General features: G+C 68.5%; 98 protein-coding genes and 4 pseudogenes. 31 read left to right on the top strand and 71 right to left on the bottom strand.

Going from position 1 to position 112039, the window contains the following annotated elements:
- The 3 genes and pseudogenes from AQY21_RS28295 to AQY21_RS00940 form a co-directional block, all read right to left on the bottom strand.
- Nucleotides 1-147, bottom strand: a pseudogene (locus AQY21_RS28295) (IS481 family transposase); the annotation flags it as partial.
- A 79-nt stretch (nt 148-226) separates the two neighbouring features.
- Nucleotides 227-958 (bottom strand): IS5 family transposase, encoded by a 732-nt coding sequence (locus tag AQY21_RS27150; RefSeq protein ID WP_152988034.1) that lies wholly within the window; start codon nt 956-958, stop codon nt 227-229.
- A 98-nt stretch (nt 959-1056) separates the two neighbouring features.
- A complete protein-coding gene (locus tag AQY21_RS00940; protein WP_058096030.1) occupies nt 1057-1761 on the bottom strand; it encodes a VIT family protein in 705 nt (234 codons plus the stop codon).
- A 124-nt stretch (nt 1762-1885) separates the two neighbouring features.
- Here AQY21_RS00940 and AQY21_RS00935 point away from each other — a divergent pair, with 124 nt between their 5' ends.
- Both AQY21_RS00935 and AQY21_RS00930 read left to right on the top strand, forming a co-directional pair.
- Nucleotides 1886-3331 carry an aldehyde dehydrogenase family protein gene (locus AQY21_RS00935; RefSeq protein WP_058096029.1) on the top strand — a complete coding sequence of 482 codons (1446 nt, stop codon included), beginning with the start codon at nt 1886-1888 and terminating at the stop codon, nt 3329-3331.
- Nucleotides 3332-3344: 13 nt separating this feature from the next.
- A complete protein-coding gene (locus tag AQY21_RS00930) occupies nt 3345-4088 on the top strand; it encodes an SDR family oxidoreductase (protein WP_058096028.1) in 744 nt (247 codons plus the stop codon).
- A 14-nt stretch (nt 4089-4102) separates the two neighbouring features.
- Here the strand turns inward: AQY21_RS00930 and AQY21_RS00925 are convergent, their stop codons facing one another.
- From AQY21_RS00925 to AQY21_RS00910, 4 genes are read right to left on the bottom strand one after another with little or no spacing between them, the layout of a single operon-like run.
- Nucleotides 4103-4933: a metal ABC transporter permease gene (locus AQY21_RS00925; protein ID WP_058096027.1), complete on the bottom strand. Its 831-nt coding sequence runs from the start codon at nt 4931-4933 to the stop codon at nt 4103-4105.
- A complete protein-coding gene (locus AQY21_RS00920) occupies nt 4933-5793 on the bottom strand; it encodes a metal ABC transporter permease (protein ID WP_058096026.1) in 861 nt (286 codons plus the stop codon). The genes AQY21_RS00925 and AQY21_RS00920 overlap by 1 nt, the downstream gene beginning before the upstream one ends.
- Complete coding sequence (locus tag AQY21_RS00915) at nt 5790-6659, bottom strand: manganese/iron ABC transporter ATP-binding protein (RefSeq protein WP_058096025.1); 870 nt, start codon at nt 6657-6659, stop codon at nt 5790-5792. The genes AQY21_RS00920 and AQY21_RS00915 overlap by 4 nt, the downstream gene beginning before the upstream one ends.
- On the bottom strand, nt 6652-7557 hold the full coding sequence (locus AQY21_RS00910; protein ID WP_058096024.1) for a metal ABC transporter substrate-binding protein: 906 nt from the start codon (nt 7555-7557) through the stop codon (nt 6652-6654). Before AQY21_RS00910 ends, AQY21_RS00915 begins: the two co-directional genes overlap by 8 nt.
- Nucleotides 7558-7662: 105 nt before the next feature.
- Between AQY21_RS00910 and AQY21_RS00905 the strand changes: the two genes are divergently transcribed.
- Complete coding sequence (locus tag AQY21_RS00905; protein WP_058096023.1) at nt 7663-8085, top strand: Fur family transcriptional regulator; 423 nt, start codon at nt 7663-7665, stop codon at nt 8083-8085.
- The gene (locus AQY21_RS00900) at nt 8082-8441 is read left to right on the top strand and encodes a YigZ family protein (RefSeq protein ID WP_203416309.1); all 360 of its coding nucleotides are present in this window, start codon (nt 8082-8084) and stop codon (nt 8439-8441) included. The genes AQY21_RS00905 and AQY21_RS00900 overlap by 4 nt, the downstream gene beginning before the upstream one ends.
- Here the strand turns inward: AQY21_RS00900 and AQY21_RS00895 are convergent.
- From AQY21_RS00895 to pth, 3 genes are read right to left on the bottom strand one after another with little or no spacing between them, the layout of a single operon-like run.
- On the bottom strand, nt 8438-8812 hold the full coding sequence (locus AQY21_RS00895; protein ID WP_058096022.1) for a DUF2237 family protein: 375 nt from the start codon (nt 8810-8812) through the stop codon (nt 8438-8440). The genes AQY21_RS00900 and AQY21_RS00895 overlap by 4 nt on opposite strands.
- Nucleotide 8813: 1 nt before the next feature.
- Nucleotides 8814-9866 carry a DUF2332 domain-containing protein gene (locus AQY21_RS00890; protein ID WP_058096021.1) on the bottom strand — a complete coding sequence of 351 codons (1053 nt, stop codon included), beginning with the start codon at nt 9864-9866 and terminating at the stop codon, nt 8814-8816.
- A complete protein-coding gene (pth, locus tag AQY21_RS00885; protein WP_058096020.1) occupies nt 9863-10570 on the bottom strand; it encodes an aminoacyl-tRNA hydrolase in 708 nt (235 codons plus the stop codon). Before pth ends, AQY21_RS00890 begins: the two co-directional genes overlap by 4 nt.
- A 195-nt stretch (nt 10571-10765) precedes the next feature.
- Here pth and AQY21_RS00880 point away from each other — a divergent pair, with 195 nt between their 5' ends.
- The 5 genes from AQY21_RS00880 to AQY21_RS00860 all read left to right on the top strand — a co-directional run bounded on the left by AQY21_RS00880 (nt 10766) and on the right by AQY21_RS00860 (nt 14644).
- On the top strand, nt 10766-11395 hold the full coding sequence (locus AQY21_RS00880; protein ID WP_058096019.1) for an ATP-dependent Clp protease proteolytic subunit: 630 nt from the start codon (nt 10766-10768) through the stop codon (nt 11393-11395).
- Nucleotides 11396-11557: 162 nt separating this feature from the next.
- Nucleotides 11558-12823 carry an ATP-dependent Clp protease ATP-binding subunit ClpX gene (gene clpX, locus AQY21_RS00875; RefSeq protein ID WP_058096018.1) on the top strand — a complete coding sequence of 422 codons (1266 nt, stop codon included), beginning with the start codon at nt 11558-11560 and terminating at the stop codon, nt 12821-12823.
- Between the two features lie 483 nt (nt 12824-13306).
- Nucleotides 13307-13681 carry an NADH:ubiquinone oxidoreductase subunit NDUFA12 gene (locus tag AQY21_RS00870; protein WP_058096017.1) on the top strand — a complete coding sequence of 125 codons (375 nt, stop codon included), beginning with the start codon at nt 13307-13309 and terminating at the stop codon, nt 13679-13681.
- 4 nt (nt 13682-13685) lie between these two features.
- Nucleotides 13686-14153 carry an outer membrane lipid asymmetry maintenance protein MlaD gene (gene mlaD, locus AQY21_RS00865; RefSeq protein WP_058096016.1) on the top strand — a complete coding sequence of 156 codons (468 nt, stop codon included), beginning with the start codon at nt 13686-13688 and terminating at the stop codon, nt 14151-14153.
- Entirely contained in the window at nt 14150-14644 is a 495-nt protein-coding gene (locus AQY21_RS00860) for a DUF2155 domain-containing protein (RefSeq protein ID WP_082657868.1), read from the top strand. Before mlaD ends, AQY21_RS00860 begins: the two co-directional genes overlap by 4 nt.
- On the opposite strand, the gene aat is transcribed toward AQY21_RS00860, so the two are convergent.
- From aat to tkt, 6 genes are all read right to left on the bottom strand, one after another.
- Nucleotides 14608-15246 (bottom strand): leucyl/phenylalanyl-tRNA--protein transferase, encoded by a 639-nt coding sequence (aat, locus tag AQY21_RS00855; RefSeq protein WP_058096015.1) that lies wholly within the window; start codon nt 15244-15246, stop codon nt 14608-14610. The two genes, AQY21_RS00860 and aat, sit on opposite strands and share 37 nt — an antisense overlap.
- 35 nt (nt 15247-15281) lie before the next feature.
- Complete coding sequence (accC, locus tag AQY21_RS00850) at nt 15282-16634, bottom strand: acetyl-CoA carboxylase biotin carboxylase subunit (protein ID WP_058096014.1); 1353 nt, start codon at nt 16632-16634, stop codon at nt 15282-15284.
- A gap of 8 nt (nt 16635-16642) precedes the next feature.
- Nucleotides 16643-17158, bottom strand: coding sequence for an acetyl-CoA carboxylase biotin carboxyl carrier protein (gene accB, locus AQY21_RS00845; RefSeq protein ID WP_058096013.1), 516 nt, complete (start codon nt 17156-17158; stop codon nt 16643-16645).
- 103 nt (nt 17159-17261) lie between these two features.
- The gene (locus AQY21_RS00840) at nt 17262-18152 is read right to left on the bottom strand and encodes a lysophospholipid acyltransferase family protein (protein WP_058096012.1); all 891 of its coding nucleotides are present in this window, start codon (nt 18150-18152) and stop codon (nt 17262-17264) included.
- A 26-nt stretch (nt 18153-18178) separates the two neighbouring features.
- A complete protein-coding gene (locus tag AQY21_RS00835) occupies nt 18179-19105 on the bottom strand; it encodes a DMT family transporter (protein ID WP_058096011.1) in 927 nt (308 codons plus the stop codon).
- Between the two features lie 175 nt (nt 19106-19280).
- Complete coding sequence (gene tkt / locus AQY21_RS00830; protein ID WP_058096010.1) at nt 19281-21302, bottom strand: transketolase; 2022 nt, start codon at nt 21300-21302, stop codon at nt 19281-19283.
- A 94-nt stretch (nt 21303-21396) separates the two neighbouring features.
- Here tkt and AQY21_RS00825 point away from each other — a divergent pair, with 94 nt between their 5' ends.
- Both AQY21_RS00825 and AQY21_RS00820 read left to right on the top strand, forming a co-directional pair.
- A complete protein-coding gene (locus AQY21_RS00825) occupies nt 21397-23361 on the top strand; it encodes a hypothetical protein (RefSeq protein WP_058096009.1) in 1965 nt (654 codons plus the stop codon).
- Between the two features lie 92 nt (nt 23362-23453).
- Complete coding sequence (locus AQY21_RS00820; RefSeq protein ID WP_058096035.1) at nt 23454-24944, top strand: nucleobase:cation symporter-2 family protein; 1491 nt, start codon at nt 23454-23456, stop codon at nt 24942-24944.
- Here the strand turns inward: AQY21_RS00820 and AQY21_RS00815 are convergent.
- Genes AQY21_RS00815 through AQY21_RS00800 form a run of 4 tightly spaced genes read right to left on the bottom strand, consistent with a single transcriptional unit; the run spans nt 24938 to nt 29121 of the window.
- On the bottom strand, nt 24938-26290 hold the full coding sequence (locus tag AQY21_RS00815; RefSeq protein ID WP_058096008.1) for an HlyC/CorC family transporter: 1353 nt from the start codon (nt 26288-26290) through the stop codon (nt 24938-24940). The two genes, AQY21_RS00820 and AQY21_RS00815, sit on opposite strands and share 7 nt — an antisense overlap.
- Complete coding sequence (locus AQY21_RS00810; protein WP_058096007.1) at nt 26287-27258, bottom strand: tyrosine recombinase; 972 nt, start codon at nt 27256-27258, stop codon at nt 26287-26289. Before AQY21_RS00810 ends, AQY21_RS00815 begins: the two co-directional genes overlap by 4 nt.
- Nucleotides 27255-28877 (bottom strand): hypothetical protein, encoded by a 1623-nt coding sequence (locus AQY21_RS00805; RefSeq protein ID WP_058096006.1) that lies wholly within the window; start codon nt 28875-28877, stop codon nt 27255-27257. Before AQY21_RS00805 ends, AQY21_RS00810 begins: the two co-directional genes overlap by 4 nt.
- Entirely contained in the window at nt 28864-29121 is a 258-nt protein-coding gene (locus AQY21_RS00800; protein ID WP_058096005.1) for a hypothetical protein, read from the bottom strand. Before AQY21_RS00800 ends, AQY21_RS00805 begins: the two co-directional genes overlap by 14 nt.
- Nucleotides 29122-29251: 130 nt before the next feature.
- Between AQY21_RS00800 and AQY21_RS00795 the strand changes: the two genes are divergently transcribed.
- Complete coding sequence (locus tag AQY21_RS00795) at nt 29252-29788, top strand: shikimate kinase (protein WP_058096004.1); 537 nt, start codon at nt 29252-29254, stop codon at nt 29786-29788.
- On the top strand, nt 29785-30888 hold the full coding sequence (gene aroB, locus AQY21_RS00790; protein ID WP_058096003.1) for a 3-dehydroquinate synthase: 1104 nt from the start codon (nt 29785-29787) through the stop codon (nt 30886-30888). The genes AQY21_RS00795 and aroB overlap by 4 nt, the downstream gene beginning before the upstream one ends.
- Here the strand turns inward: aroB and mnhG are convergent.
- The 16 genes from mnhG to proS form a co-directional block, all read right to left on the bottom strand.
- Nucleotides 30885-31283, bottom strand: coding sequence for a monovalent cation/H(+) antiporter subunit G (mnhG, locus tag AQY21_RS00785; protein WP_058096002.1), 399 nt, complete (start codon nt 31281-31283; stop codon nt 30885-30887). The genes aroB and mnhG overlap by 4 nt on opposite strands.
- Nucleotides 31280-31561 (bottom strand): K+/H+ antiporter subunit F, encoded by a 282-nt coding sequence (locus AQY21_RS00780; protein ID WP_058096001.1) that lies wholly within the window; start codon nt 31559-31561, stop codon nt 31280-31282. The genes mnhG and AQY21_RS00780 overlap by 4 nt, the downstream gene beginning before the upstream one ends.
- Complete coding sequence (locus tag AQY21_RS00775; protein ID WP_058096000.1) at nt 31558-32046, bottom strand: Na+/H+ antiporter subunit E; 489 nt, start codon at nt 32044-32046, stop codon at nt 31558-31560. The genes AQY21_RS00780 and AQY21_RS00775 overlap by 4 nt, the downstream gene beginning before the upstream one ends.
- The gene (locus AQY21_RS00770) at nt 32043-33767 is read right to left on the bottom strand and encodes a monovalent cation/H+ antiporter subunit D (RefSeq protein ID WP_058096034.1); all 1725 of its coding nucleotides are present in this window, start codon (nt 33765-33767) and stop codon (nt 32043-32045) included. Before AQY21_RS00770 ends, AQY21_RS00775 begins: the two co-directional genes overlap by 4 nt.
- Nucleotides 33767-34111: a Na+/H+ antiporter subunit C gene (locus AQY21_RS00765; protein ID WP_058095999.1), complete on the bottom strand. Its 345-nt coding sequence runs from the start codon at nt 34109-34111 to the stop codon at nt 33767-33769. Before AQY21_RS00765 ends, AQY21_RS00770 begins: the two co-directional genes overlap by 1 nt.
- On the bottom strand, nt 34111-36990 hold the full coding sequence (locus AQY21_RS00760; RefSeq protein ID WP_058095998.1) for a monovalent cation/H+ antiporter subunit A: 2880 nt from the start codon (nt 36988-36990) through the stop codon (nt 34111-34113). The genes AQY21_RS00765 and AQY21_RS00760 overlap by 1 nt, the downstream gene beginning before the upstream one ends.
- 145 nt (nt 36991-37135) lie before the next feature.
- On the bottom strand, nt 37136-38362 hold the full coding sequence (locus tag AQY21_RS00755) for a type III PLP-dependent enzyme (protein ID WP_238986658.1): 1227 nt from the start codon (nt 38360-38362) through the stop codon (nt 37136-37138).
- Nucleotides 38355-38591 carry an acyl carrier protein gene (locus AQY21_RS00750; protein WP_058095996.1) on the bottom strand — a complete coding sequence of 79 codons (237 nt, stop codon included), beginning with the start codon at nt 38589-38591 and terminating at the stop codon, nt 38355-38357. The genes AQY21_RS00755 and AQY21_RS00750 overlap by 8 nt, the downstream gene beginning before the upstream one ends.
- Before the next feature lie 19 nt (nt 38592-38610).
- The gene (locus tag AQY21_RS00745; protein ID WP_058095995.1) at nt 38611-40182 is read right to left on the bottom strand and encodes an AMP-binding protein; all 1572 of its coding nucleotides are present in this window, start codon (nt 40180-40182) and stop codon (nt 38611-38613) included.
- Nucleotides 40175-40711 (bottom strand): serine O-acetyltransferase, encoded by a 537-nt coding sequence (locus AQY21_RS00740; protein WP_238986657.1) that lies wholly within the window; start codon nt 40709-40711, stop codon nt 40175-40177. Before AQY21_RS00740 ends, AQY21_RS00745 begins: the two co-directional genes overlap by 8 nt.
- A gap of 100 nt (nt 40712-40811) precedes the next feature.
- The gene (locus AQY21_RS00735; protein ID WP_238986656.1) at nt 40812-41807 is read right to left on the bottom strand and encodes a glycosyltransferase family 61 protein; all 996 of its coding nucleotides are present in this window, start codon (nt 41805-41807) and stop codon (nt 40812-40814) included.
- A gap of 121 nt (nt 41808-41928) precedes the next feature.
- The gene (locus tag AQY21_RS00730; protein ID WP_058095992.1) at nt 41929-43104 is read right to left on the bottom strand and encodes an SGNH/GDSL hydrolase family protein; all 1176 of its coding nucleotides are present in this window, start codon (nt 43102-43104) and stop codon (nt 41929-41931) included.
- Nucleotides 43105-43169: 65 nt separating this feature from the next.
- Nucleotides 43170-44339, bottom strand: a complete 1170-nt coding sequence (locus AQY21_RS00725; protein WP_058095991.1) for a DegT/DnrJ/EryC1/StrS aminotransferase family protein — start codon at nt 44337-44339, stop codon at nt 43170-43172.
- Complete coding sequence (locus AQY21_RS00720; RefSeq protein ID WP_058095990.1) at nt 44336-45259, bottom strand: GDP-L-fucose synthase; 924 nt, start codon at nt 45257-45259, stop codon at nt 44336-44338. Before AQY21_RS00720 ends, AQY21_RS00725 begins: the two co-directional genes overlap by 4 nt.
- Complete coding sequence (gene gmd / locus AQY21_RS00715) at nt 45260-46384, bottom strand: GDP-mannose 4,6-dehydratase (protein WP_058095989.1); 1125 nt, start codon at nt 46382-46384, stop codon at nt 45260-45262. It abuts the gene before it with no gap.
- A 203-nt stretch (nt 46385-46587) separates the two neighbouring features.
- Entirely contained in the window at nt 46588-47940 is a 1353-nt protein-coding gene (proS, locus tag AQY21_RS00710) for a proline--tRNA ligase (protein WP_058096033.1), read from the bottom strand.
- Between the two features lie 141 nt (nt 47941-48081).
- Between proS and AQY21_RS00705 the strand changes: the two genes are divergently transcribed.
- From AQY21_RS00705 to AQY21_RS00690, 4 genes are all read left to right on the top strand, one after another.
- Nucleotides 48082-49374, top strand: a complete 1293-nt coding sequence (locus AQY21_RS00705; RefSeq protein ID WP_238986655.1) for an AI-2E family transporter — start codon at nt 48082-48084, stop codon at nt 49372-49374.
- A gap of 3 nt (nt 49375-49377) precedes the next feature.
- Nucleotides 49378-50067, top strand: coding sequence for a DnaA ATPase domain-containing protein (locus AQY21_RS00700; RefSeq protein ID WP_082657864.1), 690 nt, complete (start codon nt 49378-49380; stop codon nt 50065-50067).
- 30 nt (nt 50068-50097) lie between these two features.
- Nucleotides 50098-52263 carry an RNA degradosome polyphosphate kinase gene (locus AQY21_RS00695; protein WP_058095987.1) on the top strand — a complete coding sequence of 722 codons (2166 nt, stop codon included), beginning with the start codon at nt 50098-50100 and terminating at the stop codon, nt 52261-52263.
- Nucleotides 52264-52330: 67 nt separating this feature from the next.
- Nucleotides 52331-53872 carry a Ppx/GppA family phosphatase gene (locus AQY21_RS00690; RefSeq protein WP_058095986.1) on the top strand — a complete coding sequence of 514 codons (1542 nt, stop codon included), beginning with the start codon at nt 52331-52333 and terminating at the stop codon, nt 53870-53872.
- Nucleotides 53873-54065: 193 nt separating this feature from the next.
- Here AQY21_RS00690 and AQY21_RS00685 read toward each other — a convergent pair whose 3' ends face one another.
- Nucleotides 54066-55115, bottom strand: coding sequence for a dipeptidase (locus tag AQY21_RS00685; RefSeq protein WP_058095985.1), 1050 nt, complete (start codon nt 55113-55115; stop codon nt 54066-54068).
- A gap of 114 nt (nt 55116-55229) precedes the next feature.
- Between AQY21_RS00685 and AQY21_RS00680 the strand changes: the two genes are divergently transcribed.
- The 3 genes from AQY21_RS00680 to AQY21_RS00670 all read left to right on the top strand — a co-directional run bounded on the left by AQY21_RS00680 (nt 55230) and on the right by AQY21_RS00670 (nt 56679).
- Complete coding sequence (locus AQY21_RS00680) at nt 55230-55553, top strand: antibiotic biosynthesis monooxygenase (RefSeq protein WP_058096031.1); 324 nt, start codon at nt 55230-55232, stop codon at nt 55551-55553.
- A 103-nt stretch (nt 55554-55656) separates the two neighbouring features.
- The gene (gene parA / locus AQY21_RS00675; RefSeq protein ID WP_058095984.1) at nt 55657-56292 is read left to right on the top strand and encodes a ParA family partition ATPase; all 636 of its coding nucleotides are present in this window, start codon (nt 55657-55659) and stop codon (nt 56290-56292) included.
- Between the two features lie 99 nt (nt 56293-56391).
- On the top strand, nt 56392-56679 hold the full coding sequence (locus AQY21_RS00670) for a hypothetical protein (protein ID WP_058095983.1): 288 nt from the start codon (nt 56392-56394) through the stop codon (nt 56677-56679).
- A gap of 48 nt (nt 56680-56727) precedes the next feature.
- Here the strand turns inward: AQY21_RS00670 and uvrB are convergent, their stop codons facing one another.
- Nucleotides 56728-58914, bottom strand: a complete 2187-nt coding sequence (uvrB, locus tag AQY21_RS00665; RefSeq protein WP_058095982.1) for an excinuclease ABC subunit UvrB — start codon at nt 58912-58914, stop codon at nt 56728-56730.
- A 188-nt stretch (nt 58915-59102) separates the two neighbouring features.
- Between uvrB and AQY21_RS00660 the strand changes: the two genes are divergently transcribed.
- Nucleotides 59103-59414 carry an ETC complex I subunit gene (locus AQY21_RS00660; RefSeq protein ID WP_058095981.1) on the top strand — a complete coding sequence of 104 codons (312 nt, stop codon included), beginning with the start codon at nt 59103-59105 and terminating at the stop codon, nt 59412-59414.
- 111 nt (nt 59415-59525) lie between these two features.
- Here the strand turns inward: AQY21_RS00660 and AQY21_RS30105 are convergent, their stop codons facing one another.
- Nucleotides 59526-59813: a hypothetical protein gene (locus AQY21_RS30105; RefSeq protein WP_369807739.1), complete on the bottom strand. Its 288-nt coding sequence runs from the start codon at nt 59811-59813 to the stop codon at nt 59526-59528.
- Between AQY21_RS30105 and AQY21_RS00655 the strand changes: the two genes are divergently transcribed.
- Nucleotides 59802-60647 (top strand): helix-turn-helix domain-containing protein, encoded by an 846-nt coding sequence (locus tag AQY21_RS00655; RefSeq protein WP_161905854.1) that lies wholly within the window; start codon nt 59802-59804, stop codon nt 60645-60647. The genes AQY21_RS30105 and AQY21_RS00655 overlap by 12 nt on opposite strands.
- 28 nt (nt 60648-60675) lie before the next feature.
- On the opposite strand, the gene AQY21_RS00650 is transcribed toward AQY21_RS00655, so the two are convergent.
- Nucleotides 60676-61452 (bottom strand): SDR family NAD(P)-dependent oxidoreductase, encoded by a 777-nt coding sequence (locus AQY21_RS00650; protein WP_058095979.1) that lies wholly within the window; start codon nt 61450-61452, stop codon nt 60676-60678.
- A 128-nt stretch (nt 61453-61580) separates the two neighbouring features.
- Between AQY21_RS00650 and AQY21_RS00645 the strand changes: the two genes are divergently transcribed.
- A complete protein-coding gene (locus AQY21_RS00645) occupies nt 61581-62054 on the top strand; it encodes a MarR family winged helix-turn-helix transcriptional regulator (RefSeq protein WP_058095978.1) in 474 nt (157 codons plus the stop codon).
- Here AQY21_RS00645 and AQY21_RS00640 read toward each other — a convergent pair.
- The 22 genes from AQY21_RS00640 to AQY21_RS00540 all read right to left on the bottom strand — a co-directional run bounded on the left by AQY21_RS00640 (nt 62051) and on the right by AQY21_RS00540 (nt 94124).
- Nucleotides 62051-62395: an NIPSNAP family protein gene (locus AQY21_RS00640; RefSeq protein WP_065169872.1), complete on the bottom strand. Its 345-nt coding sequence runs from the start codon at nt 62393-62395 to the stop codon at nt 62051-62053. The two genes, AQY21_RS00645 and AQY21_RS00640, sit on opposite strands and share 4 nt — an antisense overlap.
- A 17-nt stretch (nt 62396-62412) precedes the next feature.
- Nucleotides 62413-64149, bottom strand: coding sequence for an FAD-dependent oxidoreductase (locus AQY21_RS00635; protein ID WP_203416308.1), 1737 nt, complete (start codon nt 64147-64149; stop codon nt 62413-62415).
- A 21-nt stretch (nt 64150-64170) separates the two neighbouring features.
- A complete protein-coding gene (locus AQY21_RS00630) occupies nt 64171-65505 on the bottom strand; it encodes an MFS transporter (RefSeq protein WP_058095975.1) in 1335 nt (444 codons plus the stop codon).
- Nucleotides 65506-65970: 465 nt separating this feature from the next.
- Nucleotides 65971-66579, bottom strand: a complete 609-nt coding sequence (locus tag AQY21_RS00625) for a hypothetical protein (RefSeq protein ID WP_058095974.1) — start codon at nt 66577-66579, stop codon at nt 65971-65973.
- Complete coding sequence (locus AQY21_RS29230; RefSeq protein WP_058095973.1) at nt 66576-70976, bottom strand: DUF4157 domain-containing protein; 4401 nt, start codon at nt 70974-70976, stop codon at nt 66576-66578. The genes AQY21_RS00625 and AQY21_RS29230 overlap by 4 nt, the downstream gene beginning before the upstream one ends.
- A 184-nt stretch (nt 70977-71160) precedes the next feature.
- Nucleotides 71161-74481, bottom strand: a complete 3321-nt coding sequence (locus AQY21_RS00615) for a hypothetical protein (protein ID WP_058095972.1) — start codon at nt 74479-74481, stop codon at nt 71161-71163.
- A gap of 72 nt (nt 74482-74553) precedes the next feature.
- On the bottom strand, nt 74554-77817 hold the full coding sequence (locus AQY21_RS00610) for a phage tail protein (RefSeq protein ID WP_058095971.1): 3264 nt from the start codon (nt 77815-77817) through the stop codon (nt 74554-74556).
- Nucleotides 77814-80354, bottom strand: a complete 2541-nt coding sequence (locus AQY21_RS00605) for a hypothetical protein (protein ID WP_058095970.1) — start codon at nt 80352-80354, stop codon at nt 77814-77816. Before AQY21_RS00605 ends, AQY21_RS00610 begins: the two co-directional genes overlap by 4 nt.
- 4 nt (nt 80355-80358) lie before the next feature.
- Complete coding sequence (locus AQY21_RS00600; protein WP_058095969.1) at nt 80359-82791, bottom strand: baseplate J/gp47 family protein; 2433 nt, start codon at nt 82789-82791, stop codon at nt 80359-80361.
- The gene (locus tag AQY21_RS00595) at nt 82788-83186 is read right to left on the bottom strand and encodes a GPW/gp25 family protein (protein ID WP_058095968.1); all 399 of its coding nucleotides are present in this window, start codon (nt 83184-83186) and stop codon (nt 82788-82790) included. The genes AQY21_RS00600 and AQY21_RS00595 overlap by 4 nt, the downstream gene beginning before the upstream one ends.
- A gap of 13 nt (nt 83187-83199) precedes the next feature.
- Nucleotides 83200-83676: a hypothetical protein gene (locus AQY21_RS00590; protein ID WP_058095967.1), complete on the bottom strand. Its 477-nt coding sequence runs from the start codon at nt 83674-83676 to the stop codon at nt 83200-83202.
- A 3-nt stretch (nt 83677-83679) separates the two neighbouring features.
- The gene (locus AQY21_RS00585; protein ID WP_058095966.1) at nt 83680-84423 is read right to left on the bottom strand and encodes a phage baseplate assembly protein V; all 744 of its coding nucleotides are present in this window, start codon (nt 84421-84423) and stop codon (nt 83680-83682) included.
- A complete protein-coding gene (locus tag AQY21_RS00580) occupies nt 84420-85565 on the bottom strand; it encodes a phage late control D family protein (RefSeq protein ID WP_058095965.1) in 1146 nt (381 codons plus the stop codon). Before AQY21_RS00580 ends, AQY21_RS00585 begins: the two co-directional genes overlap by 4 nt.
- Nucleotides 85566-85572: 7 nt before the next feature.
- Nucleotides 85573-85851, bottom strand: a complete 279-nt coding sequence (locus tag AQY21_RS00575) for a hypothetical protein (protein WP_058095964.1) — start codon at nt 85849-85851, stop codon at nt 85573-85575.
- 12 nt (nt 85852-85863) lie between these two features.
- Nucleotides 85864-86544: a hypothetical protein gene (locus tag AQY21_RS00570; RefSeq protein WP_058095963.1), complete on the bottom strand. Its 681-nt coding sequence runs from the start codon at nt 86542-86544 to the stop codon at nt 85864-85866.
- On the bottom strand, nt 86541-86813 hold the full coding sequence (locus AQY21_RS00565; RefSeq protein ID WP_058095962.1) for a hypothetical protein: 273 nt from the start codon (nt 86811-86813) through the stop codon (nt 86541-86543). The genes AQY21_RS00570 and AQY21_RS00565 overlap by 4 nt, the downstream gene beginning before the upstream one ends.
- Nucleotides 86810-88711 (bottom strand): ATP-binding protein, encoded by a 1902-nt coding sequence (locus tag AQY21_RS00560; protein WP_152988032.1) that lies wholly within the window; start codon nt 88709-88711, stop codon nt 86810-86812. The genes AQY21_RS00565 and AQY21_RS00560 overlap by 4 nt, the downstream gene beginning before the upstream one ends.
- Nucleotides 88708-89865: a Pvc16 family protein gene (locus AQY21_RS00555; RefSeq protein WP_058095960.1), complete on the bottom strand. Its 1158-nt coding sequence runs from the start codon at nt 89863-89865 to the stop codon at nt 88708-88710. The genes AQY21_RS00560 and AQY21_RS00555 overlap by 4 nt, the downstream gene beginning before the upstream one ends.
- Before the next feature lies 1 nt (nt 89866).
- Nucleotides 89867-90151: a hypothetical protein gene (locus tag AQY21_RS28280; RefSeq protein ID WP_152988031.1), complete on the bottom strand. Its 285-nt coding sequence runs from the start codon at nt 90149-90151 to the stop codon at nt 89867-89869.
- A gap of 770 nt (nt 90152-90921) precedes the next feature.
- Nucleotides 90922-91638, bottom strand: coding sequence for a hypothetical protein (locus tag AQY21_RS00550; protein WP_058095959.1), 717 nt, complete (start codon nt 91636-91638; stop codon nt 90922-90924).
- 49 nt (nt 91639-91687) lie between these two features.
- Complete coding sequence (locus AQY21_RS00545) at nt 91688-92188, bottom strand: phage tail protein (RefSeq protein WP_058095958.1); 501 nt, start codon at nt 92186-92188, stop codon at nt 91688-91690.
- Nucleotides 92189-92216: 28 nt separating this feature from the next.
- Entirely contained in the window at nt 92217-94124 is a 1908-nt protein-coding gene (locus AQY21_RS00540; protein WP_058095957.1) for a phage tail sheath C-terminal domain-containing protein, read from the bottom strand.
- A gap of 1045 nt (nt 94125-95169) precedes the next feature.
- Here AQY21_RS00540 and AQY21_RS00535 point away from each other — a divergent pair.
- The 3 genes from AQY21_RS00535 (at nt 95170) to AQY21_RS00525 (ending at nt 98761) form a co-directional block, all read left to right on the top strand.
- Nucleotides 95170-96174: a TAXI family TRAP transporter solute-binding subunit gene (locus AQY21_RS00535; protein WP_082657860.1), complete on the top strand. Its 1005-nt coding sequence runs from the start codon at nt 95170-95172 to the stop codon at nt 96172-96174.
- Nucleotides 96175-96249: 75 nt separating this feature from the next.
- Entirely contained in the window at nt 96250-98469 is a 2220-nt protein-coding gene (locus tag AQY21_RS00530) for a TRAP transporter permease (RefSeq protein ID WP_238986654.1), read from the top strand.
- Nucleotides 98393-98761, top strand: coding sequence for a transposase (locus AQY21_RS00525; protein ID WP_161905852.1), 369 nt, complete (start codon nt 98393-98395; stop codon nt 98759-98761). The genes AQY21_RS00530 and AQY21_RS00525 overlap by 77 nt, the downstream gene beginning before the upstream one ends.
- A gap of 232 nt (nt 98762-98993) precedes the next feature.
- Here the strand turns inward: AQY21_RS00525 and AQY21_RS00520 are convergent, their stop codons facing one another.
- The 6 genes from AQY21_RS00520 to AQY21_RS00495 are packed head-to-tail and all read right to left on the bottom strand — an operon-like array spanning nt 98994 to nt 106524.
- Nucleotides 98994-100169 carry an alpha-hydroxy acid oxidase gene (locus AQY21_RS00520; RefSeq protein WP_058095955.1) on the bottom strand — a complete coding sequence of 392 codons (1176 nt, stop codon included), beginning with the start codon at nt 100167-100169 and terminating at the stop codon, nt 98994-98996.
- A 12-nt stretch (nt 100170-100181) separates the two neighbouring features.
- Nucleotides 100182-101072, bottom strand: a complete 891-nt coding sequence (locus tag AQY21_RS00515) for a dihydrodipicolinate synthase family protein (RefSeq protein ID WP_058095954.1) — start codon at nt 101070-101072, stop codon at nt 100182-100184.
- A gap of 17 nt (nt 101073-101089) precedes the next feature.
- Nucleotides 101090-102853: an ABC transporter permease subunit gene (locus AQY21_RS00510; protein ID WP_058095953.1), complete on the bottom strand. Its 1764-nt coding sequence runs from the start codon at nt 102851-102853 to the stop codon at nt 101090-101092.
- The gene (locus tag AQY21_RS00505) at nt 102853-103935 is read right to left on the bottom strand and encodes an ABC transporter ATP-binding protein (RefSeq protein WP_058095952.1); all 1083 of its coding nucleotides are present in this window, start codon (nt 103933-103935) and stop codon (nt 102853-102855) included. The genes AQY21_RS00510 and AQY21_RS00505 overlap by 1 nt, the downstream gene beginning before the upstream one ends.
- Before the next feature lie 24 nt (nt 103936-103959).
- A complete protein-coding gene (locus tag AQY21_RS00500; protein WP_058095951.1) occupies nt 103960-105042 on the bottom strand; it encodes an ABC transporter substrate-binding protein in 1083 nt (360 codons plus the stop codon).
- 36 nt (nt 105043-105078) lie between these two features.
- On the bottom strand, nt 105079-106524 hold the full coding sequence (locus tag AQY21_RS00495; RefSeq protein WP_058095950.1) for an FAD-binding oxidoreductase: 1446 nt from the start codon (nt 106522-106524) through the stop codon (nt 105079-105081).
- 203 nt (nt 106525-106727) lie between these two features.
- Here AQY21_RS00495 and proC point away from each other — a divergent pair, with 203 nt between their 5' ends.
- The 4 genes from proC (at nt 106728) to AQY21_RS30095 (ending at nt 109296) form a co-directional block, all read left to right on the top strand.
- On the top strand, nt 106728-107534 hold the full coding sequence (proC, locus tag AQY21_RS00490) for a pyrroline-5-carboxylate reductase (RefSeq protein WP_082657856.1): 807 nt from the start codon (nt 106728-106730) through the stop codon (nt 107532-107534).
- A gap of 157 nt (nt 107535-107691) precedes the next feature.
- A complete protein-coding gene (locus AQY21_RS00485; protein WP_011751089.1) occupies nt 107692-108327 on the top strand; it encodes a helix-turn-helix domain-containing protein in 636 nt (211 codons plus the stop codon).
- 492 nt (nt 108328-108819) lie between these two features.
- Nucleotides 108820-109050, top strand: coding sequence for a hypothetical protein (locus AQY21_RS30100; protein ID WP_065169871.1), 231 nt, complete (start codon nt 108820-108822; stop codon nt 109048-109050).
- A 39-nt stretch (nt 109051-109089) separates the two neighbouring features.
- A complete protein-coding gene (locus tag AQY21_RS30095) occupies nt 109090-109296 on the top strand; it encodes an IS3 family transposase (RefSeq protein WP_082657854.1) in 207 nt (68 codons plus the stop codon).
- Nucleotides 109297-109316: 20 nt separating this feature from the next.
- Here AQY21_RS30095 and AQY21_RS00475 read toward each other — a convergent pair.
- The 3 genes and pseudogenes from AQY21_RS00475 to AQY21_RS27295 all read right to left on the bottom strand — a co-directional run.
- Nucleotides 109317-110664 (bottom strand): annotated as a pseudogene (locus tag AQY21_RS00475) (IS5 family transposase).
- Nucleotides 110665-110942: 278 nt separating this feature from the next.
- On the bottom strand, nt 110943-111224 hold the full coding sequence (locus AQY21_RS30090) for a hypothetical protein (RefSeq protein ID WP_058095948.1): 282 nt from the start codon (nt 111222-111224) through the stop codon (nt 110943-110945).
- A 23-nt stretch (nt 111225-111247) separates the two neighbouring features.
- Nucleotides 111248-111518: pseudogene (locus tag AQY21_RS27295) on the bottom strand (transposase); the annotation flags it as partial.
- A gap of 224 nt (nt 111519-111742) precedes the next feature.
- On the opposite strand from AQY21_RS27295, the pseudogene AQY21_RS27285 reads away from it, so the two are divergent.
- Nucleotides 111743-111986 (top strand): annotated as a pseudogene (locus tag AQY21_RS27285) (transposase); the annotation flags it as partial.
- Nucleotides 111987-112039 lie beyond the last annotated feature (53 nt).

The following is a 112039-nucleotide window of genomic DNA, read 5'->3' as shown; positions in this document are numbered from 1 at the left end:
CACCGAGGTCCGCTTCTTCCATTTGGCCACCGTCTTCTGGTTGATCCCGTAGCGCTTCGACAGCGCTCTCAGGCTCTCTTGACTATTTTGTATTGCTCGACGGATTGCCTCTGTCGTCGTGGCGCTCCCATGAAGAATCTGTCCCATAGCGCATCCCTCCAAGCTTGGGAAAACAATGCACCATCAAATGCCGGGATCAAACACCTAGGGTCAGTCCCCATAAACATCAGATCCAGAAGATGAGGATGGCTGCGAGGATGATGGCGTTGAGGAAGATGTCACCGCATCGCTCATAGCGGGTAACAATGCCGCGCCAGTCCTTCAGGCGGCCGAAGGCATTCTCGATGCGATATCGCTTCCGGTAGAGCCGCTTGTTGTATCTGGCCGGTTTCTTGCGCTTCTTCCGAGGCGGGATGCAGGGGCGGATGCCACGGTCCTTGAGGCCATCGCGCAACCAGTCGGCATCATACGCCTTGTCGCCCAGGAAACGCTTAGCTGTTGGCAGATGGCGCAAAAGCACGAGTGCGCCACGACTGTCGGCCATCTGACCGGGAGATAGAAGGAAGTCCAGTGGCCGGCCCTTGCCGTCGCTGAGCATGTGCAGCTTGGAGTTTAGGCCGCCTTTCGTGCGTCCGATCGCCCGTGGACGATCCCCTTTTTTCGGAGACTGGCCGCGGTGCGCCTTCAGGAATGTGCTGTCCATCATCAGGGTATCTCCCTGAGCGCCTGGCTGCGCCAGTTCCTGAAATATCCTGGCGAAGATGCCCATCCGGGACCAGCGGGCGAACCGGTTATACAGGGTCTTGTAGGGGCCATGGACCGCTGGCGCATCTTGCCAGCGAAGCCCATACCGTTTGACGTAGATGATGCCGCTCAGTACCTTGCAGTCGTCGGATCGGGCTCGCCCTCGGACCTTGGGAAAGAAGGGCTGAATGCGCCGCATCTGCTCCGCGCTCAGCCAGAAGTATCTTTTATTGCTCTAGTTCATAGCCAGCGTGAATCAGTCAACACGCTGGCATGCAAGAAGAATGTATGAAGAATGTATGGGGACTGAGCCTAGACCGCCACGCCGAAGATCTTGCCGATCGCGGCGGTGACCGCCAGAGCGAAGATGCCGCCCAGGATCACCCGCAGCACCGCCCGGCCGGGCGGTGCGCCGCCGGCCCAGGCCCCCAGCGCGCCCAGCACCCCCAGCGCCACCACCACCGCGACCAGGACGCTGGCGATGACCGCGCCGCCCGGCGCCAGGACCGCGGCCAGCAGCGGCACCGCCGCCGCGATGCTGAAGGTCGCGGCCGAGGCCAGCGCCGCTTGCAGCGGATTGGCGTTCGAAGCCTCGCTGAGCCCCAGCTCGTCGCGCACATGCGCGGCCAGCGCGTCATGTTCGGTCACTTCGCGCGCCGCCTGCAAGGCGGTGCCGGGGGTCATGCCGCGCGACTCGTAGATGGCGGCCAGTTCGTGCAGTTCTTCCTCGGGCATCTCGCGCAGGGCTTCGTGTTCGCGGGCGATATCGGCGCGCTCGGTATCCGATTGCGAACTGACCGAGACATATTCGCCCATGGCCATGGACATCGCCCCCGCCACCAGCCCGGCCAGCCCGGCGATCAGGATCGCCTCGCGCCCCGGATCGGCCGCCGCCACCCCGACGATCAGCGCCCCGACCGAGACGATGCCGTCATTCGCGCCCAGCACCGAGGCGCGCAGCCAGCCCATGCGGCTGACGTAATGCGGATCGTCGGGATGGGCGCTGGGTTGGGTCATGTCGGGCCTCGGCTGCTGTTTCGGGGCCAGATTAACGGCCCGGACCGCATTTGCCAGCCTTGCGTCCCGCCTTCGGCACCGTCACGCTGCTGCCGGACGAATCCCGCCGAAAAGGAGGCAAGACATGCAGCACGCCCCGACCCTGCCGCCGGCGCGGAACCTGATCGGCGGCGGCTGGCGGCCGGCCGCCTCGGGACGCGAGATGCCGATGATCTCGCCCATCGACGGCCGGCCCTTTGCCGCCATCGCCGATTCCGGCCCCGAGGACGTGGATGCGGCGATCCGTGCCGCCCGTGCCGCTTTCGAGGGCGACTGGGGCCGGTTGACCGCCGCCGAGCGCGGCCGGCTGATGCTGCGCCTGGCCCAGCGCATAGAGGCCGAGGCGGAAGCGCTCGCACGGCTGGAAACCCGCGACAACGGCAAGCCCATCGCCCAGTCGCGCGCCGACATGGCGGCGCTGGCGCGCTATTTCGAATATTACGGCGGTGCGGCGGACAAGCTGCATGGCGAGGTGATCCCGTTCCTGAACGGCTATGACGTGATGGCGCTGCGCGAGCCGCATGGCGTGACCGGCCATATCATCCCCTGGAACTATCCGGTGCAGATCTTCGGCCGCTCGGTCGGTGCGGCGCTGGCCATGGGCAATGCGACGGTGACCAAGCCGGCCGAGGATGCCTGCCTGACCATCCTGCGCATCGGCGAACTTGCGGGTGAGGCCGGCTTTCCGGCCGGCGCCATCAACATCGTCACCGGGCGCGGCGCGGTGGCGGGGCAGGCGCTGGCCGAGCATCCCGGCGTCGATTTCATCAGCTTCACCGGCTCGCCCGAGGTCGGGCAAGCCATCCAGATCGCGGCGGCGCGCAATCACATCCCCTGCACACTGGAGCTGGGCGGAAAGTCGCCGCAGATCGTCTTTCACGACGCCGATCTGGAGGCGGCGGCCCCGGTCATCGTCAACGCCATCGTGCAGAACGGCGGCCAGACCTGCTCGGCCGGATCGCGCGTGCTGATCCAGCGCGGCATCTGGGAGCGGCTGACGGCGATGCTGGCCGAACGCTTCGGCGCGGTGGTGGCCGGTCCGGCCGAGGGCGCGCTGCTGGGCCCGCTGATCTCGGCCCGGCAGAAGGCGCGGGTCGAGCGTTACATCGCCGAAGCCGCAGCCCCGCTGATCGCGCGGGGCACCGTGGCTAGGGACGCGCCCTCGGCCGGCTTCTATGTCGCGCCGGCGCTGTTCGGGCCGGTCGATCCCGCAAGCCCGCTGGCGCAGGAGGAGATTTTCGGCCCGGTGCTGGCCGCCATCCCCTTCGACACCGAGGCCGAGGCCGTCGCCATCGCCAACGGCACCGAATACGGGCTGGTCGCCGGCATCTGGACCCGCGACGGCGACCGGCAGGCGCGCATGGCGCGGGCCATGCGCTGCGGGCAGGTCTTCATCAACGGCTATGGCGCCGGGGGCGGGATCGAGCTGCCTTTCGGCGGGGTACGCAAATCCGGCCATGGGCGCGAAAAGGGCTTCGTTGCCCTTTACGAATTCTCGCGGCTGAAAACCGTCGTTCATCGTTTCGCATAAAAGGGGGAGAAATATGCGGCTTCAGGGCAAGACGGCATTGGTAACGGGCGGAGGTTCGGGCTTCGGGCGCGGCATCGCCGAAACCTTCGCGCGCGAGGGCGCGCGCGTGGCGGTGCTGGACATCAATGCCGAAACCGCCGGGGCGGTGGCCTCGGGCATCGACGGGCTCGCCATCGCCTGCGACGTGAGCCAGGGCGGCCAGGTCCGGGCGGCGGTGGAGAAGGCGCGCGAGCGCTTCGGCAGCCTCGACATCGTGGTGAACAATGCCGGCTGGACCACGCCGAACGGCCCCTTGCTGGACACGGACGAGGCGGCGTTCCGCAAGATCTACGACATCAACGTGCTGTCGATCTTTCACATGACCCATGCCGTGCTGCCGCATTGGCGCGAGCGGGGGCGGGGGGTGATGATCAATGTCAGCTCGACCGCCGGCATCCGGCCGCGTCCGGGGCTGAGCTGGTATAATTCCTCGAAAGGCGCGGTGAATACCCTGACCCGCAGTCTGGCGGCGGAACTGGCGCCCGAGGGCATCCGCGTGAACGCCATCGCCCCGGTGATGGGCGAGACCGGGATGCTGGAGCGGTTCATGGGCTGCGAGGACACGCCCGAGAACCGCGCCCGCTTCCTTGCCACCATCCCGCTGGGCCGGCTGTCGCAGCCGCGCGACATCGCCAATGCGGCGCTTTACCTCGCCTCGGACGAGGCCGACTTCATCACCGGCGTCATCCTCGAGGTCGATGGCGGACGGACGGTCTAGTCCGTCCCCTTTGACTAGCCTGCGCCCTGCGCCCGCCGCGTGGCGATGTTGCGCCACAGGAAGGCCAGCACGAACAGCGCCGTCAGCACCAGCACGATGGTCGGTGCGGGCGCGCTGTTCAGCCAGAAGCTGGCCCAGACCCCGCTGACCGCGGCGAATGCCGCGACCCCGACCGAGGTGGCCAGCATGACCGGCAGCCGCCGCGTGACCAGGAAGGCCACGGCGCCCGGTGCGATCAGCAGCGCCACGGCCAGGATGATGCCGACCGCGCTGAGCATGGCGACCACGGTGGCCGATATCATGGCCAGCAGCCCGTAGTTCAGCACGGTCAGCGCCAGCCCCGAGACCCGCGCCTGCACCGGGTCGAAGGCCAAGAGCGCGAAGTCGCGCCATTTCAGGATCAGCGCCAGCCCGACCAGCGCCGAGATGCTGCCCGCCAGACGCAGGTCCTCGGGACCGACGCCCAGCATGTTGCCGAACAGGATATGGTCCAGGTGCAGGTCGGTCTGGATGGCGGTGTAAAGCACCACCCCCAGCCCGAACATGCCCGACATGACGACGCCCAGCACGGTATCGGCCTTGACGCGGCTGTTGTCCTGCAACCAGCCGGTCAGGGCGGCGCAGCTTATGCCGGCAAGAAAGGCGCCCAGGATCAGCGGCAGGCCCGCGACATAGGCCAGGACCACGCCGGGCAGCACGGCATGGCTGACCGCATCGCCCATCAGCGACCAGCCCTTGAGCACCAGGAAGCAGGATAGAAGCCCGGCGGGCAGGGCGATCATCAGCCCGATCAGCGCCGCATCGCGCATGAAGGGAAAGGCAAGCGGCATCGTCAGCCAGTCCATCACGCGGCCTCCTTCACTGCGGCGCGGGCGCGGCGGCGGGCGGCGAGAAGCCCGTGCTTCGGCGCCAGCAGAAAGACGGCCAGGAAGATCGCGGTTTGCAGGCAGACGATCACCCCCCCGGTCGCGCCGTCGAGGAAGAACGAGACATAGGCGCCAAGCGCCGAGGTGAGCGAGCCGATCGCCACCGAGATCAGGATCAGCCGCGGAAAGCGGTCGGTCAGCAGATAGGCGGTGGCGCCCGGCGTCACCACCAGCGCGACGACCAGGAAGGCGCCGACGGTCTGCATCGCCGCGACCGTGCAGGCCGAAAGCAGGGTGAAGAACAGCACCTTCAGCGCCTGCGGGTTCAGCCCGACGGTGCGGGCATGGCTTTCGTCGAAGAACACCACCATCAGGTCGCGCCATTTCGCCGCCAGGATCAGCAGAGAGATGCCGCCGATCAGCGCCAGTTGCAGCGTGTCGCCCGGCGTGATCGCCAGGATGTTGCCCATGGTGATGGTCTGCACGCTGACCGCCATCGGGTTGAGCGAGACCATGAACAACCCCAGCCCGAAGAAGCCGGTGAAGATCAGCCCGATGATCGCGTCTTCCTTGAGGCCGGTGCGCTTGTTCAGGAACAGCATGGTCAGCGCGGCGAGCCCGCCCGACAGGAACGCCCCCAGCGCGAAGGGCAGGCCCAGCATGTAGGCGCCGGCGACGCCCGGCACGATGGAATGGCTCAGCGCGTCGCCGATCAGCGACCAGCCCTTGAGCATCAGATAGGCCGACAGGAAGGCGCAGACCCCGCCGACCAGCGCCGAGACCCAGATCGCGTCGGTCATGTAGCTGTATTCGAAGGGCACCAGCAGCGTGCGGATCATTTCGGCACCGCCTCTTCCTCGCGGGCGCTGCGCTGCTTGTCGTCGTAAAAGACCAGCGGCCGCTCGTCGTCCGACAGCACGGTCAGCGCGCGGGGATCGTCGTCGTCGTGCAGATGCCGCCCGCCCAGCACGAAATGGCGCAGCACGCCGCCGAAGGCCAGGCGGAGGTTCTCGGGCGTAAAGACCTCGGCCGTCGGGCCATAGGCCAGCACGGTGTTCTTCACCAGCACCACCCGGTCGCAATATTCCGGCACCGAGCCGAGGTCGTGCGTCGAGACCAGCATGACCCGGCCCTCGTCCCGCATCCCTTGCAACAACGCGATGATCGCGGATTCGGTCTTGACGTCCACGCCGGTAAAGGGCTCGTCGAGCAGGATCACCGAGGCGCCCTGCGCCAGTGCCCGGGCCAGGAAGACGCGCTTCTTCTGGCCGCCTGAAAGTTCGCCGATCTGGCGGTGGCGGAAGTCCTGCATGTTCACGCGGGCCAGCGCCTCGTCCACGGCGCGGCGGTCCTCGGGCCGCGCCCGGCGCAGGAATCCCATGTGGCCGTAGCGGCCCATCATCACCACGTCCTCGACCAGCACCGGGAAGGTCCAGTCCACCTCCTCGGCCTGCGGGACATAGGCGATCAGATTGCGGCGCAGCGCCTGCGGCACGGTCATGCCCAGCACCCGCACCTTGCCGGCGGCGGCCGGGACGAAACCCATCAGCGCCTTGAACAGCGTGGATTTCCCTGAGCCGTTCACCCCCACCAGCGCCGTGACCGAGCTTTGCGGCACGGTGAAGCTGGCATCCCGCAGCGCCGTGAAGCCGTTGCGATAGGCCACCGTCAGATTGGATACCTCGATGCCGGGGGCGTCAGGCATCGGACAGCCCCCTGACGATGGTTTCCGAGGTCACGCGCAGCAGGTCCAGATAGGTCGGCACCGGCCCGTCCGGCTCGGACAGGCTGTCGACGTACAGCACGCCGCCATAGCGCGCCCCGGTCTCGGCCGCGATCTGCTTGGCCGGGCGGTCCGAGACGGTGCTTTCCGAAAACACCACCGGGATCTGGTGCTGCTTGATCGCATCGACCACGCGCCGCACCTGCTGGGGCGTGCCCTGGGCATCGGCGTTGATCGGCCACAGGAACAGCTCGCGCAGGCCGAAATCCCGCGCCAGATAGGAAAACGCCCCTTCCGAGGTCACCAGCCAGCGCCGTTCTTCTGGCAGGGCGCGGGCGGCGTCGCGCAACGGCCCGATGGTGCGGGCGATCTCGCCCTTGTAGCGGCCGGCATTGGCGCGATAGTCGCCGGTGCCCTCGGGATCGGCCTGCGACAGCGCGGCGGCGATGTTGTCCACATAGACCAGCGCCGTATCCAGCGCCATCCAGGCATGCGGGTTGGGCTTGCCGTCGTAATGCCCGCCCGAGATCGGCATCGGCTCGATCCCCTCGGTCAGCGTGGCCGAGGGCAGCTCGCCCAGATTGCGCAGGAACTGCTCGAACCACAGCTCGAGGTTCAGCCCGTTGCGCAGGATCAGGCTGGCGTCGCGCGCGCCGATCAGGTCGCTGGGCGTCGGCTCGTAATTGTGGATCTCGGCCCCCGGCTTGGTGATCGAGACCACCTCGGCCCGGTCGCCCGCTACGTTGCGGGCCATGTCGGCGATGATGGTGAAGGTGGTCGCCACCTTGAGCCTGCCCGCCTGCGCCCGGGCCGCTCCCGGTAGGATCGCCGGGGCGGCAAGCCCGGCAAGGGCCGTGGTGAGGAATGTTCTGCGCTTCATGATCCGATTCTGCTGCTCTGGGCCTCGTTCTGCCGCCGTTATCTGCGAATGGTTCTCAACTGTCAAGCCAGTTGCAATTTCTTCGCATCTGGGCCAGAAAACCGCATGGAGATCGAGACCCGCGCCCAGTCCTTCGAGGACGCGCTGCGCCGTGCGGGCGTGCGCATTACCCGCCAGCGGGCGGCGCTGCTGCGGGTGCTGGCGGCGGCCGAGGATCATCCCGACGCGACGCAGTTGCATCAGCGGGCGACCGCTGCGGGGGCCGGGGTATCGCTGGCGACGGTCTATCGCACGCTTTCCGCGCTCGAGGCGCAGGGCGTGATCCTGAAGCTGGAATTCGAGGGCGAGCCGGCGCGGTTCGAACCCGCCGACGGCACCCATCACGATCATATGATCGACGTCGAGACCGGCGAGGTCATGGAATTCGTCAACGAGCGCATCGAGCGGTTGCAGGCCGAGATCGCCGCCGAGATGGGCTATGAGATCGTCCGCCACCGGCTGGAGCTTTACGTCCGGCGCCGCCGATGAGCCTGACCGTCTTTGACAAGATCATCTCGGATCGCGGTTCGCGCTATGCCGTCTCGGGCGGGCCGGCACGGACCCGGGCCGAGGCCGAGGCGCTGCTGGCCGAGTTGCGGGGCAACAAGCGTTTCGCCAAGGCCACCCACAACAGCTGGGCTGCGATCCTGTCGGGCGAGGCGGTGCGCGACGACGACGGCGAAAGCGGGGCAAGCCAGATCATCCTGCAAATGCTGGAACGCGCCGGGCTGACCGATCACGTGGTGATCGTGACGCGCTGGTATGGCGGCAAGCATCTGGGCGGCGACCGCTTCCGCCATGTCGTCGATGCCGTGCGGCACTATCTGGCGCAGAGCGGGCGCTAGCCCTCGCGCCCGACCGCATGGGCGTGCAGCAGTTCCAGCGGCACGATCTCCAGCGTGCGGGCATGGGTGGCCTCCAGCACCACTTCGGGCGCGGCGAATTCCTGTGCCGCTTGCAGGAAGCGCGCCGCGCAAAGGCACCAGCGGTCGCCCGGCCTCAACCCCGGAAAGCGGAACTCGGGCCGCGGCGTGCTGAGGTCGTTGCCCAGGTATTTCGACAAGGCCAGGAACTCCGCCGTCACGATCACGCAGACGGTGTGGCGGCCGCGATCCTCGGGTCCGGTATTGCAGCAGCCGTCGCGGAAGAAGCCGGTCAGCGGCGCGGTCGAGCAGGTCTCCAGCCTGCCGCCAAGGACGTTCAGCGCGGGGTCCATGTCAGGTCTCCTTCGGCTGCCAGTCGATCCAGCGGGCATGGAAATCCGCCCGGCCGAGGCTCCATTCACGCAGCGCGCCGCCGGTCCAGAGCCGCAGGACCAGCGCCGCACCCTTGCCGCCATCGGCCTCCATCGACAGATGCGCCAAGGGGCGTTCGGGGCTGGCTTTCGCCCCGGCGGCCCGCAGCGCGGCCTCGATGCGCTCCCGCGTGGCGGCAGGAAAATATTGCGCCGCAACGGTGTGATAGACAAGCCTGCCATGCCCACAAGGCTCGGCCAGGCGTGCCGGCAGCCAGTCGCCGGCATCGCCGCGATCCACCTGCGGCGGATGGCGTGCGGCCAGCGCCAAGGCCGCCTGCATCCGCTCCAGCCGCGCACGCTGGTCCGCCCAGATATAGGAGAGCAGCCGCAACCCGTCCCGCGCCGGATCGAGCGGATTCAGGTCCACACCGCGCGCCGCGCCGATCTCCAGCGCGGCATGGGCCGGGGCGGTGCCGCGCCATTCCGGGCTCAGCCAGACACCGGGCTCGCTTCCCTCCAGCAAGGGCGGCTGATATTCCGCCGTTTTGACAAGATGATAGCGCGGAAAATTCAGGTTCAGTCCAGCACTGGCGCCCAGTTCCAACAGATCGAAGCGGCGCCCGCCCAATAAGCTCCCGAGAAACCAGCACCCCGCGATCAGCACCGCGGCGCGGGCGACCTCATTGGTCTGCGGCGCATGCTCGATCCATTCTAGGATATGTGACTGATGATTTTGAATTGTTTCTGAAATCCTCTGATGAAGCGAGGCGTCGTCTGCTTCGGCATAGGCTTGCGCCAGTTCCGGGTCGCGTCCGCTCAGCACCAGCGCGTGCAGCGCGCCGCACAGCCGCAGCGGCACCGAGTCGGCGCGATGGCTGGGATCGCCCGGCCATGTCCGCACTCGCCACGCCAGGGCGCTGTCATCGCCCGCCAGAATCGGCGCCAGTTGCTCGCAGATCCGGGCCGTGAGCGGCGAGCCGAGCGCGCGGCAGGCTTCCGCCTGCAAGGCGAAGGCCTCGCGCCAGGTCGTCACCGGAACCGCTCGGTCAGCGCCCTGAGCCGGTCAGAAAGGCTGGGCGGCTCGGCGGCGGGATCGTTGGCGGGTTTCGCTGCGGGCTCCCTCGGCGATCCCTTGCCGGGATTGTCGGGTCGCGCGCCGCTGTTGCGCGCCGGCGCCACCCGTGCTGCGACGGCGTTCATGAAGCGCGCATCGTCGCCCGCGGCCAGCGCCGCCGCCCCGTCCGAGATGCCGCGCAGCAGGTCGTCCAGCCCCGCCTGTTCGGCCTTGGCGAAATCCGACAGCACATAGCCGGCGACGCGGTCCTTGTCGCCGGGATGGCCGATGCCGATGCGCAGCCGGCGATAGCCCTCGCCGATATGCTGGTGCAGCGAGCGCAGCCCGTTATGCCCGGCATGTCCGCCGCCGGTCTTGAGCCGCACCTTGCCGGGGGCGAGATCCAGCTCGTCATGCAGCACGATCACGTCCTGGGGCGCGAGCTTCAGATAGCGCATCGCCTCGCCCACCGATTGGCCGGACAGGTTCATGAAGGTCGCGGGCTTGAGCAGGGTGACGCGCGTCTCGCCCAGCCGCCCCTCGGCGATCTCGCCCTGAAAGCGGGCGCGCCAGGGCGAAAACCCGTGGTCGCCGGCGATGCGATCCACCGCCATGAAGCCCACATTGTGCCGGTTCGCGGCGTATTTCGCGCCCGGATTGCCCAGGCCGACGATCAGTTTCATGCGTTTCTCCGTCGATCGGGCGCCAGATTACCGGTGCGGCCGGAAAGGGGCAAATTTTATCGCTCTCTTGTCCTCGCGGCCTGGCGTTACTAAGACTCTGTCAACCTTTCGCGCCTAAGAGCGGTCAAACGGGACAAGGCCCTTGGGACGAATCGCGAAACGGCAGGCCAGGCAGGGACAAAAGCAAGGACAGACATGCACGATCCGGCAGAATTCTACATGAACACGCTCGTCCCCATGGTCGTCGAACAGACCAGCCGTGGCGAACGTGCCTATGACATCTTCTCGCGCCTGCTGAAGGAACGGATCATCTTCCTGTCCGGCCCGGTGCATGACGGCATGGCGACGCTGATCTCGGCGCAGCTTTTGTTCCTCGAGGCGGAAAACCCGACCAAGGACATCAGCATGTATATCAACAGCCCCGGCGGCGTCGTGACCGCGGGCCTGTCGATCTATGACACGATGCAATACATCAAGCCGCGCGTCTCGACGCTGGTGGTGGGGCAGGCGGCCTCTATGGGCTCGCTGCTCTTGTGCGCCGGCCAGCCGGGGCAGCGTTTCTCGCTCCCCAACAGCCGCATCATGGTCCACCAGCCCTCGGGCGGTTTCCAGGGCCAGGCGACCGACATCCTGATCCATGCGCGCGAGACCGAAAAGCTCAAGCGGCGTCTGAACGAGATCTATGTCGCCCATACCGGCCGCACCCTTGAGGAGGTCGAGGAGGCGCTGGAGCGCGACCGCTTCATGTCGCCCCAGGAGGCCAAGGACTGGGGCCTGATCGACGAGATTCTGGTGGCGCGCGGCAAGGCCGAGCCGAGCAAGTGATAACGGCTGCGGGAAGCTGCCGGGGCTGGCGTTTTGGGGATTGTGACGGGGCGGGGTGGCTCGTAACATGATGCGCGACGCATGGCGTGGTCTGCCCACGTCCGAAACAGGCGGTCGTCCGGCGCTTTTGCCGGGCCTCCGGGGCAATACGAGGATCAACTGATGGCCAATCCGACCGGCGGCGACAGCAAGAACACGCTCTATTGCAGCTTCTGCGGCAAGAGCCAGCATGAGGTGCGCAAGCTGATTGCCGGTCCGACCGTGTTCATTTGCGATGAATGCGTCGAACTCTGCATGGACATCATCCGCGAGGAGACCAAGTCCTCGGCGTTGAAATCCGGCGACGGCGTGCCCACCCCGCGCGAGATCTGCAATGTGCTGGATGACTATGTCATCGGCCAGGAACATGCCAAGCGCGTGCTTTCTGTCGCGGTGCACAACCATTACAAGCGGCTGAACCACAGCTCCAAGACCGATATCGAACTGGCGAAGTCGAACATCCTGCTGATCGGCCCGACCGGCTGCGGCAAGACGCTGCTGGCGCAGACGCTGGCCCGCATCCTGGACGTGCCCTTCACCATGGCCGATGCGACCACGCTGACCGAGGCCGGCTATGTCGGCGAGGATGTCGAGAACATCATCCTCAAGCTCCTGCAAGCGTCGGAATACAATGTCGAGCGGGCGCAGCGCGGCATCGTCTATATCGACGAGGTCGACAAGATCACCCGCAAGTCCGACAATCCCTCGATCACCCGCGACGTCTCGGGCGAGGGGGTGCAGCAGGCGCTGCTGAAGATCATGGAGGGCACGGTCGCCTCGGTGCCCCCGCAGGGTGGGCGCAAGCATCCGCAGCAGGAGTTCCTCCAGGTCGACACGACCAACATCCTGTTCATCTGCGGCGGGGCCTTTGCCGGGCTCGACCGGATCATCGCGCAGCGCAACAAGGGCACGGCGATGGGTTTCGGCGCCGCGGTCAAGGAAAACGACGACAAGGGCGTGGGCGAGTTGTTCAAGCAACTCGAACCCGAGGATCTGCTGAAATTCGGCCTGATCCCGGAATTCGTCGGCCGTCTGCCGGTGATCGCCACGCTGGGCGACTTGGACGAGCAGGCGCTGATCACCATCCTGACCCAGCCCAAGAACGCGCTGGTCAAGCAGTATCAGCGGCTGTTCGATCTGGAAGGCGTGAAGCTGACCTTCACCGAGGATGCGCTGGTGGCCATCGCCCGCCGTGCCATCAAGCGCAAGACCGGCGCGCGGGGCCTGCGCTCGATCATGGAGGATATCCTGCTGGATACCATGTTCGACCTGCCCGGCATGAACAGCGTCGAGGAGGTGGTGGTCAATGAGGAGGCGGTGGACAATCCCGCGGCCAAGCCTTTGCTGATCCACACCGATTCGAAAAAGGAAACCGCGACCGCAGGCTAGGCCGCGTGCCGCAGGGAAGCGGCTGGCCCGTCCGCGGCCGTCCATGCGGAACTGCGAGGACAGGCGGGGCTTTCAGAAGCCGGGCGGCACGACTGGCAACCGGCGCGGGGGTCGCGGCTTGCCTGCCGCGCCCTCCTGTGGTCGCCGTCAGCCCGTCCCGAAAGACGATCGCTGCTGCCCGGCGCAGGACCGTTAAGGCCCTTGCAGTCCTGGCCCCGCTGCGGGGATCGGCGCTGCTGCGGTCCGGATTTGTCCTCGATCGGTGTTTGGGTCCCTGGGACGCGTTCCTGCCGAAGGAGTGCTGCTCCCCTTGTCCGGGAACGGCTCGGGTTTTCGGCTGTTCTGGCGCAGGTGGCTTGGCGGTCCGTGCCCCGAACCTGCGTCGATTTGCCCGGTCCAGGGCGGGCAGGGCCAAGCCTCTCTGGACCTTCGGCGCAACTTACGCCATATCTCGGTCACACCCGATTGATGAGGTTCGCACCCATGTCGTTTCTGCTGCGCTTTCTGACCTGGTGGAACAGCCAGACCCTCAACACCCAGGTCTGGACCAAGCTTTACGGCGAAAAGGTCGGCGAGGACGATCAGGGCAATGTCTATTACCAGTCCGGCGGCGGCAAGCGTCGCTGGGTCATCTATAACGGCGAAGCCGAGGCAAGCCGCATCTCGCCCGAATGGCATGGCTGGCTGCATCACACCTACAAGGAGCCGCCGACGGCCGCCCCGCTGCCGCACAAGCCCTGGGAAAAGCCGCATGAGCCGAACCTGACCGGCACGCCGGCCGCCTACCACCCGGCGGGCTCGCTCTATCGCGCCCAGCCGGTGGAGCGTCGCGACTACGACGCCTGGCAGCCCGAGTAGGCGCATGAACACCGCCGCCGAACGGGCCGAGCTTTGGGTTGGCGCGGCTGTGCTGGCCGTGGCGGCCGGGTTTCTCGTCTGGTCCACCTCGGGCGGCAGGCTGGGCGCACAGCTGGCCGGCGGCTATGAGTTGCGGGCCGCCTTTCCCAATGTCGATGGCATCGAGGTGGGCACCGATGTCCGGGTCGCCGGACTCAGGGTGGGGCGCGTTTCAGCCGTCGATCTGAACCCGCAGACCTATTATGCCGAGGCGCGGCTGCGCCTGCCCGACAGCATCCGCCTGCCCAGCGACAGCGCGGCGCTGATCCAGTCGGACGGGCTGCTGGGCGGCGCCTATATCGAATTGCAGCCGGGTGGCGCGCCCGACAACCTGGCCCCCGGCGACGAGATCGAGGATGTGCAGGGCGCGGTCAGCCTGATCTCGCTGATGATGAAATTCGTGGATTCGCAAAGCTCGGACGACAGCCCATGACCGACCTTCTGACCCGCGCCTGCCTGTGCCTGCTGCTGGCCGCCAGCCCTGTCATGGCCCAGGAGGAGGAACTGGCCGAGGACCAGCAGTTGCTGATCGACCCGGCCTTCAGCGACGATCCCGAGGCAGTGGTTCCGGCCGAGCCTTCGGCCGCCGAGCGTCAGCGCGCCGCCGAAGCCGCCCGCGGCCCCGAGACGGCGCGCGGTGCTGGGGCGCAGTTGCGCGGGCTCGACAAGATCACCGGCCGGACGCAGGATTTTACGCTGGCCGTGGGCGAGTCGGTCGAGTTCGGCCGGCTTCAGCTTAGCCTGGCGGAATGCCGGTATCCGGCGGCGGACCCGACCTCGGACGCCTATGCCGAACTGACGATCACCGACAAGCAGGCCAATGCGCGGCTGTTCTCGGGCTGGATGATCGCTTCCTCGCCGGCGCTCTCGGCGCTGGACGATTCCCGTTACGATGTCTGGGTGATTTCCTGCAACAGGGCCTGAAGGTTGGGCAGGGCATGGGCGGTAAAGTCGGCCCGGACCCGTAGGGCGGCTGCCAGCCGGCGGCGGTATTCCAGGCGCGGAATGGCCTGGCCGCCCATCGAGGCCAGATGCGGGTTCGGATATTGCGTGTCCCAAAGCGTGAAACCGCAGCGGGCCAGATGCGACGACATCCAGATCAGCGCCGCCTTTGAGGCGTTGGTTCGGCGCGAGAACATGCTTTCGGCAAAGAACGCCCCGCCCAACGCCAGGCCGAACATGCCGCCGATCAGCTCCTCGCCGGCACGGATTTCCAGCGAATGGGCATGGCCCATGCGGAACAGATCCTGGTAGAGCGCAAAGAGCGGTTCATTGATCCAGGTTTCCTCGCGGTCGGCGCAACCCGCCACCACCCCGGCGAAATCCCGGTCGATCATTGCCTGCCAGTCGCAATGGCGCAGAAACCGCCGCATCGAGCGCGAGACATGCACCTTGCCCACCGGCAGGATGCCGCGCAGCGCCGGCTCGAACCAGTAAAGCTGGGCTGCCGAGGCGGATTCCGCCATCGGAAACACCCCCTGGGCATAGGCGGCCAGCATCCGTTCGGCAGTCAGCTCCCCGCTCATGCAGGGACCGCCTGTCGCGCCAGGGGCCGCATCGCTCAGGCGCTGACGGCCATCTCGGCCAGCCAGCGTTCCAGCCAGTGGATCGAGTAATCGCCGCGCTGGATGTCGGGATTTTCGATCAGCGCCCGGAACAGCGGCACGGTGGTGTCGATGCCGTCCACGATCAGCTCGCCCAGGGCGCGGTTCAGCCGCGCCAGCGCCTCGGGCCGGTCGTGGCCATGCACGATCAGCTTGCCGATCAGACTGTCGTAATAGGGCGGGATGCGATAGCCGTCGTAAATCGCCGAATCCATCCGCACGCCCAGGCCCCCCGGCGCGTGATATTGCGAGATCGTGCCGGGCGAGGGGGTGAAGTTCGGCAGCCGCTCGGCATTGATCCGCACCTCGATGGCATGGCCGCGGATTTGCAGGTCCTCCTGGCGGAACTCCATCTCCTCGCCGGCGGCGACCAGGATCTGCTGGCGCACCAGATCGACGCCGAAGATCGCCTCGGTCACCGGATGCTCGACCTGGAGGCGGGTGTTCATCTCGATGAAATAGAACTCGCCGTCCTCGAACAGGAATTCGATGGTGCCGGCGCCGCGATAGCCGATCTTGGCCATGGCATTGGCGCAGATGCCGCCGATCCGGGCGCGCTGCTCGGCGGTGATGACCGGGCCGGGCGCCTCTTCGAAGACCTTCTGATGGCGGCGTTGCAGCGAACAGTCGCGCTCGCCCAGATGCACGGCCCGGCCGCGGCCGTCGCCAAAGACCTGGACCTCGATATGGCGCGGCCGTTGCAGGTATTTCTCGATATAGACCTCGTCATTGCCGAAGGCGGCCTTGGCCTCGGCCCGGGCGGTGCGGAATGCGGTCTCCAGCGCGGTCTCGTCCTGGGCGACCTTCATGCCGCGGCCGCCGCCGCCGGCGGTGGCCTTGATGATGACCGGATAGCCGATCTGCGCCGCGATCCGCTTGGCCGCGGCCACCTCCGCCACGCCGCCGTCCGAGCCCGGCACCACCGGGATGCCCAGCGACTTGGCGGTCTCCTTGGCGGTGATCTTGTCGCCCATGATGCGGATATGTTCCGCCGAGGGGCCGATGAAGGTGATGCCGTGATCCTCGAGCATCTGCACGAAGCTGGCGTTTTCCGACAGGAAGCCATAACCGGGATGCACGGCCTGGGCGCCGGTGATCTCGCAGGCCGAGATGATAGCGGGCTGCGACAGGTAGCTGTCGGTCGAGGGCGGCGGGCCGATGCAGACCGATTCATCGGCCATGCGCACATGCATGGCATCGGCATCGGCGGTGGAATGCACTGCGACCGAGGCGATACCCATTTCGCGGCAGGCGCGGATCACGCGAAGCGCGATCTCGCCGCGGTTGGCGATCAGGATCTTGTCGAACATGCCCTGACTCACTCGACAACCATCAGGGGCGCGCCGAATTCGACCGGGCTGCCGTCATCGACCAGGATGCGCTTGACCGTGCCCGAGCGGGGCGAGGGGATGTGGTTCATCGTCTTCATCGCCTCGACGATCATCAGCGTCTCGCCCTCCTTGACCTGCTGGCCGATGGCCACGAAGGGGGTGGCGCCGGGCTCGGGCGCCAGATAGGCGGTGCCGACCATGGGCGAGGTCACGACGCCGGGCAGGCTGGCCGGATCCTCGCTGGCGGCCGGGGCGGCAGCGGCGGGCGCGGCAGCCGGAGCGACGGGGGCCGGGACGGCGGCGGGCGCGGCCACGGTCTGGATGACCTGCTTGTTTTGCTTGGAGAGGCTGACGGTCAGCCGGTCGTTTTCGTCATATTCGCGCTTGACGGTCAGTTCGGTCAGCTCGTTGCGATTGAGCAATTCGGCCAGCGCCTGGATGAAGGCGACGTCGCCCTCGTGATGACGTTTTTCGTGACCAGCGTTCTTGGATTCGTCGCTCATGCCGTCCTCTGGATGTCGTTGTCGGGGCCCGCGTTCTGCTTGCGCGGCGGATTTGGGCGCACTTATAGACCGTCGGACAACCCAAGGGAAAGGGATTCGCCGCCTAGCCCCTGCGTTTCCAGCGCCGATGCACCCAGAACCATTGCTCCATATGGGCGCGCACCAGCCGCTCCAGATCGTCGTTCAGCGCCTGCATCATGGTCGCGGCATCGCTGTGCGGTACCGGCTCGCCGACCTCGACCCGGAAGCTCAGCCCGTCAGGCTGGCGCACCCCGGCGATGGGCAGGATCAGCGCATCATAGCGCAGCGCCAGTTCCGCCGGGGTCAGCACGGTCTTCGACGGCTGGCCGAAGAAACGCAGCTCGGCGCCGTGATCGTCGAACTGGTCGAAGCCCAGGGCCAGCCAGCCGCCGCCCTTCAGAAAGCGCAGCATGGCGGCCAGGCCGGCGCGGCCGCGCGGGAATATCGGCTGCGAGATGGCATTCAGCGCCGGGATGTAATGGCGGTTGAAGGCCTCGTTGTTCATCGGTCGGTAGAGCGCGCCGACCGGCCAGCCGCGCCCGGCCAGCGCCGCGCGCATGGCGTCGTAATTGCCGAAATGCGCGGCGGCGAGGATGACGGGCCGGCCGGCCGCCGCCGCCTGCTCCAGTGCCGGCAGGCCGGGGCCGGCCAGCGGATCGGCGGCGTGGATGCGGTCGGTGAACTGCTCGCCAGAATAGGTCTCGGCCAGCGATCGGCCGGCATTGTCCGGCACCGCGCGGGTCAGGCGGCGGATCTCGGCCGGGGGCAGGTCGGGGCATGCCAGGGCCAGGTTGGCGCGGATGCGCCTGCGCCAGCCGGCAAGCGGGCCCAGGACATGGGCGAAGAACCAGCCCATGAGGGGGACGCGCCGCTCATAGGGCAGGATCCGGGCGAGGCCCATCAGGGCCAGAAAGGCGCCATTGGCGATGCGGTCGCGCAGTCGGACGGGTTCCTGGGTTTCGGTCTCGCTCATCGCGGTCCTGTTCATGGGCTTTCGGATCATGCGGGCCGGTGCATGGCACGGGCCTCGCGCATCCAGACATATATGCCCGCGACCACGATGATCAACGCGCCGACAAAGGTCCACCGGTCGGGCAGGGTGCCCCAGAAGAGCCAGCCCCAGAGCCCGGCCCAGATCAGCCCGGTATAGCCGAAGGGGGCGATGGCGGCGGCCTCGGCCAGCGAGAAGGCGCGGATCAGGAGCGCCTGCGCCGCCGTGCCGAGCCCGCCAAGCAGCAGGAAAGCCCAGAGATCGCTCGCCGCGATGGGCTGCCAGAAAAAGGGCACGGCGAGCGAGGCGAGGATCGAGCCGACCAGCGCCGACCACAGCACCGAGGTGGCGGTGGAATCGCTGCGCGCGAGGCGGGTCAGGATGGCGCCGGCGGCATAGGTGAAGGCCGCGACCAGCGCCAGCAGCGCCGCGGGATGAAAGACGCCGGCGCCGGGGCGGATGATGATCAGCGCGCCGCAAAGCGCCGCGAGGATGCCGAGGATGCGGCGGATGCCGATGGATTCGCCCAGGAAGATCGCGGCGCCGAGCGTGATGAGCACCGGGTTGATGTCCATGATCGCGGTGGCCTCGGCCAGGCCGATGAATTGCAGGGCGCTGAAGAACAGCAGGATCGAGCCAAGCTGCGTCACGCCGCGGAAGAACTGCACCACCGGGCGCCGGGTGGCCAGGGTGCTGCGCAGCCGCGGCGCGAAGATCACCGCGACGATGGCCAGGTTGGTGACGAAGCGCACCCAGACCACCTGTACCGGATGGTAGAGCGTCGAGAGATGCTTGCCGGTCGCATCCATCAGCGTGAACAGGAAGATCGCCAGCAGCAGCAGCAGGATGCCGCGCAATTGAGTCGAACGCGCCGGATCGCCCGCGGGCGCGAGGATCGGCGGCAGGGCGCCGGGATCGGATTTCGGCGGGGTCATGCTGCTGCTTCCTTGGGCCTGGGCGCCTGGGGGCGGGCCGGTGCGCCCCCGGGGTGCCGTCGCATGAGTATTTGGGAAACGGTGAAAACCGGGCGAGCCGGGCGCCCCCGCATGGGTATTCGAGGAATGAAGAAGATGCGGGCCGCGCCCTTGGCGGGGCGGCCCGGCGTCTGGATCAGCCCAGCAGGCGGCGGGCCTCGGCGACGGCGGCCTCGGCGGTGATGCCGAACTCCTTGTAGAGCACCGGTGCCGGGGCCGAGGCGCCGAAGCCGGTCATGCCGATGAAGCCCGAGGTTTCCTCGCGCCCGCGCTCGCCCAGGAGCAGCCAGTCCCAGGGCTGGCGCACGGCGGCCTCGATGGCGACGCGCACGGTGCCGGCCGGCAGGACCTGCCGGCGGTATTCGGTGTCCTGGTCGCGGAACAGCTCCATCGACGGCACCGAGACGACGCGGGTGGGCACGCCTTCGGCCTCCAGCGCCTCACGGGCGGCGACGGCGATCTCGACCTCGGAGCCCGAGGCCAGCAGGATCACCTTGGGCGCGGCGCCAGCCTCGCGCAGCACATAGGCGCCCTTGGCCGAGAGGTTCTCAGCCCCCGCATCCTCGCGCAGCAGCGGCAGGTTCTGGCGCGACAGCGCCATGACCGTCGGGGTCGATTCGCTCGACAGCGCGATTTCCCAGGCCTCGGCGGTCTCGATCAGGTCGCAGGGGCGCAGGGTCAGCGTGTTGGGCGTGGCGCGGCAGATCGCCAGGTGCTCGACCGGCTGGTGGGTCGGGCCGTCCTCGCCCAGGCCGATGGAATCATGGGTCATGACATAGGTCACCGGCAGGCCCATCAGCGCCGAAAGCCGCATCGCGCCGCGCGCATAGTCGGTGAAGCACATGAAGGTGCCGCCATAGGGGCGCAGCCCGCCATGCAGCCAGATGCCGTTCATCGCCGCCGCCATGCCGTGCTCGCGGATGCCGTAATGGATATAGCGGCCCTTGCGGTTTTCCGGCGTGAAGATGCCCAGATCCTTGGTCTTGGTGTTGTTCGAGCCGGTCAGGTCGGCCGAGCCGCCCAGCGTCTCGGGCAGTTCGGGGTTCACCACCTCGAGCACCATCTCGCTGGCCTTGCGGGTCGCGACCTTGGGCTTGCTGGCCAGCGCCTGTTCCTTGAGCGCCGCGATGGTGGGCGCCAGCCGGTCGCTGACGCCGCCCGAGATGCGGCGGGCGAATTCGTCGCGGTTCTCGGCCGCATCGACGCGGGCGGCCCAGGCCTCGCGCTCGGCCCGGCCGCGGGCGCCGATGGCGCGCCAGTCGGCCAGGATGTCCTCGGGGATGACGAAGGCGGGCGAATCCCAGCCCAGCACCTCGCGCGCGGCGACGATTTCCGCCGCCCCCAGCGCCGAGCCGTGCACGCCCGAGCTGTCCTGCTTGTTCGGCGCGCCGTAGCCGATGATGGTCTTGCAGGCGACCAGCACCGGGCGGTCGTCCTGACCGCTGGCGGCATTCGCCAGTGCGCGCTCGATATCGGCCGGGTCGTGGCCGTCGCAGGAAAGCGTCCGCCATCCCGAGGCTTCGAACCGCTTGAGCTGGTCGGTCGAATCCGACAGCGACACCCGGCCGTCGATGGTGATGTCGTTATTGTCCCAAAGGACGATCAGGTTCTTGAGCTTCTGGTGGCCGGCCAGGCCGACGGCCTCCTGGCTGATGCCCTCCATCAGGCAGCCGTCGCCGGCGATGACCCAGGTCTTGTGGCTGCACAGCGTCTCGCCGAACTGGGCGCGCATCGCCTCTTCGGCGATGGCGAAGCCGACGGCGGTGGCGATGCCCTGGCCCAGCGGGCCGGTCGTGGTCTCGATGCCCTCGGCATGGCCGAATTCCGGATGGCCGGCAGTGATCGAGCCCCATTGCCGGAAGTTGCGGATCTGGTCGATCGACATCTGCTCGTAGCCGGTCAGGTAGAGCAGCGAATAGATCAGCATCGAGCCGTGGCCGGCCGACAGCACGAAACGGTCGCGGTCGAACCAGTTCGGCGCGGCGGCGTCGAATTTCAGGTGGTTGCGGAACAGGACCGTGGCGACGTCGGCCATGCCCATCGGCATGCCGGGATGGCCCGAATTCGCGGCCTCGACGGCGTCCATGGAAAGGGCGCGGATCGCGGTGGCGAGGCGCCAGTGGGCGGGATCGGCCTTGCGGCGGGCGGCGATGTCCATATCGGGGTTTCCGTGCTGTTGTATGGCGGCACGTCCTGATAGGCAGGAGGGCGGGCGGTTGCAAGCCGCAAGGGGATCGGAGGGACGGTTTCGCATGAGGAAGGAACAGGCCATCATCGGCTTCCGGCAGGATCGGATCGGTGCGCGGCTGATCTGCCTGCTCAACGTCATGCGCCTGTCGCGCAAGTTCGACGTCACGGGGCGCTATCTCTGGCTGTCCCAGCCCGGCGGACCCTATCCCGAGCTGCTCGATCCGCGCGATTTCCTGGCCCCGGAGTTCGTGGCGGCGCATATCGACATCGTGGACGGGGCGCCCGACCGGGCCGGCCTGCGCAACCTGCCCGCCGTGGCGCCCGGCATGAACAGCGCCGGTTTCGCCCGCGCCCTGGCCGAGGGCCGGCGCTACGAATGCGACAGCATGTCCGAGGTCGTCCGCTTCATGGACGAATCCGAGGCCGAAGCTGCGGCCGGCCTGCGCGCCGCCGCCGCCGAACTGGCGCTGTCCCCGCGCTTGGCCCGGGCGCTGGAGCGGGCACGCGGCATCCTGGCGCAGGCGGGCGGTGGCCAGCCGCTGGCCATCCATGTCCGGCGCGGCGACATTCTGGACGGCGATCCCTGGTCCTATTCCTCCTGGGCGTCGAAATATGTGCCCGACGAATTCTTCCGCGCCTTCGTTGCGCAGGCGCAGGGGCCGGTGATCGCCTTTTCCGACACGCCCGCGGCGGTCGGGCACCTGCGCCAGGGTGATCCGCGCATCCTGCCGGTGCAGGAACTGCTGGACCCCGGGGCCCTGTCGGTGGCCGAGCGCGACCTGCTGGAGCTGCTGCTGATGGCCGGCTGCGCCGAGGTGGGGGCGCCGAGCCACAGCGCCTTCTCGCGCGCGGCGGCGATGATCGGGCATTGCCGCATCGTGGCCCTGCCGGCCGCGCTGCCCGTCGATCTGCGGCTTGCGGCCTATGACGCGCTGCTGGACCGGGTGATCGCGCGGCCGGACAGTTTCTTCGCACCCGGCGATCTGGCGCAGAGCGTGAGCTATGCCGCGCGCCATGCCGCCGGCCGCGGGCGTGGCGAGGAACTGGTCGATGCGCTGGCGGGGCGGGACGAGTTGCTGGAGCGGTTTCCCTTTCTCTATCGCGAGCTTGCGCTGCTGGCCTGGTCCTCGGGTTGCCGGCGGCAGGCCCGGGAATTGGCGCAGCAGGGGCTGGAGGCGCCGCTGATGCGCAACCGCGACAAGCCGCAATGCCGGCAGGTGCTGCTGATCTCCGGCGGAGAGGGCGGGGAGGCGGATGGGACCGATCCCGGCCTGGAGGCGGGTTTTCTGGACATGATCTTTGCCGGGCGCGCGGCCGAGGGGCCGATCATGCCGGCGCTGGCGCATCGGCTGATGCGAGAGGGTGGCGCGGCGGCGCTTGCGCTCGGCTTTGCGCCCGGCCTGCTGCCGGTCCATGCCCAGCCCAACCGGGAACGCGGCAAGGGCAAGGTTCTGCCGCTTTGGGTGTTGCGGATCGACTGGTCGGAATTCGTCCGCGATCCGGGGCAGCAGCGCGAATTGCTGCTCTGGCCCGATCTGCCGCGCAAGCTGGGCCCCGTGGCCGGCCGCCTGGCGCGGATCGAGGCGGCGCTGGCCAAGGGCGGCAATCCCGCGCTTGAGGGCAAGGATGAGGCGTGGCTGGGCTTTTGCGCCTCGGTCCTGCGGCTGCATGGCCGGCTGAACCGGGCCTTCGCGCTTTTGCACTGGCTGGACGCGGCCCGGCCCGATCAGGTGATGACCCGCAAGCGGCTGGCCGATGCCTGTTTCGCCGCCGGCAATCGCAAGGCCGGCTGGCGCTGGCTGGATGCGGCGCTGGCGCTGGCGCCCGACCAGCCGCTGTTGCAGCTGTCCGCAGCCCTGCGCGCGGCCGAGGCGGAGGACGGCGCAAGGTCCAAGGCGCATCTGCGCGCGGCCGAGGCGGCCTGGCCGGGATTGCCGCTGACCGAAACCCTGCGCCGCATGTCGCGCAGGCAGATCAAGGCCGGCGAGCGGGCAGGGGCCGTATCCCAGGGCACGCGCACCGCCTGATCACGCGATCGTCATAAAGCATTTGCCAAACCCCCGGCGCCGTCGCAATCTTTCAGGAAAAGCAACGATTTTCGGCACCAATGGGGGGCATCATGGCCAAAGTCGCCACACCCGCGGTCGATCCGGTCGACGAGATCCTGCCGCCGCTGCGCATGACGACTCTGGGCTTGCAGCATGTTCTGGTCATGTATGCCGGGGCGGTCGCCGTGCCGCTGATCGTCGGCCGGGCGCTAAGGCTTTCGCCCGAGGACGTGGCTTTCCTGATCTCGGCCGACCTGTTCTGCTGCGGCATCGCCACCATCATCCAGTCGCTGGGCATGACGCGCTGGTTCGGCATCCAATTGCCGGTGATGATGGGGGTGACCTTCGCCTCGGTCGGGCCGATGGTCGCCATGGCCAATGCCTATCCGGGACCGGAGGGCGCGCGGATGATCTTCGGCGCCATCATCGGCGCGGGCATCGTGGCCATGCTCATCGCGCCCTTCGTCGGGCGGATGCTGAGATTCTTTCCGCCGCTGGTCACCGGCACCATCATCCTGGTGATCGGCGTCACGCTGATGCGGGTGGGGATCAACTGGATCTTCGGCAACCCGGTCGGTCCGACCGCACCCAAGGTGGTGGACCCGGTGGCGATGGGCTGGCTGAACCAGCTCAAGGAACTGGCCGGGACCGGTGCGGTGCCGGCGCTGCCAGAAGGTTTCGCACCCGCGCCCAGCGTGCAGAACCCGCTTTACGCCCAGCCGGTGAATATCGCCATCTCGGGCGTGGTGCTGGTGGCGATCCTGCTGATCGCGCGTTTCGGCCGCGGCTTCATCGCCAATATCGCGGTGCTTCTGGGCATGCTGATCGGCGCGGCGCTGACCATCGCCCTGGGCCAGATGACCTTCGAGAAGGTGGCCGAGGCGCATTGGTTCGGCATCGTCACCCCCTTCCATTTCGGCATGCCGATCTTCGACCCGGTGCTGATCGTGACCATGGTGCTGGTGATGATCGTGGTGATGATCGAATCGACCGGCATGTTCCTGGCCCTGGGTGAGATGACCGGGCGCGAGGTCACGCCGCAGCGCCTGACCGCCGGGCTGCGCACCGACGGCCTTGGCACGCTGATCGGCGGCATCTTCAACACCTTTCCCTATACCTCGTTCAGCCAGAATGTCGGCCTTGTCGGCGTCACCGGCATCAAGAGCCGCTATATCTGCGTTGCCGGCGGGCTGATCCTGATCCTGTTCGGGCTGGTGCCCAAGATGGGCGCGGCGGTGGAATCGCTGCCGACCCCGGTGCTGGGCGGCGCGGGCCTCGTGATGTTCGGCATGGTGGCGGCGACGGGGATCCGCATCCTCTCGACGGTGGATTTCGCCGGCAACCGCAACAACCTGTTCGTGGTTGCGGTGGCGCTGGGTTTCGGGATGATCCCGCTGGTCGCGCCGGACTTCAAGCAATGGATGCCGCATGCCATCCACCCGCTGGTCGAATCGGGCATCCTGCTGGCCACCATCGCGGCGGTGGCGCTGAACGCCTTCTTCAACGGCACCGGCGGCAGCGTCGAGGAGGCCAAGCGCGCCGCCGGCATGGCCGATCACTGATCGGCGGCGGTCTCGCCCGGCGGCGGCGTCTCCAGCGGGCGGATGCGCAGCCGGGTGATGCGGTTTTCCCGCCGCGCCAGCACCTCGAAACGATAGCCATGGAACGAGAAGACCTGGCCCGGCGCCGGGATCGACTGGGCCATGTGGATCACCAGCCCGGCGACGGTATTGGCCTCGTCATCGGGCAGCGACCAGTCCAGTGCCCGGTTCAGGTCGCGGATGGTCATGGTGCCTTCGACCAGGTAATCGCCCTGCGGTCCGGGCAGCAGCGACTGCGCGGCGTCCATGTCGTGCTCGTCGGTGATCTCGCCGACGATCTCCTCCAGGATATCCTCGAGCGTGATGAGCCCGCGCAGGCTGCCATATTCGTCCACCACCAGCGCGAAATGCGTCCGCCGCTTGAGGAATTCGCGCATCTGCTCGTCCAGCGGCGTGGTCTCGGGCACGAAATAGGGCGGCATGGCGGTGCCGAGCACGTCGAAATCGTGCAGCGCCTCGGGACCGCTTTCCTGAAGCGCCCGGCGCACGCCGCGCAGCAGATCCTTGGCATGGATCACGCCGATGACGTTCTCGCGCTCGCCGCGAAACACCGGCAGGCGGGTATGCGGGCTTTTCAGCACCAGGTCCAGCACCTCCTCGGCAGTCAGGTCGGCGTCGATCATCGCGATGCCCGAACGGTGCAGCATGACCTCCTCGACCGAGCGCTCGCCCAGGTCCAGCGCACCCATCAGCCGGTCGCGCTCCTCTTTCTGCACGGCGCCGCTGGACTCGGCTACGGCCAAGGCGTCGGCGATCTCGTCCTGCACCGAGAACACCGGACCCGCATGGCCGGCGCGGATGCCGAAAGGCGCCAGAAGGCCGCGCGCGACCAGCCGCACCGTCCAGACCGCGGGCGCAAGGATGCGGGCCAGGGCGCCCAGCGGCCGCGCGACGCGGCATGCCGTCTCCTCGGGGGCAAGGCGGGCCAGGGTGCGGGGCAGCACCTCGGCCAGCACCAGCAGCAGAAGCGCCAGGACCAGCACCGCCAGCGCCGCCCCGCTCCAGCCGGACAGGCGCAGGCCAAGCGCCGCGGCAAGGCTGGCGGCCAGGATCTTGACCAGAGTGTTGCCGACAAGGATGGCGCCGTTCAGGTTTTCGCTGTCCTCGATGGCCTCCAGCGCCTCGGCCGCCCGCAGGTCGCCCTTGTCGGCGCGGGCGCGCAGCTTGCTGCGGCTTGCCGCGTTCAGCGCCGTCTCGGAGCCCGAGAAGAAGGCGGCAAGCGCCAGAAGCAGCAGGATCGCCGCGCCCAGCAGCCAGAAGGCCGGGTCATGGGCGGGCGTCGGGTCCGGGACGGTCGGCGGGATCATGACTTCTTGTCGGTGCGATGGGCATTGGCCAGGGGATGGTGGTTCAGCACCAGATCGCGCATCCGGGTGTCCATGACATGGGTATAGATCTCGGTCGTGCCCAGATCGGCATGGCCCAGCAGCGTCTGGATCGCCCGCAGATCGGCGCCGCCTTCCAGCAGATGCGTGGCAAAGGCATGGCGGATCACATGCGGCGAGACGCGGGCCGGGTCGATGCCCGCCGCCAGCGCCAGCTGGCCCAGCAGGGCGTTCATCGCCTGCCGGGTCATGTGCCCCTCGCGCGAGGCGGCGGGAAACAGCCAGCGCGCGCCCTTGCCCGCGACCAGCCGGCCCAGCGGGCTTTCGGCGGGCGCATTGTCGCGCTGCTTCAGCCAGGCGGCCAGCGCCCGGCGGGCGGGATCGCTCAGCGGCACCATGCGCTCCTTGCCGCCCTTGCCGCGGATGAGCAGCAGCGCCGGATCGCCGCGGCAGGCGCCGACGGGCAGCGAGACCAGCTCGCTCACCCGCATGCCGGTGGCATAGATCAGCTCGACCAGCGCCAGGTTGCGGGCGCGCTCGGTCTCGTTGCGGCCGATGCGGGACAGGGCATCCAGCATGGCCTGCACCTCGGCCCGGTCCAGGACTTTCGGCAGGCGCTGCACCCGGCCCGGGCCGCTGATGCGGCCGGCAGGGTCGTCCTCGCGCCAGTTTTCGTCGAGCGCGAAGCGCATGAGCTGCCGGATCGCCGAGAGCCGCCGCGCCCGCGTGGCCCGCGACAGGCCCTGCGCGTCGCAATAGGACAGGTAATCCTCGATCCCCTCGCGCGGGACGGTCAGCAGGCTTTCGCCCCGCGCCGCCAGCCAGTCGATGAAATCCCGCAGGTCGCGGCCATAGGCCAGAAGCGTGTTGCGCGCCGCTCCCGCCTCGGCCGCCTGGGCGTCGAGAAAGGCCGAGATCCGGCCCCGGTCGTTCTGCCGGTCGCCGCTCACGGCATGCCGGCGCCCGGTGCGGGCGTCATCGCCGGGGCCAGGATCAGTTCTACCGCGGCCTGGCGTGCGATCTCCTGCTGGCCCAGCACGCGCAGCACGCGCAGGCCTTGCGCCGCGCGCGGCAGGTCGCCGTCCAGCCCGGCATCGACATCGGCGATGGCGGCAAGCAGTGCCTCGCCCCGTCGGCCGGCCAGGATCAACTGCGTCGCGCCTTGCGGCAGGTTCTTTTCCGAAGGGCCGAGGAAGGCCGGGAAAATCTCGGCCGCAAGCGGCTCGCCCTCGCCCGGCGGCGGAGCGGATTGCGGCTCGCCCTCGGCAAAGCGCAAGAGCCACAGGTCGAAGGGCGCGGCATCGGCGGGCGGGTCCTGCACCACCTGCGGTTGCGCGGCTTGCAGGGCCAGCCAAAGCGCGATCCGGCCGGCGCGGCCTTCCAGCCCCAGGGCGCCGACCTCGGCCCCGACCATATCGGCCAAGGCGGGGCCAAGCCCGGCCGCGACCATGGCGTCGAAGGCGGGCGGCAGCGTTTGCGCTACGGCAGCCGCATCGCGCAGCAGCAGCGCATCGGCCAGCGCCTGCACGGCGGCGGCGCGGTCCCAGACCCCGCCCGAGGCGGCAGGCTTCTGTTCCAGATAGATCATCCGCAGCTGCGAGGCGGGGATCGCGCCTGCCCGCGCCAGCCGCTCGGCCGCGTCCAGCCGGGCCTTCCAGCCCTCGTTCTGGTCCAGATCGGCCAGGGCAAAGGCCAGCGGCAGGCTGGAGGAGGGCAGGGGCTGGCCGATCGCCTCGTGCAGGCGCAGTTCCAGCGGCGTGACCACCGGCGGCGGAACCAGTTCCTCGGCGCCGTCGGAATAGCCGTCGTCCAGATATTGCGCCAGCAACTCGGTCATCTGCGGATCGATCCGTCCCATGGTCTGGGCGCCGTGAAAGACCAGCGCCGCCGCTGCCCAGTCGCCGCCAAGCGCCAGGCAGAAGATGCGCGCCGGAAAGCTGGGCGCGACGCCGGGAGTGCGGTCCATGATCTCGCAGGCCTGGGCCTCGTCGCCGGAAAGCAGGGCGATGTCGAACAGGCGCCGAAACCGCTCGGGGTCGCCGGGGCCGGCGGCCTTCAGCAGTTCCTTGGCGGCGCCGGTGGCACCCATGTCCAGAAGCTTGTCCACCCGGGCCAGGAACAGCGCGCCTTCCTGCCCGGCTTCGGTCCGCGGGGGGCGGAGCTGCGCGGCCAGCAGCCGCCGCTCCAGCCGCCGCAACGCCGGCAGGCGCGGGTTCGAGCTGCGGATCAGCCGCACCAGAACTGCCGCCTCGCTGTCGCCCCACAGATCCGCCGGCAGTCCCGCGGCGCGCGGCGAGACCGTGCCCTTGCCATCGGGATTGCCCTCGCCCAGCCGGGTGACACCGACCGGCTCGACCGCGCCGGTGGGGGCGATGTCGCGCTTAGCCCGGCGCTTGAGCTCGGGCGGGCGTGGGTCGCCGGGCCGCCAGGACGAGATGTTGTCGGGCTCCTGCACGCTGCCCGACAGCCAGTCGCTGGCGGAAAGCGGCGGCTTGGCGCCGGCCGGCAGGGCAAGCGCCAGCCCCGCCGCCAGGGCGCAGGCCAGGCCGAGACCGTCAGTCGAGGTCATTCTGCCCCGCTTCCGCGCCGCCGGCCGCCGGGGCGGGCTGGACGGCGCCATTGTCTTCTGGGGTTGTGGTCGGGGCGATCTGGGCAGCGGTCGTAGCCGGCGCCGGGCGTTCCGCGCCCAGGTCCAGCTCGACCGGCATCCGCATCTCGCGCGGGTCCGAGGTCATGTCGCCGAAATAGGCATAGCCGGCAAGGCCCGCCAGAATCAGGATGACCAGAACCACCACCACCTTCAAAAGCCGCATGAAATGCCCCTTCCGCCTCGATATGCATGCAATGCCGGTCTGTCGCCGGCTGGTGCGAAATATATATGGCATTTCCCGAAAGATCACGCCATCAGTCTCTCCGGTTGCAAGAGGCGGGATCCGGGTGGTGATGCGGCGTAACATCGTGCTGATCGGGATGATGGGGGCGGGTAAGACCGCGATCGGGGGCGAACTCGCACGCCGGTTGCGCAGGCCGTTCTCGGATACCGATGCCGAGATCGAGCGCGCCGCCGCGATGACCATCCCGGAAATCTTTGCCCGCGACGGCGAGGAATTCTTTCGCGCCCGCGAATCGGAGGTGCTGAATCGGGTGCTGGCCTCGGGGCGGGGCATCGTCTCGACCGGCGGCGGCGCCTGGCTGCGTCCCGAGAACCGCGCCCGCATCGGCGAGGAGGGCGTCTCGGTCTGGCTGGACTGCGATCTGGAGACGCTCTGGCACCGCGTCCGACACCGCCCGACGCGGCCGCTGCTCCAGACCCCCGACCCGCGGGGCACGCTGGAGCGGCTGCTGGCCGAGCGCAGCCCGGTCTATGCGCTGGCCGATATCCGCGTGCCGGCGCAGCGCGGCGACAGCATCGAACAGACGGCGGATCGCGTGCTGGACGCGATCCGCACGCATGATCCGGCGATCCTGGAGGGCAAATGAGCATCGACACCGTTCACGTTGATCTGGGCGCGCGTTCCTATGACGTGCGCATCGGCCAGGGCCTGCTGGCGCGGGCGGGCGAGGAGATCGTCGCGCTGGCCGGCCGGCGCCGCGTCGCCATCCTGACCGACGAGACGGTGGCGGCGCTGCACCTGCCGGCGCTGCGCGAGGCGCTGGCCCGGCAGGGGATCGAGGCGCCGGCGCTGGCCTTGCCCGCGGGCGAGGCGACGAAATGCTGGGCCGAGCTGGGCCGCGCCGTGGAATGGCTGCTGGCGCAGAGGATCGAGCGCAAGGACCTGGTGATCGCGCTTGGCGGCGGGGTGATCGGCGACCTGGCGGGTTTTGCCGCCGCGATCCTGCGCCGCGGCGTGCGCTTCGTGCAGATCCCCACCACGCTGCTGGCGCAGGTGGACAGCTCGGTCGGCGGCAAGACCGGCATCAACAGCCCGCAGGGCAAGAACCTGATCGGTGCCTTTCACCAGCCGGCGCTGGTGCTGGCCGATATCGACGTGCTGACCACGTTGGGGCCGCGCGATTTCCGCGCCGGCTATGGCGAAGTGGCGAAATACGGGCTGCTGGGCGACGAGAGCTTCTTCGAATGGCTCGAGGCCAATGCCACGGCGCTGGCGAAGGATCCGGCGCTGCGCCAGCGCGCCGTGCGCCATTCGGTCGAGATGAAGGCCGGCATCGTGCAGCGCGACGAGACCGAGCAGGGCGAGCGCGCGCTTCTGAACCTGGGCCATACCTTCGGCCATGCGCTGGAATCGGCCACCGGCTATTCCGACCGGCTGCTGCATGGCGAAGGCGTGGCCATCGGTTGCGCCCTGGCTTTCGAGCTGTCCGCGCGGATGGGCCTGTGCAGCCAGGAGGCGCCGTCGCGGGTGGCGGCGCATTTCGCCGCCATGGGCATGCCGGCGCGCATCCGCGACATCCCGGGCGATCTGCCGGATGACGAGGCGCTGATCGAGCTGATGGCTCAGGACAAGAAGGTGCAGGACGGCAAGCTGCGCTTCGTGCTGGCGCATGGCATCGGCCGGGCTTTCGTCACCGATGCGGTCGATTCCGCCCTGCTGCGGCAGGTGCTGGCGGAATCGCGCTAGGGCTGCGGATCCTCGGTTTCCGCTTCGGTGGGCGGTTCCGCGCGGTTGCGGGGCGGCACTACCTCGTCATGGCCCAGCTTGCGGTCGCGGTCGCGGCGCAGCGCCGCCCGGCCCAGCATCAGCAGCGTGATCGGCGTGGTGATCATGATGAAGATGCCGATCATCAGCTCATGCACCACCGGCCGCTTCTCGCTCAGCGAAAACAGCAGCATCGAGGCCAGGATGATGAGCAGCGTGCCGTAGCTGTAGCCCAGGGTCGGCGCGTGCAGGCGCTGGTAGAAGCTTTTCAGCCGCACCAGCCCGACCCCGCCCAGCAGGGTCAGCGTGGCCCCGATCGCCACGAACAGCGCGACGATGATCGCGGCCCAGGGCGGCAGTTGCTCCAGATGCGTCATTCGATCACCTCGCCGCGCATCAGGAACTTGGCCGCGCAGACCGTGGTGACGAAGCCCAGCACGGCGATGACCAGCGCGCCCTCGAAGAAGAAGACATTGCCGTTGCCCATGCCGATGACCAGAAACAGCAGCATGGCGTTGATATACATGGTGTCCAGCCCCAGTACCCGATCCTGCGCGCGCGGACCCCGCAGCATGCGCCAGCAGGCCAGCGCCAGCGCCAGGATCAGGGCGATCTGGGCATAGCCCAGGGCGAAACGCAGGATATCGGCCGTCATTCGAATATCTCCATGAGCAGCGTCTCATAGCGGTCGCGGATCAGGCTCTGCCAGTCGTCATCGCTGCGCAGGTCGAGGACATGCAGCAGAAGCCGGCTCTCCTCCTGGTCGAACTCGATCCAGGCGGTGCCGGGCGTGCCGGTCAGGATGATCGCCAGAACCGCGATGGCATTGGGATCGCGCATGCGCAGGGTCAGTTCGACGAAACCCGAATGGTATTTCGGATGGTCGGGCCCCAGGACAAGCACCCGCGCCACCGTGATATTCGAGCGCAGGATGTCCACCGCCACGATCGCCATCAGCTTCGGAATCGCCAGCCAGCGCCGGAACACCGGCTTCGGCGGGTGCAGGTGCTCGACCGACCAGCCCGCCCCCAGCGCGATCAGCGTGCCGAGCAGCAGATGGCCCAGGGTAAAGGCGGTCAGAAACAGCCACATCACCACCAGCGCAGCCGAAAGCAAGGGATGGGGGACAAGCCGGCTCATTCTTGCGCCTCCGGTTCCTGCCCGTTCTCGGGCTGGGGATCGGGGGCAAAGCTTTGCACGGGCGCGGCGCGCACATCCTGCGCCTCGGCCAGCACCGCCCTGCGATAGACGCCGGGCTCCAGCAGCGCGCTGGCCGTGGCGTTGGTATAGCCGAGCAGCGCGTCCGAGCGCACGGTCTGCAAGCCGATCATGCCCAGCAGCATGACCACCGGCACCACCTCGAGCGCCAGGATGCGCGGCGTCGGGCCTTCCTCGGCCCAGAAGCGGCGGATGCCGAAGCGCATCAGCGAGATCAGCGCCCCCAGGCCCGACAGGATCAGCATGGCGGCATAGGCCCAGAGGATCACCGGCAGATGGCCCGAGGTGGGCAGGTTATCCTCGATCGCACCGCGCAGGATGGCCAGCTTGCCGATGAAGCCCGGCATCGGCGGCAGGCCGGCGATCATCGCCGCGACCAGCCCGAAGCAGATCGACATGGTCAGCCAGCTCACGGTGCGCTGGCTGGCCGGGGCGCTGGTGTCCTCGACCGTGCCGAGGCCCATCGGCGTCCAGCGTTCCGAGAGCGGGTCGAAGCCGTCATCCTCGACCGGGACGTCGTCGTCGCCCAGGTCGTTGCGGGTGACCGGCTCGGCGATCAGGAAGAAGGCCGAGATGGCGGCGGTCGAGCCCACCATGTAGTAAAGCGCCCCGCCCAGCATCGAGCTGCCGCCGCCGGCCTGGGCGAAGCCGATCGAGGCCAGGACCGTGCCCGAGGAGATGATCGCCAGATAGCCGCCCTTGCGCGCCAGTTCCGGCGTGCCGAGGATGCCGATCATGCCGAATGCCATGGTCAGCACGCCGCCGATCATCAGCACCGGGGCGCCGAACCCTGCCGAGGCGCCGGCATCCGGTCCCAGCACCAGAAGCGACAGCCGCAGGATGACATAGATGCCGACCTTGGTCATGATCGCCATGATCGCGGCGGCCGGCGGCGAGGCGGTGCCATAGGTCGGCGGCAGCCAGAAGCACAGCGGCCAGGCCGCCGCCTTGATCAGGAAGGCCAGGCCCAGGAAGGTGGCGGCGGCATGGAACAGCAGCCGCTCGGCATCGTCGAGCCAGTGCAGGGCCCGGGCGATATCGGCCATGTTCAGCGTGCCGGTGGTGCCATAGACCAGCGCCACCCCGATCAGGAAGAACAGCGAGGCCGCTAGGTTCACCGCCAGGTAATGCAGCCCGGCCTTGATCCGCTCGGGGCCCGAGCCATGCAGCATCAGCCCGTAGGAGGCCGCCAGCATCACCTCGAAAAAGACAAAGAGATTGAACAGGTCGCCGGTCAGGAACGAGCCGTTGACCCCGGCCAGCAGGAACTGGAACATGCTGTGGTAATGCTGGCCCTTGCCGTGCCAGCCGGCCGCCGCATAGATCAGCGAGGGCGCGGCCAGCAGGGCGGTCAGCATCACCATCATCGCTGAAAGCCGGTCCAGCACCAGCACGATGCCGATCGGCACCGGCCAGTCGCCCAGCCGGTAGAGGCCGACCACGGTGCCGCCCTGCTCGGTCGCGGATTTCACGTCCGACATCAGCTCGACCGAGGCCAGGAAGGTCAGCCCGACCGCCACCAGCCCCATGATCAGTTTGATCTGCCGGTTGCGGTCGTTGTAGAACAGCATGATCGCCCCCGCCACCAGCGGGATCAGGATCGGCGCGATCATCAGATGGTCGGGCATGGTGCCGTCGTTCATCATGAATGACGCTCCTTGCCATCGACATGGTCGGTGCCCGTGGCGCCGCGTGCGGCGATCATCAGGACGAGGAACAGCGCCGTGGTGGCAAAGCTGATGACGATGGCGGTCAGCACCAGCGCCTGCGGCAGCGGGTCGGCATAGGCGGTCGGATCGACGAAGCCGCCCTTGGGCATGATCGGCGCCGCGCCGACGTAAAGCCGGCCCATGGCAAAGATGAACAGGTTCACGCCATAGGCCAGCAGGCACAGGCCGATGATGACCTGATAGGAGCGCGGGCGCAGCAGCAGCCAGACGCCGGAGCCGACCAGGATGCCGATGGCAAGGGCCAGGATCAGTTCCATCAGCTTGTCTCCTCGCTGGTTTCGACCGCGCGGGCGCGCGGGGCGACGCGCAGCGACTGGTGGGCGATGGCGATCAGCATCAGCACGATGGCGCCCAGCACCAGCGAGAACACGCCGAAATCGAACAGCATCGCGGTCGAGAAGGGCACCTTGCCGATGACGGGAATGTCCAGATATTGCGCATGCGCGCTGAGGAAGGGATAGCCGAAGATCCAGGACCCGGCCCCGACCGCCGCCGAGATGGTCAGGCCCGAGGCCATCCAGCGCACCGGCAGCACGATGATCCGCGCCTCGACCCAGCGCACATTGGCGGCGACATATTGCAGCAGCAGGCCGACGGCCAGGGTGACGCCGGCGGCAAAGCCGCCGCCCGGCAGGTCATGGCCGCGGAAGAACAGATAGGCCGACAGCGCGATGATCGGCGCGAACATCCATTGCATCAGCACCGAAGGCACGAAGAGATAGGCTTCCAGCGCCTGTTCCTCGGCGTCGAGCTGCGGGCGCGGTCGCTCGACGCTTTCCGGCGCCGGGCGGAAGCGGCGCAAGAGCGCATAGACCGTCAGCCCGACGATGGCCAGGACGGTGATCTCGCCGAAGGTGTCGAAGGCGCGGAAATCGACCAGGATCACGTTGACGACATTGGTTCCGCCGCCCTCGACATAGGCGTTGCGCAGGAACCAGTCGCCGACCGAAGCGCCGGGCGCGGTCAGCAGCACCGCCAGCGCCAGCGCGGTCATGCCCGAGCCGCAGGCCAGGGCGATCAGCAGGTCGCGGCTGCGGCGCGAACGGGCGACCAGATTGTTGTCGCCGGGAATCTCCTCGTCGCGCTTGGGCAGCCAGCGCAGGCCCAGCAGCAGCAGGGCGGTGGTGGCGATCTCGACCAGAAGCTGGGTCACGGCCAGGTCGGGGGCCGACAGCCAGACGAAGGTCGCGCAGGTCACCAGCCCGGCGCCGCCCATCAGCACCAGCGCCGCGAAACGGTGATACTTGGCCTGCCAAGCGGCGCCGATGGCGCAGGTGCCGCCGACCAGCCACAGCAGGGCAAAGACCAGCTCGCTGGCGCCCAGCTCGGGCATCGGCACGTTCCAGTCCAGCGTGCGCAGCACGAACCAGGCCCCGGCCAGCGACAACAGCACCATGGCGCGCAACTGCGACTGAAGCCCGTGCGCCGACAGCACCCGCAGCGCAAAGCGCGGCAGCTTGACGGTGAGGAGCTGCAACAGCCAGTCGAAGCCGCGCGCGAAATCCAGCCGGCGCATCAGGCGGGTGCCATCCTCGCCCGAATCGATCAGCCGGCGCGGCAGCAGATAGATCAGCGTACCCAGCGACATGGCGATCAGGCTCATGATCAGCGGCGGGCTGACGCCGTGCCAGATCTTCAGGCTGAAATGCGGCAGCTCGGGACCGACCACCGCCATGCTGGCGGTTTGCAGCCAGGTGCCCAGAACCTGCTGCGGGAACATGCCGACCGCCAGGCAGATCGCCACCAGGATCGCCACGGGCAGGCGCATGAGCAGCGGCGGCTCGTGCGGTTCCTGCGGCAGGTCGGTGGCGGGCGGGCCGAAGAACACCGTGACGATGAAGCGCAGCGAATAGGCGGCGCTGAACGCCCCGGCCAGCACCGCGACATAAGGCGCGAAACTGTCGAGCGAGCCGCCGTTGTTCCAGACATAGGTCGCCTCGAAGAACATCTCCTTCGACAGGAACCCGTTGAGCAGCGGCACCCCGGCCATGGCGCCCGAGGCGATGATCGCCAGCGTCGCCGTGACCGGCATCACCCGCGCCAGGCCAGACAGGCGGCGCATGTCGCGGGTGCCCGTCTCGTGGTCGATGATGCCGGCAGCCATGAACAGCGAGGCCTTGAACACCGCGTGGTTGACGATGTGGAACACCGCCGCGATCAGCGCGAAGGGGCTGCCGATCCCGGCCAGCGCGGTGATGAGCCCCAGATGGCTGATGGTGGAATAGGCCAGCAGGCCCTTGAGGTCGTGGCGGAACAGCGCCACCACCGCCCCCAGCAGCAGCGTGGTCATGCCGATGCCGGTGACGATCTGGAACCAGGCATCCGTGCCCCCCAGTGCCGGGTGAAAGCGCAGCAGCACGAAGACCCCGGCCTTCACCATGGTCGCCGAATGCAGATAGGCCGAGACCGGTGTCGGCGCCGCCATGGCGTTGGGCAGCCAGAAATGGAACGGAAACTGCGCCGATTTGGTGAAGGCGCCCAGCACGAACAGGATCAGCACCACGGGATAAAGGCGGTGGCTGGTGATCTGCGGCCCGGCCTTGAGCACGGCGTCCAGCTCGTAGCTGCCGGCGATCTGGCCCAGGATGATCATCGCCACCATCAGGCACAGCCCGCCCGAGGCGGTCACGATCAGCGACATCCGCGCCCCGTCGCGCGCATCCTGCCGCTGGAACCAATAGCCGATCAGCAGGAACGACACGATGCTGGTCAGCTCCCAGAACACCACCAGCATGATGATGTTGCCCGACAGCAGCAGCCCCGACATGGCGCCGGCAAAGGCCAGCAGGCAGGAATAAAGCCGCGGCACCGGGTCGTCGGGCGACATGTAATAGCGCGCGTAGAGGATGACCAGGAAGCCGATCCCCACCACCAGCACCATGAACAGCCAGGAAAAGCCGTCGATGCGGAAGGTCAGGTCAAGCCCGATGGAACTGACCCATCGGAAGGTGCCGGTGATGTGCTGCCCCTCGGTCACGGCGGGGTAGAGCACGGCAAGGATCACCAGTGCGACGATCATCGTCAGCCCGGCCAGCCAGGCTTCGGCGTTGCGTGCCCCTATGGGAAGCGTGGCCGCCAGGGCGGCCGACACGAATGGCGTCAGAACAAGCAAGAGCAACAGGTTCTGTTCGACCATCGTGTTCCTTTTCCGGTTCGGGCTGTGCGCCGATAATAGACGCGCAGGCCTGGAAAACACAACCGACCCGGTCGAGAAAAACGACGCAAAAATCCAAGATCAGGAATATTTTATCACGCTGCCGTGCGAGGCGCGGAGCCGGGGCCTAGCGGTCCCGGATTCGCGTCACGTCCCGCATCTGCCCGCCGGTGACCAGCACCTCGGCCGGCAGGGGATGGCTGATGAAATGCAGCGGGCTGGCCGTGGGCCCATAGGCGCCGCAGGCATGGATGGCGATCAGGTCGCCTTCCTCCAGCCGCGGCAGGGCGACGCCGCCGCCCAGCTTGTCGATCGAGGTGCAGAGCGGGCCGGAAATATCCTGCTTCTCCTCGGGCCGCGCGCCGTTCTCGTCGCCGCCGACCCGGTGCATGACGTAATTGCGCCGCAGCACCATGCCGAAATTGCCCGAGGCCGCCAGGTTGCCGTTCAGCCCGCCGTCGCAGATGGCGATTCGGGTGCCGCGCGACTGCTTGACCGAGACCACGCGGGTCAGGAACCAGCCCGCCGGGCCGACCAGATAGCGGCCCAGTTCCAGCACCAGCCGGGTCGCGGGAAAATGCGCGGCGAAGGCGTCGAGTTCGGGGCCGATCTCGGCCGCGATGGCGGCGAGGTCCAGCGCGCTGTCGCCGGGGTGGTAGGGGATGCCCAGCCCGGCGCCGAAGATCAGCTTCTCGGGGTTCAGGTCCAGCGCCGCGCAGGTTTCGGAAAACACCTGCATGAAGATGCGCCAGTTCTCGCAGATCGCCTCGGGCTTGAGGCATTGCGTGCCGGAGTAAATGTGCAGCCCGATGATGCGCAGGTTCGGCAGGGCGGCGATCTGCGGCAGGATCTCGGCCGCGTCCTCGACATCGATGCCGAAGGGGCTGGGCCGGCCGGCCATCTGGTCGCCGAAACCCTTGGGCACCCGTGCCGGCGCGATGCGAATCAGCACCGGCTGGACCCGGCCCAGTTCGCTGGCGACGGCATCGGCCAGCCGCGCCTCGCGCAGGCTTTCCAGCACCAATTCGCCCAGGCCGGCGGCGATGGCGGGGCGCAGCTCGGCATCGCGCTTGGCCGGGCCGGTGAAGCTGACCTTCGCCGCATCCCAGCCCGCCTCCTGGCTCAGCGCGAATTCGCCGCCCGAGGAGATGTCGAGATAATCCAGCCGGCCCCGCATCCAGTCCAGCAGGTCCGGGTTCGGGTTGCTCTTGACCGCGAAGCTGACGGCGAACCAGTGCCCCAGATGCGCGCGCAGATGCGCGAGCCGGGCCTCGATCTCGTCGGTAGCATAGACATAGGCCGGGGTGCCGAAGCGCGCGGCGGCCTCGGCCAGTTGCCGGTCCAGGTCAGTCAAGGGACTGCACATAGGCGAGGATCGCGTCCACGCTGTCGAAATTGTCCAGCGTCACGTCCCCCGGCTGCACCCGTATTCCCGCATGCTGTTCGACGAAGGAGATCAGCCCGACCATCGCCACCGAATCCAGCATTCCGGTCGAGAAAAGCTCGGTATCGCCCTCCAGCGGCGTGTCGATGTTCAGCTCGCTGCGGATGTAGCGGATCAGCTCGTCCTTGCTCAGGCTCATGGATTCAATGCCTCTCTGGTCAGTTCTGCAATGCGGCCTTGGCGGCGGAAATGATGGCGGGGCGGTCCAGCTTGCCGCTGGCGGTCCGCGGCATTGCGCCTTGCCAGGAATGATAGTGCTGGGGACGCATGTAATGCGGCATCGCCCGGGCGCAATGCGTGGCCAGCGCAGTTTCGTCGGCCTGCGGCAGATAGGTCACGACCGCGTGAACCGCCTGGCCCAGATCGGCATCCTCGACCCCGAAGGCCACCACGTCGGTCACCAGCCCGCTTTGCGAGATCGCATCCTCGACCTCGGTCGGCGACAGGCGAAAGCCGAGCGTCTTGATCATCTCGTCCATGCGGCTGACGAACCACAGGTCGCCATCCTCGTCGACGCGCACCAGATCGCCCGACCAGACCACCGGCTCGTCGCCCAGCAGATGCGCCAGTTCGGGGCAGGGGCGGATCTTCTGTGCCGTCACCTCGGGCTTTTCCCAATAGCCCATGCTGACCAGCGGGCCGGCATGGACCAGCTCGCCCTGTTCGCCGGGACCGGCCACGCCCTCGCCATGCTTGACGGCGAAGACCTGCGCGTTCGGGATCTGCCGGCCGATCGAGCCCATCTTGGCCGCGAATTTCTCGGGCGGCAGATAGGTCGAGCGGAAGGCCTCGGTCAGCCCATACATCAGGTAGATGTCGACGCCCGGGAATACCTGCGGCAGCAGCTCCAGGATGTTCGGGGGGATCTTGCCGCCGGTATTGGTGATGCGCCGCAGCGCCGGCAGGTCGGTCGGACGGTCCACCAGCAGCCGCACGATCTGGTTCCACAGGGGCGGCACGCCGGCGATTCCCGTCACCGATTCGGCCTGGGCCATGCGGATGATCTCGGCCGGCATGGTCAGCGGCTGGTGCACCACCGTCCCGCCCGTCAGCAGCATGGTGGTCAGCTGGTTCAGCCCGGCGTCGAAACTGTAGGGCAGCACCGAAAGCAGCCGGTCGCTTTCGTCCAGCCCCAGATAGTCCGCGACCGAGATGGCGCCCACGCGGATGTTGCGGTGGCTGAGCATCACCCCCTTGGGCGCGCCGGTCGAGCCCGAGGTGTAGATGATCATCGCCAATCCGCGCGGGTCGGATTCGTCGGGCGCGGAAGCCTGGTCGGCGGCAAGCGCCCCCCAGGGGTCCGCGCCCTGGACAAGGCCCTCGGCCTTGCCCTGAACAAGATAGGCCGTGCCCTTTGGCAAGGCATGTTCGCCCACAAGCGCCTCCAGCGCGTTGCGGGGCAGGACCGCCGCGCGCGCCCGGCTGTCGCGGGCGACGTAGGCCAGCTGCGCAGGGGTCCAGCGGATGTTCACGTTGATGACCACGGCGCCCATCTTCCAGGCGCCGAACATGGCCGCGACCTCGTCTATGCCCTTGCGCAGATGCACGATCACCCGGTCACCGGGCCGGATGCCGCGCGAGACCAGCCAGTCGGCCACGCGCCCGGCCTCGGCCGCAAGCTCGGCATAGGTGACCGCGCGGCTCTGATCCACGGCGGCGATCTTGTCCGCACGGGCGGGCAGGTTGTCGGCCAGCAGGCGCCACATGCTGCGGTCGAAATCGTCACTCATGGGCGGGGGCTTTCTTCCTGGCGGCAAAGATCGGCAGGCTGGGATAGATCTTGGCGGGCGAGCCGATCACCACCGAATCCGGCGGCACATTGGTCGTCACCGCGGTATTGGCACCGATCCGCACCCGGTCGCCGATGGTGATCGGGCCCAGCACGCAGGAGTTGACGCCGATGAACACGTCGTCGCCGATCACCGGCGCGCCGGGCCCCATATTGGTGCCGATGGTGACATTGTGCATCACCCCGCAGCGGTCGCCGATCACCACGTCGGGATGGATCGACAGCGAGCCCTCGGCATGGATGATGTGGAAATCTTTTCCAAGCCGCACCTGCGGCGGAATCCAGACCTTGGTCACGTTCAGGATGAAGATCTTCATCAACGCATAGAGCTTGCTGGCCAGCCAGCGCAGCGGCGGATTCTTCAGCCCGATGGCCCAATGGCCGTAACGATAGACGGCCAACGAGACAAAGGCGGGTTCGGTCAGCGAACGGCCGTGTCTTACGTAGTCATCCCGGAGAGTTTCGAACATCACCATGCACTTGTTTAATTACTTCGGCGGGAAATAAAGGTCGCCCGCCCCCATATTCCGTTGTCTCGCGGCAAACTCAACCTGACTGTTAGGACGGGTTTTAGGGATTTTCGGCCGCGATCAGGTCCAGCGTGCGCCGGATCTGGTCCCATTCGACCCGGTAGCCGCCCGCGGTCCCGGCGCCGACGACCATGGCGTAACGCTGTTGCCAGCAATCCGTCAGCAGCTTGAGCGAGGTGGTCACCCGGTCCGCCGGCTGAAGCGTCAGCACCGTGCCGCCCGGCGCCATGGCGATGACGCCATGGGCGAGCTGGCTGCCCTCGACGCCCACCACCATCCGGGCCGCGCCGGCCGCCTCGGCCAGTTCGTCGGCATCGTGGCGGTCGATGTAAAGCGTGTGGAAACCGTATTCGGCCTCCAGCCGCTCGGCGATCTCGGCCTCGTTTTCCAGGATGCGGGCATCGCCGCTGGCGCCGCGGAAGATGAAGACGCCGGGCAGGGGCTTCGACGCGCGATCCTTGAGGATGCGGGTGCGATTCTCTTGCGCGCGGGCGCGGCGGTGGCTGTTGTTGTGCAGGTCGTCGAACAGGATCAGCTCGTCGAAATGCACCTCGCCGATGCGCCGGGGCGTCATGTCCAGCAATTGCTCGTAGCGCGCGATATGGCCGCCCCGCACCGGGGCGGAGGTGACGGGCGCGCCGGTCTCCTCGGCCAGCCGATAGGCGAGGCAGTCGTTCAAGAGCCAGTTGCCGAACCAACGATTGCCGATCCAGCTTTCGTAAAGCGTGCCCGACAGGCTTTCGCGCGGGCGACGATAGGTCAGGCCGGAATGCTTGCGCTGGCGCAGGTGGCGTTCGGCCCCGCGGGCATGCAGCACGCCATCGACGAAATCGACGTCGCGAAAGCGGTAGCCCATGGTCGGCGGCGTCTGTTCGGCCGGATTGCCCTGCATCTGCGCCAGGATGTCGTGCAGGTCGCCAAATTCGGTGCGCGCGATATGTTCGATCTGGTCGGGCAGCCAGATGCCCGGCGTGATCTCGACCACCTCGGCCGGGCAGATCTCCCAACGCTCGACGGCGGTGTCGAAGAAATCCACATAACCCAGACCGAAAGGACGACGCAGGCGGTTATGAATCGGTCTGAGGGAATGCATGGCGGCTCGGCTAGGCGGGATCGGGTCGAGTGTGGGGTCGCACGGCGGCGGGTGCAAGGGCAGATCAGTCCGCTCCGCCGGAATCCGGGGCCTTCAGCGCCTCGATCAGGGTTTCCGCGATCATGGCATGGTCGCGGGCGGAAGGGTGCCAGAGGCAGGCATCGCGTTTCGGGTCGCCAAGAACGACCAGCCGGTTGGCGATGCCGCGGGCGGTCAGCATGTCCGAGGCGCTGCGATGCGCCTCGACCAGTTCGGGGCCATATTCGCCGAAGGCCAGCAGCACGATCAGGGCGGCGGGATTCTCCTGCCTGCGGGCGGCGGCGAAATCGGCCAGCGCCGGGCCGAAATCGTGGCGCAATTGGCTCTTTTCCGTCCAAGGCTCGCCCGGAGCCAGCTCGGAACCGAAGACGTTCGAGCCGAGCGCGATGACGACGACATCCGCCCGGCGTTGGGGCAGGGCGGCCACCGTCGCGTCCCCCGGCAGGGCGAGCGGATAGAGCCGCTCCATGGTGCGATCCGGCTCGGCACCGCCGTAATTGCGCAACAGCCCGATGCCCGAGCGGGCGATCATGCGGTAATCCGTCTCTAGGGCCGCCGCCACCTGCGGTCCGAAGCTGCGACTGGTATCGGTGGCGGCATAGATCTCCTCTCCGCTGCAATCGCGGCGCTCGGCGGTATTGGCGAAGCCCACCGTATCGGAATCGCCGATGAACTCGATCAGCCGCTCGGCCGGCTCGGGAGGCGGCAGCGCCTTGGCCGAAGCGTCAAGAAAGAACCCGCCGAACAGGGCCGGTCCCGGCGATTCGCTGATCTTTTCGGCGCGAATGGTGTATGCGCCGAAAGCCAGCCCCTCGATCCGCAGGTCCTGCCGCCCGGGGCGCGAGATCTCGACCGCCTTGCCATCCAGCGTGATCCGCCAGCGATTGACCGCATCGTCGAAGCGCAGGGTGATACCCGTCCCTTCGAACCGCGCCGAGGCATGGAACCCCGGCCATTCGTGGCGATAGCCTTCGCTCGAGGGATCGGCCGCAGCACGTCCCGTCACCTCGGCGGTCAGGGCGGTCAGGCCGGGCTGCGGCGCGACCAACCGCGCCTGAAAACCGGCGTCTTCCGCGAGGCTGACCTGCGGCACCGGCGTCACCGGACGCGGCGGACCGGGCCAGGCGAAGAAGGCGAGCGTCCCGGCCAGGGCGATGCCGACAAGCCCGATGCCGATCCGTTTCATCCGTCCCGCACTCATGACCACCCATCCGCCGACCGCATTCCCGATCCTGACCAAGCCGGGTCGGCAAGTCCAGCACCCGGTCAGGCGCGGAAACCGGCCAGAATCCCGATCGCGTCGCGGATGTCATAATGATGATTGCCGATGAAGAAACCGTTAAGGTCGATCTCCTCGGCATGGGTCATCGGCCCGCGCAGGCTGTGATCCATCAGCCGCAGCACAGGATTCTTGGTGAAATTGCCGCTGACGATGGGCCGGGTCTCGAATCCCAGCGTGTCGAGCCGCGCCAGCACCTCGCGCCGTGTCAGGCCCGTTTCCGGCCGCAGCACCAGGGAAAATCCGAACCAGCTGCTTTCGCCGGTCTCGCGCTGGATGCTGAACAGCGGGTGATCGGCCATCGCCTGCTGCCAGAGCGCGCCGTTCGCGCGCCGCCCATCGATCAGCCGCGGCAGTTTCGCCAGCTGCGCCCGCCCCAGCGCGCCCGACATCTCCAGCGGGCGCAGGTTATAGCCGGGCAGGACGAAGCGGAAGCTCTCCTCGAAGGGATCGTCGCTTTTCTCGCCGGTCACGCGGTTGAATTTCGGCAGGTTGCGCGTCCAGCCATGCGCCCGCAACGCCAGCAGGATGTGGTAGAGCTCCTCGTCATCGGTGACGATCAGCCCGCCCTCCATGGTCGAGATGTGATGCGAGAAGAAGGTGGAAAACGTCCCCATCACCCCGAATGTGCCGCATTCCCGGCCGCCGAAGGTCGCACCCATCGATTCGCAATTGTCCTCGATCAGCACGATGTTCCGCTCGCCGATGATGGCGCGGAGAGCGTCGAAATCGTTCGGATTGCCCAGCAGGTTCACCACCATGATGGCCCGGGTGCGCTCGGTGATCGCCCCGGCCAGCGCCGCAAGGTCGTAGTTGAGCGTCTCGCGGTCGATATCGACGAATTTCAGGTGCAGCCCGTATTGGTGCAGCGGAAAGAAGGTGGTGGACCAGGACACTGCCGGCACGATCACCTCGTCGCCCGGCATCAGCCGCAACGCCGGGTTTTGCGTATAACGCAGCGCCGCCACCATGGCGAGATTGGCCGAGGATCCGGAATTCACCATCACCGCATGGCGGCTGCCGGTGAAGCGGGCGAACTCTGCCTCGAAAGCCGCGACCTCCGGCCCCATGGAAAACCGGTCCGAGTCGATCACCCGTTGCAGGGCGGCCCGTTCCGCCTCGTCCCAACTCGAGGTCGCAAGGGGAAAGCGGCTCATGGCTGGTGCTCCAGATACCAGGCATAGGTGGCGGCGATGCCCTCGCGCAGTCCGGTTCGCGGCGCCCAGCCCCATTCCGCCTGCCGCGTCACGGACAGGAGCTTGCGCCGCATGCCCACCGGCTTGCCCAGGTCATGGATGAAACGGCCCTGCCAGCCGATCACCTCAGCCACGACATTATAATAATCGTTGATCGTGTGATCGACACCCGGCCCGACATTCATCACCGGCGGCAGGGCCGAGGGATCGGCCAGTGCCCGCAGGATCGCCTCGGCCAGGTCGCCGGCATACATGAACTCGCGCCGCGCCGAGCCGTCGCCCCAGATCTCGACGGTCTCATGGCCCTCGATCCGGGCGCGGTGGATCTTGTGGATGATCGCCGGCACCAGATGCGATTGCCGGGGGTCGAACTTGTCATGCGGACCGTAGAGGTTGCAGGGGATCAGCGTGTGCCATTGCAGGCTGCGATCCTCGCGGCAGGCATAGTCCACCAGCCGCATGGTCATGATCTTGGCCAGCGCGTAGCCCTCGTTGGTGGGCTCCAGCGCGCCGGTCAGGATCTGCTCCTCGGACAGGCCGCGGCCCAGGTCGCGCGGATAGACGCAGCTTGAGCTCAGGTTGAGCAGCATCCGGATACCGATCTCGCGGCAGGCGGTGAGCAGGTTCAGCCCGATCCGGGCGTTCTCGGCCAGGAACCGCACCGGCTCGGCCATGTTGGCCTGGATGCCGCCGACCACGCCCGCGGCATGGACCACCGCGTCGGGGCGATGCCGCGCCAGCCAGTCGCGCAGGGCGGCGGCGTCGCAAAGGTCCAGCTCGGCCCGCGCGGGCGCCAGCACCTCCCAGGCCTCGATGCCCGGATGGCTGCGCAGGGTCGAGCCGACCATGCCATGGCCGCCGGTGACGAACAGCCGTGCCATCTAGCGCTCCGCGGCCGAGACCGGCAGCCCCAGCCCGTGATGCTTCAGCAGCGCATGCTGCCGCGCGCTTCGCAGATCGGCAGCGACCATCTCGGCGATCATCTCGCGCAGCCCGGTCTCGGGCCGCCAGCCCAGCCGCTGATGCGCCTTGGCCGCATCGCCCAGCAGGCTCGCCACCTCGGCCGGGCGAAAATACTTCGGATCGACCCGCATCACCACATCGCCCGGCCTGACTGCCGGCGCCAGGTCGCCCGAGACCGAGGCGACCACCGCCACCTCGTCCACGCCCGAGCCGCGGAACTCCAGCGCCATGCCCAGCTCCTCGGCGGTCCAGATCAGGAACTGGCGCACGGAATGCTGCTCGCCGGTGGCGATGACGTAATCGTCGGGTTCGTCGCATTGCAGCATCAGCCATTGCATGCGCACATAGTCGCGGGCATGGCCCCAGTCGCGCAGCGCATCCAGATTGCCCATGTAAAGGCAGCTCTCGACGCCTTGCGCGACATTGGCCAGCCCGCGGGTGATCTTGCGGGTGACGAAGGTTTCGCCCCGGCGCGGGCTCTCGTGGTTGAACAGGATGCCGTTGCAGGCGAAAAGCCCGTAGGCCTCGCGATAGTTCACCGTGATCCAATAGGCATAGAGCTTGGCCACGGCATAGGGGCTGCGCGGATGGAAGGGCGTGCGCTCGTTTTGCGGCGTCTCGCGCACCAGTCCGTAAAGCTCGGATGTCGAGGCCTGGTAATAGCGCGTCACCCCTTCCAGCCCCAGAAACCGGATCGCCTCCAGAAGCCGCAGCGCGCCGAGCGCATCGACATCGGCAGTATATTCCGGTGCCTCGAAGCTGACCGCGACATGGGATTGCGCGCCAAGGTTGTAGACCTCGTCCGGCCGCACCTCGGCCATGATCCGGGTCAGGTTCGAGCTGTCGGTCAGGTCGCCGTAATGCAGGAAGAAGCGCGGCTCGGCCTCATGCGGGTCCTGGAAGATGTGATCGACGCGCTGGGTGTTGAAGGACGAGGCGCGGCGCTTGATGCCATGCACCTCATAGCCCTTTTCCAGCAGGAACTCGGCCAGATAGGAGCCGTCCTGCCCCGTCACCCCGGTGATCAGCGCCTTCCTTGCCACGATCGCACTCCCACTCGTTCACCTGCGGGGCAGGGAAGCCGCACAACCGCACCTTGTCAACGCCCAGGCGCCGCAACGGCGCCCCTACACTCGTCCTCCGGCCGCGCCGTCCGGAACCGGCGGCGCCGGGAAGGCGCCACCCCCGCGATTTCACCGTTTTCCAAATACTCCGGCGACCGGGCCCCCGGGCCCGGCCGGACGGCCTATTTCGCGGCGTCGAAGACCGGCTGGTAGATCTCCTTCAGCCGCGCCACCGCCTCCTGCGGAGAGACCTCGATCGATTCTCCGCTGCGGCGCGAGGTCAGCTCGACCTTGTTGGCCGCCAGCCCGCGCGGGCCGACGGTGATGCGCCAGGGCAGGCCGACCAGGTCCATGGTGGCGAATTTCGCCCCCGCGCGCTCGTCCCGGTCGTCATAGAGCGGGTCCAGTCCCTGCGCCTTCAGCTCGGCGTAAAGCGCCTCGCAGGCGCCGTCGGTCGAGGCGTCGCCCTGCTTGAGGTTGACGATGCCGGCATGGAAGGGGGTGACGCCCTCGGGCCAGATGATGCCCTTGTCGTCATGGCTGGCCTCGATGATCGCGCCCAGCAGGCGGCTGACGCCGATACCGTGCGAGCCCATATGCACCGGCACGCGCTGGCCGTCCGGGCCGACGACCGTGGCGCCCATCGGCTCGGAATACTTGGTGCCGAAATAGAAGATCTGCCCGACCTCGATGCCGCGCGCCTGGCGGCGACGCGCTTCGGGGACCTGGGCGAACAGCGCCTCGTCATGGGTTTCGTCGGTGCGGGCGTAGCGGCTGGTGAATTCCTCCAGCACCGCCTGGCATTGCGCGACATCGTCGTAATCGATGGCGCGGTCGCCGAATTTCAGGTCGGTGATCTCGCTGTCGTAGAACACCTCGGATTCGCCGGTCTCGGCCAGCACCAGGAATTCATGGGTATAGTCGCCGCCGATCGGCCCGCCATCCGCGCGCATCGGAATGGCTTGCAGGCCCATGCGCTCATAGGTGCGCAGATAGCTGACCAGGTGGCGGTTATAGGCGTGCAGCGCGTCTTCCTTGGTCAGGTCGAAATTGTAGCCGTCCTTCATCAGGAATTCGCGGCCGCGCATGACGCCGAAGCGCGGGCGGATCTCGTCGCGGAATTTCCATTGGATGTGATACAGCGTCAGCGGCAGGTCCTTGTAGCTGTTCACATGGCTGCGGAAGATGTCGGTGATCATCTCCTCGTTGGTGGGGCCATAGAGCAGGTCGCGCTTGTGGCGGTCCTTGATGCGCAGCATCTCCTCGCCGTAATCGTCATAGCGGCCGCTCTCGCGCCACAGGTCGGCGGGTTGCAGGGTCGGCATCAGCATGGCGATATGGCCGGCGCGGGCCTGTTCCTCATGCACGATCTGCTCGATGCGGCGCAGCACCTTGTAGCCCAGCGGCAACCAGGAATAGATGCCCGCGGCCTGCTGCTTGATCATGCCGGCGCGCAGCATCAGCCGGTGGCTGACGATCTGGGCCTCTTTGGGGTCTTCCTTCAGGACGGGCATGAAATAGTGCGACAGACGCATGGCGAAATCCTCATGATGGGCCGGCACGAGTTAGCGCAGAGCGGATAGCGGGGCAACGCCCTTCCTTGCAAGCCGCGCCGCGACCGTCCACATAGGAACGCGAACGCGGGGACGGGAGCGACAAGACCCATGCAATTGCCGGTGCAGAAACAGATCCTGTATTGGGGCGGCGCGCTGGCCGTCCTGCTGCTGGCGCTTTGGGGGCTCGGCAATGCCATCATGCCCTTTATCATGGGCGCGGCGGTGGCCTATCTTTTCGACCCACTGGCCGACCGGCTCGAGCGGCTGGGCCTGTCGCGCACCGTCTCGGTCGTGGTGATCACGCTGTGCGGGCTCTTGCTGGTGGTGGCGCTGTTCTTGCTGCTGGTGCCGGTGCTGGTGCGCCAGACCACGGCGCTGATCGAGACGGCGCCGCAGATGTTCCAGCAGCTCCAGCAATTCCTGATGACCCGATTCCCCGAGATCTTCACCGAGGGCAGCCCGGTCAACACCGCGCTCACCAACATGGGCCAGCAGATCAGCGAACGCGGCGGGCAGCTGGTCAGCACCGTGCTGGGCTCGGTCATGGGCGTGGTCAGCATGGTCATGCTGATCGTCATCGTGCCGGTCGTCGCCTTCTACCTGCTGCTCGACTGGGACAATATGGTGGACCGGTTGGACGAGCTTTTGCCGCGCGAGCATGCCGGCACCGTCCGCCGCCTCGGGCAAGAGATCGACGCGGCGCTGTCGGGTTTCGTGCGCGGGCAGGGCATGGTGATCCTGATCCTGGGCACCTTCTATTCGGTCTGCCTGGGCCTGATCGGCCTGCCCTTCGGCGTGGCGATCGGGGTGATCGCGGCCTCGCTGTCCTTCATCCCCTATGTCGGCGTGCTGGTCGGCGGCGCCACCGCCATCGGCGTCGCCCTGTTCTCGTTCTGGGGCGAGCCGGTCTGGATCGGCGCGGTGATCGTGGTCTTCGTCATCGGCCAGATCGTCGAGGGCAATTATCTGCAACCCAAGATCGTCGGCGGCCATGTCGGGCTGCATCCGGTCTGGCTGATGCTGGCCCTGACCGTCTTCGGCACGCTGTTCGGCTTCGTCGGCCTCTTGGTCGCGGTGCCGGCGGCGGCGGCGCTTGGGGTGCTGGTGCGCTTTGCCGTGGCGCGCTACAAGGAAAGCGCCCTCTATACCGGGCGCGAGGTGCCCTCGCCGCCGGCACCGCCGACGCTGGTCGAACTGGTGCCGCGCGGCACCACCGAGCGCGCCCGCCAGCTGGCGCAGATGTCGCGCGACGTGGCGGTGGCGCAGATCCAGCGCGACGAGCATCTGGCGCATCTCCTGGAGGAGCACCAGCACCGGCAGGAGGCCGGCAAGATCCCCGATGCCGAGGGCCCGCCCTCGCCCTCCGAACTGTGGGCCGAGACGCGCGACAGCCTGCGCGGCAAGGACGGCTGAACGGTGGCCAGACAATTGACCCTGGACCTGACGATGCCGCCGGCCTCGTCGCGCGACGATTTCCTGATCACCGCAGCCAATCGCGACGCACTGGCAATGCTGGACGCGCCCGACCGCTGGCCGCAGGGCAGGCTTCTGCTGGTCGGCGGTCCCGGCGCGGGCAAGTCGCATCTGGTCGGCTTCTGGGCCGCGGAACAGGACGCCCATGTCTGCCATGGCTGGACGCTGACCCCCGAAAGCGTGGACGATCTGGTTCGCCCTGGCGCGGCGCTGGCGGTCGAGGATGCGCATGAGATCGGCGGCAATCCGGCCGCCGAGCAGGGCCTGTTCCACCTGTGGAACCTGGCCGGCGCGCGGCAGGCGCTGTTGCTCATTACCGCGCAGACGCCGCCGCGCGACTGGGGCGTGGCGCTGCCCGACCTGCGCTCGCGGCTGGAGACGGCGGCGCAGGCGATCCTCGGCCCGCCCGATGATGCGATGCTGACCGCCGTGCTGGTCAAGCTGTTCGCCGACCGCCAGATCCAGGTCGCGCCCGAGGTGGTGGACTGGCTGGTTCTGCGCATGGAGCGCGACCTGGACCTGGCCCGCCGCCTGGTCGCCGCCATCGACCGGGAATCGCTGGCCGACCGCCGCGCCATCACCCGGCGCCTGGCGGCCGAGCTTCTGGACAAGCTGGCCCCGGTCGACGCATGATCCGCGGGCATTTTCCCGAAGCTCCGTGACATGACCCAGGCCGATTTCCTGAAATCCCCCTTTCCCGCCCCGCGCGCGCTGCCCGACGGTCCGCCCGAAGGGCCGGCGCGCTTCTTCAACCGCGAGATCAGCTGGCTCGCCTTCAACTGGCGCGTGCTGGACGAGGCACGCAACCCGCGCGTGCCGCTGCTCGAGCGGCTGCGCTTCCTGTCGATCTCGGCCACCAATCTGGACGAGTTCTATACCGTGCGCGTCGCCGGCCTGCGCGAACTGGTGCGCGAGGGCAACACCACGCAATCCGATGACGGGTTGACCCCCGCCGAGCAGCTGGCGCTGGTCAATGCCGATGCCCGCCGGTTGATGGGGGCGCAGCAGGCGGTCTGGAACGGGCTGCGCCGCGAGATGGAGCAGGCCGACATCACCATCCTGTCGCGCGGCCGCGTGACCCGGGCCGAGGAGGAATTCCTGCGCCGGCATTTCATGGAGCAGGTGTTCCCGGTGGTCTCGCCGCTGGCCATCGACCCGGCGCATCCCTTTCCCTTCATCCCGAACGCCGGCTTTTCGCTGGCGCTGGAACTGGCGCGGGAAAGCGACGGGCGGCAGATGCAGGCGCTGCTGCCGATCCCGCAGCAGATCGCCCGTTTCATCCCGCTGCCGGGCGGCAAGCGGTTCCTGCGGCTGGAAGACCTGCTGCTCATGCATCTGCCCAGCCTGTTCCCCGGCTATCGCGACATCGGCCATTGCGCCTTCCGAGTGCTGCGCGACAGCGATCTGGAGGTCGAGGAGGAGGCCGAGGATCTGGTGCGCGAATTCGAGACGGCGCTGAAGCGCCGCCGCCGCGGCTCGGTCATCCGGCTGAAGATCACCGCGGGCGCGCCCGACCGGCTGCGCCGGGTCATCATGCAGGAACTGGAGGTCGATCCCGAGGAGGTGGTCGAGGTCGAGGGCCTGTTGGGCATGGCCGACCTGCGCGAACTGGTGCTGGATTCGCGCCGCGACCTGCAATGGCCCAGCTTCACCCCGCGGGTGCCGGAACGGGTGCAGGACCATGACGGCGACATGTTCGCGGCGATCCGGCAAAAGGACATGCTGCTGCATCACCCCTACGAGACCTTCGACATGGTGGTGCGATTCCTGGCGCAGGCCGCGCGCGATCCGGACGTGCTGGCGATCAAGCAGACGCTTTACCGCACCTCGCGCGACAGCCCGATCGTCGACGCGCTGTGCGAGGCGGCCGAATCAGGCAAGTCGGTGACGGCGCTGGTCGAGCTGAAGGCGCGTTTCGACGAGGCCGCCAACATCCGCCAGTCGCGGCGGCTGGAACGCTCGGGCGCGCATGTCGTCTATGGTTTCATGCAATACAAGACCCATGCCAAGATCAGCGCCGTGGTGCGGCGCGAGGGCGACCAGCTGGTGACCTATACCCATTTCGGCACCGGCAACTATCACCCGATCACCGCGCGCATCTATACCGACCTGTCCTTGTTCACCTGCGATCCGGCGCTGGGGCGCGACGCCTCCAAGGTGTTCAACTTCCTGTCGGGCTATGTGCAGCCCGACGGGCTGGAGAACATCGCCATCTCGCCCATCGACCTCAAGGAGCGGCTGCTGGAGCTGATCGCGCGCGAGGCCGATTTCGCCCGCCGCGGCCGCCCGGCCGAGATCTGGGCCAAGATGAACAGCCTGATCGAGAAGGACGTGATCGAGGCGCTTTACGCCGCCAGCCAGGCCGGGGTCAGGATCAACCTGGTGATCCGCGGCATCTGCGGCCTGCGCCCGGGTATCGCCGGCCTGTCGGAAAACATCCGGGTGAAGTCCATCGTCGGGCGTTTCCTGGAACATTCCCGCATCGTCTGCTTCGGCAACGGCTTCGGCCTGCCCTCGAAACGCGCGCGGGTCTTCATCAGCTCGGCCGACTGGATGGGCCGCAACCTGAACCGCCGGGTCGAGGCGCTGGTCGAATGCTTCAACGAGACGGTGAAGGCGCAGATCACCAGCCAGGTCATGGCCGCGAACATGGCCGACGAGGCGCAAAGCTGGCTCTTGCAGCCCGACGGGCGCTATCTGCGCTATCTGCCGGCCGGGCGCGACGACCTGTTCTGCTGTCACAAGTTCTTCATGGAAAACCCCTCATTGTCGGGACGCGGCAGCGCGGGGGCCCGTGACGTTCCGGCTTTGATGCACTCGACGGATTGACGCGAGGGGGGCAATTGCCCCATCCAAGGCGCGCGCCCGGCGCGGTAACGGAATCGAGAGGAACCCGATGAACGGCATCTTGACCGCAAGCGGAGAAACCATCGAACCCTTCGGGCGCTCGCTGTTCGAGCGCGCCTCGGAACGGGCGCTGAGCCGGGTGGGCGTGGTCGATGTCGGCTCGAACTCGATCCGCATGGTGGTATTCGACGGGGCGGCGCGCTCACCGGCCTATTTCTACAACGAAAAGGTCATGGCCGGGCTGGGGCAGGGGCTGGCCACCACCGGCCGGCTGCATCCCGAAGGCGTGCGCCGCGGCATGTCGGCGCTGCGGCGCTTCGCCGTTCTGGCCGAGGGCATGGGCATCAAACCGCTGACCTGTGTCGCCACCGCCGCCGTGCGCGAGGCCGAGGACGGTCCCGCCTTCCGCAAGGCGGTCGAGAAGGAGACCGGGATGAAGCTTCTGGTCATCGACGGCGAGGAGGAGGCGCGGCTGTCCGCGCAGGGCGTGCTGCTGGGCTGGCCGGATGCCAGGGGGCTGGTCTGCGACATCGGCGGCAACTCGATGGAGCTGGCCGAGGTGGCAGACGGCAAGGTCGGCCGCCGCATCTCGACGCCGCTGGGTCCGTTCCGGTTGCAACAGGTCAAGGGCGGCGCCTCGGGCCTGCGCGAGCATATCCGCGACACGATCGAGAACGCGGCCGAGCGGCTGGGGCGCGGGCATGAGCAGATCTATCTGGTCGGCGGCTCGTGGCGGGCCATCGCGCGGCTGGACATGGAGCGGGCGAAATACCCGATGACCGTGCTGCACGAGTACCGCATGTCGCCGCAGGCCGTCGCCGACACGGTGAAATGGATCGGCGACAAGACCATCCCGGAAATGCGGGCGCTGACCGGCATCTCGCAAAGCCGGATGGAACTGGTGCCGCTGGCCAGCCTGGTGCTGCGCCAGCTGGTGCAGAGCCTCAAGCCGAAATCTCTGGCCGTCTCCTCCTACGGCATCCGCGAGGGGCTGCTCTACGAACAGATGCCGGCGGGCCTGCGCTCGCGCGATCCGCTGATCGAGGCGGCGCGCTTTGCCGAGCGGCAGATGGCGCGGATACCGGGCTTTGGCAAGAAGCTCTACCAGTTTCTGGAGCCGCTGTTCGGCGATCTGCCGCCCGAGCGGGACCGGCTGGTCAAGGCGGCCTGCCTTTTGCACGATACGACCTGGCGCACCCATCCGGACTACCGCGCCGATGCCTGTTTCGACAATGTGACGCGGGCCAATATGGCGGCGCTGTCGCATCCCGAGCGGGTGTTCCTGGGCCTGTCGCTGCTGCATCGCTACAAGAACAGCCGCGCCAATTCACCCATGGCGCCGCTGTTCGCGCTGCTTTCGGAGAAAGAGATCCGCGAGGCCGAGGTCCTGGGCAAGGCGATGCGCTTTGGCGCCATGTTCTCGGTCAAGGACCCGGCCGAGGCGGGCACGCTGAAGCTTCAGCGCAAGAAGAAGCTTCTGGAGCTGAAGCTGACCAGGACCGGGCGGTCGCTGATGGGCGAGGTGGCCGAGGCGCGGTTCCGCTCGCTTGCCGATGCGTTGGACGTCACGCCGGTCGTGACCGAGGGCTGACCGTGCCTTTCGACTGGCCCTGCCGGGGGCGGTCCTTTCCCTAAAGGTGAAACTCTGTCCGAATAGACAACTTTTCCGTGTATAACGGCTGTGGCATGTGCTTGCGCATGGGGGTGCCGGTCCTGGCGTGATTTTACCGAGTGTTTGGTTTCGGATCGACAGCCCCCGCATCCTGCCGGCTGAAACGGCAGGTTCAGGCGCCCCAGCTTCGCTCCAGCAGGTCCAGCCAGTTCCGCCAGGCGATCTTTTCGACCAGATCGCGGCCATAGCCGTGCTCCTGCATGGCTTGCAGCAGGTTCGGCAAGGCCGAGGCATCGGCCAGGTCCACGGGCATGTCGGCACCGTCGAAATCCGAACCCAGGGCGACGCCATCCTCGCCCAGAAATTCCAGCAGATGATCGAGATGGCGCAGCATGATCTCGAACCCATGCATCGGGTCGCGCCGGCCCTCGGGGTGCAGGAAACCCACGGCGAAATTCAGCCCGACGAGGCCCCGCGATTCGGCGATCACCCGCAACTGCCGGTCGGTCAGGTTGCGCGAGCTGGGCGCGACGGCATGGGCGCAGCTGTGGCTGGCGACCAGCGGCGCGTCCGAGAGCCGCGCCACGTCGTCGAAGCCCTTTTCGTTCAGATGCGACAGGTCCAGCATGATGCGCAGCCGGTTGCATTCGCGCACCAGATCCTTGCCCGCATCCGTCAGTCCCGGCCCGGTATCGGGCGAGGAGGGGAAGGCGAAGGGCACGCCATGGGCATAGCGCGTCGGCCGCGACCAGACCGGCCCCAGCGAGCGCAGGCCCATCGCGTGCCAGACATGCAGCGCATCCAGGTCCGGGATCGGCTCGGCGCCCTCGACATGCAGGATGGCGGCGATGCGGTCCTGGGCCATGGCGGCGCGGATCTCGGCCGCGGTCTTGCAGATTGCCAACGTGCCGGTGCGCTCCATCGCCATCAGTTGCCCGGCCTGGGCCAGCGCATGGGGCAGGGCCTCGGCCGGCGGCACCTCGGCCGGCAGGGGCAGGGCGAAGGGCGGGTTCTTCTTCAGCATCGCCGCCAGCGCATCGTCCGGGCCGGGCGGCGAGGGCGTCCAGATGGCGAAGAAGCCGCCGGCAAAGCCGCCTGCCTTCATGCGCGGCAGGTCCAGATGGCCGCTGCCGTCGCCCTCGAGCCATAGCCGGTCGCGGCCGGGTCCCGCAGCCACCATGCGCTGCAAGAAATCGTTGTGACCGTCGAAGACCGGAATCATGGCATGTCCTTTCGCTCAGGCGCCGCCACCATGGCGCGGACGGAAAACCGCTGCAACCTTCCGCGCTTCGCCGTAAGCTGGGGCCAGAGCCAGCCAAGCAGGGAGCCAAACACCATGACCCGCATCGACAAGGAATTCACCGGCCAGACCGTGATCTGCACCTTCGAGGTCACCCCCGGAACGGCGCATGACGTGCTGGACGCGCTGAACGAGGCTTACGATCAGGTCATCCGGCATCAGCCCGGCTATGTCTCGGGCGCGATTCATCTGAACGATGCCCAGACCCGCATCTGCACCTATTCGCAATGGCGCGACCGGCGCGATTATCAGGCCATGCTGCGCAACCCCGAGATGCGCACGCGCAACCGCGCCATCCATGGCATGTGCCGCCATTTCGAGCCGGTGATGTACGAGGTGGTCGATACTTGGCAGACCTGATGCGGAAAGCCGATGCTGCGGCTGCGAAAAAGCCGTGCATTGCGCAAGCTTAGCCCCTAATCTGGTAGAAAACAGTCGGGCGATTGCCGGAACGGAGGGGCTCATGGCAGGACGCATCATCACGATTGCCCAGCAGAAGGGCGGCTCGGGCAAGACCACGATCGCGGTCAATCTGGCGGTGGCCTTGCGCGGGCGCGGCCATTCGGTCGCGCTTCTGGATACCGACCCGCAGGGCAGCATGGGCCGCTGGTTCCTGGAACGGCTGGACCGGCGGGGCGAGGACGAGGCGCTGGAATTCACCACCTCGTCGGCCTGGGGCGCCAGCTACGAATCCGACAAGCTGAAGAAGCGCTTCGATTTCGTCATCATCGACACGCCGCCCAAGATCGACAGCGACCTGCGCCCGGCCTTGCGCGTGGCCGATCTGGTGCTGGTGCCGGTGGCGACCAGCCATGTCGACCTCTGGGCGACCGAGGGCGTGCTGGACCTGGCCCGGCGCGAGCGATGCGATACGCTGATCGTGCTGAACCGGACCCGCTCGCATGCCCGGCTGACCGGCGAGGTGGCCGAGGGCGCCGCCGCGCTGGGGGCCGAGGTCGCCGCCGCACAGATTGCCAACCGCGTCGCCTATGCCGAGGCGCTGGGGCAGGGGCTGGGCGCGGGCGAGACGGCACGCAATGCCACCGCCCGGGCCGAGGTCGAGGCGCTGGCCGCGGAGGTGCTGGCCGCGCTGGGCTGACCGCCATTCGCGGAAATCCGCCGATCGTCGGGGGTTAAGGGAAACCAACCGCCGCCTCATGGGTTGCGTGGGCAGTAAGTCCAGACTCATGAGGTCAAGATGAAACTCCCGCTTTCCCTTGCCGTTCTGGCAGCCCCCTTCGCCCTGGCCGCCTGCACGCCCGAGGCCCCGCCACCCCCCGAACCCGAAACCGTCTCCGTCGATCCCTGCGGTGCGGCGCGCTACAGCCACCTGATCGGCCAGACCTCGCCCACCATCTCGGTGCCCGAGGGCCAGATGTATCGCATCGCCCGCGAGGACCGGCCGATGACGATGGAGATGATCCAGGACCGGCTGACCTTCATCGTGGACAGCCGCGGCAAGCTGCTTTCGGTCAGTTGCAGCTGACCGGGGCGCCGGGGCGGGCGCTGCCTCCCGCGATTTCCGCCCCGGCGGTCAACCGCGGCGGCGCGACCGCTTGTTGCCGCCGCGCTGCCCGGCCCGCCCGGCGGTCGAGCGCCCCGAGGACTTGACCGCCGCCTCGGCCGCCTCCTCGATGGCGGATTGCCGGGCCAGCGGGTCGTCGGCAATCGCCAGCTCGACCGCCTCCAGCCGCTTGACCTCGTCGCGCAGTCGCGCGGCCTCTTCGAACTCCAGGTTCTCGGCCGCCTTGCGCATCTGGGCCCGTAGCGCGTCCAGATGGGCCGCCAGATTGGCGCCGACCAGCGGTTTCGCGACCTTGGTGGTGATGCGCGCCTGATCGGTATCACCCTGCCACAGCCCGGCCAGCACGTCCTCGACATTCTTGCGCACAGTCTGCGGCGTGATGCCATGCGCCTCGTTATAGGCGATCTGCTTCTGGCGCCGGCGCTCGGTCTCGGCCATGGCGCGTTCCATGCTGCCGGTGACGCGGTCGGCATACATGATGACCCGTCCGTCGGCGTTCCGCGCCGCCCGGCCGATGGTCTGGATCAGCGAGGTTTCCGAGCGCAGGAAGCCCTCCTTGTCGGCATCGAGGATCGCCACCAGCCCGCATTCGGGAATGTCCAGCCCCTCGCGCAGCAGGTTGATGCCCACGAGGACGTCGAAGGCGCCGAGCCGCAGGTCGCGCAGGATCTCGATGCGCTCGATGGTGTCGATGTCGCTGTGCATGTAGCGCACGCGGATGCCCTGTTCGTGCAGGTATTCGGTCAGGTCCTCGGCCATGCGCTTGGTCAGGGTGGTGACCAGGGTGCGCATGCCGGCTGCCGAGACCTTGCGCACCTCGTCCAGCAGGTCGTCCACCTGCATCTCGACCGGGCGGATCTCGACCTGCGGGTCCAGAAGGCCGGTGGGGCGGATGACCTGCTCGGTAAAGACGCCGCCGGTCTGGTCCAGTTCCCATTGCGCGGGGGTGGCGCTGACAAAGACGGATTGCGGGCGCATCGCGTCCCATTCCTCGAATTTCAGCGGCCGGTTGTCCATGCAGCTGGGCAGGCGGAAGCCATGTTCGGCCAGTGTGAACTTGCGCCGGAAGTCGCCGCGATACATGCCGCCGATCTGCGGCACCGAGACGTGGGATTCATCCGCGAAGACGATGGCATTGTCGGGGATGAACTCGAACAGCGTCGGCGGCGGCTCGCCCGGCGCGCGGCCGGTCAGATAGCGGGAATAGTTCTCGATCCCGTTGCAAACCCCAGTGGCTTCAAGCATTTCCAGATCGAAGTTCGTGCGCTGTTCAAGCCGCTGCGCCTCCAGCAGCTTGCCTTCGTCGGCGAGCTGTTTCAGTCGTGTCTGAAGTTCGGCGCGTATCCCCTTGATTGCCTGCTGTAAAGTTGGGCGAGGGGTGACATAGTGGCTGTTGGCATAGATGCGGATCTGCTGGAAGCTGTCGGTCTTGGCGCCGGTCAGAGGATCGAATTCGGTAATCGATTCAAGTTCGTTTCCGAAGAAGTCAAAGCGCCAGGCCCGGTCTTCCAGGTGGGCCGGCCAGACCTCGACCACGTCGCCGCGCACGCGGAAGCCGCCGCGCTGGAAGGCGGCGTCGAGCCGGCGATATTGCTGCGCCACCAGCTCGGCCAAAAATTCGCGCTGGTCGTAGAGCTGGCCGACCACCATGTCCTGGGTCATCGCCGAATAGGTCTCGACCGAGCCGATGCCGTAGATGCAGGAAACCGAGGCGACGATGATCACGTCGTCGCGTTCCAGCAGCGCCCGGGTGGCCGAATGGCGCATCCGGTCGATGGCCTCGTTGATCTGCGATTCCTTCTCGATATAGGTGTCGCTGCGCGGCACATAGGCCTCGGGCTGGTAGTAGTCGTAATAGCTGACGAAATATTCGACGGCGTTTTCGGGGAAGAAGCCCTTGAACTCGCCGTAAAGCTGGGCCGCCAGCGTCTTGTTGGGCGCCAGGATGATCGCCGGGCGCTGCGTTGCCTCGATCACCTTGGCCATGGTGAAGGTCTTGCCGGTGCCGGTGGCGCCCAGCAGCACCTGGTCGCGTTCGCCCGCCATGACGCCCTGCGACAGTTCGGCGATGGCGGTGGGCTGGTCGCCGGCGGGCTGGAACTCGGAACGCATGACGAAGCGCCGGCCGCCCTCGAGCTTGGGCCGGGTCACCTCGGCAAAGCGCGCGACGGGGGCGTTGGTGTTGTTGTGACCCATGGTTTCACCTTTGTTCCTGCCTGGCTGAATCTGGCGCATTCGCGCCGCGATGCAAGCCCGGCGGGCGAAGATCGCGCGCTTTCGCCGCGGCAATCCGGGCTGCGTGGCGGGAAATCGCGCGCCGGGCATCTTGATCGCCCGGCCTGCATCGGGGATAAGGCGACAAGCAAGAGCAGAGAGTTCCCGCCATGCGCGTCCGCATCTACAAGCCCGCCCGCAACGCCATGCAATCCGGCACGGCCCGCACCAAGGAATGGCTGCTGGTCTTTCCGGCCGCCGATGCGCGCGAAATCGACCCGCTGATGGGCTGGACCAGCAGCGACGACACCCAGAGCCAGATCCGCCTGCGCTTCGAGACCCGCAAGCAGGCCGAGGATTATGCCCGCGAAAACGGCCTGGACTATGAGGTGATCGAGCCGCATACCCGCGCCCCGAACATCCGCTCCCGCGGCTATGGCGAGAACTTCGCCAGCGACCGTCGCGCGCCCTGGACGCATTGAAGTGTAAATCGGGCGAAAGTTGGTGCCCGCTCGAGGTAGTTTCGGCCGAGATCGGGGTATAGCTTTTCCAAGCCGTTGATTTTGCGGGGCCGGTTTTCCGGCCCCGCCTTACTATTTTCTAGATCGGCGTGACTGCACGATTCGACCGTCATGCAGGATGCCCTGGGCTTCCAGGCGGGCGCCGATCCCGGCCTCGCGCAGCAGCGCGACGCTGCCCCATTCCAGGATGCCGGCGCGGTTCAGAAGCTGCGGCAGCAGCAGGCCCGAAGGCCGGCCGCCGATGATGACGGCCTGGATGTTCGTGGCGATGATCCTCCTGTCCGGGCCTTGCTGGCCGGTGTGCGAATGGACGCCGGCGGCGTCGGATGGTATTATTCTTGCATGGGCTTGTCGTCGCAAATTCCGGTCTTCACCCTGTTCGGCGAGACCTCGGCCTTTCCGGACGTGGTGCATTGCGAGCGGATCTGGGACCGGGCGCGGCTGCATGACTGGGAGATCTCGGCCCATCGCCACCGCGAGATGGTCCAGGTCTTCCTGATGCGGCAAGGGCAGGCCCAGGCCCAGATCGACGGGCAGGGCAGAAGGGTGGAGGACGGGGAGTTCCTGTTCGTGCCGGCACGATCCGTGCATGGGTTCAAGTTCCGGCAAGGCAGCGAGGGGCTGGTGCTCTCGATTCCGCTGACGGTCGCGGCGGCGGTCTCGGCCGGGTCGGACGAGCTGGCTTTGCGCCTGTCCAGGCCGTTTTCAAGCCGTGCGGATGCGCGGGTGATGTGGCTTGGCCAACAGATCCATGCGGCATTCGGCGAGACCGGCGCCTTTCGGGCCGCGTTGCTCGCGTCGCTGGCGCAGGCGTTGCTGGCGGCGATCGCCGGGATCGCCGCCCGGCAGGGCGATGCGATCGCCTCGCTGGCGCAGCGCCGGATGCTGGTGCTGGACCGGCTGATCGCGCAGCATCTGGGCGAAGGCTGGGGAATGGCCGACTATGCCTCGGCCCTGTCGATCACGCCGGGGCACCTGAACCGGATCTGCCGCGCCGCGACCGGCGAAAGCGCCTCGCGCCATATCGAGAAGGCGGTGATGACCGAGGCCAGCCGGCTTCTGGCCTTTACCCGCCTGTCGGTGGCCGAGATCGGCTATCGGCTGGGCTTTTCCGACCCGTCCTATTTCTCGCGCCGGTTCCGGGTGATGACGGGGCAGAGCCCGACCGCCTATCGCGACAGGTTCACCGACTGACCGCCGCGACAGGCATTCCGGTGTCGCCTCAATATCCCGGGCGCGGCACCAGCCCCATCAGCGATTGCGACAGGCCGCCATCGACGACGATGTCCTGGCCGGTGACATAAGAGGCGCGGGGCGAGGCCAGGAACAGCGCGGCATCGGCCATGTCCCCGGGCGTGGCGATGCGGCGCAGCGGCACCATCCGCTCGCGCCGGGCCTTCACCTCGGGATCGGCATAGAAGGCTTCCGACAGGGGCGTGCGGACCAGGCCGGGACTGACGCAGTTCGATCGCACCCCGCGCGGCCCCCATTCCTGCGCCAGCTGCCGCGACAGCATCAGCGTCGCCGCCTTCGACGCCGAATAGGCACCGCTCGCGGGCTGCGGCTGGCTGCCGGCGATCGAGGCGATATGGACCAGCGCGCCTTCACCCCGTGCCAGCATCGCCTTGCCGAAGGATTGCGCCATCAGCAGATAGCCGGTGAGGTTGATGCGCAGCATGGCCGACCAGTCGGCCTCGGCGACGCTTTCCAGGGGGCCGGCACGCAGGATGGCGGCATTGTTCACCAGGACATCCGCCCCGCCTTCGGCTTCGACCCTGTCCGCCGCCGCGGCGATCTCCTCGGGACGCGAGATGTCGCAGGCCAGCCCGAAGGCGCCGTTGCCCAGATCCTGGGCCAGCGCCTCCAGCCCGGCGGCATCGCGATCCAGCACCACCACCCGGGCAGCCTGGCTCGCGAAGGCGCGTGCCAGAGCCTGGCCGATGCCGCCGGCCGCGCCGGTGACCACGACGATCTTTCCTTCGAGTTGAAGCCAGTTCATTCCTGTTCTCCTTTGCTCATTCTGGTTGCGATGCCGGCTGGTCCGGGGCGCTGTTTCTCGCGGACGGCGGCGATTGGGGGGCTTGGCAGCGGCGAAAAATCCGCTAGGCATGGGGCAAGGAGACCCGCATGCAATCCGATCATTTCGACCTGAACCGCTGCATCGGCGCGCTGAGCACCCGCTTTTCCAGCCGGCTGGGGGCGGGGGCCTCGCAGGAATACCACCAGCGCTTCCAGATCGGCGTCGTGGAATGGCGGATCCTGTGCCATCTGGCAGTCGAGCCCTGGTCGAACGTCATCGCCATGGCCAATTCCATCGGCCTGGACAAAAGCTCGATCAGCCGGGCGCTGACCGCGATGGAAAAGCGCGGCCTGGTCGAGATGCGCGACGGCGCCCGTCGCCGGCGCGAAGCCAACCTGACCCGCGAGGGGCTGGAGCTGCATCGCGCGGTGCTGCCCGTCGCCCGCGCCCGCGAGAGCGCGCTTCTGTCCGGCTTCGACGCCGCCGAGACCGAGCAATTGCTGAGCTATTTCCATCGCCTGATCGCCAATCTGCCCAAGGTCGAGGAAGACGCGCAACGCCGCGCCGGCCCGGACCGCTAGGCCCCGGCCAGCGAGGGCAGGGCCGCGGCCTTCAGCAGCCGGTCCTCTTGCGCGACGATCAGATGGGCCGATGCCCGCAGGTATTCGGCGAAATCGGGATCGGTGTCGCGGGCCTGCCAGCGGGCCTCCATGTCGGCCATGTCCTTGTAGGCCCAAAGATGCACGGCCTGGTTCAGCGTGCCGACCGTGCTGGTGTAGAAACCGATCGGTGCGCCGAGGCTGCGGATCAGCACGGGCATGGCCAGCCGGTCGAAGACCTCGAGGAATTCGCCCATCTTCCGCGGCGCGATGGTATAGCAGCGAAGATTGATCAGCGGGCGGTCGGCGGGGGCGGTGAACATCTGGCTCTCCCTTGGGGTCATTCCGCGGCCTGACCGGCCCGGTGATCGGCGATGCGTCCGGCCAGCGACAGCCCGGCGACATAGCCGAAGGTCATGGCCGGGCCGATGGTGATGCCCGCGCCCGGATAGGCGCCGCCCATGATCGAGGCCGCATCATTGCCCGCCGCATAGAGGCCCGGGATCGGGGTGCCGTCGCCATCCAGCACCCGCGCCTGCGTGTCGGTGACCAGGCCGGGGAATGTGCCCAGATCGCCCATCACGATATGCAAGGCATAGAAAGGACCGTTTTCCACGGGCGCGACATTCGGATTGGGCTTGTGGTTGGCATCGCCGAGATAGCGGTTGAAGGCGGAGCTGCCGCGGCCGAACTGCCGGTCCTCGCCCCGCCGCGCGCTGTCGTTATAGGTTTCGACCTCTTTCGCCAGCGTCTCGGGGTCGACGCCGATCTGGCGGGCCAGATCCTGGATGGTCTTGCCGCGTCTGAGATAGCCGTTGCGGATATGCGGCCCCAGCGGCATCGGATAGGGCTTCACGAAGCCGATGCCGTATTTGCGGATGGTGCGGTGATCGGCGATCAGCCAGGCCTCGGTCCTGCCGAGGCCGCGGCAGGTCTCGATCATCGCCGCGCCGACATCGTGATAGGAATGGCTTTCGTTGACGAAGCGCCGCCCGGCCGGATTCACCATGATGAAGCCGGGCTTGTAGCGGTCGACCAGATGCGGGAAGGCGATGGCGCCGCCCGGAAAGGGCACCTTGGACACCGGCATCCAGGCGGCGCTGTTCGGCAGGCCCTGCGACAGGTGCCCGCCGGCCCGTTCGCCCAGGGCGATGCCGTCGCCGGTATTGCCTTCGGGGACGGGCGTGAAATGCTCGCCGCCCTCCCGGACATGCGGATAGAGCGCCTTGATCCGGGCCAGGTCGCGGGCAAAGCCCCCCGCCGCCAGCACCACGCCGCGCGCCGCGCGGATCTCGCGGCGCTGGCCGTCGATGCTGGCGACCACGCCGCCGACGCGGCCGTCTTGATGCAGCAATTCGGCGACCGGCGCCTCGGTCACGATTTCGATGCCCAGATCCAGGGCCGATTTCGCCAGCCGCGCCGCCAGCGCATTGCCCGAGGTCAGCTGCACGCCGCGCCCGTAGCGCGCCAGATGCGCGATGTGTACCGCCAGCCGTTTCGCGACATAGGCGGCCGAGACCGGCGACCTGGTGAAGTTGAAGAAATGCTTCAGGTCGTTGTTCGACGAGTTGAACATCATCCCCATGAAGGTGATCGTCTTCAGCGGCTGGCGCAGGCGCTTGAACTCCTTGCCCAGCCGGCGCCCGTCATAGGCGGCGGCGGTCACCGAGCGGCCGATCTGCGCCCCGCCCGGCGCCTCGGGGTGATAGTCGGGGTAAAGCGAGGGGGTGAATTCCACCTCGGTCTCCCGCTCCATGAAGCGCAGCATCTTTGGGCCGTAATCCAGATAGGCATCGACGAAGGCGGCGTCGTATTTGTTGCCGGCCTCGTGGCGCATGTAATCGTGGACGGCGGCGCGATCCACCCTGGTGCCCCCCTCGGCGTCCGGGCGGTCCTGGAAATGCGGATTGCCGGGGATCCAGGCGACGCCGCCGGAAAAGGCGGTGGTGCCGCCGAAGACCGGCGCCTTTTCCAGCACCACGACCGACAGGCCGTTCTTCTTGGCGGTGATCGCGGCGGTCAGCCCGGCCGCGCCAGAGCCGACGATCACCACGTCATAGATATTATCGACGGTCATGTTCGGCATCCTTCCAGTCAGTTACAGGGCATTATTCTGTTGGGCGGGGACGGTGCGGGCGCAAATGAACAGCGCCGAGAGGCCCGCGATCAGCAAGGGAACGGCAAAGACGGCCATGAGTCCGGCAAGGCCCAGGCCCTGTCCGATCAGGATGCCGCCCAGCATCGGGCCGATCACCGCGCCGATGCGCCCGATGCCCATCGCCCAGCCGATCCCGGTCGAGCGGATCTCGGTCGGATACAGCGCCGCGGCCAGCGCGTAGAAGGCGTTGAAACCGCCATTGGTGGTAAAGCCGGCCAGAAAGGCAAGCGTCAGCGTGACCGTCAGCGAGATCGACAGATAGCCGAAGGCCGCAACCACGGCGGCGCCGCACAGCAGCGCGATGCAGGTCGCGCGTTGAAGGCCATAGCGGGTGCCGAAGCCGCCGATCACGAAGGTGCCGATGAAGCCGCCCAGGTTGAACAGGGCCCCGGCATAGATCGCGTTCTCGACCGCGAGGCCGGACTGGACCGACAGCTGGGTGATCCAGGAGACCAGGAAATAGAAGGTCATGAAGCCCATGATGATGCCCAGCCACAGGCAGAGCGTGCCCAGAAGGCGCCCCTCGGCGAACACCGCCGCGACCGAGGCCCGGCGCGCCGCGACCTTGGGGGGCAGCCCGGCGAGGGCGGGTTCGCCCAGGCGGCGCAGCACGCGGTTCAGCTTGTCCAGCGCGTCCTTTGGCTGGATCCGTTTCAGATAGTCGATGGATTCCGGCAGGATCAGCATGACCATCGGCAGCACCAGAAGCGAGATGACGCCCGCGCCCATCAGCATCATGCGCCAGCCGTGCTCGGGCAAGGTATGGGCGACGATCAGCCCGGTCATCACCGCGCCAAGCGGATAGCCGGCGATCGCCGCGGCAACGACCATGCCCTGCTGTCCGCGTGGCGCGAAATCGGCGGCCATCGTGGTGACGCTGGCCAGGAATGCCCCGACCGAAGCGCCGATGATCGCGCGCAGGATGACCAGTTGTGCCAGGTTCTGCGCCTGGCTGCTGGCCAGCATGGTCAGGGTGATGACCATCAGCAGGGTCAGGATCAGCGGCCGGCGCCCGAACCTGTCGGCCAATGGTGCGATGAACAGCCCGCCCACCGCCATGCCCGCCAGCGAGGCGCTGAAGACGGTGCCAAGCGCCTCGGGGCTGAGCGCCCATTCGGCCTTCAGCACCGGTGCGATATAGGACATGATGACGATGTCCATGCCGTCTATGGCATTCAGCAAGAAGCAGATGAAGATGACCGCGACGCGCAGCGGCGTCCAGCGGCCCTGGACGACGGGGCCTGCCTGTTCCGCGGTCAGGATATGATGTGCCATTTTCCCTCCCCGAACACGGCACAGCCATACCGGGACCGCAAAACAAGGGTTTGCGGGCAGGTCTGCCGTGTTCAATTGATCTCTTGGGCCGCTTTCTCCTCTGCGGCTGTTTTTCGATAGGCGGGATGGAGAACGAGGTCAATTAATTTGTTGCGGTCGCAACACAACTTTGCCGATAACTTGGCGCATGATGGGTCGAAACAGAAAGAAGATCGTTTCTATTTAAAGTCTTATATGTAGGATTGTATCCTCCAGCGGTGACGTCCTGGCAGAGTTTCCGGGACGAGTGCGAGGGATTGGTTCAAGCGGCATCTCGCCGCAGGAGATTCGGCCCAGACGAATCGCAGGGTGACGGGAGCTGTCCGATCGCGCTGGCGATGAAAGCCGAGCCGAGCATGAGGGAGCCGGCGGCCCGGTCCGTCGCCATGCTCTCGCAAAGGGGCGCGCGGTCTGCCGGGTCGGCCTTCACGATGCGCTGTGGTGGAGAACCGCGCGCATCAGGTGACGCAGTTCCTCATCCGGCTCGACCGGTTCCGCCTCGGCCAGCGCCTCGGCCAGCACGGGCCATCCCAGGACGCGGACCGCATAGGTCGCCGCCCTTCTGTCCTCCACCAGCGGCGAGGCGAAAGCCTGCTGAAAGACATCGGCGACTCGCTGGTCGTAGTCATGCCCCCCCGCCGCCAGGGCCACCCGGACCAGCTGCCGCTCGCCGTTGTCGCTGTCCAGCAGGGCAAGATGCTCGTCCAGCGTTCCATAGGTTGCGGTGGCGTCGAAGGCTTCCAGGATCGCGGCGGCGGCCTCGGGATCGGCGGCCTGGGCATCGACATAGGCGATGCGGTTGGTCCGGTCGAGCGTGAGCGTCACCAGAAGGTTGGGATCATGCGACTCCATCCATCGGATCGCGTCTGCGGGCCTGTCGTCCAGCCCGGGCACCGTGAAAAGCTCCAGCGGCGTTTCCGATTTCAGCAGCCGGATCGCCTCGAACGCCCCTTGCCTGACCTTTTCGAGGTCGTCCTCGATCGCGACATATCTGCCGAAGGAAAGCAGGTCGTCGTCATTCTGGCTGCGGGTCATGGGTAACGGCTCCTCAGGAATGCGACCATGCTGGCGATGAGTTGCTGCGCCGCTGCCGCCTGCTCTGCCGGGGTCGAGGCGCGGCGGCCCGCGCGGCTGACATTCGATAGTGCCCATGAACGAAACGCTTGCGCAAGATCGCGCAGGGCTTGGTCCTCGCCCAGCACCGTCATGGCGCCAGTCTGCTGCTGAAGCACCCGGTCCAGAAGCTTGAAGATATTGCCGGTGCGCCTGTGGCGGGCCTGGCGGGCATCCGCGATCTGGCCGCGGGTGAAGCTGCCGGTGTCCTGGCGCCCCCGGAAGTCCTGGTCGGCGGCGACCGAGGCGCCGCGCGGCGCCATCGGCGCATAGTCGCCGCGCGCGGCCTCAAGCCGCGGGTTGATCATGCCGCGTTCCTCCAGCGAGCGGGCGGTGGCGCGCGCGGCAAGCTGACCGGGGGCGCGGATGGGCTCCACCACGTTGCGCAGCTGGTCCGGGTCCGGGCTGTCGAGATGTTCCGCCCGGAACCCCTCGTATGAGGGCGCATTCGCCTGGAACAGCATCGAGGAACGCCGCACGTCGCGGATATAGGCAGGCCGGCGGCCGGGCATGCTGATCGAGGTGTGGAAAGGCCCCGCGAACCTGCCGAACCTTGCGCGGCCCAGGGGCAGGGGCAGCTGGCCCGGAGCGGACAGGAACCGGCGCCCGGCAAAGACGACATCGGCTTCGTTCAGGCCCGCGCCAGCCGTGACCTCGCGCCCCTCGCGCATCTGCCGCTCCATCTCGGCTGATTGGGCGCGAATGGCGGGATTCGACGCCCGTTCCTGTTCGAACAGCCGCTCGGCCTCGATCAGGATCGGCTGCAAGGCCCTGCCGATGCGCGCCGGGCTGAGCTGCGCGATGCGCCCCGCGGGGGACGAAGGGTTGATCCGGGCGACGATGGAATCGCCCTGCCGTTCCAGCGAGGTCAGGCGATAGCGCAGCCGCCAGAAGGTCAGCCGCGCGCCAAGGCCAAGACGCGAGACGCCGCGCCGGGCCAGTTGCTGGACCTGGGGCTGGATCGCCCGCACCGCCTGGTCCAGCCGCTCGCGCTGACGGCGCTCCTCCTCCTGGCGGCGGCGGCGCCGACGGTCGGCATCGCTTTCGGAACGCTCGCGCCGGCGGTCGCGGCCGCGATCCCTCTCCCTCTGGCGGCGGTCCGAGGCGCGGCGGTCGCGGCGGGCCTGGTCGCGGGCCCGGCGGCGGGCATCGGCGCTGCCGCCGCGGTCGTCCCCGTCGTCGCGCCGCCGTCCGCGGCCGCCCGCGCGCCGATCGCCGCCGCGCCGCCGCCGGCGTTCCATGAACTGGCGGAAACGCTGCTGGATGCGGGCGATGATGCGGCCGAAGGGGCGGGCGATGGCACCCAGAAGGCGGCGGATCAGGGCGTCGATGCCCAGGAAGGTCAGCACCATGTCCACGGCCGCGACGATGCCATGCGCCAGGGCCTGGGCGAATGCCGCCGCGCCATTGCCGGGCGCGGCCACCTGCATGACGAATTCCAGAAAGGCGCGGGCGGCGGAAAACAGCGACTGCACCAGCGACCATGCCGCGCGGATCGCGTCGATCACCGCCATGATTGCCCCCGCCCCGGGGATCAGCTTCAGCGCAAGCTGGGTCGCCAGCCAGGTCATCGCCGCGACCGCCATGGCGGGCATCAGCAGGGGCAGGCTTTCGGTGATCAGGCCGATCATGCTGGTCGCCAGCGCGGTCAGCATCTCGACCCAGTTCGGCGGCAGGTTCATCAGCAGTTGCAGGCCGGGAACCTTGTTGAAGAACCATTCCTTGAAGGCTTCCTTCAGCGAATCCCACAGGTGGTTCTTGACGCCTTCCTGCGCCTGCGACCCGGCCGCCGACAGGAATGCGCCGATCCCCATCCGCGTCACCCGCGCCATCAGCGCCATGAACTCGCCAAGCGCATCCGCCAGCGCCTTGATCGCCGCGGCGATGCGATCGACGAGGCCGGCATTTTCGGCCTGGATCTCGGCCAGCTTCGCGTCCATCTCGCGGATGGCGCGTTCGCGCTCGCGGTCCAGCGCGGCAAGGGCGGCGCGCTGCGTCGCCTCGATGCGGCTTTCCATCGCCTGGAACTGCGCCTGCGCCCGGGTCAGCGCCGCCTGCGCCTCGGCGTCGAGATTGCCCTTGTTGGCCTCGACCAGCTGGTCGATGGCGGCTTTCGCTTCGGCCAGGATGGCCTTGCATTCGTCGATAGTGCGCTGGATGCTGCCGCGGATCTCGTTCAGCAGCGCGTCGATATCGGCGATATACTGGTTGCGGTGGCGGTCGTAGAGCGCCTTGACCTCGGGCAGGCTGTTGATCGACAGCAGCCAGTCCCGCGCGCGGTTGTAAAGCCCCTTGGCGCCGGCATAGCGCCGCGCCTTGAACGCCTCCAGATCGGCCCGGACGCCCGAGGCAAAGGCCTCCAGCCGCTGGCCCTGGCGGTCGCGAAAACTCTGCACCGCTTCGCTTTCCAGCGAGCCGAGCTTTGCGTTCACCTGCCCCTCGGCGGTGGTGTAGGTCGCGTTGATCTGCTCGGCCAGGCTGCGCTGGCCGGTCTCTTCGCCCGAGCGGGTGCCGGTCTGTTCGCCGCTGACCGCCTCTTGCGCCGCGTCTCGCCCGGCCTCCATCCCGCCGACGCTTTCGGCCTCGGTCGCGGCAAGCCCCGCCGTCGCCTCTTGCGTGGCGGCGGTCTCGGTCGCGCGGGCGTCGGTTGCCGCGCCGTCCACGTTTTCGTTGAGCTCGTCCTTGTCGTCGCCGATGGCGCGCAGCGGGCCTTCCTCGGCCTTGGCCAGCGTCGCGTCATCGACGTCATGCTCGGCCAGCGCCTCGTCGGCGGCTTCGCGGAACTCGCTTGCGTCCAGCGATTCCTCGGGCACCGCGGGGGGCGCCGCGCCGGTCAGGCCGGGCGCCGCGGTCGCCGGGGCAGCGACGGGCGCGGGCTGGGGCACGGCCGGGGGCGGGGCGGCGCCCGCAGGCGGATCCCGCACTGCCGACATCGAGGACTGCACCGGTGCCGCCTGCTGGCCGGCCTCGGCGGCGACCTGCTGGCTGATCTGCTGGCGCGTGCCCGCGCCGCCCGGCCCGGCAAAATTGTCCAGCTCCTCGATGGTCGAAGGCGCGGCCGAGGCCAGCGCCGCGCCCGCCCTTTGCTGCGCCGCCGCCGCATCGGGGGCGGGGATCTCGGCCTGGGCAAGGCTGCCTGCCTGCTGGCTTTGCCCATCCGCCTCGGCCGCATTTGGCGCGGGCTCTGCCGCGGCCCGCGCGGCGCCGATCCGCGCATTCGCGCCTTCGTTCACTTGCAGGGCATCGGCGCGTTCGGAAAGGCGCTCTCGCGCCGCTTCCGCCGCCGCCTCGCCCCGGTCGCCGAGGTTCTGGCCGAAACGCTTGGCGCCGCCCCCGCCGCCCCCGCCGCCCCCGCTGCCGCCACCGCCTTTCGGGCGCGTGCCGCCCTTGTCTTTGGCGGCCGCGGCCTTGCCCTTTTCGTCTTCTTTCCTGCGGCGATCCGGGCCGTCCCTTTCCTTCTTCTTCCGCGTGCCGCGATCCGCTGCGCCCTCGGTCGCCCCGGCGGGGGCGCCGGCGATGGCGACCGAAGGCGCGGGCTTCGCCTCGGCCCCGCTTTCGCCGCGCGCGGTCTGCGAGTCGTCGGGGGCCTTGCTGGCGGGCTCGGTCGCCCCGGCGCGGCCGCCGGGCCTGGTCAGACCCGAGATCTGCCCGCCCGCAGCCGAGACCTGCGAGGTCATCATCGGCGTCAGCACCGGCCCGGCCCCCGGCGCGACCGCACCCGGCCGGGCCGGGGCCTGCGACAGCGCGGGCGAGGCGGCAAAGGGCGCGGCCCCCGCCAGGGCGCGGCGCATGATCCGGCCGCGCAGCGACTGCCCTGCCGCGCCGATCTGCGCGCGGCCCCCGGCCAGCACCGTTGCGGCGGCCGTGTCGGCGGCGGTTTCGGCTGCGTCCCCGGGATTCGAGACCAGCGATTTCGCCTGCACCGCGCCGCCCCCGCCGGACCGGCGTTGCTGCACGACATGGGCCAGCTCATGGGCGATCAGGCCGTCGCCCGCCTTCGATCCCGGCCGATAGCGGCCCGGCGCAAAGGCGATGTCGCTGCCCGAGGTCAGCGCCTCGGCCCGCATTCGCCCCGTCGCCTGCGCGGCCGCCCCGCCGGTATGGATGCGCACATCGGAAAACGAGGTGCCGAAGCCGGTTTCCATCCGGGTCCGCAGGCTCGTGGGCAGCGCCGAGCCGCCGACAAGGTTGCGTTGCAGCGTGTTCAGCGGTTGCGGGGCGCTGTCATGGCTGGCGGGAGCGGCGGTCGGGGCAGGCGCCGCCGGGCTGCGCGAAGCTTCGGCCGAACGGGTCGAAACGGGGCCGGTCGCGGCCTTCATCCCGGGCCTCCCGCCTTGCGCGGCATGTCGGAAAAAGGAAGTGGACCAAGCCGTAGCAAGATCCACTCCCAGGGACTTGAACCCTTCGGCATCCGCCGACCAGTCGACTCGAACGCGGTCTCCCGGTTCGAGTTCGCCTCCAGCCTAGCATTTCTGCGGGTCCGCTCCAAAGCAATTCTCCACCTCAGGGCAGGGTCGCGGGCAGGCTGGGACTGCCCATCCCCGAATAGGCGTTGTCGGCAAAGGCGCCGATGAAGACATCGGGACGGCCCCAGCTCGGCTCGTCATTGCCAAGACTGACCCAGCGGATCCCGACCGAGGGGCCGTGGCAGAAATTGCCCCTGACCTCGACCAGCGGCCCGAACCAGCCCCACAGGCGGATGCCGTCGCAATCCAGCCCGATCGGCTGTTCGCCATCCGCCAGCGGCACATAGCCGGCATCGATGGCCTGGTTGCCGTTGATCCGCGCCGACAGCGCGCTGCCGATCCAGATGCCGCCGCGCTGGCGGGCCTGCCAGGGCAGGCGCAGGTCGATCCGGTTGTCCTGCACCTCGACCGAGCGCAGGAAGATGAAATTGGACCGTGACCGGCCCGAAGAGCCGGCGACGCGAATCCCCTGGACGAAGCCCGAAACCTGGTTGCCGCGGATACGCGCGCTCTGGCCCGGCAGCGCCAACAGCGCGGCGACCGGGCGGACCAGCGACCTGCCGCGGGCCGGTCCGCGAGAGACGGCGACGGTGATGCCGGTGCGTCCGTGGGCCACGCCGTTCGTGGCGGTCAGCCCGTCGCGCAGGGGCTGGAACAGCGGCCCCGTCCCGGCCGGGATGGTTGCCGGAGAGGCGAGACCAAAGACCGCGCGCGCGAGGTTGCGGCGAAAGTCGCGCAGGAAATCGTCCATGATCTCGGGCGGGTGGTTGGCGCCGCCGGGGGGCTGGTTCGTTTCCGCGATGCGATCCCACAGCTCGCTGTCCAGCGTGACATGGGTGGTGAAGCTCAGCGTGTCGCGGCCCCAGATGCCGTTCGCCATGGCGATGCCGTGCCGCGCGACGACGGGCGGGCCGGGAGGCGGGACAAAGGCGAAGACGGGACTGCCGACGAAGTCGAAGCCGCCATCGCCGTCGTGCAGGGTGATGCGGTCCAGCAGCACCTCTCCGACCGCGCGCAGGGTCTCGCCGCCGGCGGCGAGTTCGACGGCGAGGTTCAGGGGATCGGGGCGGATGGCGATGACGTTGTCCTCGATTTCCGCATGGCCGGGGTCGGCGGCGGTGACGCCGCTGTCGAACATCCCCAGGCTCAGCGTGCAGCGGCGCATGGCGAAACGGCGGGTCGGACGGGCCGCGCCCGATACCTGCCGGATGGCCGAGGGGCCGGGTGCCGCAAGGCTGGCCGCGGTGACACGGACCTGGTCCAGCCGCACCTCGCCGCAATCGACGAAATCGATGACCGCGCCGTCGCCCGCGGCCAGGGCCTCGGCCGCGAAGTCGCGCAGATCGACCGAGCGGCAGCGCTCGAAGCGGATGATGCGCCGCAGGTTGCCGCGCAGGATCGTACCCGGCCCGATGCCGCCCACGATCAGGTCGCCCTTGTCGGCGACGACGATGGTCGCGGTCAGGTCGCGCACCCCGGCATTCAGGCAGATGCGGGCGTTGCCGTTTGGCGGAATCGTGTCGATCACCGTCTGGACCGAGGCCCCGGGCGGCACTGCGATCTCGCCGCAGCCGTCGGACAGGCGCAGGAACAATTCATCCAGCGCCTCTTGAACGGTATCCGCCTCGGTGCCGACGCGGGCGCCGTCATAGCCGGTGAAATCGGCCTCTTGCTGGCACAGCCTGCGGCTGCGCGCGTCCAGCCATGCGCGCAGGATCATCGGCGTCGCCGCCGCCCCGCGCTCCAGCAGCGCCAGCGGCGCGAATTGCCGCTCGGGGCCGTGGGCGGTGGTGACGGCGGGACCGTTGGCCTGCGCGGCCAGCACACGCGCCTCGGCCTGCCACCAGTCGCCGGGCTCGAACGCGCCATCGACCTCGGCGATCAGCCCGTGTTCCAGCGTCAACGTGGCCGCGCCGGTGCCGGGCCGCTCCAGGAGGCCCGACCACAGCCGCAGCTTGAGCCCTTCGGTCCCCAGCGGCGCGGGGCTGAAGGGCGGGGCCGGGGTTTCGGTCAGCGGATCGAGCAGCCGGAACTCGCGCAGCGAGCCGGCGACGACATCGCCGCCGTCCAGCCGGAACAGCATCCCCTGCATCCGGCGCGGACGCAGGAAGCCCGCGGCATTCACCGTGCCGGGGGCGGCGTCGCCGCGCTCGATCGCGTCCGAGGTCAGCTCGACCAGGTCGCCCGCGCGCAAGGGATCGTTCGCGCCGACGCGGACATGGGTGACGGCCGCGCCCGGCGGTTGGTCGGGCATCAGGGTGCAGGGCCACAGCCCCGCCGCATTGTCGCGCGACCACTTGAACCGCGTGACCGCGCCGCCGCCGGTCGTGACCTCATGCACGACCAGCCGATAGAGGCGGTTCTCGGTGCCGCTGTAGCCGCCCGGCACCGGCAGGTCGCAGGGATCGGCGGCGGCGGTGCCGGCGCTGGTGCCGAAGGCGACGCTGCCCGTGGGCAGGGTTAGGCGGTCGAAGGCGGCGGCGATGGCCGCGGGATCGCTCAGCCCCGTGACGGGGGCCAGCTTGACCTGCGCCACGACCTCGGAGCGGCTGGTCGTCTCGCGCCCGGGACCAAGCGCCTGCTCGCGCAGGCCGGGATCCTCGACGGCGGTGACGACGCGCTCGGACAGTTCCAGATAGGCCGCGACGCGCGAGCCCGGCGCCCCGGCCGAGGCGGCGCGCAGCTGATCCGCCGCGGGTCCGGTCAGGTCGGGCCAGGCGGCCTCGCGCGCGGTGGCCAGCAAGCCGCCGATCTGGAAGCCGCCCGAGCACCAGTGCAGCACGGCCGAGGCGCCCGAGGGGGCCTCGGTTTCGATCAGGGCGACCCAGCAGGGCTGTGCGCCGGGGGCAAAGACGGCCTGCGCCCCGTTCAGCGTGACGGCAAGGGGGGCATAGCTGCCGGTCGCCGGGACGTTGACGACGGTGCCCGCGACCGCCACCGTCGCCGGCTGGTCGGCGCGCATCCAGACCCGGCAGGGCGTCGGCGCGGCCAAGGGGTTGCGCAGCGGCACGGTGACGGTTCCCGCCCCGCCGCCGAGCTGAAGCCCCGGCAGCCGGTCCAGATATTTGCGCGAGAAGTCCCGCGCCGCGCTGGCGCCGCCCGCCACCTGCGGCTGTTGCCCCAGGATCGGGTCGAACATCGCTAGAAGCCGCCCCGGCGTGACGAGGAAACCAAGGTCGGTCGAACCGCTTTCGCAGGCGACATGCACCAGCCCCTTCCGGTCGATCCGGTCGCTGGCGTCCATCAGCGCATGCAGGTCGCTGTCGAGGATCGGTGCGCCCTGCCGCGGCAGCACGCGCCGATAGCTGCGCCCCCGCTTGGCGTCAGGCCGGTGTCCGCGCGAAAAATCCCCTTCCATGGCCTGTCCTCCCTGTCATCCCCGCGTTCCCCCGCTGCGGCGGCGGCGCGATTCCCGTTTGGCCGGGCCCCGTCAGGCCCGCGCCACGATTCCCGTCCTGAGCCCGGCCGGCGTATGCTCGGCCAGCCGCCGCTCCAGCCCCGCGTAAAGTTCGCCCAACCTTGCGGCGTTGAAGGCGCCGATCTCGCCCCCGTCGGAAGCGCCGGTCAGCACCCGCGCATCGCCCCGCGCATCCAGCCGCAGGAAGGCCGGGTCGCGGCGTTCCCGGCTTTCAAAGGGCGGGCGGATGGGCTGGCCGGTCGCCGGGTCGGTTTCCAGCACGCGATGGCGGCGCGGGGTCTGGCTGCCGGGGCCGACCAGCGAATAGCGCAGGCAGCCGCGAAACCGCTCATGCGCCAGCAGCAGCCCGGCGACGATGGTGTCGGAAAGTTCGGCCTGGCCCACCTCGACCCGGCCCAGCAGGGTCGCGCGTTCGGCGGCCAGCCGCGCCAGCGGGGCCGTCAGCGCCGGATGGATGTCCTCGGCCGCCGCGACGATGGAATCGGCGATGTCGATCTCGCCCGGCTCATCGACCAGCAGCGGGCCGAGGATGCAGCGCCGGATGGTCGCGCGCTCGACCCCGGCGGCCTCGAACAGCCGCAGCCGCAGGGTGATGTCGGCGCGAAGCACGCCGACGAAGCCCAGAAAGATCTGCTGCGCCGGGGGCAGTTCCAGCGTCATGCCGCCAGCTCCCGTCCGGGTCAGGGCGATGCCGCCAAGTGCAAGGCTGTCATAGCTGGCCGCGCCGGGCACCGAGGAGGCGACCTGGATCACCGGCCGCTCGAAAGGCGCGGCGCGCAGTTCCAGCCGTGCGGGGTTGGCGGGCCAGACCAGCGCCTCGGCGGGGTAGAAGCCGGAATCGACGATCTCGATGATTTCCTCGGGCTGGCCCGCGCCCGCCGCCGCCAGTGCCGCGGCGACCGTGCGGTGCAGCGGCAGGCCGAGCAGCTGCGGCGAGGCGTCGCTGCCGAGATGCCCCGAGGCCGAGACCAGCCGTGTCGGCGGCGGGCGCAGGCCCAGCCAGCGGCGGTGGTCGATGGGCAGGGCGCCCATGGGCATGGTCGCCCCCTCTTGCAGGTCGACCGTCACCGGGTCCGGCTCGGCGATCCCGGCCGCGGGCGGGTGCGGCACGATCCCGTCGCCCGTGTTCATCGCGAACAGCCCGAAGCGCGGGTCGATGTCCAGCCGCCCCGGCCGGGTCGGCTCCAGCACGTCGGGGCCGGATTCGCTTTGCCACGGGCACAGCCGGCGCCAGCCCGCCTCGCGGCGCCGCATCGCCACCGGGCCGGGCAGCGGCGCGGCATCGCCAAGGCTGCGCCGCATCGGCGTCGTCGTCCCGGCAAGCCAGGTCGAGCCGTCCGCGCCCGCCTGGACCGCCACGCTGTGCCGCGCCAGCAGCGGGCCGCGCGGCCAGAAGGCGCTGCCGTCCGGCGCCGTCTCGGCCGTGTCCGAGGCGATGAGCTCGGGCAGGTGGATCAGCACCGAACGGCCGTCATAGGCGGTAAAGGCGATCTCGGCCGGGGTCATGATCGCACCGTTCAGGCTGGATTCGAAGCGCAGCGACAGGGCAAGGTCGGAAGGACCGGCGCTGAGGATCGCGCCCAGTTCGCCGAAGCGCGCCGGCAGGGCCGCGGCGGCCAGCGGCACGCCGTCCGCGCCCACCGCCGACCAGCTGGCGGTGCGCGGGTCGGGGCCGGTCCAGTCCAGCCGCAGCATCGGGGCAAAGCGGCGCTCGCCGGCGAAAAAGGACAGCGCCAGCACCAGCGCGCAGCGGGTGGCGGGGGTCGCCGGCAACAGGCCGTTCGCGCGCAGCACGGTCCCGCCATGCAGCACGGCCGGCGCGGCGGCCGGCGCGGCCAGTGCCGGGGCGAAGGGCGCACGCTCGGCGGTGCCCTCGGCCTCGGGCCAGACCGGCCCGACCGGCCCCGAGGCCAGCGCCCGGGCGGGCAGCGCCCCCGCCGCCAGCGGCAGGGGTTCGTGCAGCGCGCCGTCGGCGCCGATCCAGTAAAGCCTTTCGCCGCTGATCCGCTGTTCGGGGATGCGCAGATACAGCGCGCCGCGCCGATAGCCCGCCAGCGCCAGCTCGGCCACGGCCGGGGCACGGCCGGCCGATGGCGCGCCGCCCGCGACCTCGACCACCGTCGCGCCGATCATGCGGCTGGCGGCGGGGGCTTCGGGGCGCAGGCGCAGCAGCATGACATGGCTGTCCGCGACATCGCCCGCGCCCGGGGCGGTCCCGGCCTGGCCCGCCGGGCCGACGGTGACCTGCCCGCGCAGTTCCGCCAGCGCCAGATCGGGCAGGTTGCCGGCAAGCGGGGCCGAGACCAGCTCGATCTGGACCGGGCCGGAATAGCGCCGGGTGTCGGCGTCGATCAGGCTCAGCACGGCGGGGCTGCGGCCCAGGATATTGTCGGCCGGATCGCGCCTGGCATTGCGCGGGACGGGGGCGGCGGGGCGGACCGCGGCGGCGGGAACCCCGGTCAGCCGCACGGCAAAGCGCCCCTCGCGCCCGAACCATGCGCCGGGATCCTCGGCAAACAGCCCGTCGGGCACACGGTCGGTGCCGGGGCGGTCCTCGAAACCCGCCGCGCGCACGCGCAGCGGCCGCCAGGCATTGTCCGGGTCGAAGGCGAAGCGGCGATCGCCCGCGCCCGCCGGCAGTTCATGGCAGGCCGCGCGGCGCAGCGGCTGAAGCTGCGTCGGAAAGGCCCAGTGGACCAGATGGCGCGGATGGACATGGCCCGAGTCGGGGCCGACGGGGCGCGGGTCGAACAGCCGCATCAGCCCCGCCAGCGGCCCCGAGGCGCGGTCGGCGACCGAGGCCGGGCGCAGGTCGGCGATCACCCGTTCGCGGCGCAGCTGGTTCAGATCCTGCGTCAGCATCACCGCCTTCCAGCCCTCGCGCAGCGCCACCTGCCGGTCGGACAGCACCCGGGCCATTTCCTCGAGCATCGCGGGCGTGCCCTTGCGCCGCCGCCAGCCCATCGCCGCGCCCAGGTTGCGGCGGTTCGCATCGGCATCGCGAAAGACCAGATCCAGCCCGATCGAGGCGGCCAGCGCGGGCAGCATGTCCTCGCCGGCGCTTTCGATGAACAGGTCGGCATAAAGCTCCTCGACCGATTGGCGGACGGCGGCCAGGGGGGCGGCCAGCGCCTCGACTATGGCCAGAAGCTCGGCGGGCTCGGGCGGTACGGCCTGCGCGGCGGCCCGGTCGCGGCGCTTGTAGAATTCGGGGATCAGCGCATAGAGCAGGTCGCGCGTGCGGTTCAGGTGGTCGCGGTCATAGGGATAGCTCATGGCGCGCCCCCCTGTTGCAGGCGGTCCAGCGCGCCCGGTTCAAGCACCTGGATCTCCAGCGCCGAGGGCTTCAGCCGCAGCCATTGCCGGGTGCTGGCGTGGATGATGTCGGCGACCTCGGCCGCGCCCGCCGCGGGCAGGGCCAGCCGGTAGCGCGTCGCCAGCACCGCGGTGATGCCGGGCCGCTCCAGCAGCCGCGCGTAAAGGCCCGACAGCGATTGCGGCGCCGAGAGTTCGCGCCCCGCAAAGGTGAACAGCCCTGGCAGGGCGCCGCCGCCCAGCAGCAACTCCTCGGCCTCGTGCCGCGCGGCCTCGGCCAGCCAGGCGCGATCGCGTTCGATCCGCAGGGTCAGCGCGATATCGACCGCCTGCGGGGCGGTGACGACCAGCGCCTGCCCGGTATCGCGGCGCGCATCCAGAAAGGCGGTGAAAGCGGCAAGATCGGCGGGGCCGTTGCCTTTGGCATCGGCGGCGACAAGCTCGATCCCCACGCCGTCGCGCCAGCGGGCCGAGGCGCGGCTGATGCCGGGGAAAAGCAGCGCCAGGTCGGCGTGATCCTCGACCGAGACGGCGCGGTCGAAGACCCGCACCGGGCGCACCGCCTGCCGCGCGATGTCCTCGGCGCCGGCTGGATCGGCGCCGCCGGCGATGGGCAGGGGGTTCGTCACCGCCCCGATCAGCGGCGAGGCTTTGCGGATACGGCTGAGCCGGCCCGCCCCGGTATTGCCCGCGGACCCCAGCCCGGTGCGATAGGCGGCGGTGACATTGCGCCGTCCCGAGGGCGGGATCGCGCCGCGCCCCTCGCCGCCGAAGCGAATGCGGACCTCGCCCGCCGCATCGGTCTGGGCAAGATGGACCCGCGCGTCGGGGCCGGCGCCGTGGAGGTCGGGGGCCGGATCCCACAGCACGCCATCGACGCGCACCTCCAGCGCCATGCGGCTGCCGAGCGCGCCGGGCAGGCGGGTGACGGGGGCGTTCTTTAGCGCGAATTCCTGATGCGGCGTCACCCCGTCGGAACTGCCGAGGATCTCCTGCTTCGCCTCGCCGTGGCTGACGCGGACGACATTGCCCAGCACCTCGACATCGCCCATCGGCCAGTCCGGGGGAAAGCCGCCCGGCACCTCAAGCCGCAGGGTCCAGCGGTTGCCGCCGTCGGGCGAGGGCTTGATCGCGGCGAAGCTGGCCTCCCGCGCCTCGCCGGTCGAGATGCGGCGCAGGATCGCGGGGCGGCCGGGGCGCATGGCGGAGAGGTCAGCCTCGACCGCAAATTCCGGCTGAAGGGGCGCCAGGTTCGGGATGGTGGGCAGCGGCTCCAGCACCTCGGACCAGCCGGTCAGGACATGGGCGTCGAGGGGAAATTCCGACCATGTCCGCCGCGGCCGGGCGGGCGAAAGCACGGCCAGTTCCAGCGTTGTCACCCGTGCCGAAAGCGCGGTTTCGGTGACGGTCTTTTCTGTCGTGACCGACACCTCCACCGCGCCCGCCGCATTGGTCGAGGTCGCGACCTTGGGCTGTTCGGTCACCTCGCCGCGCAGGAAGGTCACGACCGTCTCGGCCAGGGTTTCCAGCCAGTAGACCTCGGCCCGGTCGGGGAAAAGCACCACGGCCTTGTCGCCGGGCGCGGGCGGATCCCGCAGGGTTTCCGCAAGCAGCAGGGCATCGCCCGGCGCGGCGGGCGAGACATAGCCGAAGGCGGTGGTGCCCGCGGGCTGGGTGGTCGGCGGGCTGGCATAGGCCTGGGCCGCGGCCAGTGCCCCGGCTGGCCAGAGCGCGCCCGGAGCGTTCCAGCCGAACAGCCGCGCGCCATGGCGCGGCCGGGCCAGGATGCGATAGCCGGCCAGCCAGTCCGCGCCGGTGCCGGCCTCGGCAAAGGCATGGCCGCCGATGTTGTGCAGCGCGATCTGCGGCGGTTTGCTGTCCTGCATCTCGTTCGCGACGCGAAAGACGCCGGTGCCCCGCGTCCCTTCCAGGACGACGATCTCGTCCTTGCCCAGCCCGTGGCGCTTTTTCAGGCGCAGCGCCAGATGCCCGCCGCTGGCCTGGACGGGGTCCGGGATCTCGGCCTCGGCGGGGCGGATGGCGTTCCATTGCGCATCGACCTGTGCCTCGGCCAGCGTCTCGAAGGTCTGCGCCCTGGCCTCGCCCAGCGGTGAGGTCTGCAAGGCGAAGCCCTGGGGCAGGCTGCCCGACAGGCCGGGCTTGACGGTGAATGCCGCAAGCCCGGTCGCCGCCGCGCCGGGGCCGGGGCTGTAGGCCAGCTTGCGGGCGTGGCGGGTCAGGTTCTCGGCCAGCCGGGCCGAGCCGAGGCTGGTCTCGCGCGCATAAAGTCCCTGATGCTCGCCCAGGATATGGGCGACCAGCGCGGGCAGTTCGATCAGCGTGCGGGCAAGGCCTCGCCCCTTGGCCGGGATCTCGATGCCGTGGTCGTCGCGGGCCACGGTTTCGGCCAGCGCGACCAGTTCGCTGAAATCGGGCCCGAAATAGCGGGTGCTGTCGCGGGGCGAGGGGCTGGGGCGATGGATCGGCGGACGCGACATGGCTTTACCCCATGCTTGCGGGTTCGGGGGCGGGGCCGGCCACGACGAAGCCCTGGCCGGGCGGCGGCGTGTCGGTGCCCATGACGGTGACGGTCAGCCGGCCGCGCTCAGGCCGCGCCTCGTCGCCGGAGAATTGCGCGATCTCGGTCGGGCCCAGTTCGATCACCGCAGAGACGGCGGGCGCGCCGGCGCGGCGCAGGGGACGGAAGGTCGTGGCCTTGACCGCGCCCACGCCGGGCGCGCGGGCGACGGCGGCCAGCAGTTCGGACAAGAGGACGGTGTCGCCGAAGCCCCGGCGCGAGGGGTGGAAGAAGCCCGGTCGCGCCGCGCTGCCCGGTGCCAGCGCCTCGCGCACGGCGCGGCGGATCGCGGCGGCGCCGGTCCCGCCGCGCGGGCAGATCACGAGATGCAGGTCCAGCGCGACATAATCCGGCGCACCCAGCACATGCTCGCGTCCCGCCATGCGCAGGGCGTCGAGATGCGCGTGCACCGCCGCCGCCGTCGCCGCGTCCAGCCGGTCGCCCTGGTCGGGGGCGCAAAGGACCAGGATGGTGTTGAACACCCCGCCCAGCGGCTTTGCGGCGGCACGGGCGACGCCGGGGATGTCCTCGGCGGCGCGGGCGTAGTCGTCGGCGGTGACGCAGCGGGCGCGGGCGGGGTTGCGGATCGATTCCGGGATCAGGTCGCGGGCGACAGCGGTCGAGACCCGCGCCCGCCCGCCGGTGGCGGGCAGCAGGTTCGTCGCGGCGACCGGCGCCAACGTCGCGAAATCCGCCGCCGCGCCGGCATCGCCGCCGCCCGGCGCGCGCGCGCCCGTCAGGGCGAAGGCGCCCAGGTTTCCTGCCTCGGCATCGCCTTGCCGCCAGTCCAGCCGGATGCGCTGATGCGCGGGCTGGTTCGCCAGCGCCCGCGGGCCCGTCCCCGGCGGCATCGGGACCGATCGGCCGCGATTGCCGTCGCCGAACATCAGCCAGACCGAGCCGTCCTCCTCGGTTTCGGTGGTGAAATGGCGGTCGAACCCGGCCGAGTTCATCAGCGTCGGCTGCCAGTCCCATTCTTCGGCCCCGACATGCAGCCGGACCGAGGGGCGGCCGTTCTCCTCCGTCAACACCTGCGGCTGCGGCGTCCTGAGCGCGCGGATCGTGACCGTCCCGGTGACCAGATCGGTCGCGGTGACGATGTCCTGCCGGCTGGCGCCCAGGCCCATTGCCGCGCCTTCCTCGTTCGCGGCGCTGGCGGGTTCGCCGTGGATCGCCTCGACCAGATTCGCGGTGATCAGCAGCGGCGCGCCTTCCGGGTCCGACCAGGGCCGGAAGGGCAGGGGCAGCGGCTCGGCCAGTTCCAGCCGCGTCAGCTCGCGCGGCAGCGTATGGGCGGGGTCGGACGGGTCGGCGGCCCAGCCCGGCTGGCTGATCTCGGACAGGGCCGCGATCCGGGTGACATGGGCGGCACGGCCCTGGACCAGCGCGATGCGCTGACCCGGCAGCAGATGCGCGCCCCAGCCCCACAGCAGCAATTCGCGCGCGCCCGCGGGCAGGATCGCATCGGGCGCGCCGGGCCATGCCGCCAGCCGCAGCAGGCCCCGGTCGGCATCGCGTTGCAGCCCGGCATTCCAGGCGGCATCCAGCATGGCGGGGGCTTTGCTGGTGAAGGTGGCGGTGATCCGGCCCATGCCCTCCTCGCGCACGAAGCGGGTGCCGGCGGGCAGGAAGCCCGCCCGGCCGGGCGGCAGGTCCACGGCGACGACGGCAAGCGCCGAGCCGCCCTCGTCCAGCGCCAGGCCGAGCGCGGCGGCATGGCGGTTGAGCGAAAGCCGCTCGCGCGCGGTGTCGATGAACGCCTCCTGCGCGACGCGATCCTGGTGCAGCGACAGCATCTCGGCATGATGGGCCAGCAGCTCGACCAGCATCGCCTCGGTCGAGGCGGGGTTGGTGCCGGCCCAGTTCGGATCGGTGGCGGCGGCCCAGTTCTGCATCACCGCCAGGAAGCCGGTGAAATCCTTGGTCGCCAGGTCGATGGCGGGCTGCGCCCCCGGCGGCGGGGGCGGTGCGGCGGGTTCGCGGCAATCGCCCGCCGGGCAGGCGATGAAGAAGTCGAAGCCGGCCTCGGCGAAGAACGGGTCCAGCGGGTCGTCGCCGCCCGAGATCAGTCGCACGCGGGTCTGGCCGCGCGGACCCTGCCGGACGAAGCGGACGGTGATGTCGCCGTCGCCGTCCGAGACCGGCATGACATCGGCCTCCAGCGGCAAGCCGTCGGGCGCGGTGACGACGATGTCGTCGCGCGACATGCCCGAGGCCGCCTTGGCGAGCCGCACCGACAGGACCACGGCAAAGCCCGGCGGCGGCGGTTCGGAAAAGCCAAGCGCCGCGATCCCCTGCCAGCCCGGGCCGATCTCGGCCTCGCCCCATTGCAGTCCGAAGGCGCCCGGATCGCTCATAGCACCACCTCCAGTCGGTGGGGCGTGCGGTCGGCGCGCAGGGCGTAGTCGATCGAGACCAGCACCGAGCCCTCGTCGCCGCCATCCTCGACGGTCAGATCCTCCAGCGTGACCTCGCCCGCGAAAACCGCCTCGAGGCATTCGCGGATGCGGTATTCGATGGCCGACAGCGCCAGCGGAGAGATGTTCTGGAACACCTGCGCATCCAGCCCGGCGCCGAAGCGCGGGCGCATGACGCGCTCGGCCGGGCGGGTGAACAGAACCGCCATGATGCGGTCGCGGATATGGACATGCGGGTCCTCGGTCTCGGCCAGCCCCTCGCGGCGCAGCCGCGTGCCGGCGCGGACCAGCGGCGGGCCAAGGGCGAAGGGATCGGCGATAAATCGGGCGGCCATCTGTTCCCTCCTTTCAGGTCACGGGTGCCGGGGGCATGGGCGGCGGAAAGGTCACGATCGCCGACAGGGCCTGGGCATGCAGCGCCGCGGCGATCCGGTCGGCGCGGGACGATTGCGCGGCGCCGGTGTCGGACAGGGCCGCCGTGATCGCCGTGCCGGCGGCCGCGGTCGCGACGGGAGGCGCGGCCACGCCGGGGCCGAAGGACTGGCCGGCGACATAGGCCATGAAGGACAGCGCGATCCCCTGGCCCGCGCCCGCCGCCGAACCCGATTGCAGGACGGGGACCAGCTGCGCCTGCAACTGGCCCTTGCGCGCCGCCGCCGTCGCGCAGGGAATGCCCGCCGCCATCGCCATGCCGAACCAATCGGCGATCGCCCCCGCCAGCGCCTGTGCCGAGGCCGAGGCGTCGTCCTTGAAATCGCCGTTCTCGTCGCGCGGCAACCATTGCGACTGAAGCGATTGCGAAAGGGCGGCGGGGACAAGCGGCATGGTCTATTCCGTTTTCGAAACCTGGCTGAGATGGCTGGACCCCATTGGCTGGGCCGGTGGCCCCGAGGGGCCGACGCCGGTCGGATGGGTGTGGCTGTTGAAGAGCTGCATGAACGTGTCGCCGAGGATCAGCGATTCCGAGGCATTGGCCCCCAGCTTGATCGTGTCGGCGGTGATGGTGATCTCTCCCTGCCCCGAGATGCGCAGCTCGGCGCCCGAGGCTTCGGCGATGACCACGACCTCGCCGTCGTCGTCCAGGCTGATGACATGGCCCGCCTTGGTGCGCAGGATGACAAGGCCGGGGGCGGCGGGGCCGTCGGGGCTTTCGGGCGCCTCGGTGCCGGTCTCGGTTCCCAGGTCGTCCTGCCCGCCGCTGCTTTCGGGCGCGCCCCAGAAGGTGCCGGCCCAGATCGGGCGCATCGGGTCGCCGGCCTCGAACTCGATCCAGACGGTGTCGCCGACCTCGGGCAGGGCGAAAAAGCCGCGGTTGTGGCCGCCGCCCCAGGGCAGGCAGGGCAACGCCCAGCCGGTTTCCTGGTCCTCGCCCAGGACTTCGGGGACGCGGGCACGGATGCGGGCGATCTTCTTGGGGTCGTCGCGGTCGGTGACGATGCCCGCATATTTGCCGTAGAAGGCGGGCCGCCCGGCCTCGCCCACCAGCGCGGCCAGCGCGCGCAGCAGGTCGGGGGACAGCCCGTCCGCCGCCAGCATCCGCCCGAAATCCGCCCTTGGTCCGTTGCCGCTCATGCCGGGGGCTCCTCTTCCGCCGATTGCCCGAAGCTCTCGCCGCCGCGCCGGCCCATGGCGTTGGACAGCGCCGAGAAACGCTGGACCAGCGTGCCTTCGGTCATCTCGGTCGTGACCTCGCGGATATACCAGGTGCCGCTGAGCCGGTCGCCGACGCCCTTGATCAGCGCGGTGCGATGCGCCCGCAGCAGGCCGCGATAGCGCGCGGGGTTGAGCTGGCCCCGCGCCTCGATCGCCAGATGGTCCTCGGCGCCGCGCCCGCGCCCATGGGCGCCCATCGCCGCATCGCGGGGCAGCGCGCCGCGCAGGAAGCGGACCGAACCGGTGGCGCCGGCGCGGGCCAGCCCCTGGGCGGTCTCCGCGGTGAAAAGCTCCTGCCCCAGCACCTCGTCCTGGGCATCGCCGTCGGCCCGGACCATGCGCTTGGCCACCGCGTCGATGCCGTGGGCCAGGCGCTTTTCCGGGCGGTCGAGGCTGGCGGCGAAGTCGATCCAGTCCAGATTGGCATTCTCGCGCAATATGGTCAGGTCGGCCTGCGGCTGGCCGGTCAGGTCGCGCGGATGGAAATGGCAGGTCGGCTGGCCCGAGGCGGGATCGGGTTCCAGATAGGTGACGAAGCCGTTGCGCGCCGCCAGATGGCGCAGGAACGACCAGTCGTCGGCGCGCTGGATCAGCAGCATGTCGTCGGCGGCCAGCTTGGCATCGGTGTCCTGCGCCTCGACCTGCAAGCTGTAGCGGCCGGCGATCTCGCGCGCGGCATCGGAATCGCCGGCGTCGGGATAGCTGGCCACGCGTTCCTCCGCGGCCATCAGCATGGCGGCGTCGGCGGCCAGAACCTCCAGCCAGGAATTGGCCTCTGGTTCCTCGAAATGCGGGCGCAGATGCGAGAGGTAGCCCGAGAACACCACCTGGTCCGTCCCGCCCGGCGCGGCCAGCGTCAGGCGGATCTCGGCGCCCGGCTCGAAGGGGCCGTCGTCCAGCACGTCATAGGTGCCGTCCGCCCCCTGCCGCAGCCCGATCCGCAGCGCCAGGCGGGCGGGCAGGTTGTCCGCCTCTGTCAGTTCCAGCGCGCTGACCCGGCCAAGCAGCGCCCCCGGAAGCCGGGTTCCGTCGATCTCGATGGAAAAGCGCGGCGTGGCCATGGCGTCCTCACTTGTCCGGGGGGATCTGCACGGGCGTGCCCGGCACCACCGTGTCGAAGGGGTCGAGCGCGGGCGATGCGTCGGCGATGCGCCACAGCTTCAGCGGATCGCGGTAATAGCGCTTGGCCAGCGTATCCAGCCGGTCGGTGTCGGTGGCCACGGCGGCAAAGATCGCCGCGCGGGCGGGGCGCGGCGTCAGGGCGATCAGTTCGACCTGCGAGCCGTCCGCCCGCACCCAGGCCACCCGGGCGGATTTCGCGTAACGGCTTTTCTTTTCGACGGCCATCGCTGGTTTCCCCTATTGCGGCAGGTTGATGCTGGTGCCCTGGTCGGCGGTCGTGTCGAGATAGAGCCGCGCCATCTTGCGGCGGTTCGCGGCGGTGAAGCCGAGCGAGGACTGGACGCGGGTATTGTCGCGGGCCTCGGCCTCGCCCAGCACCTCCAGCCCGACCTCGATCTCGGCGCGGACGGGATAGAGCTTGCCGTTGAAGAAGGTCTCGGCGATCGCCATGCCGGTGATCTTGACCGGCACCACGCGCCTTTCGCCCCAGATGAACAGCACGATCGGGCGGCGGCCGCGGGCCCGCACCGGCTCGCTGCCGTCCGAGGGCGCCTCGGTCTCGCTTTCGACGGGATAGAGCAGCTCCTCCAGCGCCGAGATTTCCGGCAGCACGCCAAACTCCACCGGCAGCGAGGAATGCGCCTCGACCCGGTCGGCCAGGTCGAAGCGCAGCACCACCGAAAAGCTTTCCTTCAGCGTGCCGGACGAGGCGTCGGCACCCTGTTCGCCGCTGCTGCCCCCCGATCCCTGGGCGCCCGGCTCGGCCCCGCCCTCGCCGCCCTGCGCCTGTTCAAGCTGCAACTGGCGGGTCAGCGATTCAGGGTTGAAGCGGAACGGGATGAAGCTGGACATGACGGCGGTGTCGTCGGGATCGTAGACGGCGAAGGCGCCCTGGGTGAAATTGATCGCGTCGCTCATCGGGTAGCCTCCCATGCGGTGCGGATCGCGGTTTCCAGCCTTTGCGCCAGCGCGGCCTCGGCGCCGGGGGCCAGCAGGTCGCGGACCTCGCGCAGGTCCAGCCGCAGATCGCCCAGAGTCTGGGCACCCGCCGTCAGCCCGGCGAGGCTGCGCGCGGCCTCGGCCAGCGCGCGCTCGATCACGGCGCGCAGGCGGGCGGCATCCTCGGGCGAGGCGTTTGCGACGCTGATTTCGCCGATGTCGATGACCAGATCCGCCGCGGTGCTCATTCCGTCCCCTCCAGCCAGCGGGCCAGGGGACCGAGGTCGTCGGCCCCCCTTGGCAGCCCGGATTTCTCCAGCTCGCGGACGATGGCGCGGGCCAGGTGGCGCGGCGCCAGCGGGGCGTTCTCGGCGGCGGCCAGATGGGCTGCGGCGACGGCGGCGTTGCGGATATTGCCGCCCGCAAAGCGGAACCGCTCGGCCAGCATGGCGACGTCCAGCCCGTCCTCGCACCAGCCGGGCAGCGGCAGGTTGCGGCGCCACAGCTGTTCCCGCTCGGCCTTTTGCGGCATGGGAAAGTCGATGACGAACTGCATCCGCCGGGTGAAGGCGGGATCGAGGTTGGCGCGCAGGTTCGTCGCCAGCACGACGATGCCGGCAAAGGTCTCCAGCCTTTGCAGCAGGAATCCGACCTCGATATTGGCATAGCGGTCATGGGCGTCCTTGACCTCGGACCGCTTGCCGAAAACCGCGTCCGCCTCGTCGAAGAACAGGATGCCATGGCCGGCCTCGGCATCGTCGAAGATGCGCGAGAGGTTCTTTTCCGTCTCGCCGATGTATTTTGAGACGACCTGCGACAGGTCGGTGCGATAGAGGTTCAGGCCAAGCGCATTGGCAAGGCAGCGCGCGGCAAAGGTCTTGCCGCCGCCGGGGGGGCCGGAAAACAGCAGCGCCAGCCCCTGGGATTCCCCCGCATCCACGGGCACGCCCATGTCGGTCCAGACCCGCCGCCGCGCCTTGCGCCAGGCGATGGCATCGGCCAGCCGGCTGCGGATCTCCCTGCCGGCGACAAGGTCGTCCAGCGTCACCTCGGACCGGACATTGGTGACGAAGGGGCCCATGCGCCGCGCGCCCGCCGCGCGGATCGCGGCGGCGAAGCGTGCGGCATCGGGCCGGTCGCCCGGCGCATCGTCGGCCAGGCTGCTCAGGATTTCCGCCTCGTGCCGCGCGGCGAGAAGCTCGGCCAGCGTCAGCTGGAAGCGCGGGGCGAGCGCGTCGGCGATGGCCGCGTCGATGCCGGCGGCATCCCATGCCGAGCGCGCCTCGGCCGGGGTAAAGGCCGGCGCATCGACCGCGCGCAGCCGTCCGGCGTCGAAACGGTCGGGGGCCAGCAGGACCAGCGCGCCCGACCCCTGCCGCGCCGGGATGCGCGGCGGCACCTCCAGCGCGAACAGATCGACGACCAGCGGCGGCGCGTCGTCATCGGGCAGGGGCAGCGCTTCGCCGGGGCGAAGCACGACCAGATCGAAGCCTCGCGCCGGCAGGAGCGCGGCCAGGTCCGCGACCAGTTGCAGCGTCATGCGCCGCGACGGGCCGCGCAGCCACAGGGTTCCGTCGGCGGCAAGGATGCGGGCCGCGGCGCGGGCCGGGCGAAGCATGACCGGGCGGTGGGTGGCCGGGATGAAATCGCCCTGCACCCGGGGCTGGCTGCGGAAGGCGCGGGCCAGCCCCTCGGGCGTCAGCCGCAGGCCCCATTGCGCCGAAGGCAGGCAGGCGCCCGGAGGCGCGGCCAGTTCCAGCCGGGGATTGTCCTGGGGCGCCATCAGCGCCGCGGCCAGCGCCGCGTCATGGTCGAGGTCCAGCCCGGCCACGGCGATCCGGGCAAAGACCGCCGGCGTCGGCAGGTGCAGGCCGGCATTGTCGGCCAGGATCGAAAAGGCGGCGGCCGCGTCCGGGAAGCGTTCCGCCGCGAGGGCGGCCGCCTCGATCCAGGCCGCGGGCGACAGCGGCAGTTCGGCGGCGCGCAGGGCCAGGGGCCGCCAGTCCTCCGCATGGTCGGGCCAGCCCTCGCGCGGGTCGTATCCGGACTCGGCATCCTGCAAGTGATGGGCGACGGCCAGCAGCGCCGCCTCGCGCATCCAGTCCGCCGGCCTGCCGCCGGCCGCGCCGATCCCCATCGCGGTCATGGCGCCACCTCGACCGGCACGGCGGGGGTGAAGCGGTTCGGACCCATGCGCAGCGCCGCCAGCATGGGAATGGCGCGCAGCCCCGCCGCATTCAGTGCGGCGCGGGCCACCACCACCTGCGCGGGGGTCGCGGATGCCGGGGCAAGCTCGATCACCTCGAGCGGCGACAGGATGCCGCGCGCGGGCCACAGGAAGACCTGCGCGGCCCCGGCAAGGTCGCTGCCGGTCAGCACCAGGTCAGCGCCCGGCGCCAGGGGCGCCATGGGGGCGTCGAGCGCCGGCTGGCCGGCGGTGACGGACAGGGAATGCCGTTCCGAGCCGCCCTCGGGCGCGATCAGCACCAGGTCCAGCGCCCCCGGGTCCGCCCCCGGCGGACAGGTGACGAAGATGCGCCCCAGGGCGTCGGGCCGGGCGATCTGGCCGGGGCCGAGCGGCGGGTCGGCAAGCATGAAACTGTCGGGGCCGAGGCGCAATTCGGTCGCATTCGCCGCCTCGGCCGTTTCGATGCGCAGGCGGCGGCCCGCGCCAAGCGGGTTGGGCAGGGCGCCGATGATCGCGGGCCGGGTGATCGGCCGCGGTCCGCCCAGCCGCACGCCACCGGGCGCCACGATATCGGGTGTGGGCAGCGGCAGGTTCAGCCGTTCCAGCTGCACCGGCCCCAGCTCGACCAGGGCCCAGGGCCGGTGGCGCATTTGCAGGGGGGTGAAGATCTTTTCCATCAGGTCCGCCGCGACCGGGACCAGCGTCGCCGTCATCCGCCCCTCGCCCTGCACCGGGTCGATCTCGGCCGAGGCGGGGATCGGCAGCTCGATGACGGGATCGGTTTCGATGGCTTGCAGCGCCTGCCCAAGCCGGTTGATCGCCTGCACCGGCTCGCCCGCGGGCGAGGTGCCATAGGCGGTGATGACGAAAAACGCCGACAGCGACAGCGGCGGCGGGTGGCGCTGGCCATCGTCGCCGATGAACCATTCGTCGTTGCGATGCGTGGGCTGCGGCGTCACCCAAAGCAGCGATACCCGGATCGCCTCGCCCTGCGCGGTGGCGTTCTCGATCGGCGGGCCGGCGGCGATATCGTCCAGCAGCGGCGCGATCCCCGCCTTCAGATGGGCGGCAAGGGCGCGGCCGGCATCGTGAAGGTTGACGAAGCGCGCCATCTCAGCCTCCGTCCGGGCGGGGGATGGAATGGCCGCGCGGCGCACGCCGGGTCGCCTTGGCGAGCAGCGTCTTGCGGGGCGCGCCGGGCCGTTCGTGGGGGTTGCGCGTGACGATGGTCAGGGCGCCGATGCGGATGCGGACCTGCGGGGCCGCCTTGGGCGGCGCGGCGGGTAGCGGCGCCTCGGGCTGCCGGGCGGGGCGCAGGATGGGAGCGGCACGTGGCGTCCGGGGTGTGACGGCGGGCGCGGCGGGTATGGGCTTTGGCCGCTGGGCCGTTGGGTCCACTGGCCTGGCTGCCGTAGCCGGGGCGGCCCGGGGTGTGGCGCCGGAGGGCGGCTCCGGTTTCGGCACCGCAGGCCGAGGGGGCGGTTTCTGCACCAAGACCGGAGGCGATGGCCGCGCCGGTTCCGGCGGCCCGGGCGTGCGCAGCCCCAGCCGTTCAGCGGTTGCGGAGAGGCGCTCGGGATCGGCGGGCAGCCCCGGCGCCTTCACCCGGGGCGGGGTTGCGGGTTGCGGATGCTGCGGTCTTGCCGGGGCAGGGATGCGGAAGCCGGTCAGGACCACCCGCGAGGTGATCGGGGCCGGCGGCACGCCGGGCCGGGGCCGCTGCGCGGGCGAAGCCGGCTGCTCGGGTGGCATGGCCTTTGGTGGCCCGGCGGCCGGCTTTGCTACGGGTTTTCGCGGTCTCTGCGCCGGCCCGGGTCGGGGCGTGACCGAAGGTGGGCTTGCCGATATCCCGGCCCTTTCCGGTTTCGGTTCGGGGCCGGGCGGCGGCGGCGGCGCGGTTTCCTTGTCCGGCACGCGGCGCGGCGCGGTGGGTTGGGATTGCTGCGCTGGTCGGGGCGCCGGTGCCGGCGGCGCGGGGTCGCGTGCGCGCGGTGTCGAGGGCGCCGAAGGTGCCGGCGCGGGGGGCAAGGGCGCGGTCTGTTCGACTGCGGGGATCGCCGGCGCAGGCGCGGGCGTCAGTTGCGGGCCGGCTGCGGGGCGCAGCCGGGGCTTGGGATCGCCCGTTCCGGCGACGGGACCGACCAGCGATGTCAGCCGGGGCGCACGCATCACAGCTCCTCCGTCAGCGCCCGCGCGGCAAGGATGCGGCGCAGATAGTCCTGTCGGCGCGGAACCGGCAGGGCGAGGATCTCGGTCTCGGACCAGTGATAGCTCATCGCGATCAGGTGGATCTCGTCCAGCAGGGTCACCGCGCGGGTGCGCAGTTCGGTGTCGAGGAACGCCGCCACATCCAAGGGCAGGACCAGCGCCGCGCCGCAATCCGTGCAGGCGGTGCCGATCTCCAGCCCCAGCCCGGCCACCGCGCTTTCCAGCGCGGCGATGACGGTTTCGCGGTCGGGATCGGCCAGCCGCGCCTCGGCCTGCGCGGGCTCCATCCCCGCCGCCGTTGCAAGCAGTGCGGCCAGCGCCGCCTCTCCGTGCAGCCCCCGCCTTTCCAGCGCGATGAGATCGCCAAGCCGCAGGGCTCGGAGCGGCACGCCGTCCAGCGGCAGCGGCGCCGCGGGCTCGCGCGGCAGGTCGTCCGTGGAAAAGGCGAGCGCATTGCCGGCGCCGCAATCGCCGCAATCGGTTTCGGATTCGATGCGCGGCCCGATCAGGGCGCGGCGCAAGGCCAGCAGCACCTCTTCCCATTCGGGCAGGGTCAGGTCCGACAGCGCCTCGATCCCGCGGCCCTCGACCGAGGCGGCCAGCGCGGCCAGCCGCCCGTGGGGTCCGCCCACGGGGGCGTGAAAGGCGATTTCATCCTGTCCCGTCAAAGCGCGCACGGCTTGCTCCTTTCCCGGCGGCCCGGTCTTCCGGCGGTCCGGCGGCCGGTCAGGTTTCGGCAGGCTCGGTCACGGCCTCGTCGAGCACGAAGTTCTCGTATTCGACCTTCAGCGTCTGGATCGCGACGGCGTTGGCATTGGCGTCCATCTCTGGCAGGGCCTGGAATTCGCTGGCCCAGGCGCGGATCAGGTTGAAGGCCATGACCGGGACGCCCTGCATGTTCAGCACCTCGACCCGGACGGATTTGCGATAGTTGACCAGGCTGTTGGCCGCTTCGCCCTGCGGGTTGTTGACCTGGTTGGCCCATTCCAGGAACTGCCGGTCATGGGTCAGGCCGGCCTCGAAGGTCACCGGCTCGAACTTGGTGCGTCCGGGCATCTTGCGCACGATCCCGGCATCGGCGGCGACGCGCCATTCGATTGCCTCGGTCGTCTTCTTGACCGCCGACATCTTGGACAGCGCGGCGACGACCCGCCCGTCCCATGTCACGCGAAAGCGAAAGTTCTTGTAGGGGTCGATGCGATGGGCGTTCACGTTGAACATCGGCATGGGCTGCCTCCTTTCGATCAGCCCGCGCCTAGCGGCGGGTCATCTGGCTGAGTGTTACGATGACGAATTCGGCCGGGCGCAGCGGCGCGAAGCCGACCTGGACATTGACCACCCCCGCCGCCTGGTCGTCCGGCGTGGTCGTGTCGCTGTCGCATTTGACGAAATAGGCCTCGCGGCTGGTGGCCCCGGCAAAGGCGCCGTTGCGGAACTGGGCCTCCATGAAGGCGCCGATGGTGGCCCGCAGCGCGGCCCAGAGGCGTTCGTCATTGCCCTCGAACACGGCCCATTGGATGCCGTTGAAGATCGACCTGCGCAGGAACATCGCGGTGCGCCGGACGTTGATATAGCGCCATTCGGTCGTCGGCCGGCCGGTGCGCGCGCCCCAGACCACGCGGCCCGCGCCCGGCACCGTGCGCAGCGCGTTCAGGCCATGCGGGTTCATGCGGTCCTGGTCGCGGTCCAGCACCTGGAAATCCAGCCCCACTGTGCCCGCCAGCGCCGCCTCCAGCCCCGCCGCCACCTTCCAGACGCCGCGCCGGCCGTCGGTGCGCCCGTACAGCCCCGCGATATGGCCGGCCGCGGGGATCGCGCGCACCGGATCGCGGCCCAGGCCCGCAGGGTCGGGAACCACGATGCGCGGCCAGTAAAGCGCCCGGAAATCCGAGCCGGTGATGCCGTTGCGCGCCTGGTCCACCGCATTGCCGACGGGATCCTCGGCCGTGGTCGAGCGCGGGGCATCCGCGACAAGGAACAGGTCGCGCTGCGGGCGTGCCTCGACATAGGCCAGCACGGCGTTGACGAAACCGGCATGCTGCGCATTGGTCGTCGCGCTCAGCAGCCCGTCCGAGGCGCAGACGATCAGCGCCGCGTCGTCGATCCCGTCCAGCGCCGAGAGCGCCGCGGCATAGCTTGCGGTGGGGAAGGTGGCATTGCCGCCGGTGCCCCCGGTCAGCGCCGTGCCCGGCGTGGCGCCGGTCAGCGCCCCCTGGTTGCGCGGTCGGAAGGCGATGGGGGGCTCGATATTGGCCCAGGCCAGATAGGCCGAGCGGGCAAGCTGGTCCAGCATGTATTTTTCATCCGCCGGATCGGGGGACAGCCCCTCGAACCGTTCGACCTCGGTGAAGTTTGCCTCTCCGACGGGGCGGTAGAAGACGACGAGGTTGAAGCGCGCGGGGTCGGCATCGGTGCTGTCGGCGATGGCCACGCGCAATGCGTTGCCCCAGGCCCCGGCGCCCCGGGCGCGCAGGTTCGAGCCGGCCGTCGTGCCGCCCGCGCCCAGCAGGATGCCGGCGGGGCCGGCGGGCATGTTGACCGGCCGGATCGCCGGGCCGGACCAGCGGATGTCGGGGTCGGCGGCCAGCCGTGTGATGACATTGTCGGGATCGCCGTCGGCGGTCGTCAGGTTGGTCAGCGTCGCGTTGGCGGCGCGGTTCGCGAAGCTCGTGCCGTTGTTGGTCGAGACGCGGACCGTCAGGTTGAAATGCGCCGCATCCCCGTCGGTCGCATTGGCGATGACGACCTGGATCTGCTCGTCCGCGGCGGGTGCGCGCGCCTGCATGATCCGCGCCGTCGCCCCGCCCGCGTCGCTGACGGTGATCGAGCGTTCGGCATCGACGGGCAGGCTGGCCACGGTCGCGGGGGCATTGCCCACCCCGGCGGCAAGGCGCAGGACATAGGCGCGCGGGCCGCCGTTCTCGAAAAAGCCCTTGATCGCATAGGGCAGCAACAGCCGTGCCGTCCCGGCGTCGCCTTCGTTGCGGAAATAGCCGCCGAAGATGCGCTGGAACTGGATTTCCGATGAAACCGGCGTCGGAACGGTCGGGCCGCGTTCGGTTTCGCCGACAAGGATGGTGACGGCGGTCGGTGCGGCCTCGATCGCACGCGCCCCGCCGGGCGCCTCGCGAACATAGACCCCCGGCGTGAGAGGCGTAGTCATGATGCATGATCCTCGCTGCTTGTCGGCAGCGGTCCGGGGACAGGATAATCAGAAGCGGAGACTGTCTCTCCACCTGTCCGCGCCGTTTCCGACCCAGAGAAATTCGATTGTCCGATCTTGCTTTCCGACCCAAAGGGCCGGGCGCCTGAAAAGCGATCCTTCCGGTCGGCGCTTGCCCGGAAGCATGATCGACCTCATCATCCGGTTTCCCGGAGCGGCCAAAGCATTTTATCCTGTCGTTTTCGGGTGGAGGCCCAGAATTGCCGAGGGCGTCGTTCACCATCCATTATCACGATTACGATATCCCAAGGCCTGATTCTGTCAAGCCCTTGGCGCAGGGGCGGATGGGCTATTCGGCTTGACCCGGACGCCCGGAGGCGGTCGTGCTTCGAGTCGATAATATGTCGCAATATGCCGGGAGCCGCCGGGAATATTTGGAAAATCATTTCATAGCAGATGCTTATGATGATTTATTCGGATGGCGGGAGTTTCGTCATGGCCGTTCGCTCTCACCATGCCGGACCTGTTCAGCCCGGAGTTGCTGCCATTAGCCGCCGGATGCCGATCCGGGAAACCATTCGCCTGATATTATAGGCCAGACCATTTGGCGCCATTTCCTTTAGGATGTTTGCGAGCCGCCATGTCAGGAAAGGGATATGGCCCGTCCTGACCTTTATCGACCTGAACGGCTGCGCGACAGATGAGCGGCGGGTCATCATCGGGGCCGAGGCGTCCCGTCCGCAGGCGTCGGCCGGCTCGACCAGATGCTCATGTTCCCGGAGGGAAGCGCGGTTGCCCTCGTTGCAGGGGCGGCGCGGCGGACGATCAAGGCAGGCCGCTGGCAATGGCCGCTCACCCGGGGCTTGCTCTCGCTTCCGACATGGTGTCGATCGTCAGCGGATAGCTCCACGGCAGCGGCCAGAGCGCCACCGCCGCCAGCGCAAGCCGCCGGAGGATCGGCGCCAGTGCTACAAGGGAGTGGTTGTCGCCGGCACCGGCTCTGCCTAACCTCGGCCCAGCGAATGCGGAAGACAGGAACATGCGCATGAAACTCGGGACATTGCTCGCGGCCCTCGCCGTCGCCGCCTTTTGGGGCCAGGCTGCGGCAGCGCAGGAGCTGTCGTTCTTTCGCATCATCGGCACCGGCGGCACGGCGGGCACCTATTACCCGATCGGCGGGCTGATCGCCAATGCCATCTCCAGCCCGCCCGGTTCGCGCGCTTGCGAGGACGGCGGTTCCTGCGGCGTGCCGGGGCTGGTGGCGACGGCGGTGGCCTCGAACGGCTCGGTCGGCAATGTGAACGCCATCRMCGGCGGCGCCATGGAGGCGGGCTTCAGCCAGTCCGACGTGGCCTATTGGGCGCAGACCGGCACCGGGCTGTGGGARGGSCAGCCGGCGGTCGAGAAGCTGCGCCTGATCGCCAACCTCTACCCGGAAAGCATCCACCTGGTYGCGCGGGGGGATGCGGGCATCGCCTCGGTCGCCGATCTCAAGGGCAAGCGAGTRTCGCTGGACGAGCCGGGCTCGGGCACGCTGGTCGATGCGAAGATCATCCTCGAGGCCTTCGGCCTGTCCGAGRCCGATATCGCGCCGGAACATCTGAGGCTCGATCAGGCGGCGGCCCGGATGCGCGACGGCACGGTGGACGCCTTCTTCTTCGTCGGCGGCTATCCGGCGGACGCCATTGCCGAACTGGCCAGCCAGCATGAGGTGGTGCTGGTGCCCATCGCCGGAGCCGAGGTCGACAGGCTGCGCGAGACCTATACCTTTTTCGCCACCGATACCGTTCCCGCCGGAACCTATGACGGTCAGGAGGCCGATGTGGCCACGATCTCGGTCGGGGCGCAGCTGGTGACGAGCGCCGATCACCCCGAGGAGCTGATCCACGGCATCACCCAGGCGCTTTACAACGAGAACACGCAAAAGCTGTTCGCCGCCGGCCATGCCAAGGGCAAGCTGATCACCTTGGACAATGCGACGCAAGGTGCGGGCATTCCGTTCCATCCGGGCGCCGAGCGTTTCTACAAGGAGGCCGGCAAGCTCGAATGAGCGCCCTCCAGGCTGACGAAAGGACGTGGCCGGAGTTCGCGGCCTTGGCCCTGAGCCGAACGGCGGAAACACTGAATGACCGAGAAACCGCGCCCGATCGCCATCCTGTCCGGGGTCGTCCTGTTCCTACTCTCGGTCTATCACTTCTACACGGCCGGCTTCGGCATTCCGCGCGCCACCACGCATCGCGGGGTGCACATGGGCGTGTCGCTGTTCATCATCTATCTCAGCTTTTCCTCGCTGGCGCGCAACCGCCACAAGACGGACGGCCTTGCCGTCCTGGGCGTGCCGGTAACGGACTGGATGCTCGCCATCGGCAGCGCCGTCAGCGCCTTCTACGTGCCCTGGATCTATGCCCAGCTGCAATTCCGCGTCGGCAATCCGCTGCCGCTCGACATCGCCATGGGCACTGTGCTGCTGGTGGCGCTGATGGAGGCGGTGCACCGCTCGATGGGCTGGCCGCTGCCGGTCATCGCGGCCCTGTTCATCGCCTATGCCTATTTCGGCAAGTCGATGCCCGGCATCCTGGTGCATCCCGGCGCGGACTGGGCCAATATCGTCAACCATCTCTACCTGACCTCGCAGGGCATCTACGGCACCGCGCTCGGCGTCATCGCCACCTATGTGTTCCATTTCGTGCTGTTCGGGGTGATGGCGCAGAAGATCGGCCTGGGGCAGCTGTTCATCGACCTGGCAACGGCGCTGGCCGGCCGTTTCGCCGGCGGGCCGGCCAAGGCCTCGGTGGTCTCCTCGGCGATGCTGGGCACGATCTCGGGCTCGTCGATCGCCAATACCGTGACCACCGGCGCGCTGACCATCCCGGCGATGATCAAGATCGGCTTCAAGCGCCATTTCGCCGCCGCGGTCGAGGCGGCTTCGTCCACCGGCGGGCAGATCACCCCGCCGGTGATGGGCGCGGTCGCCTTCCTGATGGTCGAATACCTGGGCATCCCGTTGCGCACCATCCTGATCGCCGCCGTCGTGCCGGCCTTCATGCATTTCTTCGGCGTGCTGGTGCAGGTGCATCTGGAGGCCAAGCGCCTGGGCATCCGCGGCCTGCGCCAGGAAGAGCTGCCCAAGGCGTGGAAAGTCCTGCGCGAGGGCTGGCTGTCGGTCTTTCCGCTGGTGCTGCTGGTCTGGATGCTGATGTCGGGCCGCACGCCCTTCCTATCGGCCTTCTGGGCGATCACCGCCTGCATGGTGGTCTATCTGATCCAGCGGGTCATGGCGTCGGGCGCCATCGAGGGCGTCAAGGAAACCGCCGCCGGCATCTATGAGGGCTTCGTCGCCGGCGCCCGGCAATCGCTGGCCGTGACGGCGGCCGCGGCGCTGGTCGGGGTGGTGATCGGCGTCGGCTTCAAGATCGCCTTCATGGTCACCTCGGTCGCCGCGGGCTGGGCCGCCTCGGTGCATAGCCTGCTGGCGGCGCTGCCCTTCGAACTGTTCAGCATCCAGACGCTGACGCTGCTGTTCACGCTGCTGATGACCGCGGTGGTCTGCGTGCTGATGGGATGCGGCGTGCCGACGACGGCGAATTACATCATCATGGTGGCCGTGGCCGCGCCGGTTCTGGGCATGATGAATGTCGAGCCGCTGGTGGCGCATTTCTTCGTGTTCTACTTCGGCGTGCTGGCCGACGTGACGCCGCCGGTGGCGCTGGCCGCCTATGCCGGGGCCGGGATCGCCGGGGCCAACGGCTTCAAGGCGGGCAACACCGCCTTCCGGCTGTCCAAGGGCAAGGCGCTGGTGCCTTTCGTCTTCGTCTTCTCGCCCTCGCTGCTGCTGGTCACGCAATCCTTCACCCTGCCCGACTTCCTGCTGGCCTTTGCCGGCGCGGTGCTGGGCATCGTGGCGCTGTCGGCGGCGATCACCAACTGGCTGCTGGGGCCGCTTCTGCTGGTCGAGCGGATGCTGCTGCCCGTCGCGGCGCTGATGATGATCGCGCCGGAAATCATCTTTACCGTGATCGGTGCGGCGATCCTTGGCCTGACTTCGTCGAGGGCCGGACCACAGTGGCAGGACGTTCCGCCTGCCCGCCATCGCGGATCGGCCGGACCGCGTGGTTTTCATAGACGAACCGCAGGTCCGCGCAGCGAAACCTCGGTGAAGACCAATCTCACCCGCCTGCGGGGCCGGGCCCTGCGCGGCACACGCCTGACCATGGATTCGCCCTTTGGCAGTTGGGGAACACAGACCCTGATTGCCGGCCTCACACCGGGTGCCCCGATCGCTCCCTGGTGCATCAAGGGGCGATGGACGGGCCCGCCTTCGCAACCTATGTGCGCGAGGTCCTGAGCCGGAGATCGAGCCCGGAACCGTGGTGATCCTCGACAACCTTGCCACCCACCGCAACAAGCAGGCTGCCGAGGCTCTGCGTGCCCATCGCTGCTGGTTCCTCTATCTGCCGCCATATTCCCCGGACCTGAACCCCATCGAAATGGCATTCGCAAAGCTCAAGGCCCACCTGCGCAGAATCGGCGCACGAACCTTCACCGACGTATTCAAGGCCATCGGCGAGGTCTTTGATCTCTTCGATCTCGACGAATGTTGGAACTATCTCAAGGCTGCCGGCTATGTCGGAGGGTAAGACAGAAATGCTCTAGTATGTCCAGATAGCCCATCAAGAGGGCGCGCCACAACGACTGTCCGCCACTAGCAAGCACCGCGAAAGCCAGATCCACGACCGCACTTGGGAAGAACCGGACCCGCAATTCGTCGGCCTTGGGTTGCGGTCTTGGTACGGCCAATTCGGTCTCCTCATGTTCCTGCTGGCGAGCCCGCCGCCTGTCGCTACACGAGCCTTGAAACTTTGGCCCGCGTCACCGGCATCCTTGCTCGCGGCTGCCTCGGTTATTTCGGTTATCGAAGGCACGAAGATCGGCAAGCGTCCGCGCGCCAAGAAAGCCCATCCCCATCCGCATCTCGGCCAGGATGATCTCCAGCAGTGCCGCGGCGCCGGCCTCCCCTCCGGCGGCAAGGCCCCATAGCGGGACGCGACCCAACTGGACGGCCGAGGGGCCGAGGGCGAGGTATTTCAGCACGTCCGAGCCGCGCCGCACGCCGCTGTCGGCCAGCAGTTCGGGAACCGTGGCGGGATTGGCAGCGATGCGGGGCAGAGCCTCGGCGGTGGTCGGCAGGGCGTCGAAATTGCGCCCGCCATGGGTCGAGACCACGATGGCATCGGCGCCCTCGGCCTTGGCGCGCATGGCGTCCGCGGCGGACAGCACGCCCTTCAGGATGATCCGGCCCTGCCAGCCGTCACGCAGCGCGCGGAAATCCTGCCATGTCAGTGCCGGGTCCAGGCGCAGTTCCTCGGCCATCACCGGCGACAGCAGGCCGGCGCGGAACTCGGGCGGATAGTGGCCATAGCTGGGCATCCCCCGGCGCAGGCCCGGCCGCAGGATCACCTCCCACAGCCAGCGCGGATGGCGCAGCATGTCGGTGACATTGCGCGGCGTGGGCCGGAACGGCACGCCGAAGCCGTTGCGCTGGTTGTATTCGCGCTTGGGCGACATCTGCGTGTCCACGGTCAGCACCAGCGTATCGCAATCGCAAGCCGCGACCCGGTGCAGCAGATCGGCCGTGCGGGCGCGGTCCTTCCAGACGTAAAGCTGAAACCACAGTTCGGCCTCGGGGGCGCCGCGGCGGATGTCCTCGATCGGCTCGACCGATTGCGTCGAGACGGTGAAGGGTATGCCGAAGCGGCTGGCGGCACGGGCGAGTTTCGTCTCGCCCCTATCCGCCACCATGCCGGCCAGTGCGGTCGGTGCGATCACCAGCGGGGTCGGATGGCAGCGGCCCAGCAGGGTGGTCTCCAGCGAGGCGGGGCAGTCGCCGTTCAGGATGCGCGGCCGAAGCCGGATCCCGTCCAGCGAGGCGCGGATGCGGGCCAGCGAAACCTCGTCCTCGGTGCCCCGGTCGATATAGTCGAACAGCCCCCTCGGCAGGCGCCGCCGCGCGGCCGCGCGGAAATCGTCCGTGTTCAGCGGCGCCATCCCCGGCGGTCCCTATACGACCAGCAGCTTTTCGACCTCGGTCCGCAGCCGGGCCGAGCGTTCGGGCTGGCAGGCGTCCAGCGGCATCAGCACCTTTCGCGCGTCGATGCCGAACAGGTCCAGCACCGATTTCATCGGGCCGGGATTGGTCTCGCCGAAAGCCGCGTTCATCATCGGCAAGGCCTGGCGGTGCAGGGCCAGCGCGCCGGCCAGGTCGCCCGCGGCCAGCATGTCGTGCATCTTGACCCAGAAGGCCGGCAGCATCGAGGCGGTGACGATGATCCCGCCCTTTGCGCCCGCGGCCATATGCACGGGGAACAGCGAATCCTCGCCGCTGAGGATGGTGAAGTCGTCGCCGACCCCCGCCGCGACCTGCAGGAAGTGATACATGTCGGTGTTGCACGCCTTCATGCCGACGATGTTGGGGTGCCGCGACAGCTCATGCGTAACCTCGGGCGGGATGGCAACGCGGGTGCGATAGGGGATCTCGTAGATCAGCACCGGCACCGGCGAGGCATCGGCATAGCGCATGAAATAGTCGCGCAGCCCCATTGGCGTCGGATTGGTGTAATAGGGCGTCAGCACCAGCAGGCAATTGGCGCCGGCCGCGGCGTAATCCTTGCCGGCCTTGATGGCGTCGTAATAGCCGGCATCCAGCACCCCGGCCATGACGGTCTGTCCGGCCTGGCTGCGTTCGGTGCAGACGGCCACGGCATCGACCCGCGTCGCATGCGGCAGCGCGCCGTATTCGCCGGTGCCGCCGATGGGCAGCACGCCCGTGCAGCCCCAGGCATGGACGTGATCGACGAGTTTCGCCATGTCGCCGCGCGCCAGGCTGTCGTCGCCGTTCACAAGGGTCGGCAGGGCGGGGATGATCCCGTGAAGGTCTTTCGAAGTCAGCATTGTCTATCCGTTCAAGGTTATTTCTGACGACGGTTCAGCAGTCCGACCGCGACGATCAACGCCGTCACGAACAGGAACAGGCAAGTCGAGACCGCGGCGAGCAGCGGCGAAATTGACAGCGACACCTCGTCCCAAAGCTGCTTGGGCAGGGTCGCGGACATGCCGCCCGAGGTGAAAAGCGCGATGGTCAATTCGTCAAAGCTGATGGTGAAGGCGAAAAGGAAGGCCGAGATCATGCCCGCGCCGATGATCGGCAGCGTGACCAGCCGCAGCGTGCGGATCGGCGTCGCGCCCAGGCTTTGCGCGGCCAGGTCCAGCCGGGTGTCGTAGTTGCGCAGGACCGACATGACCGTCAGCACCACATAGGGGACGGCGATGACCGTGTGGCCGATGATCAGGCCCAGATTGGTGCCGACCAGCCCGATCTTGGCGTAAAGGTAGAACAGCCCCACCGACAGGATCATGTTCGGCATCACCACCGGCATCAGGGTAAAGGCCAGCAATGCCGTCTTGCCCCGCATCTTGCCGCGCACCATCAGGAAGGCGACGGGCGTGCCGATCAGCAGCGCCAGGACCGCCGTGCTGAAGCCGACGACCAGCGAGCGGGTCAGCGCGCTCATCCAGATCGGCGAGTCGAAGATCTGCTGGTACCATTTCAGGGTAAAGCCCTGCGGCGGCCAGTTCAGCCCGCTTTCCGCGAAGGACAGGGGGATCATCAGCAGCACTGGCAGCGTCATCACCGCCAGCAGCGCGGTGACGAAGCCCACCAGCGGGCGCGGCGCACCTTCGCGCGCGCGACGGCGGGGAAACAGCCCGATGATCGCGTCCGAGGCATGGCCCAGCCCGGTCAGGATCGCGTCTCCGATCCGCGAGAAGATCCCCTTGCGGCCGGGCCGGCCTTTCCTGGCCGAGGATTCGCCGGTCATGGTCGAAAGCCCGACGGCGCGGTCGTAAAGCACGAAGACCAGCAGCACGACCACCAGCAGCAGCACGGCGACGGCGCTGGCAAAGCCCCAGTTCATGGTCTGGATGATCTGCTCGATGATGATCTGGGTGATCATCGTCTCGCGCCGCCCGCCCAGCAGGGCCGGGAAAATGAAGAAGCCGATGGCGGTGACGAAGACCATCAGCGCCCCCGAGGTCACGCCGGGAAAGGACAGCGGAAAGTAGATCTTCCAGAAGGCCATGCCGGGTTTGGCGCCAAGGGTCGAGGCGGCGCGGGTCAGGTTGCGGTCGATGTTCTCCATCACCGACAGCATGGTCAGCACCGCCAGCGGCAGCAGGGCATGGACCATGCCGATGACCACGGCCGAAAAATTATACATCAGCGCGATGGGCGCGTCGCTGATGCCCAGCGTCTGCAACAGCTTGTTCACCACCCCGTTGCGGCCCAGCAGGATGATCCAGGCGAAGGCGCGCACCAGGAACGAGGTCCAGAAGGACAGCAGGATCCAGAACAGGATCCGGCCCTTTTTCGCTTTCGGCAGGATCGAGATCAGGTAGGCTACCGGATAGCCGGCGATGACGGCAAAGATCGTGGTCACGACCGAGATCTTCAGCGTCAGCATCATCACCGTCAGATAGACCGGCGTGCCAAGCAGGCGCTGGTAGTTTTCCAGCGAGAAGCCGCCGCCCTTCTGGAAGGACAGCAGGAAAAGCTGCGCCGAAGGGTAGATCAGGAAGGTCACCAGCAGCAGCACCATCGGCGCCGCCATCAGAAGCTGCTTGCTTCTGCGGCTCATCGGCCTGCGGGTCGCGGCCGGGGCGGGGATGGCGGTCATCAGGCGGCCTCGTCGGCGGGGATGGCGACGGCGTCGCGCGGATCGAAGCTCAGCCGATAGTCGCGGCCGGGCTCGGGGGTGTGGGCGCTCATCGCGGTGGCGCGGGTGGCGATCAGCGGCTCGGACCCGAGCGCCGGCGCGTCGAGGAAGAACTTGGTGCTGGCGCCGGTCACGCTCCAGCTGCGCAGCCTGGCGTTCAGCCCCTCGCCGGGCGTGTCCTCAAGGCGGATGTTCTGCGGCCGCAGCATGACCTTGACCGCCGCGCCATGGCCCAGCGGCCGAGGCAGGGTGACGCGGATCTCGCTGGCATCGCCCAGCCGCACCACGCCCTCGCCGTCCGCGCCCGAGACGAGGCGGCCTTCCAGCAGGTTCGCCTCGCCCAGGAAATCGGCAACGAACAGCGATTGCGGGCGGAAATATAGGTCGGCCGGGCTGCCCAGTTGTGCGATCCTGCCGCCGTTCATCAGGCAGATGCGGTCCGACATGGTCATCGCCTCTTCCTGGTCGTGGGTGACATAGACGATGGTGCCGCCGATCTCCTTGTGGATGCGCAGGATCTCGAACTGCATCTGATCGCGCAGCTTCTTGTCCAGCGCGCCCAGCGGCTCGTCCATCAGGATGACCGAGGGGCGATAGATGGTGCAGCGCGCAAGGGCCACGCGCTGCTGCTGTCCGCCGGACAGTTCCTTGGGGAAACGGTCCGCGATATGGGGCAGGCGCACCATGTCCAGCGCTTCCTGCACCAGCCGCCTGATCTCGGCCGCAGGCGTGCCACGCATCTTCAGCGGAAAGGCGATGTTCTCGGCGATGGTCATGTGCGGGAACAGCGCATAGTTCTGGAACATCATGCCGATGTCGCGCTGATAGGGCGCGGCATGGGTCACGTTCCGGTCGTTCATCAGGATGCGCCCGCTGTCGGCCTCGGCCAGCCCGGCGATCAGGCTCAGCAGCGTGGTCTTGCCCGAGCCGGATGGCCCCAGCAGCGTCAGGAACTCGCCCTTCTCGACCTTCAGGTCGGTCGGTGCAAGGGCGACGAAGTCGCCATAGACCTTGCCCAGGCCCTGCGTTTCCAAAGTGCTCATGTCGCGATCCGTTTCCCCGGAGGCCTAGCCGATGAACCAGCTGTTGAACCGCTCGATCACCGGGTCGGCGTTCTCCAGCCAATAGGCGGCGTCGATCTGCAGCCCGGTCTCGATGTTCGCCGGATAGGTCGGGCAGTTCTTGGCCACGTCCGCCGGGATAGTTTCGAAGGCCGCCGGCTGGACGATGCCGGCCGGGAAGAACTTGACCAGTTGCGCCATGCGCGCCGGGTCCGAGGCGAACTTGATCAGCTCGCGGCAGGCATCGGCATTGGGCGTGCCCTTCAGGATCGACCAGCCGTCGCAGCCCCAGATGTTCTGGTTCCAGACGATCTCGACCGGAGCGCCGGCCGCCTGCGCCGATTGCGCGCGCGACACCCAGGTCGAAATCAGGTCGACCTCGCCCGAGATCAGCAGCTGTTCGGCCTGCGCGCCGCTGGTCCACCAGATGTCGGTGGCGGGCTGCACCTTGTCCAGCCGGGCGAAGGCGCGGTCCAGGTCCAGCGGATAGACCTGGTCCGCGGGCACGCCGTCGGCCATCAGCGCCTGTTCCAGCGTGTCATAGGGGTGGCGGCGCAGGGCGCGGCGGCCGGGGAACTTCTCGGGGTCCATCAGGTCCGCCCAGGAGGCCGGCGCCTCGCGCCCCTCGAAGGCATCGCGGCGATAGGCCAGCACGGTGGTATAGACGTTGGTGCCGATCTGGTATTCGTTGCGGAAATGCGCGGGGATCGACTGGATCACCGCCTCGGCATCCAGGCCCACGGGTTCCAGATACTTGGTCTCGCCCGTGGTCAGCTGCAGCACTGCCGGGACCGAGATCTTGCCCATGTCCCAAGTATAGGTCCCGGTTTCCACCATCGAGCGGATCTGCGCGGTCGGTTCGGCCTGGGCCTGGGCGGGCACGACCTCGATCCCGGTGGCCTCGGTGAAGGGGCGATAGAAGACCTCGGTATAGGCCTGGGTATAGATGCCGCCGTCGTCCCGGACCACGATGCGGGTGGACTGGGCGCGCGCACCCGAGGGGCGCCAGATCGCCGGCGCGGCCAGCCCTGCGGCCGCCCCCAGCAGAAGGGTCCGACGCTTGATCGTCGGCATGGTGTGTTTCGTCATGTCACGTCTCTCCTGTTGGCTGGTCTTGTCGGGTGATCAGGCGGCGGGGCCGATGACGCGGTCGCGGTTCATCAGGCAGCCGGGGTCGATGCAGCGTTTCAGCGCGCGCATCAGGTCAAGCTCGGAGCCGGTCTTGTAGCGCTCCATCAGCCCGGTCATGGTCTGGCCGACGCCATGCTCGGCGCTGAAGGTGCCGCCAAGCGCGATGGCGATGTCGTTGACCGCGTTGCGCACCTGCGCCTCGACCGCCTGGCGGTCGGGCAGCGCCGCCCAGAGGTCATGCGCAAACAGTGCGATGAAATGGATGTTGCCATCGCCGACATGGCCCACCACGGTCACGAGAATGCCGGGATGGACCTGCATGACGGCATCCGTGGCGCGGGCGATGAATTCGGGGATGCGGACCACCGGAACCGCCGTGTCTGAGGTGATGCTGACCCCGACCCGGGCATTCGATTCCGTCACGCTGTGGCGGATCGCCCACATCGCCTCGGCCTGCGTCAGGTTCTGCGCGATGCTGCCGTCAAGGACCAGTCCGGCCTCGAACGCCTGCTCCAGGATCCCGACCATCAGCGCGTCGAGGTCGGCAGAGGCGGTATCGGCCAGCTCGACGATGAGGTGCCAGCCCTCGCGCCCCTCGACCGGGGCGGCGTGGCTGCCGTGGTCCAGCACATTGGCAAGCTGCTGGGCGTTCATCAGCTCAAAGGCGGTCAGGCTGCGCCCGGCATGGCGGCGGAACAGTTGCAGAAGCTCCAGCGCCTCGGCCAGCCCTGCAATGCGCAGCCAGCACATGCCGATCGCCGGGGTGGCGGGATAAAGCCGCATGACCGCGCCGGTGACGATGCCCAGCGTGCCCTCGGCGCCGATGAAAAGCTGCTTCAGGTCGTAGCCGGCCGTATCCTTGTGCAGCGCCCGCATCATGTCCAGCACCCGGCCGTCGGGCAGCACGACCTCCAGCCCCAGCGTGTTCGCGCGCGTGGTGCCATAGCGCAGCACCGCCGTGCCGCCGGCATTGGTGGCGATGGTGCCGCCCAACTGGCAGCTTCCCTCGGAGCCGAGGCTGACGGGATAGAGCAACCCCTCGGCGCCGGCCGCCTCCTGCAACTGGGCGATGGTGCAGCCCGCATCGGCGGCGATGGTCAGCCCGAAGGGGTCGACGGCGCGCAGCTTGTTGAGACGCTCGGTCGAGACGATCACCGGCAGGCGGTCGTCGGGCGTCGCCCCGCCGCACAGGCTGGTATTGCCGCCTTGCGGCAGCATCGGCCAGCCATGCGCATGCAGCAGTTTGACCAGCGCTGCGACCTCGGCCGTGTCGCGCGGCTTGCAGACGCAAACCGCGGGTGCGTGGAATTTGTGCCTTGCGTCGGTGCAATAGCCCTGGATCTCGGCCGGGTTCTCCAGCACGGCGCCGGGGCCGAGCAATGCGCGGATCTTATCCATCAGAAGCGTGCGAGAGGACTCGTGCCGGGTCGCAGACGTCATATGATTTCCTCCAGATCCTTGGGGGCGACATCTTCGCGATGCTTCGTCCACAGAATCGTTCCTTCCGTTCTCCTAGCTCAAATTATCGAGCAATGATAGAAAAATTTATCGTATAGGAAAAATTAAGCACTTTAGTGGAGAAATTTTATCCGCTAGACAGGGACAAGGGCCTTCGATGGCCCGCAACATAAGGAGCGATCCCGATGAAAGATCTGAACGATGGCGGCGTGCTGGTGGTCGGTCGTGGCCGGATGGGCGGAGCGCTGCTGGACGGATGGATCGCGCAAGGATTGCGGCCCGCCAGCCTGTGGATCGAGGATCCGCATCCCGGCGACAGGTTGCTGGCGCTTGCCGCACAGGGCGCGCATGTCAACGCCCCCCGGCCTGCCCGGCCCGCGGTCGTGCTGCTGGCGGTCAAGCCACAGATGATGGCGGAGGTGCTGGCGGGTCTTGCGGCGCTGCCCACGGATGTGCCGGTGCTGTCGGTCGCGGCCGGGGTCTCGTTGCAGCAATACGGCGCGGCGCTTGGCGACCGCCCGATCATCCGAGCGATGCCCAACACGCCTGCGCTGGTCGGTCGCGGCATGACGGCGATCATCGGCAATGACCATGCCGGGCCCGGGCATCTGGCGCTTGCGACGCGGATGTTCTCGACGGTGGGCGAGGTCGTCGCCCTTGAGGCCGAAGCCCAGATCGACGCGGTGACGGCGATTTCGGGTTCCGGTCCGGCCTATCTGTTCCTTTTTGCCGAGGCGCTGGAACAGGCGGCCCGCACCCTGGGCCTGTCCGAGGTGCTGGCGCGGCAGCTTGCCCGCGGCACGGTCGGCGGCGCCGTCGAGTTGATGGTGGCCAGCGGCCGCGATGCGTCCGAATTGCGCCACGAGGTCACCAGCCCCGCCGGCACCACGGCGACCGCGCTTGCGGTGCTGATGCGGCCAGACGGCCTGTCGGAGCTGATCGCGCGCGCGGCAGAGGCGGCCCGCGACCGTTCGGTCGCCCTGGGGCAATAGCGGGCGCCGATCTTGCCCCCGTCTTATCGAGACCTTCCCGCCGTCCTATGTTTACAGGGCACCAAGACGCGGGAAAGTTCGGGACGGGGGAATTCCCGCGGGACAGGGATGCCGCGCAGCGGATAACATGACGTCAAGAATGCAAGGCTGGAGAGACATGCCGATCGTGAACCAGATTGGTGACATCGCAATGAGGCAGCGCCGCACGGCCCGTCCCCGGCGGGAGCGGCCGCTGGAGCTTGGCCCGCGGCTGAAGGCGCTTCGCAAGGGCCAGCAGCTGACCTTGCAGGAGGTCGCGCGCCTGACCGGCGTATCGACCTCGGCGCTGTCCAAGATCGAGCGCAACGACCTTTCGCCGACGCTGACCACCTTGCAGCGCATCGCCAGCGGCCTTCAGGTCGAGCTGTCGGCCTTGCTGGGCGACGAGCCCGGCCACGCGCCCACCACCGGCCGCCGCAGCATTGCCCGGGCCGGGCAGGGCGACAACCTGAACAATGCCACCTGCAACAACAAGCTGCTTTGCGCGGATCTCAAGGACAAGTGCTTCACGCCCATCCGCACCGTGGTCAAGGCCCGCTCGCCCGAGGATTACGAGGCGTGGGGCGTTTCGGACGGCGAGATCTTCCTGACCGTCCTCAAGGGTGAACTGGTCATCCACAGCCGGATCTACGAGCCGCTGGTGCTCTATCCCGGCGACAGCATGTATTACGACGCCTCGACCGAGCATTGCTGGACCTCGCAAGGTGATGTCGATGCCGAACTGATCTGGGTGCTGGGCACGCGGACGGCCTGAGGCAAAGACGCGCTCGCACCTCGGGGCCGGACGCGGAAACCTTGCTGCGGCGGAATGCTGGCCAGTCGCATGGGCATCCCGGCCCGTCTGCTGAATCGCAGTGCCACAGATCACAGAGGTGGTCGCAAGATTTCGGACCATTGGCTAAGCTTTAGCAGGCTGCTGAAAAAGGATCTTGAGAGGGCGGCACGGCGGAAGTCGTTCTAGATCCAGCGAAGATCGGCCTGAAAAATGAGGCGTTCTCGGCCGATTTGAGGCGGTTTTCCCGGTTCCCCGCCCGCGTTGTCCTGTCGCACGGCTTTTTCAGCAGTCTGTTAGCGCCTGAGGAAGAACCGATCCGAAATTACGAAATGCCAGCGCTATTCTGCAGAGTTCAAAGCGACGGTGGCTCTGGAAGCCATCCGCGAGGAACTGACGGCGGCCGAACTGGCCAAGAAATACGATATCCATCCGACGATGATCAGCGGTTAGAAACGCACCGCAATCGAGAACATGACCGCGGCCTTCGGCGGCGCCTCGCCCGCCGAGCCGCAGATCTCCGCGGGTGAGGTCGAGAAGTTGCATGCCAAGATCGGCCAACTGGTCATCGAGCGGGATTTTTTGTCTGCAGCCTCCAGTCTCATTCTCGGCACTGGAGGCAAAAAAGCGGTGAAGCAGGATCATCCCGATCTCAGCGTCCGGCGACAACGCAGCCTGCTGTCGCTGGCGCGGTCCAGCCTCTAATACGAGCCCCGCGGTGAAAGCGCCGAGAGCCTGGCCTTTATGGAAATCATCGACCGGCAATTCCTCGAGACGCCATGGTATGGCTCGCGACAAATGACCCGTCATATGCAGCGAGAGGAGCATCGCTGCGGACGGCATCGCGTCCGTCGGCTGATGAGGCTGATGCGTCTGGTGCCGATCTATCAGGAGCCGAAGACCAGCAAGAAGCACCTGGAACACAAGATTTACCCTTCAGCGTCTTCATGAGTCGGCTCTGAACAACCGTATCAGGCGGCCAATGCTTCCCGGTGATGGGTCTTTTCGCTTGGGATAATCGTCACGATCAGGTGGAATAACAGGGCCCAAAGAGCTCTGAGATGGGCGAGGATCTTGCGGATATTGTGACCACAGGCGCAGAGAACAGCGAAGATTGCGTCGCCGATGCGCCCCTTCAGCGGACATCTGGCAAGGCGTCCGTCGGTCTTCATGTGCCCGATCTCAGGCTGGATGGCGACTTCGTCGCGTGAGGAGCTTCGCCAGGAGCGGGGTGATGCCGCGTCTCGTGCCGCTGATAGGTCCTTGGTGGTATTGACGCCATGGCCGGGATAGCCGCGGTCGACCACAACCAGAGCCGGCACCTGGTCGGCGAGGATAGCGACCTGCTCCAGTGCGGGTGCCAGGGGTGTGGCCATCATAGGGATTGCCGGGAAAGCTGCGGGCGCCGACGACGAAGCCTCCGTCGAGGGTGGTGGCAAGGCTGACCTTGGTGCCGAACTAGTAACGGATGCGGGCCTTGCCCTTGGAGATACAGTCGACCTCGGGCTTGTGCAGGGAGTGGATCTTGTTCTTGCTGTTCGGCGTTTGCTCAAGCAGGCGGCCGACCAGCCAGAGCGCCTCCAGCACCCGTCCGCGCAGCGGACCTTCGGGAATGTCCTGCAAATGACGACGCAGGTTCCGGCGCACCCGGCCAACATAGCCCTTGAGCTGGCGCAGGGCCTTGCGCATGCGCTTGAACTGCCGAGCGTGGGCATACCGTCCGACCTGAAGGGCCGGTCGCGGAGCAAGGCGGGCGTAGCTTTGCCGGAGATCAACCCCGGCCTCTTTCGCCAAGCCCACCAGCCGTGCGCGCGCCCGCTCGTAAAGCCGCGCATCCGTCGGATGGGCGATGGTCTTTTCCATCACGGTTGTGTCGACAGCCACCCGCTTCAGGCTCTTGTCACTGACCGCGCCAGAAGCCCGGCCTGCCTGGATGGTCTTGGTCAGCAGCCACTCCACCCCTTCCTCACCGATCCGCTTGCGCCAGCGGGTCAAGGATGAAGGATCGATTGGCGGGCGGTGCTGAAAGAACGTCTCGCCGGTGAAATGCTGATAGTAGGGATTTTCGACCCATCGCGCGACAACCGCCTCGTCCGAGAGCTTGAAGGAGTGCTGGAGATACATGAGCCCGGCGACCAGGCGTGGCGACGTCGCGGGCCGACCCTGATGCGAAGGGAAGAAACTCGCCCATTCCCGTTCGAAAAACTCCCAGTCGATCAGCCCCGCGAGCTTCACCAGCACATGGCGGGCATCGATCATGTCGACCAGCCTCGGGCAGAGCAGGTCGTCCTGTTCAGGGGCGCCGGAATAGGGCTTCATCGGCGACCGGAAATTGCAAGGTTTCTGGCCAAAGCATACGAAATCCTGCAATTCAAAGCGAATAAACCGCAGCTTCAGTAGGTGAAATCAATGCACTAAGAGTTGTTCGCCGGACTCATGAAGCTCTCGGCCTTTGCGTTGTCATACGGATTTCCGCGCCTGCTCATCGACTCGAAGACCCCCTACGCATCGAGAATGCCGCGACGCAGTTCCGACGCATATTGGGCGATCCACGGTCGGATTGGTGAACGAGCCCCGCACCCTTGACCGGGCGGCGATCATGGACCGCCTGTTCGAGGGCATCGAGTACGAAGCCTGCATGGGCGGAAGCGCTGACCCGCCAGCCGACGCTCCGCCGGGGCATAGGCGTCGAGGATCCGCGCGGCATAAGCGAAGCCTCCTTGGATGGCGATGCAGGTCAGATCGGCCACCCAGGGCTGATCTGGGCCATGAACCTCGAACTCCTTTGCAATGAACGGAAAGATCAGCCCGCCATGATCGCTGTCGGTCGTGCGGACGAAACGCCGGCGGCGCCGCGGGTTCAGGTCGTTCTCCTTCATCAGCCGCCGCACCTTCTTCGGGTGGTCGAGGCAATCTGGGCCCAGTGTTCGCGGGGGAAAGACATGTAGACCAGCACGTCGTCGCGGGCGCTGTCCATCAGGGCGCCGAGCTTCGGTTGCTTCTCGCGCAGGGCGTCGGCTACGATCTCCCACTGGGCTTCGGCCTCGGCCTTGGTCTCCTGCGCGAAGAACCTCGCGCTTGCCGTCCTCGTTGACAGCCACCGCGATTATCACCGCGCGGCTGATGATCCGCCCGCCCTCGCGCACCTTCACATAGGTGGCGTCGAGCCAGAGAGGCGCATCTTCGCCGGGGGCCGACCATCAGCGCCGCAAACTCCACCGGATCTTCCGAAGCCGGCAGAACTAGACGCCCTTTCCGCACCAGCGTCCGCCATGACGATATATGGTTCGCCGGAAGGCCGTGCCGCTGCGCCACGCCATTCGGGGTAGCGCTAGGCTCCAGACCCATTGATTGCAGGCCTTTGGCGTGCTTCAGGCTCCGCAAGGAGAGCTGATCGATGAGCAATCTTTTCTGGCTGAGCGAGGCGCATATGGAGCGGCTACGGCCCTTCTTTCCCAAGAGTATCCGAAGATCAGAAAACAGTCCGGGGGACTGTTTTCCTGAGGATGGGCAAGCCGCGCGTGGATGCCCGGCATGTGCTGAGCGGGATAATCTTCGTCAATCGCAATGGCTTGCGGTGGTGTGACGCGCCGAAGGAATACGGCCCGGCCAAGACCCTCTACAACCGTTGGAAGCGCTGGAGGTGAGTGGCAAACGCCATTGGTTCGAGTGCGGCCACGAACGCGGGGTCTTC

The sequence above is a fragment of the Paracoccus sp. MKU1 genome, from assembly GCF_001447385.1.
Classification (GTDB): domain Bacteria; phylum Pseudomonadota; class Alphaproteobacteria; order Rhodobacterales; family Rhodobacteraceae; genus Paracoccus.
Note: the sequence above shows the minus strand (reverse complement) of the source record. Positions and strands in the feature narration are given on the sequence as shown.

Coding starts and splice junctions, on each gene's coding strand:
- AQY21_RS00940 (WP_058096030.1), bottom strand. CDS start 1,761: ATGACCCAACCCAGCGCCCATCCCGACGATCCGCATTACGTCAGCCGC.
- AQY21_RS00935 (WP_058096029.1), top strand. CDS start 1,886: ATGCAGCACGCCCCGACCCTGCCGCCGGCGCGGAACCTGATCGGCGGC.
- AQY21_RS00930 (WP_058096028.1), top strand. CDS start 3,345: ATGCGGCTTCAGGGCAAGACGGCATTGGTAACGGGCGGAGGTTCGGGC.
- AQY21_RS00925 (WP_058096027.1), bottom strand. CDS start 4,933: ATGGACTGGCTGACGATGCCGCTTGCCTTTCCCTTCATGCGCGATGCG.
- AQY21_RS00920 (WP_058096026.1), bottom strand. CDS start 5,793: ATGATCCGCACGCTGCTGGTGCCCTTCGAATACAGCTACATGACCGAC.
- AQY21_RS00915 (WP_058096025.1), bottom strand. CDS start 6,659: ATGCCTGACGCCCCCGGCATCGAGGTATCCAATCTGACGGTGGCCTAT.
- AQY21_RS00910 (WP_058096024.1), bottom strand. CDS start 7,557: ATGAAGCGCAGAACATTCCTCACCACGGCCCTTGCCGGGCTTGCCGCC.
- AQY21_RS00905 (WP_058096023.1), top strand. CDS start 7,663: ATGGAGATCGAGACCCGCGCCCAGTCCTTCGAGGACGCGCTGCGCCGT.
- AQY21_RS00900 (WP_203416309.1), top strand. CDS start 8,082: ATGAGCCTGACCGTCTTTGACAAGATCATCTCGGATCGCGGTTCGCGC.
- AQY21_RS00895 (WP_058096022.1), bottom strand. CDS start 8,812: ATGGACCCCGCGCTGAACGTCCTTGGCGGCAGGCTGGAGACCTGCTCG.
- pth (WP_058096020.1), bottom strand. CDS start 10,570: ATGAAACTGATCGTCGGCCTGGGCAATCCGGGCGCGAAATACGCCGCG.
- AQY21_RS00880 (WP_058096019.1), top strand. CDS start 10,766: ATGCACGATCCGGCAGAATTCTACATGAACACGCTCGTCCCCATGGTC.
- clpX (WP_058096018.1), top strand. CDS start 11,558: ATGGCCAATCCGACCGGCGGCGACAGCAAGAACACGCTCTATTGCAGC.
- AQY21_RS00870 (WP_058096017.1), top strand. CDS start 13,307: ATGTCGTTTCTGCTGCGCTTTCTGACCTGGTGGAACAGCCAGACCCTC.
- mlaD (WP_058096016.1), top strand. CDS start 13,686: ATGAACACCGCCGCCGAACGGGCCGAGCTTTGGGTTGGCGCGGCTGTG.
- AQY21_RS00860 (WP_082657868.1), top strand. CDS start 14,150: ATGACCGACCTTCTGACCCGCGCCTGCCTGTGCCTGCTGCTGGCCGCC.
- aat (WP_058096015.1), bottom strand. CDS start 15,246: ATGAGCGGGGAGCTGACTGCCGAACGGATGCTGGCCGCCTATGCCCAG.
- accC (WP_058096014.1), bottom strand. CDS start 16,634: ATGTTCGACAAGATCCTGATCGCCAACCGCGGCGAGATCGCGCTTCGC.
- accB (WP_058096013.1), bottom strand. CDS start 17,158: ATGAGCGACGAATCCAAGAACGCTGGTCACGAAAAACGTCATCACGAG.
- AQY21_RS00840 (WP_058096012.1), bottom strand. CDS start 18,152: ATGAGCGAGACCGAAACCCAGGAACCCGTCCGACTGCGCGACCGCATC.
- AQY21_RS00835 (WP_058096011.1), bottom strand. CDS start 19,105: ATGACCCCGCCGAAATCCGATCCCGGCGCCCTGCCGCCGATCCTCGCG.
- tkt (WP_058096010.1), bottom strand. CDS start 21,302: ATGGACATCGCCGCCCGCCGCAAGGCCGATCCCGCCCACTGGCGCCTC.
- AQY21_RS00825 (WP_058096009.1), top strand. CDS start 21,397: ATGAGGAAGGAACAGGCCATCATCGGCTTCCGGCAGGATCGGATCGGT.
- AQY21_RS00820 (WP_058096035.1), top strand. CDS start 23,454: ATGGCCAAAGTCGCCACACCCGCGGTCGATCCGGTCGACGAGATCCTG.
- AQY21_RS00815 (WP_058096008.1), bottom strand. CDS start 26,290: ATGATCCCGCCGACCGTCCCGGACCCGACGCCCGCCCATGACCCGGCC.
- AQY21_RS00805 (WP_058096006.1), bottom strand. CDS start 28,877: ATGACCTCGACTGACGGTCTCGGCCTGGCCTGCGCCCTGGCGGCGGGG.
- AQY21_RS00800 (WP_058096005.1), bottom strand. CDS start 29,121: ATGCGGCTTTTGAAGGTGGTGGTGGTTCTGGTCATCCTGATTCTGGCG.
- AQY21_RS00795 (WP_058096004.1), top strand. CDS start 29,252: ATGCGGCGTAACATCGTGCTGATCGGGATGATGGGGGCGGGTAAGACC.
- aroB (WP_058096003.1), top strand. CDS start 29,785: ATGAGCATCGACACCGTTCACGTTGATCTGGGCGCGCGTTCCTATGAC.
- mnhG (WP_058096002.1), bottom strand. CDS start 31,283: ATGACGCATCTGGAGCAACTGCCGCCCTGGGCCGCGATCATCGTCGCG.
- AQY21_RS00780 (WP_058096001.1), bottom strand. CDS start 31,561: ATGACGGCCGATATCCTGCGTTTCGCCCTGGGCTATGCCCAGATCGCC.
- AQY21_RS00775 (WP_058096000.1), bottom strand. CDS start 32,046: ATGAGCCGGCTTGTCCCCCATCCCTTGCTTTCGGCTGCGCTGGTGGTG.
- AQY21_RS00770 (WP_058096034.1), bottom strand. CDS start 33,767: ATGAACGACGGCACCATGCCCGACCATCTGATGATCGCGCCGATCCTG.
- AQY21_RS00765 (WP_058095999.1), bottom strand. CDS start 34,111: ATGGAACTGATCCTGGCCCTTGCCATCGGCATCCTGGTCGGCTCCGGC.
- AQY21_RS00760 (WP_058095998.1), bottom strand. CDS start 36,990: ATGGTCGAACAGAACCTGTTGCTCTTGCTTGTTCTGACGCCATTCGTG.
- AQY21_RS00750 (WP_058095996.1), bottom strand. CDS start 38,591: ATGAGCCTGAGCAAGGACGAGCTGATCCGCTACATCCGCAGCGAGCTG.
- AQY21_RS00745 (WP_058095995.1), bottom strand. CDS start 40,182: ATGAGTGACGATTTCGACCGCAGCATGTGGCGCCTGCTGGCCGACAAC.
- AQY21_RS00740 (WP_238986657.1), bottom strand. CDS start 40,711: ATGTTCGAAACTCTCCGGGATGACTACGTAAGACACGGCCGTTCGCTG.
- AQY21_RS00730 (WP_058095992.1), bottom strand. CDS start 43,104: ATGAGTGCGGGACGGATGAAACGGATCGGCATCGGGCTTGTCGGCATC.
- AQY21_RS00725 (WP_058095991.1), bottom strand. CDS start 44,339: ATGAGCCGCTTTCCCCTTGCGACCTCGAGTTGGGACGAGGCGGAACGG.
- AQY21_RS00720 (WP_058095990.1), bottom strand. CDS start 45,259: ATGGCACGGCTGTTCGTCACCGGCGGCCATGGCATGGTCGGCTCGACC.
- proS (WP_058096033.1), bottom strand. CDS start 47,940: ATGCGTCTGTCGCACTATTTCATGCCCGTCCTGAAGGAAGACCCCAAA.
- AQY21_RS00695 (WP_058095987.1), top strand. CDS start 50,098: ATGACCCAGGCCGATTTCCTGAAATCCCCCTTTCCCGCCCCGCGCGCG.
- AQY21_RS00690 (WP_058095986.1), top strand. CDS start 52,331: ATGAACGGCATCTTGACCGCAAGCGGAGAAACCATCGAACCCTTCGGG.
- AQY21_RS00685 (WP_058095985.1), bottom strand. CDS start 55,115: ATGATTCCGGTCTTCGACGGTCACAACGATTTCTTGCAGCGCATGGTG.
- AQY21_RS00680 (WP_058096031.1), top strand. CDS start 55,230: ATGACCCGCATCGACAAGGAATTCACCGGCCAGACCGTGATCTGCACC.
- parA (WP_058095984.1), top strand. CDS start 55,657: ATGGCAGGACGCATCATCACGATTGCCCAGCAGAAGGGCGGCTCGGGC.
- AQY21_RS00670 (WP_058095983.1), top strand. CDS start 56,392: ATGAAACTCCCGCTTTCCCTTGCCGTTCTGGCAGCCCCCTTCGCCCTG.
- uvrB (WP_058095982.1), bottom strand. CDS start 58,914: ATGGGTCACAACAACACCAACGCCCCCGTCGCGCGCTTTGCCGAGGTG.
- AQY21_RS00660 (WP_058095981.1), top strand. CDS start 59,103: ATGCGCGTCCGCATCTACAAGCCCGCCCGCAACGCCATGCAATCCGGC.
- AQY21_RS00650 (WP_058095979.1), bottom strand. CDS start 61,452: ATGAACTGGCTTCAACTCGAAGGAAAGATCGTCGTGGTCACCGGCGCG.
- AQY21_RS00645 (WP_058095978.1), top strand. CDS start 61,581: ATGCAATCCGATCATTTCGACCTGAACCGCTGCATCGGCGCGCTGAGC.
- AQY21_RS00640 (WP_065169872.1), bottom strand. CDS start 62,395: ATGTTCACCGCCCCCGCCGACCGCCCGCTGATCAATCTTCGCTGCTAT.
- AQY21_RS00635 (WP_203416308.1), bottom strand. CDS start 64,149: ATGACCGTCGATAATATCTATGACGTGGTGATCGTCGGCTCTGGCGCG.
- AQY21_RS00630 (WP_058095975.1), bottom strand. CDS start 65,505: ATGGCACATCATATCCTGACCGCGGAACAGGCAGGCCCCGTCGTCCAG.
- AQY21_RS00625 (WP_058095974.1), bottom strand. CDS start 66,579: ATGACCCGCAGCCAGAATGACGACGACCTGCTTTCCTTCGGCAGATAT.
- AQY21_RS29230 (WP_058095973.1), bottom strand. CDS start 70,976: ATGAAGGCCGCGACCGGCCCCGTTTCGACCCGTTCGGCCGAAGCTTCG.
- AQY21_RS00615 (WP_058095972.1), bottom strand. CDS start 74,481: ATGGAAGGGGATTTTTCGCGCGGACACCGGCCTGACGCCAAGCGGGGG.
- AQY21_RS00610 (WP_058095971.1), bottom strand. CDS start 77,817: ATGAGCTATCCCTATGACCGCGACCACCTGAACCGCACGCGCGACCTG.
- AQY21_RS00605 (WP_058095970.1), bottom strand. CDS start 80,354: ATGTCGCGTCCGCCGATCCATCGCCCCAGCCCCTCGCCCCGCGACAGC.
- AQY21_RS00600 (WP_058095969.1), bottom strand. CDS start 82,791: ATGAGCGATCCGGGCGCCTTCGGACTGCAATGGGGCGAGGCCGAGATC.
- AQY21_RS00595 (WP_058095968.1), bottom strand. CDS start 83,186: ATGGCCGCCCGATTTATCGCCGATCCCTTCGCCCTTGGCCCGCCGCTG.
- AQY21_RS00590 (WP_058095967.1), bottom strand. CDS start 83,676: ATGCCGCTTGTCCCCGCCGCCCTTTCGCAATCGCTTCAGTCGCAATGG.
- AQY21_RS00585 (WP_058095966.1), bottom strand. CDS start 84,423: ATGAGCGGCAACGGACCAAGGGCGGATTTCGGGCGGATGCTGGCGGCG.
- AQY21_RS00580 (WP_058095965.1), bottom strand. CDS start 85,565: ATGGCCACGCCGCGCTTTTCCATCGAGATCGACGGAACCCGGCTTCCG.
- AQY21_RS00575 (WP_058095964.1), bottom strand. CDS start 85,851: ATGGCCGTCGAAAAGAAAAGCCGTTACGCGAAATCCGCCCGGGTGGCC.
- AQY21_RS00570 (WP_058095963.1), bottom strand. CDS start 86,544: ATGAGCGACGCGATCAATTTCACCCAGGGCGCCTTCGCCGTCTACGAT.
- AQY21_RS00565 (WP_058095962.1), bottom strand. CDS start 86,813: ATGAGCACCGCGGCGGATCTGGTCATCGACATCGGCGAAATCAGCGTC.
- AQY21_RS00560 (WP_152988032.1), bottom strand. CDS start 88,711: ATGACCGCGATGGGGATCGGCGCGGCCGGCGGCAGGCCGGCGGACTGG.
- AQY21_RS00555 (WP_058095960.1), bottom strand. CDS start 89,865: ATGGCGCGCTTCGTCAACCTTCACGATGCCGGCCGCGCCCTTGCCGCC.
- AQY21_RS00545 (WP_058095958.1), bottom strand. CDS start 92,188: ATGCCGATGTTCAACGTGAACGCCCATCGCATCGACCCCTACAAGAAC.
- AQY21_RS00540 (WP_058095957.1), bottom strand. CDS start 94,124: ATGACTACGCCTCTCACGCCGGGGGTCTATGTTCGCGAGGCGCCCGGC.
- AQY21_RS00530 (WP_238986654.1), top strand. CDS start 96,250: ATGACCGAGAAACCGCGCCCGATCGCCATCCTGTCCGGGGTCGTCCTG.
- AQY21_RS00520 (WP_058095955.1), bottom strand. CDS start 100,169: ATGGCGCCGCTGAACACGGACGATTTCCGCGCGGCCGCGCGGCGGCGC.
- AQY21_RS00515 (WP_058095954.1), bottom strand. CDS start 101,072: ATGCTGACTTCGAAAGACCTTCACGGGATCATCCCCGCCCTGCCGACC.
- AQY21_RS00510 (WP_058095953.1), bottom strand. CDS start 102,853: ATGACCGCCATCCCCGCCCCGGCCGCGACCCGCAGGCCGATGAGCCGC.
- AQY21_RS00505 (WP_058095952.1), bottom strand. CDS start 103,935: ATGAGCACTTTGGAAACGCAGGGCCTGGGCAAGGTCTATGGCGACTTC.
- AQY21_RS00500 (WP_058095951.1), bottom strand. CDS start 105,042: ATGACGAAACACACCATGCCGACGATCAAGCGTCGGACCCTTCTGCTG.
- AQY21_RS00495 (WP_058095950.1), bottom strand. CDS start 106,524: ATGACGTCTGCGACCCGGCACGAGTCCTCTCGCACGCTTCTGATGGAT.
- proC (WP_082657856.1), top strand. CDS start 106,728: ATGAAAGATCTGAACGATGGCGGCGTGCTGGTGGTCGGTCGTGGCCGG.
- AQY21_RS00485 (WP_011751089.1), top strand. CDS start 107,692: ATGCCGATCGTGAACCAGATTGGTGACATCGCAATGAGGCAGCGCCGC.
- AQY21_RS30100 (WP_065169871.1), top strand. CDS start 108,820: ATGACCGCGGCCTTCGGCGGCGCCTCGCCCGCCGAGCCGCAGATCTCC.
- AQY21_RS30095 (WP_082657854.1), top strand. CDS start 109,090: ATGGAAATCATCGACCGGCAATTCCTCGAGACGCCATGGTATGGCTCG.
- AQY21_RS30090 (WP_058095948.1), bottom strand. CDS start 111,224: ATGAAGGAGAACGACCTGAACCCGCGGCGCCGCCGGCGTTTCGTCCGC.